Genomic DNA, 115343 nt, shown 5'->3' on the forward strand with positions numbered 1-115343 from the left:
TTATTGCTGTAACAGGTCGAGATGTAGACACAGCTTGTAAGCTATTACAGTATATTGAGATTCCTGTTGCTGGCTTGCATGGTTTAGATATTTATTTTGGCTCAGATCATTATATTCGACCAGATTTAAGTTCGATTAATTTTAAAAAATTAAAACAAGATATTATGAAATCTTGTGAGAAATATCCTGAATTATTAATTGAGGATAAAGGATATTCTATTGCTTTACATTACCGAAAAAATCCTAACTTAGAAAATGATGCCATTAATATTATGCATCAGATTAATTCCGATTACCCCCAATTAAAAATAAATCATGGGAAATTTGTTGTTGAGTTAATACCAAACCAAGCTGACAAAGGTAAAGCAATTCAAACTATATTAAATCATCTTAATTTACCTTCTGTAGTACCGATTTTTATAGGAGATGATTTAACGGATGAATCTGGTTTTATTTTTATTAATCAGTACGCTGGTCTCACGATTAAAGTAGGCTCCGGAGAAACACAGGCCAAATATAGATTAAAAGATATTGATAATGTCGCGAATTTTCTTCTTTTATTTAAAAACAGAATAAAAAGCTTATATGTCAAAAATAGCCAAAATGAGAATGGAGAACAAATATGTCTAAATTAATTGTGTTATCGAACAGAATAAGTATGCCATCAGGTAAAGCTTCAGCAGGTGGCCTTGCCGTGGCTGTACAAGATGCTTTGAATGATAGTAATGGCATTTGGTTAGGCTGGAATGGTCAGCAAATCACCGATGGCGAAGCGCCAGAATTTGAACAGGCCTATTCTGAAGGAATTGATTACATTACCTGTCCTCTTACTCATCAACAATACGCGCAATATTACTGTGGATTTGCAAATAAGGTTCTCTGGCCAGCAATGCATGCCCGAGAAGATCTGATTGAATATGATGCAGAAGAATATAGCACCTATCAAAAGGTCAATCGGTTATTCGCTGAAAAATTAAAACAGCTTGCACAGCCTGACGATCTTATTTGGATACATGATTATCACTTTTTTAGTGTGGCGCGTTACTGCCGTGAATTAGGCATGCAAAATAAAATTGGTTTCTTCTTACATATTCCTTTTGCTAGCCTAAATATCTGGCACAAAATTCCAGTAGCTCGAGAATTAATTCAAGACTTGAGTCAATATGATGTTATTGGTTTACAAACTCAGATCGATCAAAATGCATGTATGCAGACTTGTCTAAATTTACTTGAAGCTCAGAAAATTCAAAGCAACAGTATTAGCTATAAAAAACGTCAAATATTAATTAAATCGTACCCAATTGGTGTTCAGCCAGAGATTATACAAAAGCAAGCCCAACAAGATTTGGCGACCTCTTCCGTGTTTAATTTTGAAGAAATCCCACGCCAAAAAACTATTATTGGGGTTGATCGTATTGATTACTCAAAAGGTTTACTCGAAAGATTTAATGCCTTTGCAACCTTTTTGGAAACCAGCCCCGAATATCATGGTTTAGTTCGACATCTTCAAGTGGCAATACCTTCTCGTATCGATATTCCAGCTTATCAACGTTTATACCAACGTTTTAAAACCAAGCTAGAGTTAATTAACGAAGAGTTTGCACATGAAGACTGGAGACCGGTAGATTGTTGCTATGACACGGTTCAACACCATAATCTTATGCACATTTACCGCCATTCAGATATTTGCTGGATCAGTTCACTACGCGATGGTATGAACCTAGTCGCTAAAGAGTATATTGCAGCCCAAGACCCAGAAAATCCTGGGGTACTCATTTTATCTAAATATGCTGGAGCTGCTGAGCAAATGTCTCAAGCCTTGATTGTTGATCCTCAAGATAGAGCGGCAATGATGGATACTTTAAAAATGGCTTTAGAAATGTCTAAAACTGAGCGTATTAATCGTTATCAGCAATTGATAGAGGGATTAACATCTTCTGATCTTACCAATTGGCGAAATAACTTCTTAGATGATTTAGAAAAGACACCAACCCTACTAATGAAGCCTCAGAGATTATTACAAGATAATTATCAATCTATCTATCAAGTTTTATAAATCTAAAAAAGAACATCGAGAAATTTAATTTCTCGATGTTCGCTAGAGGGGATCTATTATTTATAAATTAATTTGTCTTGATTAACGTAAAACGGTTAAGTAAAGCAATAATAAAAAGCAATACAGCTACACCTGTTAAAACCGTGCTTAAACCAGCCCATTCACCAATTAAACCGATTAAAGCTGGTCCACTTAATGAGCCTGTATAGGCAATCGTAGATACTAAAGAAAGTGCTGCTGCTTTCGGCATCTTATTTTGTCGACCTACGCGAGAAAACATCACTGGTACAATATTAGAACAGCCTAATCCTAATAGTGCATAACCTAATACAACCACTTGCCACACAGGTGCTGTCACAATAACAGCCATACCAATCGCAGCCCCAAGTGCACTATAAGTCACAATATTTTTTTCGCCCCATTGCTTAAGCAAGACATGACCTGCAAAACGACCAGTGGTCATGCTAAGCGCAAAGAAAGTATATGCGAGACCAGCAAAAGCAGGATTAAGTTGATATTTACTCGTTAAATAAATACCACCCCAATCCATCGCCGCACCTTCTGATAAAAAGGCGATAAAACACATCATACCAATAAGCAGAATAATGCCATCGGGACGATAACGTTTTTTCGGTGCTTGAGTTGTATCTTCATGTGGCTTTTCATCCTGTTCAAAAGACGTTAAACAAGATGGAATCGCAACACCACCAATAACAAGCAAAATCATAACGACTGACAAAGTACTCATTAAGGGTGAAAGCCCTACTGCCAATAGTGCTGTCACAAGCATAGCGCCTGTTAAGCCACCAAGACTACACATTCCATGGAAGCTAGACATGAGCGCTCGCAAGCTATGTTTTTCAACAACCACTGCTTGTAAATTAATAGCTACTCCAAGACATCCTGCTGCCGATCCAAAGACAAACAATGCTACAGCCATGGTCACAATGCTGCTCCACATCGTAAGGCTAGGTAATAAGACCATTAACAGCATCAATGCTAAAGCAATTAGCGGACGACATCCCCAGCGCTTGACTAAAGCACCAGTCGCAGGCATAGCAATCATTGAGCCAATACCCATACAAAGCAAAAGTAAACCAAAATCAGCATGATTTAGGTTTAGGCGCTGCTGCGCAAAAGGAATGAGAGGTGCCCAAGCTGCAGTCGCAAATCCTAAGCTAAAAAAGCTTAGTCGTGTTGCAAGACGCTGTGTGCTTAAGAGAGTAGCTGTGTCTAAAACAGCAGGTTTGGTAAATAACATATTTCGCGAACTCACCATAAAATCATTGGCGATCCATACCAACCGATTTTCCATAGAAAAACCCTTGCCTCATTAAATTTCTAGGCAAGGGTTTTATTGGCGAAATTATAAACAATTTCATAAAAAAAACAGGGGGTGCGATACAATTTTTCTGACTTTTTTGTAACTGCCAAAGCCTTATATAGTAAGGCTTTGAATATGTTCAATTTGACAAAATTAACATTTAAGCGATGAGTTGATTTTATAAAAATAAGCCCATAAAAAACCCAGCTTAAGCTGGGTCTTTTTATTAAATTTGAGATTGAATATAGTTTTGTAAGCCAATCAACTCAATTAAACGTAATTGCTTTTCTAGCCAATATGTATGGTCTTCTTCAGTATCTGATAATTGTTGACGCAACATATCACGGCTAATGTAATCGCCCTTCTCTTCACAAAGTTTGATACCTGTCGCTAACTTTTCGCGAACATGATATTCAAGCGCCAAATCAGCTTTTAAACAAGATACAACGTCTGTACCAACATTGATATCTTCACGATGCATGTTTGGTTTAGCACCTAAGAACAATACACGGCGAATGATCGCATCAGCATGAGAAGCTTCTTCTTGCATCTCATGATCAATACGTTCATAAATTTTATTTAGGCCCCAATCCTCATACATACGAGAATGGATTAGATATTGATCACGGGCAGCCAATTCTCCGCCAATGAGCATATTTAAATAGTCTATGACTTCTGGATTGCCACGCATAATAAATCTCCTATCGTATGAAGACTATTATGGGCAATCTTAAAAATGATTGCAAAACAAAAAATAGTTAAGTTTATGATTTTTATCAAATTAAAATGAGAAACATACGCATTTGCAGTTTAAGTTATTTAAATTTCCTGTGCAAAAAGAAACGCTTGTCTGATTTATAAGCTCAAACAAGCGTTAAAATATAACTTAAACCATCAATTTATAAATTTGTAACTAAAATCAATGGTTCTTATTTCGGTAGACCTATTCGCTTAAAGTCTGCCCGTAGCTCGCCATAAGTGATAAGAAATCAGTCTCATTCATAACAGCAATACCAAGTTTTGCTGCTTTTTCTAATTTCGAACCTGCTTTCTCGCCCGCAACAACGCATTTGGTCTTGCTTGATACACTACCGCTTACACGCGCACCTAATGCTTGTAGCATTTGAGTCGCCTGATCACGGGTCATTTGCTCTAATGTGCCTGTTAACACCCAGCTTTCACCATTTAACGGCTGACGTGTTGGAGCTGTTGGCGCATCCCAATGAATTCCGGCTGCAATTAAGCGATCAAGCACTTCAATGTTATGTGGTGCCAAGAAAAAGTCAGCAATCCACTCTGCGGTAATATCACCGACATCTGGGGTTTTCTTTAAAGCTTCAACATCAGCAGCTTTAAGTGCTTCTAAAGTTTGGAAAGTATTGGCCAACATTCTAGCTGTTGTTTCACCCACCCCACGAATTCCCAGAGCATAAATAAAACGAGCAAGCGTTGTCTTCTTACTGGCTTCAATGGCATCAATGAGGTTTTGTACCGACTTCTCACCCATTTTTTCAATACCGAGCAAAGTTTCTCGGTGCTCATGCAAATGGTAAATGTCGGCAACATCTTTGAGCAAATCGAGATGTAATAAAGACTCTACCCAGCGGTCTCCCAGACCTTCAATATCGAGAGCTTTACGTGATACGAAGTGACGAATCGCTTCAATTCGCTGAGCAGCACAGTAAAGGCCACCAGAACAACGTGCTAAAGCTTCTCCCTCAGGCATTACAACTGGTGAGGCACAAACAGGACAGCTTTCAGGTAAATGTACAATTTCAGCGTCAGGTGAACGGAATTCTGGCCAAACTTTTTCTACTTTAGGAATAACATCGCCCGTACGATAAACACTAACCGTATCACCAACACGTACATCTAGACGATGGATTTCACCAATGTTGTGTAAAGTTACGTTGGAAACCGTTACTCCCCCTACAAATACAGGGTTTAAACGCGCTACAGGAGTTAAAGTACCTGTACGCCCTACTTGCCAATCAATCTGATCAACTGTAGTTAATGCAGCTTGTGCAGGGAATTTATAAGCCGTTGCCCAACGTGGCTCACGACTTAAGAAACCAAGTTGTTGTTGCTGTTTTAGGTCATCAACCTTTACGACCATTCCATCAATTTCAACTTGTAGATCTGGACGCTCTTGTTGAATTTGCTCATAACGCTGCTGTACTTCTTGAATTGAATTACATAGATATTGACGCTCAGCAATTTCAAATCCAAGTTGCGTAAGCCATTGTAGGCTGTCGTGCATGGTTGTTAAGCTATGATTTGGTTCGCACTGGGCAATACCATACGCATAAAACGCTAAAGGTCTACTAGCAGCAATATTCGGGTCGAGCTGTCTTAAACTACCTGCTGCGGCATTACGCGGGTTGGCAAACGTTTTCTCACCTTTTGCTTCCTGATCGGCATTAAGTTTTTCAAAGCCAGACTTTGGCATGAGTACTTCACCGCGGACTTCAAGCAAACGTGGAATTTCAAATTGATCTGAATGCAACACTTTCGGCAAGTTGCGAATTGTTTTAACGTTTTGGGTAATGTCTTCTCCGGTTTCTCCGTCACCGCGTGTAACACCACGTGTTAAAACACCGTTTTCATACCAAAGCGAAATCGCAAGACCATCAAGTTTTAGTTCTACTTCGTATTGTACTTTTTGGTTAGGCAAACGCTCTTCAACACGGCGAGCAAATGCAAATAAGTCTTCCTGATTAAAAACATTCCCCAAAGAAAGCATCGGAACGACATGAGTCACACTTTGAAATTTAGAGAGTGCTTGGCCGCCTACCTTTGTCGTTGGAGAATCTGATTGAACCTGATCAGGATATTGCTCTTCTAAAGCTTTTAACTGGTGAAATAAATGATCATATTCACTGTCCGAGATTGTCGGCTGATCCATCACATAATAGGCGTGGTTATGCTTTGCAATCAGTTGAATAAGCTGACGCATCTGTTCGATCACGGAAGTTGTTGCCATTATGTTATTCACCATAAAAAAGGGTGGAAATTTCTCCACCCTGAGCTGCGACTAGATATATTGCAATTATCGCAACGAACGTAAAAAATTAAAACTAGGCAGTCGCATGTGCCGGACGATAATCAATCACATGATGACGCCAGTGCTCTTTTAACTGTGGTGTAAATTCAAGATTATTTTCATCATAAACTTTGCCATCAATTTCACGAGCAATTAAACCTGCAATACTCGCCATCATGTCAAAACCAGTTACGGCTTTACTGTTTGGAAGCGCAAGGAAAAATGCCAACCCTTGAACTTGTTCACTAGACAAGGTTTCAAGATCAAATCCAGCTGGTCCATTGTCTGTCATACGTAACACTGAAAACATCAGTACGCTCGGCTCATCCGTATTTTCATAGCGATGGAAACACGACATTTCGCCATAACGTAAACCGTATTTTAACAATACTTTAAGTGCTTTATCTCCAGACAACGCGCGACGCGGGTTCGGATAGACATTTAAAGCAATAATCTGTTCAGCCATCGCTAATGCACTTTCATCATCATAGCGTTGCTGTTCATGCAAATGAACATCCAGAATATTACTCTCGCCTTCAAATTCAGCAATTTCGGCAGTTTCAATATTTGGGTTTAAACTCAACTCAGGCTCAGTTTTTTCACTTTCAGATTTCAAGTTTTCTTCTGATAAAGCTTCAATTTCCGATTTAACAGAAACCGTATCAACTAACTCAGCTGAACTGTCTGTGTTAATGGTAGAGCTTTTTACAGTTTCTTCAGATTTAATCTGGTCTGAAGAGTTTTCAACAGCGGGTTGAGTTGATTCGGCTGAAATTGATTTAGCAGGTTCTACAGCCAAAGTTTCTGTTTGTTTTGTTGTACTAGTTTCTACCGATGCAGATTCATTTAACGTCGGCTCTACTCGCTCTGTACTAGTTGCTGATACACGTTCAGCTTCAGCTTGTTCAAGCTGATCTCGCACATGTCTAGGTATAACTGGTTGATTACTATCAGGATTAATATGCAAATCACTGTCTAATGAGGGTTCGGCATGGTTTGACTTTTTTAAAATCATTTTTAAGCCAATTAGCATAATAATAATGGCGACAACGATGCCAATAATCGTATTGATTTCCATTCTATGACTCCGAAACTAACCCGTATTCTTTTGCCTGTTCTAAATCGACAGTGACTAATTTTGATGTACCCGGTTCAGGCATGGTCACACCCAACAAATCAGTTGCCATGGTCATCGCCAGCTTATTATGTGTAATGTAAATGAATTGTACATGTTCAGAAAGCTCTTTTACCAAATTACAATATCTCTGAACATTCGCATCATCAAGTGGTGCGTCCACTTCATCTAACACACAAAACGGTGCCGGATTCAATCTAAAAATCGCAAATACTAATGCTAACGCTGTTAAAGCCTTTTCTCCACCGGAAAGTAATGCTAGAGAACTATTTTTCTTACCCGGTGGTCTAGCCATCAGTTTAACACCAGATTGCCAGTCATCTTCAAGGCTTAAACTCGCCTCACCACCATTAAAGACCTTTGGAAACAGATTTTGCAACTCTTGATTAATCTGATCAAACGTTGTCATAAACAACTTACGGGTTTCCTGATCAATGCTTTTCATCGCATCTTTTAGTTGAGTTACCGTATTTTCCAAATCTTGGATCTGGTGACTCAACTCATCAAAACGCTGAGAAACCTCTTCAAACTCTTGTGAAGCCGCAAGGTTCACCGCACCGATTTTTTCAAACTGTTTCTGTACTTTTTCCAGTTTTTGCTGGTGCTCAGTTAAATCGATTTGTAAGCCTTTTTGGACTTCGGCATTTAACTCTTTGAGTTGCTCTTGGTAATGTTCACGATCTGACTTAGCCGCTTGCCATGCCAAACGCTTTTCTTCAAGTTGCTCTCTGAGTTGTTCATCTTTTTGTTGATATTGATGACGCTGATCTGTCAGGGTTTGTTGTTTTTCCTGCACACTATTGAGTTCAAGCTGCCATTCATTCCAGTTCTTTTGCAACTTTTCAGTTTGAGCAAATTGTTGCTGAAATTCTGACTCAAGATTTGGTAACTCTAACTGAATAGGGTCAACAAATTTTTTCGCCTGCTCCATTTGAGCATTAATCTGCTGATATTGACTCTGCAAGAACGAGATATCTTTTTCAAGCAACTCGATTTGTTGACTGGTTTGCGTACTACTACGGCGTAAAATCTCGCGTTCTTGTTGTTGATGTTGTAGAGCTTGTTGCTGTTCTTCTAACTGCTCTGTTAAGTCTTCCACCCGAAATTGCAAAGTTTTATAATCAGGTAAAATGGTTTCAAGTTTGATTGCTAGAGCATGCAAATCAATCTCCAGATCATCTTTTTGCATTGCATCTTCTTCAAGCTGCATGTCTAGCTGAGCTAACTGATCTTTCAATTGCTGCTTTTGCAATAAAAATGCTTGTGCTGCGGTTTGCTGTTTAGCAATTTGCACATCAAGCTGTTGTAAGTCTTTTTGTTTTTGTTTAACAACTTGCTGTTTCTGCTGCAAGTCAGACTGCAACTGCCCTAGTTCATCTTTTTGCTGAACTAAAATTTGATCTAATGCTTGTAATTCAGGTTGTTGCTTTTCAAGGGCTTGTTCAATTTCATCTAGACGAATGCGATGGCTCAGCATACCTTGTGCACTTTGACTCTCGTCATCATACATAAGGGCAATCACCCAATCCTGCCCGACATGATAGCCATCTAAAGTCAAAATAGACTGACCATGTTGTAATTGCTTTTGCTCATTTAAAGCAACAGTCAAATCTTGTGCAATCGCTACATTCGAAAAGATTGATAACTGTGGCGAAGCAATCCAGTCATTTAAACAGGCTAAATTACCTTTAAATTGATTTATTTGCTCTGAAGGTTTTAACTGGCGAGCAATTCCTTCCTGAAAGGCTTGTTCAGTTTCAACAATATGAGCTTGCAACCATTTTGCTAAAAACTTTTCAACGATCTGTGCATGTGGCTTGCCTTGCTCTGTTAACTGTAGAGCCTGCATTAAGCGTAGTGCATTTTGATGTTGCTTTGGACTTTGTTTAGCAACAAGCTGACTTAAGTTTTTCTGCTCAGATAATAAAACCTGTATTTCTGTTTTTAGCGTTTGTTGTTGATTTTTACTTAATTGATGTTGCTGTTGAGATTGCTCTAAACGTAGTAATTGTTGCTCAATTTCAGCCTCTAACGTCGAGATTTCACGACGTAATTGCTGCTGTAATTGCTCAAATTCACCCTGCTCATCTTCATGAACATGTGATTGAATCTGACTTGCTTGATGTTGCAACGTTTCTTTTTGCTGTTCAATGCGTTGAACATTTTTGCCTAATTGCTCAATTTGAGCAGACATTTGCATTTTTTGCTGCTGTTGTTTTTCAACCTGAGCTTTTACTTGTTCAAATTGTTGCTGTGCTTGTTTTTGCTGAGATTGTAAATCAGCAAAGTTTTGTTCAACTTCCGTTGCAGTATGCTCAATTCCAGTTAATGATTCAGTTTGTTCATCTAACTGATTATTCAGTGTTTCAAGTTGCAATTCAGAAAGTTGTAAACGTTCTTTAGTTTGGAATTTTTGCTGTTCTAACTGAACGAGAGTCATACTATTTTGCTGGTATAAACTCTGTTTTTGTTCCAGAGTCATTTTCAGTTCAGATAGTTTTTTCTCAGCTTGTTGCCACTCTTGTTGTAGTGGTGAAGATTGCTGAATAAGTCTCTGAAATAAAGCACTGGTTGCTTCTAAATCATGTTCAATCGTACTTAACTCTGAGCGGACTAATTTAAAAGTTTCACCCAGTTCATTCATTTGAACTGTATATTCTTCTTGAAGGCGTACGCTTTTATCTGCCTGAAAGGACAAAATTTCAATTTTTAGGGTCCGAATCTGGCTTTCCAGAGTCTTATATTGAACCGCTGCTTCTGATTGACGTTTAAGCGTCTTCAGCTGTGATTTTAATTCAAGGGCAATATCTTCTAAACGTGAAAGATTTTGCTCAGTATGTTCAAGATGTTGCAAAGTCTCACGTCGACGAGCTTGATAGCGTGAAACACCTGCTGCCTCTTCAATAAAGATGCGCATTTCTTCAGGTTTGGCATCAACCAGACGGTTAATCATACCTTGTTCAATCACAGCATAAGAGCGTGGCCCTAAACCCGTTCCCAAGAAAATATCGGTAATATCACGACGGCGGCAACGTGTGCCATTTAAGAAATATTCGGATTTACCTTCACGGGTGACCTGACGACGAACGGCCAACTCATTATAGGCATTATATGACCCGCCCAATTTGCCATAGGTATTATCAAAACGTAGCTCAACACTCGCCACGCCCACTGGCTTACGCTTGGAGGTTCCTGTAAAAATAACATCTTGCATGCTACCACCACGTAGCTGACGAGCATTTGATTCACCCATCACCCAACGAATGGCATCAATTACATTTGATTTGCCACAACCATTTGGACCAACCACTGCTGTGCGGTTCGCCTTAAAATTTAAAGTTGTACTATCTGCAAAAGATTTAAAGCCGGAAAGTTTTAAACTGCTTAAACGCATAATGCCCTAACTAGCGGCGTGAGCGTCTTGCCCAGGCCAATTCAATCTGTTTCATTCGTGTCAGCGATTCCAACACAAGGTTACGTAAGTGTCGACAAAAATCTTCCATAAATAAAGCGGCTTGTTGTGATTTTCGGATCAAAATTGCATCAGTCACGAGTTTAAATAATGCAAATGCTTCTTGTAGTTCCCGCTTAGAGGTATTTAAGGTCAAAAAATAACTGCGACGTAGTGAAGGTAGTAACTCTTTATAGAACTTCATTAGGTAGGGATTACCCACCATATCTTGCTGTTCAGCGAGATATTGAAAAACACCATCATAAAATTTTTCGATATCTCCTGCTTTTACATGCTCAAGAAGTTGTTCCAACAATAGTTGCAATTGATCTGCTTCATGTGCGCGCCATGTTTCACTGATACGTTGAACAATATGCCCCAATAACATCACGTTTGTGTCAAACAGTGCTTTAACCTGCTGTGCAGACATTTCTGAAACAATTGCCCCGCGGCGTGGAAATATCTCAATTAAATGAGTACGCTCTAATAATAACAATGCTTCACGAACTGACCCTCGGCTTACATCTAGCTCTTTGGCAATACGTAATTCTTGAATACGCTCGCCTTCAACCAGCTCACCACTAATGATCTGTTCGCTAATATATTTGACAATTTGCTCAGAAAGACTTTCTGTCTCTTCGAGATTCATAAATCACCCGCTACTTTTTATATGCATTAATCCATGCTTTTCTTTCGCATCCTTGTTTTTAACTGATCGTACCGATTAAAAACTATGTCATTGTCTGACAATTTTATTGCATTTTAAGCCAACCCATTTAAAAACAACACCAAAATCGGATGAATAAAAGCCCCGAATGTTCTTATTTTACTGAATAAAAAAAGCTCGAATTTCTAAAAACTCAAGCTCTTAAATCGTAGTTCTAGCAAGATTAATATTTTATTCTCTAGTGCATAATCCCTTTATAAATAAAGTAACTACCTACCACCACTAACAAACAGGCAAAGCATTTTTTCAACATTTGTGGTGACAATGCATGAGCAACTTTTGCGCCAAACTTGGCTGTAACAAAACTCATGACACTAATGCCAATAAACGCATAGATGTGCACATAACCAATCGTGTTAGGTACAGAGATGTGTTCTTTGGCACCAAACCACATAAAACCAATTGCACCTGCAATAGCAATGGGTAAACCACAAGCAGCAGAAGTCGCGACTGCTTTTTGCATGACCACGCCATGACGGTTTAAATACGGAACAGTTAAGCTACCGCCTCCAATACCAAAAATTGCAGAGGCAATACCAATGCCACCACCCGCCATAAATTGCATAGGTGTTGAAGGAAGCTGACGTGTTGGGTCAACAACTACATTTGCCCCTTTAAACATACGATAGGCCATCACAACCGCAAAAACACCAATAAGGAGCTGTAAATGCTGACCAGACATCAAATCGGCAATACCCGCCCCTAAAAATGATCCAATCACTAGTCCAGGTGCTAAATTACGAAAAACAGGCCAAAGAACCGCACCTTTTTTATGATGGGCAGAAACTGAACTAAAAGACGTCACAATAATCGTTGCAAGCGATGTTCCGACTGCAATATGCATAATTACAGCGGGGTCATAGTGCAATTGGGTAAAAACGACATAGAGGATTGGTACAATAATTAGTCCACCACCAACTCCAAACAATCCGGCAGTAAAACCAGCAATTGCGCCAATGAGTAAATATATGATTAACTCCATAAATGTTTTACCACTCTGCTCATATTCAACATGGATTTAGAGACTCGCCAACTACAACAACTTTTAAGCGCAAAAAACCAGCTTCCAGAAGTGGTTTTATTAAAAGCAACCACAACTTCGACCAATGATGATATTCGTGAAATTGCCCAAAAGGGCATTACAACAGGCTTGGTTTGCAGTGTTCAACAAACTCAAGGGCGAGGTCAACATCAACGGCAATGGATTTCACCTGAAGGAAACATTTATTTAAGCACATTGGTGCAAACTCGAACACCCTTAGATGGTCGCTTAGCACTTGAAGTTGCTCTGAATATTTTGCAAATCCCGCAGTTACAAGTGCTGAATCTGCAAGTCAAATGGCCAAATGATTTATATAGTGCTCAGGGCAAATGGGGTGGAATTTTGGTCGAGCCACTTTCCCAACACCAGGCTATTGTGGGCGTAGGCATTAATTTAAAAACACCACCAGTGACTGATAGTGATCAACCGATTACCTCTCTAGAAGATTTAGGCCTAGAACAAATGAGTCGTCTTGAACTCATTTCAGAGCTTTACGTTGCAATTCAAAATGCAGCTCGTTGGTTTGATCATGGTTGCTACAACTTGGCTGGACGTTTTAACCACCACGCTGCATGGCTTAATCAGTTGGTGCAGTTCGAACATAGTCAGGGACTGGTTCATGGTCGTTTTGTTGGAATATCTAATGAAGGTGCAGTAATTCTTGAGACTCCTGAACCTCAGCAGTTTTATCAAGGTCGCTTAAGACCACAAGTGAATCAATAAACAGGTGTTCTTCCATGAAAAGTTTATGGCTTGATATCGGGAACACCCGTTTAAAGTATTGGATTACTGAAAATCAGCAGATTATTGAACATGCAGCTGAGCTACATTTACAGTCCCCTGCCGATTTATTACTGGGTTTAATTCAACACTTTAAACATCAAGGTCTGCATCGCATTGGGATTTCTTCAGTACTCGATACCGAGAACAACCAACGTATTCAGCAGATTTTAAAATGGCTTGAAATTCCTGTTGTTTTTGCCAAAGTGCATGCTGAATATGCTGAGTTAAAGTGCGGCTATGAAGTTCCAAGTCAGCTCGGGATTGACCGTTGGCTACAAGTACTCGCTGTAGCTCAAACAGATGAAAATTATTGTATTATTGGATGTGGAACAGCCTTAACGATTGATTTAACGCAAGGCAAACAGCATTTAGGCGGTTATATTCTGCCAAATCTTTATTTACAGCGCGATGCCCTTATTCAAAATACTAAGGGCATTAAAATTCCAGACTCAGCTTTTGATAATTTAAACCCGGGCAATAACACAGTCGATGCAGTACACCACGGTATTTTGTTAGGCCTGATTAGTACAATTGAAAGCATCATGCAGCAATCTCCTAAAAAATTACTCCTTACAGGTGGAGATGCTCCTCTTTTTGCTAAGTTCTTGAAAAAATATGATCCAGTCGTAGAAACAGATCTTTTGCTCAAAGGACTACAACAATATATTACTCATTATCCTAAAGACTAAAACACAGAACAAAATAAAAGGCGCTATATGCGCCTTTTATTTTATAAGTTTATTTCTTTTGGTCATTGTTGCCAAACAGTGGGCCCATTCCGCCACCACCGCCGCCACCAAATTGTTTTTGCATATTGCCTAATGAACGCATCATTTTGCTCATACCAGATGGATTCGCAAATTTCTTCATCATTTTAGCCATTTGTGCTTGTTGCTTAATGAGTTTATTCACTTCAGCAACATCCATACCACAACCCGCGGCAATACGTTTTTTACGACTTGGGTTCATCAAGTCTGGATTACGGCGTTCTTTAACGGTCATTGACTGGATAATAGCTTCCATTTTCTTGACCTGTTTTTCAGGATTTGCTTGCTCAATCGCCTGCTGAATTCCTGCACCGCTCATGCCAGGCAACTTATCTAAGAAGCCCATCATGCCGCCCATACTTTTCATTTGTTCAAATTGCATCAGCATATCTTCAAAGTTGAAGCTGCCGCCTTTTTGCAATTTTTTAGCCATTTTTTCGGCTTTTTCTTTGTCGATTTTACGTTCAACTTCCTCGACTAAAGAAAGTACGTCACCCATGCCTAAAATACGTTGAGCAACACGATCTGGATGGAATGGTTCTAAAGCATCAAGCTTCTCACCCATACCCAAGAACTTGATTGGCTTACCCGTAATTGCACGTACAGAAAGCGCAGCACCACCACGTGCATCACCATCAGTTTTAGTAAGAATCACACCCGTAAGTGCTAATGCATCATTAAACGCTTTAGCTGTATTTGCAGCATCCTGACCTGTCATGGCATCAACCACGAACAAGGTTTCAGTCGGCTTAACGGCAGCATGTAATTCTTTAATTTCGTCCATCATGTCTTCATCGACATGTAAACGACCTGCTGTATCGACAATTAACACATCAGCAAACTGGATTTTTGCTTGTTCAATTGCACGATTAACGATATCAATTGGCTTTTCAGAAGCATCTGATGCAATAAAACCTGCACCAACTTCTGCTGACACAGTTTCTAACTGTTTAATTGCTGCTGGACGGTAAACGTCAGCAGAAACCGTCATTACTTTTTTCTTTTGACGTTCTTTTAAGAAACGTGCCAACTTAGCGGCAGTTGTCGTTTTACCCGCACCTTGTAAACCAGCAAGTAATACAACAACGGGAGGCTTAGCACTTAAATCAAGTGTTTCATTCGCCTCACCCATCATCTTGGTGAGTTCGTCATAGACAATTTTTACAAATGCCTGGCCTGGTGATAACTGAGTCATCACTTCTTGGCCCAATGCCTCTTCCTTAACTTTCGCGATAAATTCACGAGTTACAGGTAACGCGACATCGGCTTCAAGAAGTGCCATACGTACTTCACGTAAGGTATCTTTAATATTGTCTTCGGTCAGCTGCCCTGAGCCAGTAACATTTCTTAAACTCTGTGTGAGTCGTTCTGTTAAGGTATCAAACATTGCAAAATCCGCTTAAAATGGCTAGTTGCAAAAAAATCTTTCTCGAAATAGAAAATTTATGCATAGAATGCTATAGGATACTTTAGTTCGCAGCGAATTTATATCTTATATAGATGAATTAATCCTGAAAAAGGTTTGACATGATTAGCCTCCCCTTGGTTTACACAATTTTGGCACTCATCGCATATACCACTTCTTTCTGGTATCTGTTTATTCGTTTAATGTCAAAACGTGAACCAAACCCATGGTTATTTGCTTTTGTTGCGACTTTGGCGCTCCTGTTGCACGGTACAGTTTTATGCCATGCTATGCTGACACCCGCCGGAATTAACTACGATGTTTTTAATTTAGTATCTTTTACATCGTGGCTTATGCTGTTGTTAAGTTTAATTTTTAGTATTTTCCGTCCCATTGTACCGTTAAACTTGTTAGGCATTCCTGTAGCAGCTATTGGTCTAATTTTAGGTTTTGGATTCAGTCGACCAGATCAATTTATTGAGCAGCATTCGTTAGGCTTAGATACTCATATTATTCTTTCACTTTCTGCCTATGCAGTTTTGCTTATGGCAACCATTCACGCTATTTTGCTGTGGTTCCAAAATCGTGAACTCAAAAAGAAACAAAAAAAACGTTTTTGGGTCAATTTACTTCCGCCTATTCAGGCGATGGAGTCTTTGTTATTTGATCTGATCATTACTGGCTTTATTTTATTAACGATTGCACTCACTTTTGGTTTCTTGACGATCGATAGCTTCTTTGCACAGCATCTCGCTCATAAGACTGTATTTAGTATTATTTCATGGATTATTTATGGCTCACTCTTAATTGGCCATTACAAACTTGGCTGGCGAGGTCAAAAAGCGATTCGTTTTACCTTAATCGGTTTTGTGCTTTTGGCGATTGGTTTTATTGGCAGTAAATTTGTGCTTGAGATGATCTTGGGCCGTTAAGTAAATTAAAATTTCTTCGATACTAGACAGCGTTATACATATCCCGTATAACGCTGTTTTCTTTTTGCTCAGGTGACACAGACTGTGAAACTCATACTCGCTCCAATGGAAGGTTTAACTGACCCGATCATGCGGGATACACTCACATCTGTTGGTCATTTTGACTGGTGTGTGACCGAGTTTATTCGTGTTACAGACAGCATTTTGCCAGACCATATTTACTATAGTTTTTGTCCAGAATTAAAAAATGACGGTAAAACAGCTGCGGGAACGCCTGTCCATGTCCAGTTCTTAGGTAACAATCCAGATATGCTGGCAGCAAATGCAGCAAAAGTTGTAGAGCTTGGTGCACCAGCAATTGATCTAAATTTCGGTTGTCCTGCAAAAACTGTAAACCGACACAGAGGCGGCTCTGTTCTTCTTGATGAACCTGATGTTGTACATATGCTCATTAAAGCAGTGAGAGATGCAGTACCTGCACACATTCCTGTTTCAGCAAAAATGCGTTTGGGTTATCTCGATGAAAACCACACAATGGAAAATGCCCACGCTGTTGAAGATGCGGGTGCAAACTGGTTAACGGTTCATGCACGTACTAAAGCAGATGGTTATACGCCACCTGCCTATTGGGAAAAAATTCTACCGATTAAAGAAGCTTTAAAAATTAATGTCATTGCGAATGGTGAAATCTGGACCAATGCTGATGCTAGAGCTTGTCAGCAACAATCTGGCTGTGAAGACTTAATGATTGGGCGTGGTGCTGTGACGACCCCCGACTTAACCCAATGTATTCGTGAAAACATGAATGAGGCATTATTCAGTTGGGAACAACTGGTTGATTTACAAATTCGTTTTTTAAACGGTCAGGCAAAAACAGAAATTGGTATGGTTGGTCGTTATAAGCAATGGTTAGGGATGATGACCAAAGCCTACCCTCAAGCGAAAGAATTATGGGACCAAGTTAAACGTATTAAAGCTTTGGATGAAATTGTCCAACAGTTAGAACACACCAGATCAGAAAATATTTAACGCAATATAGTTAAAAAAAGAGGGCGATTGTTTTTACAACCGCCCTCTTTCGTATTTCAGGTTAAGCTATTATTCTTTTTTAAAAGCCGCTTACTTTCATTTTAAAGTCAGTTACAGAAACGCCAGTGACACCAAAACTCCCCATTGAGCCATTTGGTAAATTATTAAACGTTGTTGTATTTTGAGTACCCATATTTCCTAAAGTGACATTATTAAGTGAAGCATCAAATTTACTTGATACGCCTGTATTTCCAAAAGTTAATCCAGTTGGATCAACACCTGCATAGAAACCATCAAGTACAAAACCTGTTGAGGTATTTGTGCCAGCAAATTTAAACCCGAATGTAGCACCCGTATTATCGGACACTAAAGTAATTGGACAACCTGCAGCAGCAGAACAAATAGATTGAATTGCCCCTCCAAATTTAACCATAACTGATTGAGCAGCATGGCCAAGCTGAATATTTAAACGAGGTTTATTGGTTTGTACAAAGTTAATATCTAAATTACCAGTAGAACGGATCAGTTCTTTTACACCCGTATTCACTGTCGTTCCCGAACTAAAAATTGATTTTGGTGCATAACTTGTTAATGCATAATCTGATGGACTAGATAAAGATGCACTTGGAGCTAAATAAACTGAAAAAGGTAAAAGTCGAATACCGTTTACATCACTCCCCATGGATACTGCTAAATTTAAAAAGGGATTTCCACCACCAGCATCGACATCCATTGCAATATTAAAAGAAGGATTACTCGATACGGTAGCTTTAATAAACTCTATGCCAGGAACTGGATTTGTAGAATTTCCTGCAATGACAAAGCCAGCCTTACTGTTATATGAAGTTGAAGCAATACCGTTTGTATCAATCAGAGCGACTTGATTAAATTTAACTTTATCAGCCTGAATACCTAAAGTTAAACCATTTTGGCCCGTCGCTGCCGCAAGACTTTGATCATCTAAAGGCTGCATTGCAAAAACACTTGAACTACTGGCAAGTAGCAACCAGCACCCTATATTTTTATTCTTCATGTCGCTCTAATCCTTAAGAGACAAACGCTTATTATTTGTTCAGACTATCAGAATAATATTCAAGTACAAAGCAATTATCCCTATAACCCGACGAATGCAAATCCAATCACATTCAAAATAAATTTTTTATAAAAAGTGGCAATGGCTGCCACTTTTCTTTATTAGTTAAAAGCACCATTTCTAGGCACAATACTAAAGCTACTATTTAAACGTCCACCAGTAATTGCAAGCTCACCTAAACGCGCACCTGCACCAGTTGATGGAGGATAGAAATTAATATCTTTAACACGTAATGCACCATCAATACTCTTATCGGGATTAAAATAAACCGCCGTATTTACGCCAACTTTACCTAAACCACTTGCACTATCTTTACCAACAACTAAAGCAGTATTAAACGCAAGCTTTCCAGTAATATTATCAAAGCCAATTGCAGAACCATCGATCGGATCACTAATTTGAACCGTATTTCCAGTTGCTGTGGCAGGCATGGTGAAATCGCCCAGTACAGTTAAAGCACTACCATCTGCAATTGAACTGTTTGGCACGATCGATAAGTTAAGATCTCCGCCTAAGCGCAGTTTTAGACCAAATAAGACATCATTATTTCTGGCAAAGTTATCAATTGGTGAGGTACACGACCCGGTAGCTGGACAAGTTTTATATTTTGCCCCCGGTAAATAACCTGCTGCAATTTCAGTTGATAAAGCAAGTAGCATCTCTTTTAAACTAATATTAAGACTGCCATTTTCTAAGCCTATGCTTCCATTGCCTTTGACGAACATATCAATATTACGTAACCCCATATAATAATCAGTAGGACTACCGCCATTATTAGCATTTGGAGAACCATCAATTAATAAAATTGAGGTCGTTTTGGTTCCAGTCGCATCACGTCCCGTAGTTCCAGCTGCAATACCAAAACCCAAACGTGAAGTCGTTCCAGATGCCGCAACAACATTCTGGACAGGTTTACCATTGGCATCTTTTGTATAGTAATAAGCACTATTTGCTGGCGCGTCTAAACCATATACAGCAGCATTAGCATTTAAATTATAAAAAGGTAGTGCTAAGCCCCACTGGTTGTTTGCACCATTATCTGCAAACTGATTTGCAGGAGCGACATTCGCACTTGTGGTAAAACGACCACGTCTTGAAAATGCTTGAAACTCTGCTCCACGCATTGCAAGAATTAAACTGAATGGATTAGTAACCGTATCACGGTGAATGTTATGTTGATAATCAGCAGCTGTTGTTAAAGTACCCGCCCCTAAACGAATTGCATTTAAAGTCGCGTTGTTTGGCATTAATAAGGTTTTTGTATCAGCAAGATTGAGATAAATATTTCCGCTGTCGAAATAACCGCGTGTAGCTGAGTTAAGACCTGTTAAGTTGCCAAACTCGAAACCATAAGCATTTAGTCCTGCTCCACCAATTTCTAAAGTGGTTGCTTTACCATCTGCGCCAAGCATTGAATCATTATCTTTAGTGAACTCACCTTTCATACGAAAGGCAATGCCAGAATTACCTAAAATGCTATTACTTGAACTGGTACCAGCAGCGGTATTTGCCGTACCTAATGTTGTTGAATCTGACGTACCGTCCATACCACGGAGTTGTAAATAACTATTTACCATACGTCCGCTAGCACCTAAACGAATCAAACCTTTCGCATTTTGTGGGCTATTAGTTGCATCTAAAGCATAAGGGTTAGCTTTATTTACATTCGAGCTGAGCATCACCTCAATATTCAGGCCTGAATTGGTTACTTTGCCGCTACTGTCAACATATGTACCCGCAGTTAAACCAGAAGCTGAATCTGCTACACGGTTAAAATCAACATAGCCATAGGTAGTATTCGGAGTTTGCCCTACACCAGCAACATTAGTTCCAGTATTTGTCTGTAAAACTAAGCCACGAGTTGGGTCAATCAGCATGGCCCCTTTACCAACAAAATTAAAGTTAAAATTTCTTAAAATTAACTGATTTAGCTGGCTGCGAGCATCCAATTGCCCTAGATAAATATTGGCATTATTAATACCAAGTGTCATGCTTGACTGGCTATTTGCATTAAATAAGCCATCTTGGGTTGTAAGTGCCAAATTTAAAGGAGAAGTTGTTTGAATAGCCAACTGCCCTAAAGTTGGCGAGCATGTAGCAGAGCTATTACAAACTTTAACGCTATTTACCGTAATAAGTGATGGACTACTTTGCATAGAAAAATCGAGTCCAGTTTTACCCGTAGTTGGGTTACTCCCTACATCTAAACGGTAATTAGTGCTTAAAGTTTGATTAGATGCATTACTTTTTTGGACTTTTACACCACTTGCTTGAGCTCTTAATACCTGATCAGCACTTGTTGGTGTACCTGCATGGTCATCCCAGTAAGCATTATCAATATTAATTTCATTAAACGTAGTTTGAATCGAGATCCCATCTTGTCCATTGACGGCACTCAAATCAGCATCTGTTAAAGCTTCTAAAGCATAAATTTGACCACTCACTAACAACATGCTGGTTGCTAATGTATTTAAAATAAACTTTGAGCTGTGATTTTCTTTATTTTTTTTCATCACTTCAGTTCCTTTGAAATCTACATTAACCCTTAACAACGAGGATGGCTACCATCACAGCTAAAGACCATGACTTTTCCTTGAATAGCCAAATTCCCATTCATCATTAAACCCATGAAACCAGTTTCACGCCCATAGTCATAGGCTGATGGAGTCGCTGTAGCAACTTGCTGTGCTGCACTATTAGCAGTCGCAGCATATGTCGGTTTTTTGAAATATGCATAATCATACATATTTGCACTCGAGCCTTGCGTTGTTGTTGAGCTGGTAAAGTTATCTTGCTCAATTGATAAAGCATTGAAACCAAAATTACGGAATAAAATCGGTTGAGCTGAGCTAAAACTAAGCTGAATAGCAGGCTTAATAATTTCAGTATTACTTTTATCAAGATACTTTAAATCAACGCCATCCAAGCCCATTTTTTGAATATTTAAAGTTCCTTGTACGCCTTTAAACACGAGCCAAAGTTTATTACCACTATCACTATTTTCAGCCCAACCACTTGGCTTAGTTGCATCTGCTTGTACAAAACGCTTATTAATCGCTAAACCTATATGACAGAACTCAACGTTCTCACAAACACCACCACTACCATTGTCAAAGACACCGTTAGCAGTTTGGTTTAAATTAAGCATTAAAGATAAATCAGCACCAGCTTGACCATTAATCGCCTGCAAAGCATCATTATCTAAAGTTTGCAGCTCCGCATGAGTAACTGTTGCGCAAAGAGCGAGGATCAAAGTACTTATTTTTTTCATATCAATCTCCTCCTCTTATAGACCTTTAGTTGTAAGTTTCAAGTGCTGGATTAAAACACCGTCAATAACACCAGAACCCATGTTATTACTAATGGCTGAGCTAATTTGTGCTCCAGATAATTTATAGGTGTTCAAATCTGCATTTGGTGTAGTGCTATACCAACGCCCCCCTTCGTAACGAGCATCTGGTAAAGGTGTGCCAGCTGGTACAGCAAACTGAGCTCCATTTCCGGCATCAGCTAAGGTATAACCTGTATTATTTACTGTCGGGTTATAATAAGAGGTACTATCAATACTAGCCCAGTTAGCGCCCTGAGAATCAAATTTTAAGCCTGTGCCAGCATTTCCAGTCCAGCCCGTTGCTGTACGGTACTGCCAAGTATCATAACAAGTACTTAAGTTCAAAAATCCACAGCTATAACTGCCTGCTCGACGTTCTTGATTTTGCAATTGATAGAAGTTTTTAGTCTGTGTTACAGCTGCTACAGTGCCCGTAGGTAATTTACCAAATGAAATACCAACCGCATCTTGCGTACTGTTCCCTTTAAATGCTTCTAAAGTATTGTTCGTTGCGTTATAAACTGTTGAACCAATTGAAATACTACTATGTGTTGCACTAGAGCCTTGGTAAGTTTTACCACCTAACGTCACACTGGTACCACATTGGTAAATATTACAAGTTGAGCCTAAGTAACTCGTATCGGCACCACTATAGTCTGTATAAATTTTCTTATAAATTTCTGGTTTATTCGGGATACGAGCAAGTTCTAAACTAAAGTTTTTACCGTCTGAGCTTAAAACTAAAGGTTGATATAAAGACCCTAAAACAAGGTTAATATTCGGGTTATAGAGATATAAACCTTCATTTGCATCAAAAGTTGGCGCAAGTCCACCATTAATTGCAGGTGTTACCAAATTAGCTTGAGTAGTTCCAGATTCACGCGTGCTCAAACGTAATACGTTATTCATAGCGCTGTCTGTTGGGGCAGTCCATGAACCCGTTGAAGTAACCGTCGTAGTTTGACTACGAATCCGATATAACCAATCCGCGCTTGGAGAGTTATTACTTGGGGCACCCGTATATTGGGTACTATAACGATTTACCCAAGGCCCTACAGAAGATGTTGGAGTATTTGAAGTAATTGTCGCTCTTAAATTAGATGCATCACCGCTATTTAAACGAATAACACCAGCGAAACCTAAAGTATCATTATAAAAAGGACTCATTCCTCCAGCAGATGTTGCCCCCCCTAATGTTTGGAAAAGCTGTAAACGACTGCCATTTAAGCTAAAGTTATTCCAGACCCCTTGCAAACGAAGACGGTTTGCACGGCTTGCATCCGTACTCGTACCAATTAAACCATTTGAGTCGCCATAATTAAATTGGTCTGCTGCACCATTTATTTTATTTGGATTTCGGACAAAAATATCTGACCACAAACCTAATTTCAGCTTATAAGCATCTATACCTGCGGAATCTTTCGTTCCAACCTCATATAAAGGAGCTTCCAAAGCTAAATAAGTTACTTGGCAAGATGGGTCACTTGCACCACTACAAGTAGCTGCACTGAAGTTAGGTACTGAATTTGCTGTCGCAACTTTAAAAATCCATGGGTTAACCGCAGTACCCCAACTTGAGATTGCAGCAGCTGTATCAGTAGACGCGATGCGAGTATTTGTATCATTATCAGATTTGGAAAGCGCTAATCCATAAAGAAAAATATCTGCTTTACCAACAGCGCGATCACCCGAATCAATCGAGCCATTTTTATTAGTATCTGCTGCTGTCATACTCAAAGGACCGACAGGTACATAATTGATATAACCAGTATCTTTAGTACGATCGGTTAATATCTGACTTGAGGTTTCATTAGCGCCTGCACCACGAAATACCATATAGGCATTCTGTGGCAAGATAGCAATACCTTCACCTGTAGTTTCACTTAAGCCCGCATCAGAAAGTTCTTCGAGTGCGAAACTAGCTTGGCTTACACAAAGCCCGATTAAACTTGCCAAAACGGTTTTTTGAAACCTTACCGTATAATTAAGTGTAGTCATCTTGACCTTCCTGTTTTATACGATGCCGCGCACCATATTTATTTTTCTTTAACAATCCTTGATGCCAGGTGAATCTATCCTTTTCACCTTAGACAAAGAGGCAAATCTAAAAGATATTGCCAACCTTTCCACATTTCTATTATGCGGAATATTTGCACAAATGCAAAAAAAAGCATGTAAAAAATTACTTTTCCGATGAATGTAAAGCAGCCTAATCTACTTTCTCGGAATTTAACAAAAAGTTAAACCTGAACCATGGCAGTTTGGCTTAAAGTTTTGATTCGTTAACTGCAAGTTGCTTAAATTTAATGTGAGCGGACTATTTTTCAAATCAACCGTACCAATATTTACATCCAAATCACCAAGCTTTAATAATCCTCCTAAATCAGAAGTTTGTGCTGGGTTAGCTTGTAAATAGGCAGAGACGGCTGTCGAAATTTGTGGAAATAACGGTGAAATATCAATTGCATCTTGTGGAATAATGTTACCGATGTTAACTGGATTTGCAAAAGACATCCACCAACCCTTTTGAGCCACGTCATCTGCTTTAGCGCCTGGCCATTGAAGCATTTGATTTTGTAGAGCAAGGTACATTGGTGAATTAATTGGTAAATTATGAATAAGTCCCAATGACTGAGTTAAATTTAGATTCGCTGTAATATTTGAAATTGTACCATTCATATATACATTAGAAAATTTAGAACCTTGGCCTGCAATGAGACATGCTAATACACTACAGCTTGTTACTGTGGCTTCAACTTTACCACCCTGAGTATAAATACCTGTTGGTTCTGGATAAGCTGGGTCGTGTGGACCTGCGGCATTATATTGCACCGTACCATCTACTGGGTATGAACTACTATGTCCGACATAAATATTAGGAACTTTAACTGGAGCAGATAAAACTTTGGAGCTAACTCTATTACCATTCACTTGAATTGGAGCAATCTCAAAATAGTTATTTTGAATGCCTGGAATATTAAATCCACCATCTGAAGTAACAAAACTTACCTCAGCGGCCCCTCCTAAACCCAAAGCCTGTAAACGACCTGTAACTGCATTTGTTCCATATAAATTGTCTCGCGTAGCAGAAGTTGTCGCGTAACCTTTAATTAAACCACTGCTATCCGATTGGACCTGCATATAACCAGAAATCGAGTTAATGCCATTTGGCTTAGTTGTGTTTTCAGTACCCGCCGTAAGTAGTCCGATAAATTTCTCAGCACTTAATCTTAGACCTGCAACTTCACGGGTGGATGCAGAATTAGGATTTTTAATTGCAAATTCTATGAACGGATTTGTTAAAACCGCAGAAGAAGAAGCCCGCTCTTCGCTAGTCATGGCCAAAGGATTGCCATTCGCATCGAACTTTTGTCCACTTAAGCTCAGATTATCAATATCAATATCACAGCCACCAGCACCATTAACGCCGCCACAACCTAACTGTAATTTACGAATATTGGTGTTAAGTTCTAATTCAGCTTCCAAACCTAATTTATAGAAACCAATATTACTACTGTTGTCGCGTAGTTTTTCTAAATTTGCAGAGTCCGTAGGCGCAATATAAGACATACTCATTAAAGCTTGGCCACGAGTTGCGGATAGTTCCGAATCTGACATAGGGACTAATGTAGAGGCAGCATACGCTGAAGAAAAGCATAAGCTTCCAAGCGCTATCGCTACATGAAGAGACGTAAACTGTCGCATGACCGACTCCGTATCCTTGGGGGCATAATCCTGTTTAATTTCTTTTTATTTGGTTTGCCTAAATTTAGTAGATATCCAAACAATTGCTACCAAATAGACAACCTATATCCAATACATTTGGTTTTAAATTCTGTGATGCAGAACAAAAAAACAAATCAATTATTGATCATATTATATTATTTTTTACAAAAGGAAACTGTCGTTTATCGTAATTCCGATAAACGCATCTCATGTAAGTCTCATTTATAAAATTGGGCCACCTCAGTGACCCATTATTTTAAAATTCTTCTTTATCTAAGAAAAATTATGTCTTAGGCAGTGTAACACCTGTTTGTCCTTGGTATTTACCACCACGATCTTTATAAGATATTTCGCATACTTCATCACTTTCAAAAAATAGCATTTGTGCTACACCTTCCCCTGCATAAATACGGGCAGGTAAATTAGTGGTGTTTGAAAATTCTAAAGTTACGTGACCTTCCCATTCAGGTTCTAATGGAGTCACATTCACAATGATACCGCAGCGAGCATAGGTCGATTTACCTAAGCAGACTGTCAACACATTACGAGGAATACGGAAATATTCGATTGTACGTGCTAAAGCAAATGAGTTTGGCGGAATAATACAAACATCAGATTCAATATCGATAAAGCTTTTGTCATCAAAATTCTTTGGATCGACAATTGCGGAATGTACGTTAGTAAAAACCTTAAATTCACGGGCACAGCGTACATCGTAACCATAGCTAGAGACCCCGTAGGAAATCAACTTTTCACCATTTTCATCAAAACGGACTTGATTCTCTGCATAAGGTTCAATCATGCCGTGTTTTTCGCTCATCTCGCGAATCCAACGATCAGACTTAATAGCCATGTATTTTCTATCCAAAAGGTAATTTCATTGATTGCGACGTACTTTAACGTAAAAAAGCAATTATGAAAACAACGCTTGAGCTACTCTTCTCGATAAGAATAGCTCAGCTGTACATTTAAAGGTTCAGTAAAGCAGAATAACTAATTGGAATTGAAAAGCTGACTAAAACAAGTGAAGCCGTTCTTTGTAAATTAGTTTGATTTAACCAACCCACTTTCTTAGATGCTAAAACTGAACCCAAGAAAATCCAGAACAACGCAATTGGTGTAATGAGTGCTAAGTAAGCCATCATATGAACCAAATAAATATGAAAATCACTCCATGCAGCTACCGGAAAAATTGCTGAAGCAAACAGTAAGGCTTTTGGGTTCAATAAAGTTGCACAGAATAATTCACGAGCACGGATTGTAGGCTGATTTAATTCAACTTCTTGATTTGCCGTATGCCATAACTTAATGGCTAAGAAAATAATATAGCAAGCACTCAACAGCTTAAGAATAGGCGGCAGCAAGGGCAATGTGTTAGACACTTTCCCAATTAGCATTCCCCATGCAGAAATAGAGATCACGTAACCCAAAACTTCTGCTGGAATAAGTTTTACTGACTTCCGTAGTCCTACTTGCACGCCTGAAGAAGCAAGCAAAGTGTTAGTTGGACCAGGGGTAAGTAAAATTGTGGCTACTAAGCCAATAAAAAGCCATGAAATCATTGAATGACCTCACAATATAGTCATCTCAGATTAATAGATATCCAGTCACATGGCAAAAGGTAATTGTAAGACAAAATTTTTCAAATCATTTTTTAATTTACAATAAAAACATTAAAAACAATTACTTATAAAATTACCAGAGAAAGCAGTAAAGAAAACTTTACGGTCAGTTGTTATGCTTTTCAAATAATTTCGTACTCAAGTAACATAAGTATTTTTATTTTAAGTCTATTTTTCCATCAAAAGCCTTTATAATAAAAAATATATAGCGATGGTAAGTTTAAATTTTAAGCTTTTAATAAGTTTCAATTCATATATTGTTCCTGATTTTTTTATATAGAGCACCGCGCTCTACTACCTTAATGATTATGGCAAAGCACTTTTTTCAATCTTGGCTTCCTTCACCCGAGAAAGTTTCAAATATGAAATTTCTAAGGATTTTTGGTAAAAAGACCTTGAATCCTGTGCTTTGGTATGTCAATCGGAAATCGATTACCCGAGCTGTTTTTGTCGGAACTTTTTTTGGTTTACTGCCTATTCCTTTTCACAGTGTATTTATAGTGATGGCGGTCTTACTATTCGAAGTAAATTTACCAATTAGCTTAATGCTGGCTTGGCTAAGTAATCCCCTTACTCTAGTTCCAATTCTGTATATTGGTTTTTGGTTTGGTGCACATATTTTTCATGTGCATATGATTAATAAAGAAATGTTGCTAGGTGTATTGCACCAAATTTCCCGCTGGATTACTCATTTCGGGCATGGACATATCGATTTTAGTCTCGCAAAAATTTTGATGACAGGTCTAGTTGTTGAAGCTTTCGTATTTGCCGTCATTCTATATCTATCTACAGAAATTTTCTGGCGTTGGATGGTTATTAAAAATTGGAAAAGTAGACACCGCCATAAAAAGCAAGAAGAAGAAGTTTTATAAATCTCCAAGCTTCTTGCTAAGTCTTAAATTATTATTTTGGTAGTTTTGATTTCATATATTCTTCAGCCACATTGAGGACATACTCTTGGCAAGCCTCTCCTGTACCAGGGTCATAAGCTCCGTTATTCGTAATATTATTAGATAAGATTCGAATGCCTAAAAACGGAACATTCAACTGACTGGCAATTTGTGCAACTGATGCTGCTTCCATTTCCTCAACTGAAGTGCCATAACGCTGATGGAAAAATTGAATACGATCAAGTTCGTTATTCCAAACATCTGCTGAACCAATCGTTCCCTCAACCACCTCACCTTTGTCATAACGGACTTTATGTGCCGCCATTAATAGCTCTTGATCACCTTCAAATTTGCGTATTGCAATCGGCTCTGGATTAGACTCATCTGTTGGTAAAACATCAAAAGCTTCAACCCAAGTGAGTGAATTTGACCCAGCACCCAATGGTTGTTTAGGAGTTCTAAATGCACCAATATTGGTCGCATATTTTCCTAAAACAATATCGTAAACATGTAGATCTGGGTCGTGCCCACCTGCTGTTCCCTGATTAATGATCGCAATCGGTTTATAACGCTCAATAGCTAAAGCAGTTGCAGCAGCAGAATTGCTCATCCCCATACGGGTTTTAGAAATAATCATTGGATAACCGTTATAGGTACCCTTCCAGAATTTCCACCCACCAATTTCTTCAACAGTCTTATTCTCTAATTTTGAAGCCATTTTTTCCGATTCTACTGGCAAAGCACCCTGAATAATAATCGGCTGTAATTTCTGTTTTTGTTCCTGAACTGTTGGTGTTTGTGAAACAGAAGAGTCGTCATTATTGCATCCGACTAAAAATAGGGCGCTACATAAACTGATTACGCCAAAAGCACATTTAAATTGCATTTTTTAACCTTTCTTTTTAAAAAGTGTAAAGTAGCAATCTACATGCCAATTTCAAGTTTAGCTTTGTTATTAAAATTCAGTAATTTAATTTTTTATTTTAACCAGACAATAAAAAACCCGACTTAAAGTCGGGCTTTAATAAGTTAAAAAATCCGCTTGTCATCACGTGTACGTTGAGGAATCTTTTCAATTTGTTCCCACATAACTTTAGCAATATCAATATAACTATCAGCCGCATCATCCATTGCTACAACACTTGGTTTACCCTGATCGGCATGCTCACGGATCTGAGCGTTTAAAGGTAAACGACCTAATAATGGAATGTGGTACTGTTCAGAGAGCTTATCACCACCACCAATACCAAAAATTTGTTCTTCATGACCACAGTTAGAGCAAATATGGGTCGACATGTTCTCAACGACACCTAATACTGGAATGCCAACCTTATTAAACAACTCAATACCTTTTGTAGCATCCAGTAAGGCAACATTTTGTGGTGTAGTCACAATGATTGAACCAGTCACTGGAATACGCTGTGCAAGCGTGAGTTGAATATCACCAGTACCCGGCGGCATATCAATCATGAGCACATCTAGATCAGGCCAAAGCGTTTGATTAAACAATTGCATTAAAGCACCCGTTGCCTTTGGTCCACGCCACGCGACAGGTGTGTTGTTATCGCCAGTTAAATGTCCAATCGATAACACGGCCATTCCATAGGCATCTAAAGGCACGAAATTTTCACTTTCAATAAGAGGAGTTTTACCTGCATTGCCTAGCATGGTCGGAATACTTGGGCCATAGATATCAGCATCCAAAACCCCAACCTTAAGTCCCATTTTTTGCAAAGCAAGCGCTAAATTGACCGTAGTTGTCGATTTACCAACACCGCCCTTACCAGATGAAACTAAAATAACATGCTTAATGCGTGGATGAAGTGGAACATCTCTTTGTTGTGGAGCAGCTTTTTGAATAGGGGGATTATTCGGATCTGGTTCTGATTTAGGTGAAGCATCTAGCACAGGAGGTAAATTTGAACTTTCTTGTGTAGGGCGCTTCTGTTGAACCACATGCAGGTTTAATTCTTCAATACCACACTTTTCTAAAGCCCCAGCCAAATCATCATGAATTTGCTGCAAGTGCTCTTTTTCATCAGGAAATGTATTAATAGTAAGTTGTAATACACGCCCCTGAACTTGGAGCTGACTAATGCGATCTTTTAAAGCATCTTTTGAATGGGGTAGTAAATAATTTTGGAGTACGGTTTGGATTTCATCTTCTTTCACTTCTTGTGCGGGTGAAAAAACAGACTTTAGTGAAGAAAGCCAAGACATATTGTTTACTCCAAAAACAGATCATTACAGCTTAATGGAGATAGTGTAACAGTATTGGTCCGCACTCGCTCACCTTGAGATGAATAATTACTCACTTACAATCTCATCTTTTAGGTGAGGAGTGCAGATTTTAGTTTAGATCAGCTTATTCAGCAGAATCATGGTTTTTCAATTTATTTAACTTATCAGTTGCTGTTTTCTTTAACTCGTCAAATTTTGCTGTTGCTTGAGTTTTTAACTCATCAAATTTTGTTGCAGCCTCATCTTTTAACTCTGCTGCCTTAGCTTTGGCATCATCAAGTTTATGGCTTGCCTCAGTACGTAAATGATCGAACTTGTCTTGCAGAGTGTGCTGAGCATCTTCAAGTTTGCCTTTCAAATCACTTGCCTTATCTTCAACCGCTTCTTTACCAGCAGCTTGCTTCTCTTTTACATTTTCCTTTAAATCATCCAAAGCTTTTTCGCCTTGAGCTTTTGCATCTGCCGCTTTTGCTTTTAATTTGTCTACTGTATCTTCAACTGCTTCTTTACCAGCAGCTTGTTTCTCTTTTACATTTTCCTTTAAATCATCCAAAGCTTTTTCACCTTGAACTTTTGCATCTGCCGCTTTTGCCTTTAAATCATCTAATTTATTTTCAGTAGTCATCGTTGTTATCCTCGTAGTTAATTAAAAAATTACCTGAATAAGTTATTAGTTATACATCGTTATGGCTTGTTTTCTGACCGTAACTGCAATTTGAAACAAAGACAATACAGGAAGATTCAAATATTTTTCGATTTGTTTATCTGTTCTAAAGAGAAATAACTTCGCAATTAAAACCCGATTTTTACGAATACTCATTGTTACCCAATAAAGATTATTATCCCCCCACTCAAGCACAACTCTCGCCTTGCGCTCGGGCAAAGATTATTAATCTTTGCTTATCCTCGCTCATCAGTTAAAATCTTCCACCTTATAAATACGAATGAGAGAATGAAATCCGTGCGTAAAATTTTAGTCACTAATGCCCTTCCTTACGCTAATGGTCCAATTCATATGGGTCATTTACTCGGTTACATCCAGGCAGATATCTGGGTTCGTGCCATGCGGGCAATGGGTCATGATGTGACTTATGTATGTGCGGATGATGCTCATGGTACTGCTATCATGCTACGTGCTGAGGCAAACGGTATTAGTCCTGAGGAGCAAATTGCGAACGTTCAGAAAGAACATATTCGTGATTTTGATGGCTTCGGTGTACATTTCGATCATTATGATTCAACGCATAGCGATGCCAATAAAGCACGTTCAACAGATATCTATATTAAAAACCGTGAAGCTGGAAATATTGCAGTTCGTCCTGTAACTCAATTATTTGATCCAGAAAAAAGCATGTTCTTATCTGACCGCTTCATTAAAGGTACATGCCCAAAATGTAAATCAGAAGATCAATACGGCGACTCATGTGAAGTTTGCGGTACGACTTATAATGCAACTGAGTTACTTAACCCGCGCTCGACTTTAAGTGGTGCAACACCAGTTGAAAAATCTTCAGATCACTATTTCTTTAAACTACCAAACTTTGCTGAGTATTTACAGAAATGGACCCGTGATGAAGGTCGCTTACCTGTCTCGATTGCTAACAAACTCGATGAATGGTTTGAAGCAGGTTTAGCAGATTGGGATATTTCTCGTGATGCGCCATATTTTGGTTTTGAAATTCCAGATGCACCAAATAAATATTTCTATGTTTGGGTAGATGCCCCAATTGGTTATATGTCTAGTTTTGAAAATTACATCAAAGCGAAACGTCCAGATTTAAACTTTGATGATTTCTGGAAAAAAGACAGCCAAAACGATGTTTACCATTTCATTGGTAAAGATATTGTTTATTTCCATGCATTGTTCTGGCCTGCAATGTTAGATGGTGCAAACTATCGCACTCCAACTGGCCTTTTTGTAAATGGTTTCTTGACTGTAAACGGACAAAAGATGTCTAAGTCTCGCGGAACTTTTATTAAAGCAGAGACTTATTTACAGCATTTAAACCCAGAATATTTACGTTATTACTTTGCCTCTAAACTTTCAGATAAAGTTGAAGACTCTGATTTAAATCTTGATGATTTTATTCAAAAAGTAAATTCTGACTTAGTCGGTAAAGTAGTCAACATTGCTAGTCGTTGTGCTAAATTTATCAACAGTAGCTTTAACAATACTTTATCTGCTGAATGTGCAGAACCTGAATTGGTACAAAGCTTTATTGATGCAGGTGATTCAATCGCTAGTGCATATGAAGCACGTGAATTCTCACTAGCTATTCGTGAAATCATGGCGCTAGCTGACCGTGCAAACCAATATATTGATGAGAAAAAACCTTGGGCACTTGCTAAACAAGAAGGTCAAGAGCAACAAGTTCTTGATGTATGCTCGGTTGGTATCAACTTATTCCGTCAATTAGCAGTGTACTTAGCGCCTGTTCTTCCAACTTTGGCTGAGCAAGTTCAAGGTTTCTTAAAACTTGAAAGCTTTAATTTCGAATCACGTAAACAAATTCTTGTAAGCCACGAGATTGCACAGTTCCAACCTCTCATGCAGCGCGTTGATCCAAAAGCTGTTACCGCAATGGTGGATGCATCTAAAGAGTCTTTAGGTACTCCTGCTCCAGAAGCAACTAAAGCAACGGCGAAAAAGGACAAAGCTGCCGAGAAAAAAGCTGCCCCTGCTCCAGCAGTGGGTGAAGCTGAAATTATCGGTATTGAAGATTTCTTAAAAGTTGACTTACGTGTTGCTCAAGTAGTTGAAGCTGGTACAGTTGAAGGTTCAGATAAATTACTTCAATTGACGTTAGATGTTGGTGAAGCTGAACCACGTAACGTATTTAGTGGTATTCGTAGCCAGTACGCGCCAGAAGATTTAAAAGGTAAATTAGTCGTCATGGTGGCTAACCTTGCACCACGTAAAATGCGTTTTGGTATTTCAAACGGGATGGTACTTGCTGCTGGAAATGGTGAAGGTATTTTCATTATTTCTCCAGATACAGGCGCGAAACCAGGCGATAAAGTTTCTTAATCTGTCTTAATAAAAAAGCTTCCTAAATTGGAAGCTTTTTTATTTTAGGAATATCAAAACTGAGTGAATTAAAATATTAAATAAACTTAGGAAGCCAGTGTTTTTAAATTATGACCACGGCCACCCTTCACAAGGGTTATTAAATAAAACATGTATGTTTCCTAACTCCTCATTTGTTAAATAACCATTTTTATTTTCATCTAGATAATGAAATAGCTCTGTTTGCTTATTTTCGCCTTGAAAACGTTTATCGCTCGGCCAGTTATAAGGATAGAAATCTTCAACGCGTTGAAACTCTTTTAGGCTATACATGCCATCATGATTTAAATCATATTTTTCCTGAAAAAGCTTCCAATCTAAAGAAGCCGGCTCACATGCATTGACCATATTCAAAATACAGTAAGTTGCACATCCAGCAAGTAACTTAATAGTTAGCTTGCTCATGATTATTCACTTGTATATCGGAAATTTTATAATCCTTTTCATGAACCGGAGTACCCACAATACTCATGGTCCGCTCATTTGCTGGCTGTTGCTTGCTCATCGTTCTCATCTCACATCCTGTAGTTAAGATGAGAAAAACTACAGAAATGCTCACCATTAGTTTTTTCATAACGTGATCCTCATTTCTTTTTGTTTTATTTATTAAGTTACCACTTTTAAAGTGTTTAAGTGCTAAAAAAGATATTTCAATTTGTATATATTTTACGCAAAAATAAAGCCAGACTATAAATAGCTGGCTTTGGATTTTTTAGATATTTTAATTAAAGACTTATCATTTGAAGAAAATTAACTTTAAGCCTAATACACTCACAATACTTCCAGCGACTCGATCAACGCCAGTTTTTGCTTTTAAGTACATTGTTCTAGGCTTCTCTGAAGAGAGCAGCATTGCCACACATGAGTACCAACCAGCATCAATCATAAAACAAATCACTGGTAATGCGACGTAGTAATAATTTGGGATTTCTTTTGGCAACAAAGCAGTGAATACACTGGCTAGCACGACTGCAATTTTCGGATTACTTAACTGCGTAATAAGACCATAACGATATGCCTGTTTATAGGTCATTTTTGATTTGCCATCATTTTCCATGGCAATTGGTTCTTTGGCGTGTTTAATAATTTTAAAAGCCAGCCAAAGCAAATAGAGCCCGCCACCAATTTTTAAAATTAAATAAGCAGAAGGCACGGCCAATAAAACTGCTTGCAATCCCATAACAGCTAATAGGCCAAACAGAGCTGCGCCTGTCCCTGTTCCTAATGCGGTAAACAACCCATGTTTACGTGATTTAGAAATTGAATTTTGCGCTACATAAATAAAGCTTGGCCCAGGGCTTATTGCTCCAAGCATCAATGCCATCGCAATTGAAAAAAGAGGAATAAGGGACTCAAACATTGTATTGACCTAGCATCACGCAATTGCGCGGTATTCTAACAGCTTTTTATGACGCATATAAAAATGCAGAAAATATAAATGATGAAAATTGAATTTTCATGTTTTTACAATTTATATCTTCACAACGGACAAAAATGTCCGTTAAATATATCACCTTTGAAACTCCCCAATCGATGACATGAGTAAACGTCAAAAAATTGCTGCCCACAATCGGGATGAATTACTCAATGCAGCCGAAGAATGTTTTCGTATTCATGGCATTAATGTTCCCTTACAAGTTGTAATTGACCACGCTGGTGTCGGCAGAGCAACTTTTTACCGCAACTTTTGTGATCGCAAGGCTTTAATTAGCGCACTTTTAGAGCGTGCGATTACACAGCTAGAGCAAAAAGCAGCTCATTTTCAACAATTCGAGGACGGTTTATTTCGTTTAATTGAAGGACACATTGGGCAACTTCCCAAGCTCGCAATTTTGCAAGATTTTTGGAGAGTAATTGATCGACAAGACCCAATTATGTTAAAAATTTATGAACGGCGGAATAATGCACTTAACCCACTGATTGAAAATGCGATAGAACAAAAACTGTGCCGAGCTGATTTCACTGCCAATGACTATGCAATGGTCACTGCAATGTTGGGTTCTTCATTTCAAGGACATGAGCCAGAAGAACAGACTCGCTTAGCAAAACGAGCAATTGAATTACTATTTCATGGTATTCAAATACAAAAAATTCGAGGGATAGAATGAGTAAAACGCCTCGTTATTTAGAAACACCACCCGACTGGACACCAGAAGAGCAACCGACTCTACCCGGTTCACCAGCAGCTATTGCGCATTCTGTACCTAAGCGGTTTATTTACTTTTTTATTGGTTTATTCATCGCGCTATCGGCAAGCTTAAGTAATGGTTTTATTACGGCAAATTTACCCTTAATCCAAGGTGAATATGGCCTGACACCTTCCGAAGCTGCTTGGCTGCCTGCGGCATATGTCATGGCAAATGTCAGTTCAAACCTGATTTTGTTTAAAGCCAGACAACAATATGGCTTGAGAGTATTTTCAGAAATAGGGCTGGTTATTTTTATTGCCGTGCTTGTGTTGCACATTTTTGTACACACCTATGAAATGGCACTATTCGCTCGGGTTGTTGCAGGTTTAGCTGGTGCACCACTCAGCTCATTAGGTATGTATTACACCATGCAAGCTTTTAAAAAAGCAGACATGGCAAAAGGTATATATATCGCCTTCGGCTTTCAGCAACTTGGCGTACCGTTGGCTTGGATTATTTCTCCATTTCTTGTCAGTACAGACAGTTGGTCTGTTCTTTACACCTTTGAGCTTGGTTTAGCACTTTGTTGTTTAGCCATGGTTGTTTCATTGAAATTACCACGTAGCTTACGAATTTATGTTTTTGAGAAACAAGATTTCTTTACCTTTGCTTTATTGGCTCCAGGTTTTGCCTGCTTATGTATTGTGCTCACCCAAGGTCCAATTTTATGGTGGTTTAATAGCGAATGGCTCGCTTACGTCTTGATTGCAGGTTTTAGCTTAGTTGTTTTAGGTTTGCTCTATGAACACTATCGCGCCAATCCATTAATTATGACACGTTGGCTAGGCGCCTCTTCAACCTTGCGTTTCATTTTTGGTGCTTTTGCTATCCGACTTCTAATGTCAGAGCAAAGCTATGCTGCTGTTAATTTCTTAAAAGCCATGGGAATGGGTCCTGACCAATTTGTACCCCTCTATGTTGTCATATTGGTTGGGATTTTAAGCGGAACACTTTTTAGTGCACTTACTTTTTCACGCGAACGAATTATCTTTCACTTACTTTTTGCAGAGTTCCTCATTCTGGTTGCTTGTGGACTAGATTATCACCTAACCAGTGATGTTCGACCTGTGAATTTCTTTGCAAGTCAGTTTTTAGTCGGTTTTGCTGGTGGTCTATTTATTGGGCCGTTACTTCTGATTGGTTTTGCCCAAACTTTGGCTAAAGGTCCTTCCTATGTGGTGACTTTTATTGTGCTGTTCTCAGCAACTCAAACCTTTGGTGGTCTGGTCGGGTCTTCTTTCTTCTCGACCTATCAACAACACCGTACGCAAAACTATCAGGCAGAGATTATTAAAGATTTAGAACAATCCGATCCATTAGTTTCTCAAAGGCTCTCCACCTATCAGCGTAGTGCATCCATCACCACTACTGACCCAGCATTACAAACAGCTCAATCCATGCGCTCACTTAATCAAGTGGTCACTCGTGAAGCCCAAGTGCGTGCCTACAATGATGTTATTGCTTTAAACGGTATTTTTGCCGTCGCCCTACTCTTATGGGGTGGATTTAATATTGCACGTAGTAAATATCTACAACGCAGAGGAATTAGCCGTCCTTAATGGCTTTCATATTTGATGAAATAGAAATTGAGATTGATATATGCCAGATGATCAAAACAAACCGGAACCAACACCTGCTCAGGCACCTGCCAACGAGCCAACACCTGCACCTGCACCTGCACCTGCACCTGCAAGTAAACTGATTCCGACAAAACGCTCAACACTGTTATGGATGTTAGGTGTTCTTATTGTCGGTATTTTAGTGATTTTATGGGCTTGGAGAATCGGGCCGTTTGCAACGAGTGTTCAGCAAACTGACAATAGTTATGTCAAAGGTAAAACCACGATTTTATCGTCCCAAATTAATGGTTACGTTAAAGATGTAGTCGTTAAAGACTTTGATCATGTCAAAAAAGGTCAAGTGCTCATGCATATTGATGCGACTACTTATGACCAAAAAGTAACTCAGGCGGCTTCTGGAGTTGAACAAGCTAAAAATACCTTAGCCAATCAAACTCAATCCATTGCCCAGAAACAAGCTGATATTGTGGCGGCACAAGCCAAAGTGGATCAAGCCAAAGCTCAATATGAACTCTCTTTAGCACAGCTTAGACGCTATCAACAGCTAGGAAATAGTGGCGCAGCTTCTAAATCTGAGCAAGATAAAGCCGCGGCAGATGCTGCAAATAATCTTGCAGCGCTTAAACAGGCAGAGGCAAATGTGCTAGTTGCAAATGAAGCACTTAAAACAGCACAAGTTGCAGAAGCTGGTTTAGAAGCACAAGTTTCAAGTGCTAAAGCACAGTTAGACCAAGCACAAACCACTAAAGACTATAGTGTTATTGTTGCTCCGATGGATGGCCAACTTGGTGAAGTTAACCCTCGTGTTGGGCAATATGTAGCAGCAGGTTCACAGTTACTCTACCTCATTCCACAGCAAACTTGGGTGATTGCCAATTTCAAAGAAACCCAAATTGCCAATATGCGAATTGGTCAGAAGGCATGGTTTACAGTCGATGCGATGAAACACAAAAAATTGACAGGGCATGTTGAGCAGATCTCACCTGCTGCGGGTTCCGAGTTCAGTGTATTAAAACCTGACAATGCGACAGGTAACTTTACCAAAGTTGTTCAACGAATTGCCGTACGCATTACTATTGATCCAAATCAGGAAGGAATAGAACATTTACGTCCTGGCATGTCAGTGGTTACTTCTGTCGATACAAATTCGTAAACAGCTTTTTAAAGTTCTATTTAAAAAGTTACAATGTGATCAATCATTATTTTCTCAATTTCTAATGTTTGATCACATTGCTCAATCAGTTCCTTATCAACATATTCAACTACCCCACCCCCTGCATCTCGACATTAAGCGGCTAGATTTAATTCACCCCCAAATCTCGGGTAATAAGTTTTTCAAACTAAAATACAATTTGCTTGCCGCAAAACAACAAGCGTTATCAGGTGTTTTGACTTTTGGTGGGGCTTATTCAAACCATATTGCCGCAACTGCGTATGCAGCTCATCTTTTTGGCTTTAAAAGTGTAGGCATTATTCGTGGGGAAGAATTAGCAACCCAGCCTCTTAACCCAACCTTGGCAAAAGCTCAAAGTTTAGGAATGCATCTACATTTTGTCTCGCGCACTGAATATCGCTTGAGGGATGATGCAAATTACCTTCAACAATTACACAATCAATTTCCTGAAACCTTCATTATTCCTGAAGGCGGTTCTAATGAGCTAGCAGTACAAGGATGTCAGGAAATTCTCAGTCAAAGCGATTTACAAAACTATGATGTCATTTGTTGTGCAGTTGGAACTGGAGGAACGATTTCGGGCTTAATTGAACAAAGTACTTCTCATCAAAAGGTTCTAGGATTTTCAGCATTAAAAGGTGACTTTCTACAACAAGAGATTCAGCAGTGGACTAACAAACCGAATTGGTCGCTGACAGATGCTTATTGCTGCGGTGGTTATGCGAAAACTTCATCTGAGTTACTGGCATTTATAGAAAATTTCGAAGAACAATACGCTGTACCCCTTGAACCGATCTATACGGGAAAAATGATGTTCGGTCTGTTTGACCTTATCAAAAACAACTACTTCCCTGAAGGAACTCGCATTCTGGCAATTCATTCTGGTGGCTTACAAGCAGATATAAGGAATAAACCAAGCTACTGACTCACAAATATTTAGGATACCTTATTCACCAGAGTGGTAAATGTCTTTAGCATGACTAAGGCTCGGCATGATAGTATATGTCCCTTTTTAATTTTCAAGATTAATCGAGAACCTCTTATGTCTAACAGCCATGTTGATGTCATTGTCTTAGGTGCAGGTGCTTCTGGACTCATGTTGGCTGCACATGCTGCTAAACGTGGGCGCTCGGTTTTAATTTTAGAAAAAGCCAATAAAATTGGTAAAAAGATTTTAATGTCAGGTGGCGGTAAGTGTAACTTTACCAATCTGTATGTCGAACCTGATAACTATATTTCTCATAATCCGCACTTCGTTATTTCTGCCCTGTCACGCTATAGCAACTGGGACTTTATCGGTTTGGTATGTGACTACAAAATTGCCTATGAAGAACGTAAACATGGACAATTATTTACACTAAACGGCGCTAAAGAAATTTTAGAAATGCTTGTGAGTGAGTGTAATAAAACCAAAAATGTGGATATTCAAACCCATTGCGAAGTTGGCCAAATTACACCCTTAGAAAAAGGTGGGTTTTCACTAAACACCAATCAAGGACATTACACTTGTGATTCTTTAGTTATTGCTACAGGCGGCTTATCCATTCCGACTTTGGGTGGTTCTGGATTTGGCTATGAACTAGCACAAAAATTTGGCCATCAAGTTTTTCCAACTCGTGCAGGTTTAGTTCCATTTACTTTTTCAGATCACATTAAAGAAGTGACCACACGCTTAAGTGGTAATGCTTTGGATGTGACGTTAAGCAACTCAAAAAATAGCTTTACTGAAGCGTTATTATTTACCCACCGTGGCTTGAGTGGGCCAAGTTCTTTGCAACTTTCAAACTATTGGAACTCAGGAGAAAGTTTTAAAATTGACTTCTTCCCTAGCCAAGATTTAGCGACCTATTTAAAAGATAAAAAGAAAGCACAGCCAAAAGTTTTATTACGCACCCTTCTTAATGAGTTTACTGCCAAAAGTATTATCCAAGAGTTACAACAACTCATATGGTCAGAACAGAGCGAAACAGCGATTGGCAATATCAGTGATGCACAGCTAGATCATATTGCCGAGCAGCTACATGGCTTTGCAGTTAAACCATCTGGCACAGAAGGATATCGTACCGCTGAAGTTACTTTAGGCGGAATAGATACAACAGAAGTATCTTCTAAGACCATGGAGAGTAAAAAGCAGAAAGGACTGTTTTTTGTTGGCGAGGTACTCGATGTCACTGGCCATTTAGGGGGCTACAACTTCCAGTGGGCATGGTCTTCTGCCTATGCTGCTGCCCAATATGTATAAGCTAATTTGAGTTTTTCGAACTACTTGATGCGTTCGATGAATCTTGTGGCTGAGAAGTAGTCTGTTTTGAGCTTTCCGACTTACTAAATACAAATTTATAAGCACTTGCTAAAAACCCTACCGTAATTCCGGCAATGACAATCGGTGCTAAAAAACGACCTGGTTTCTTCATCGTATTTTCCTCACTTATTTGTTTTTATAACGGCCAAAAAGAACGACCACTCGATATAGAGTGGTCGAACTTATCACAAAAATCAAAGATTTTTTGTACTGTTTATCTGAAATTTAATTTAATTCCCTTAAATTTCATCATTTTCGCCTGTAGAACCAAACGGTTTATTCACTGGCGGTTGTGCTGGATTCACCTGTACAGAATCTGCTGGTTTTGCATCTGATGGAGCTGTTGATGGTGGCGTAGATGGAGTTGTTGACGTAGTTGTAGCTGGAGCTGAACTACTCGTAGTAGAAGGCGGTTGATAAAGAGGATTTGGTTGATTCGCTTCTTTTTTCGCTTTATCAAGTAAATCAGTTAAAAGTCGTTCTGCTGGTTGGCGACCACCTAAACCGAATGCAAGAGCGAAAGCCACGGCAACCGCGCCTAGAGTCAAACCAAATGCAAGGTTAACAATTGAATCTGCAATACCCATTGCTCTTAAACCAAGCGCAAGTACCAGACCAATAATTAAAACACGAACTAAACTAGCTAACCAACGCGAGCTATTATATTCACCACGTTGAACCACATTCGCTACAACATTCGCTAACCAGAAACCAATTACTAAAATTACAGCACCCAATAGAATGTTTGCACCGAAATGGATAAACATTGCAATTAGACCACTGATTTGATCGAAACCAAGACGATCCGCTGCTTCAGATACTGCAAACAGCATAGTAAAGAATACAATTAGCCAGCCAACTGCATTAGAAACTTTAGTTTGACCTAAAAAGCGTTGTACATCTAATTTTGCAGGAATTTCATCAACACCTGTTCCTGCAATGAGTTCAGCTACTAAGCGGCCAACAAAACGAGAAACAATATAAGCAACCAGTAAAATTAAACCAGCCGCAATAATGTTTGGAATTGCTTGCAAGATTTCATTTAGCATTGCTGTCGCAGGTTGAGAAATTGTCTCAATACCTAACGCTTCGAACGCTACAATTAATGTAGTAATAATGATGATGGCAAAAACAAATGAACCTAAGAATTTGCCTACATTAGAGCTTTTAAAAAGACCAATTTTTTCCGCTTGAGCCTGAACACCTAAGCTATTTACTAGACCTTCAACAATACCGCGTACAATTTTTGCCAAGATATAACCAACAAAAACGATAACGCCAGCAATAAAGATATTTGGTAAGAAAGCTACGGCATCATTTACCATATTTTGAACTGGAATGAGTAAGCCTGTAAGTCCTAATATTGAAAGAACAATCGGAAGGAAAAGTAACAATACAAGCCAGTAAAGAATTTCACCAATATTCTGGCTAATTCCACCTACACCCACTTCACTGCTTAACTTATCATCGAGTTGGGTTCTAGATAAAACATTGGTAATCCCTGCCCGTACCAGTCGAGCAACAATCCAACCAATAAAACCCACCACCACAGCAGCAATAATATTTGGAATGTAGACCAGTACCTGATTCACCATATTGCTGAATGGGCCACTCACTCCACTAATGTTGAGCACATTTAGAGCCGCGACAACAGCTAAAATCAGAATAAACCAGAATACTACCTTGGAGATCAGGCCTTCAATATTTGGCGCTCGGCCAGTAGCTGAAGATAGTTTGGCATTGGTATTTACTTTTTGTAGAAGCTTTTTCACACCTGCTGCTACTAATAAAGCAATTATCCAACCAACCAATAAGATCACTACTGCAGCTAGGATAGGATGAAACTGATCCCAGTAATACATCGCATCAAATTGAGCGCCGCGAGGCCCATCAAAAAACTCATTCATATTGTTATGTCCTCAATTGTTATGTTCTTTTCAGTGTTATCTCTAGGAAACACCATTCGTTGTAAAAAATGACGATGAATGCGGTCTATCTCACATTATGTTTTGAATATTTTCTAATCAACACACTTCTGCACAAATACAACAAATTGATGCAAAAGGTTGCAAAAAAGCCTTCAGGTTTACACCTAAAGGCTTGATATCAAGTTAAACTGATTCTCTTATTACCCTGTGTAGGTCTTTAAATTCAAATCAGAACTACCCTTAATTACATGTGGTGTGGTCTCATTTTGAAATGCTCCTTCTTGTTTAGGAGTCTGGTTGTGGTCAGCAACCATATAGACAATAAGTGCAAGAAGAAAAAGCCCAACAATAATTAAAATATAAACTGGCAGTCTTCTTTTTTTCGCAGTTTCTTCAGGACTCGTCACATGAGGTGGTTTTGAAAAGTCATGCATCTTCTTTCCCCTCTTCTATTATCATTAACTTTATATTCATCATAGCAATTTGCTTTGTTGCATTGTGTGAAAAAGCATTATTGGAAGGTGTCTGTAGTTGCAAAACTCTACTTTTAAAATAATAAAAACAGTATAGAATTTGCACACATTAATTTAGCCAATTAAAAATAATTTCTTTTATTCACGAACTTCGTCTATTCCCCATTTGTAATACAATATGTTTTAGCGCTTACTTTTTATAAAATAGGCTATAATAAGCCCCCTAGTTTTAAAGCTGCTCTATTTTATGATGTATCGTCAGCAAAACGTAACTCTTGATCTCGACACTGACGTCACACATCAATGTTATATACACCAGACGAGAGATGAACATCTCATTGGTATTATTGAATTTAATAAACCAAGTTATGAACTCAAGTGGGGTGATCTGGAGTATTTTCGTCGTCGTACTGAAGAGTTTTCAGTGATGCCATTTCCTGACTGCATTAACGCCATGATTGTTGATATTCGTAATATCAATATTTTTCTGGACAATGAAGTTCCAATTTTACCTTGGCGTTTACTTGAAGAAGACTGCCCTGTTCGCTTAGTTGTTCCTCAAGATCGTTTGGAACATTATGCAGGCCTTTTTGAACCAACTTGGCTTTCAAGTGATGTAGACAGTGCAATTTCCGAAATTCGTGAATTTATGGATATGTTTGTCCATTAATAAACATATCCATAAAAATAATTTTAAAGTTCTTTTAATTGTCGTTTGTTACCAGTAATTTTCTACTGCAATATTTCCCTCACCTCGACGATTCATCGTCAAACCACGGCGCTTTAAAGCATCTTTCGTGTCATCTACCATTTCTGGGTTTCCACAAAGCATGACATGGCTTGTTGCAGGGCTTAGTTCTATACCAGCAACTTTTTCTAATTCACCATTCTCAATCAAAACTGGCAAACGATCATGTAACTGTGCTGATGGATCACGAGTGATAATTGAAATAAATTTAAAACCGATGTGCCCTTCCCCAAAAGTTTCAGCAATTTCTTGAATACGATCGACATAAGCCAATTCAGCTGCGGTACGGACACTGTAGACCAAATTAATCTTTTGATATTTAGACCATGTATCGAAGTCTTGTAGCATCGACAAAAACGGCGCCAAACCCGTACCCGTTGCCAATAACCATAAATCATGCGGTAAAGGCTGTTGATAGCGAGCTAAAGTAAGATAACCATAAGGTATTTTTTCTAAATAAAGCTCATCACCCACCTTCAAATGTTGAAGATTTGAGGTAAATGCACCATCAGGCACTACAATCGAGAAAAATTCTAGCGTTTCATCAAATGGAGACGACACTACCGAATAGGCACGAACAACAAGTTCCTCTCCAACTTTCAGTCCAATACGCGCAAATTGCCCAGCCGTAAATTTAAAATGTGCAGGGCGAGTCATGGTGAAACTAAAAAGAGTTGGCGTCCAGCGGTGTACAGATAAAACTTTTTCTACGCTAAATTTTTCAATTGACATGATTTCAACGTGGCATGAAATAGTGCGCTCATGTTAGCATGACAGCCGAAATAATGAATACTTTTAAACGTTAAGGCTTTTTAAACATGCGCATGACATTACGCCAGTTGGCTGTTTTTGTAGCAGTCGCTCAAGAAGGAACTGTCACCAAAGCCAGTGATGCGGTCAGACTGACGCAAAGTGCAGCAAGTATGGCTTTAGCCGATTTAGAGGATGGTCTTGGTGCCCCTCTATTTGATCGTTTAGGTAAACGACTACAACTCAATGATCTTGGTCGGTTTTTATTGCCTCAAGCGCTAGAAATATTAGGTCGCTGTGAAGCTTTTGAGCAAGCTGCAAAAGGTGAGTTACAAAGCATTGATTTACGTATTGGGGCAACTCTAACGATCAGTGATTATCTCATGCCAGATTTAATGGCGAACTTTTTACAGTATCATCCCAAAGCCCACTTACAATTACAAGTAGGCAACACACGCCAAATGATTGAAGCAGTCAATCAGTTTCAGCTTGATTTGGCATTAATTGAAGGCTCATGTCACCTGCCTCAACTTCAATGTATTCACTGGCGAGATGATGAGCTTGCAGTATGCTGCTCCCCTAATCACCCTCTAGCACGTTTAAATCGACCTTTAACTGCGAATGATTTTTATCAAGTTGAATGGATTTTACGTGAGGAAGGTTCGGGAACTCGTGAAGTGTTTGATAATGCTATTTTGCAAGATCTCCCAGATGCCAATATTCGCCTAACCTTAGGTCACAATGAAGCAATCTTGAAAATTGTTGCTGGTGGCTTAGGAATGTCTTGTATCTCTAAACTTGCTATTGAACCTTTAATTGAAAAAGAGCAATTAGTTATTTTAGAAACACCATTCTGGCAACTTACTCGCCCACTTTACATGTTGGTGCATCGTCAAAAATACCAAGGCCCTGGCCTCAAAGCATTCTTGCAATTCTGTGAAGATCAAGTTTAAGACCTGATCTTCTAGTACCATCTTGAGTCATTCTCACATGGCTCACCATTTTTCATTTTATTATTTATGGGTTAAGACAATTAAGGGAAGCCAATACCTCCCTTAATTTTGTATTACTTACTTGTTCGAAACGTTATCAATAATCATCTCTGTCCGTCACGACTAAACTCGACAACAAGCTAGCCTTAAAGATTGAGAGTCTCTATTAACGTCGAAAATGTGATAACAACTCTGACGTAATCGCTTTATTATGATCAGCGATTTTATTCTTTTTTGTTTTAGCCGGATTAGGATCGATACGCTCGATCTTGATAGCCTTAAATTTCCCCTGATTATCTGCCGCAAGAAATCTCACTTTTTCATTTCTTTTTGGCTCACCTTCGGATGCAGGGAAATCAGAAATATGAAAGAAAATATCTCCTTCAGTAGTCGAAATAAAACCAAATCCTTTATCAGGATCATATTGTTTAACTTTTCCGATATAAAATTCTTGCTTCATGATCTTTACCTTACTTTTTCAATACTGTCATTACAGCAGAAAATTAAAAAGAGACTTTCAATCCGCTCTCAAAACTTTACGGTTTGATTAAGTCTCTTTTATCGTTATTTCAAAAATTAGTCTTTTTGGACACTACCAAAAATTTTATCGCCCGCATCACCTAAACCAGGAACAATATAGCCTTGTTCATTTAAGCCATTATCAATAGATGCTGTATAAATCTGTACATCTGGATGAGCTGCTTCAACTTTAGCAACACCTTCCGGAGCAGCAACTAATACCATAACACGTATATCTTTACAGCCACTCGCCTTTAATACGTCAATCGCAGCAACTAATGAATTACCTGTTGCCAACATTGGATCGATAATCATTGCAAGACGATTAGCGACATCTGGAACTAGTTTTTTATAATAAGTACGAACTTCTAATGTTTCTTCATTACGTTCAAGACCTAAAACACTTACTTTTGCACTTGGAATCAGATTAAGTACGCCATCCAGCATACCAATTCCTGCACGTAAAATCGGTACAATCGTTATTTTTTTACCAGCAATACGCTGTGTAGTAACAGTTCCAGCCCATCCAGCAATTTCACAATCCACCACTGGTAAATCTTTTGTTGCTTCATAAGTCAACAACATAGTCACTTCCTGAGCAAGCTCACGGAAATTCTTAGTACTGATATCAGAACGACGCAACAAACCTAATTTATGACGAATAAGTGGGTGACGAATTTCTTGAATGGCCACAGATGTTACCTAAAAATATAAAAACGTATTTATTATAATCTTTTTTTAATGCTCAATAAAAAAAAGCCTCCAGATTTGGAGGCTTTTTTGTACACTAGAATTAGTGTTGTTGTGAAAGCATGAAATGTAATGGAGATAAAATTTCTGCTTTTAATGCCAAATTAATCATTGGATCTGGGTAAACACCCAAAATAATAACTAATGCAGCAGCAGCTAATACCATTAAACCACCTACTTTTTGACCCCAATGAGCATCTGCATCAATACGAGGAGTTTCTGGTGGTGTCATATACATTACAACCATCACACGTAAGTAATAGTATAAACCAATACCACTACCCACAATAATCATTGCAGCTAAGAACCAGTGCTGAGTTGTTACAGCAGCCATTACAACCAAGAACTTACCAATGAAGCCTGCTGTTAATGGAATACCAGCCAAAGATAACATCATGACTGTTAAAGTTGCTGTAAGTACTGGACGACGCCAGAACAAACCACGGTAGTCTGCAAGACTTTGTGCTTCATCTACGTTGTTATATGGGCTAGACATTAACGCTACAGCACCAAAAGCACCGATAGTTGTTAATACGTAAGACACCACATATACAGTTACACTACCCAAGCTCGCATAAGTCATGCTAATTAAAGCAATTAACAAATAACCAAAATGAGCAATAGATGAATAACCAAGGATACGTTTTAAGTTAACTTGACGAACAGCGAGTAAGTTACCAACTAAAATCGACAATACTGCAATGATTGTCAAAATAGTAACTAACGAATCCACCATAATTGCGCCTGAAGCAAGCATATAGCGCACGAACAAACCAATGGTTGCAACTTTAGCAGCAGTCGCCAAGAAAGTTGCCATTGGCGCTGGTGCACCTGCATATACATCTGGTGTCCATTTATGGAACGGCGCAAGCGATAATTTAAACGCAACAGCAAAGATAATGAGTGCTAAACCTAATAACACCATTGGCTGTTTAATTGCGCCAAATAAAGCCTGTACAGAATCATAGAATGAAAGTGAACCAGTATATGCATAGATATATGCCATACCCATCAACAACATTGCAGAAGCTGTCGCTGAAAGTACAAGATATTTAATACCAGCTTCAAGTGAACTACTACGTTGATAAGTATAAGCAAGTAAGCCGTATACAGGGATCGACATTAACTCAAGGCTAATGAAGAACGATGCATAGTGAGAACTTGCAACCATCAACATTGCACCTGCTACCGAAGCAAGTAACAAAAGATAGAGTTCTTCGCGGTTATCTTTATAGGTTTCGATGTAAGCGTGAGACAAAGTACAACAAGCCAACGCCGCAATCAAAATCATAAATTGATAGAACATGGTAAATGGATCAACCATAAACATGCCCATCACATTTGCCGGTACAAACTTACCGCCAAATACTGCAAATAAAATATAAAGTGCAGCGAGGTTTAAACCAACAACAGAAGCTGTTGCGATTAAATTATGATTACGCTTAATTGAAATTAACAGCATGACGACGATTGTTGTTAAAGCAACAATCATCACTGGAGCTAAAGGCATAAGCGTAGCGAATGATACTGTGAAGTTCATGATTATTGGATCTCCACATGGTCAAGTTGAGTAGCTGTTTGCTGAACAGTGTCAACGACTTCTTGAACTGGCACATAACTATTGACGAACCACTGCATGCTTGAATGAGATACATCCAAGAATGTTTGTGGGTAGATACCAAGCCAAACGAGACCAATCGCACAAATCATCAAAATACCAACTTCACGAGCAGATAAGTCTTTTAGTGGACTAGTGTAGTGTTGCTTTTGTTCAGGATTTGGTTCACCAAACAAAGCGCGGTGAATCAAAATCAAGCCGTATAAGCCTGCGAATACAAGGCTGATAGAAGCAAGAATCGTGAATACAGGATATTTATCAAATGAACCCATCAAAATCAGGAATTCACCAATAAAGTTACCTAAACCTGGCACACCAACAAGAGCAGCAACGAAGAACATCAAGAAAAATGGCAAGTACTGAAGCTGGCCACGAAGACCACCCATTAAACGCAAGTCACGTGTATGTAAACGTTCGTAGATTTGACCAGACATAATGAACAATGCAGCTGATGACAAACCATGTGCCAACATCATGATCATTAGACCTTGGAAGGTCAAAATGTTACCTGCGTAGATCGCAAGTAAAATAAAGCCCATATGTGAAATCGACGTGTACGCAAGTAAACGTTTCATGTCAGTTTGCTGGTAAGCACACCATGCGCCGTAGAAAATACCAATCAAACCGAAAATAATCGCAATGTCTGCAAACTGAGCAGAAGCTGTCGGGAAGAATGGAATAACAAAACGAAGCAAGCCATACGCAGCTGTTTTAATCAAGATACCCGCTAAGTCTACAGAACCTGCTGTAGGTGCTTGAGCATGCGCATCTGGTAACCAACCGTGTAATGGGAACACTGGTAACTTCACCGCAAAACCGATGAAGAAACAGATCATGAAACCGTACGCTAAGCCAGGCGGTAAGTGGTTAGCTACAGCTAATAAATAGTTGTAATCGAAACCGATCATTCCGGTCATCATGTAGCCATAAACTACAAGACCAAGAATACCGATTAACATCACTAAACCAGCGATTTGCGTGTAAAGGAAGAACTTAGTAGCTGCGTAAACACGTGAACGACCGTTTGAACCTTTATGACCCCATAACGCAATCAGGAAGTAGATTGGTACAAGCATCATCTCCCAGAAGAAGAAGAACAAGAACAGGTCAATCGCTAAGAATACACCGATAACGCCACCTAAACTCCATAAAAGGTTTAAGTGGAAGAAACCAACGTTCTTTTGAATTTCGCCCCATGAACAACCAACAGCAAGTACACCAAGTAACGCTGTTAATAACACCATGAGTAAAGATAAGCCATCCACAGCTAAGTGAATGCCGATACCGAGTGATTGAATCCACGGTAAATAGAACTCAGCAGACCAAGTTGGGATTTTTGAACCCATCTCATAGCTATAAGTTCCATTTTGCCAAAGTGCAAGACCTAGGCCCAACGTAATGAGCATACCAATTAAGGCAATCCAACGTGGCAAGGTTTTGTCGAGCTTATCGACTAACCAACAAATAAAACCAGCAATGAACGGAACAAGGATCAGCGCGGGTAAAATTAAATTGTTTTCCATTTTATTTCCCCACTACCTGAATAACGATCAAGATCATCAATAACACCACTACACCGAGTGACATACTTGATGCGTATTCACGCAATGAACCGGTTTGACGTGAGCTTGTAAAACTGTTTCCGCCTTTAACAAGGGCAGGAAGAACTAACCACAAACTGTCAATCGGGTCACGGCCAAAGATTTTGGCAAAGAATAAATAAGGTTTAACAAAAACGATGTCATACAATGCATCAAAACCAAAAGCGGTACGGCAAATATGTGCCAAACCTGAACCCAAACTTGTTTGAGCGAATGATTTCACTGCACCATAAGCAAATGTAAATAATGTTATACCAACAACTAGACCAACTAGCGCAATTCCTACTGCTAAATGCTCTGCCCCATGCATGCCTTCAACAAATTGTTCAGCCACATGGAATTCAGGAATTTTTGCAGTATTAAGAATACCAGCTACAGGTGCTTTTAATACGGCACCAACAAAAGTAGACAGTACAGCTAAAATACCCAATGGAGCCCAGTAAGTTGCACCTTTAATTTCATGGTAAGGCGTGTTTTCTTGACCAAAGAATACAACCCAGATTAAACGGAATGTATAGATTGAAGTCAGGAATGCACCTGCTACACCCACCCAATATAAAGTGTGATATAGAGCAACTGATTGACCTTGTACCCAAACTTCACCAAGAATCGCATCTTTAGAGAAGAAGCCAATAGTCAAGAATGGAATCGCTGCTAATGCACCGCCACCAATCGCGAAACAAGCAAACAGGAATTTGTTACGTTTGAACAAGCCACCCATTTTGAAGATGTTTTGCTCGTGGTGGTAAGCTAAAATCACCGCACCAGAAGACAAGAATAATAATGCCTTAAAGAATGCGTGAGCCAACATGTGGAACAAGCCAGCTTGATAAGCTTCCGCACCTACAGCCATAAACATATAACCTAACTGACTCATTGTTGAGTAAGCCAAGATACGTTTGATGTCTGTTTGAACGAGTGCAGCAAAACCTGCAACTAGCAAAGTTACCGCGCCAGTTACTGAAATGAATTGCATCACTTCAGGAGCAAGTTCAAATACGCTGAATAGACGGCAGCATAAGTACACACCAGCCGTTACCATTGTTGCAGCGTGGATTAATGCAGAAACAGGTGTTGGACCTGCCATTGCATCTGCTAACCATGTTTGCAATGGAATTTGCGCAGATTTACCAGCAGCACCCAAGAACAACATTAATGCAGTCCAGATCGTAAGAGACGAACTCTTCGTCATTACTTCTGCTGCGTGTTCAACGATGTACTGAGTATTCAGCGTACCAAATTGTTGGTAAAGCAAGAATAAAGCGATAAGTAAGAATACGTCACCTACGCGGGTAACTGTAAATGCTTTGATCGCAGCCCAACCATTTGCAGGGTTTGCATAATAGAAACCGATAAGCAAATAAGAGCAAAGACCTACGCCTTCCCAACCTAAGAATAACAACGCTAAGTTGTCGCCCAATACAAGCACAAGCATGCTGGCAACAAACAGGTTGAAATAAGAGAAGAAACGCGCATAACCTTCTTCACCGCGCATGTACCATGATGCAAAGATATGGATTAAGAAACCAACACCTGTCACCATGCCCATCATGAGTAAAGATAAGCCATCTAAATGTAAGCTAATGCCCGGTGCAAAACCACCAACATTGAACCATGTCCACAGATTTTGAACAAAAACTTGCTGACCACTTGTGGTAAATGCCATTCCAGCAATCAATGCAAATAATGCAGATAAACCTACAGAACCTACACCAATAATTGCTGCAACATTTTCAGAGAGTTTGTCTCGTCCCGCCGCCAACAAAATGAAACCGATTAGCGGAAATAATACTGTTAGATATAAATAACTCATCCGCGCATCTCACTAGCAGCATCCACATCCAAATGATGGAAGCGATGATAGAACTGAAGGACAATCGCAAGACCGATACATGCCTCTGCTGCTGCAAGGGTCAAAATCAGAATGAACATCACTTGTCCATCTGGTTGTGCCCATACGCTACCCGCAAGAACAAATGCCAATGCAGCAGCATTCATCATGACCTCAAGGCTCATTAACATAAATAATAGGTTGCGTCGCACCATTACACCGTAAAAACCGAGTGCAAAAAGGATGGTTGCAACAATCAAACCATGTTCTAAAGGAATCTGGCCCATTATTCTTTTTCCTCTTCTGCACCTGGTTCACGTTTACCTAAGTGGTATGCTGCAACAAGGGCTGCTAGCAATAACATCGCGGCAACTTCAACCAATAATAAATAGTGAGTAAAGAGTGCTTGACCAACGACTTTTGGTCCAATCACTTGTGCCCCAAGCGGTGCTGAAATAGTAGTGTATTCACCACCAAGCATCCAAACTAAAAGCAAGCCGAGTAAGAAACTCATGAGTGCTGGATATGCCCAAGCATCTGAAGAAAGCCATTTACGTTCTTGTTCAACGGTGTGTTGACCTAAGTTAAGCATCATCACAACGAATACAAACAGAACCATAATTGCTCCGGCATAAACGATGATTTCAAGAGCACCTGCAAAAGGCGCCCCCACGATCATGAAAATACCAGCAACAGCAAGCAATGAAACGATTAGACTAAGTAAAGCGTGTACAGGGTTCGTGTTAGTCACTACACGAACCGTAGAAACGATGGCCACGAGTGCCATCAAATAAAACGGCCACATCATGGTAATAGACTCCGTACATCGATTGGTGCACTTTCTTTTTGTGCTTGACCTTTCTCTTTACCGTTAATCGCCATACCCGTTACACGGTAGAAGTTGTAGTCTGGGTATTTCCCCGGACCTGAAATGAGTAAGTTTTCTTTCTCATAAACAAGGTCTTGACGTACGTATTCGCCTAACTCGAAGTCTGGTGTGAGCTGAATTGCAGTTGTTGGACAAGCTTCTTCACACATACCGCAGAAAATACAACGTGAAAAGTTGATACGGAAAAATTCCGGATACCAACGTCCATCTTCTGTTTCTGCTTTTTGTAGTGAGATACAGCCAACTGGACACGCAACCGCACATAGGTTACATGCCACACAACGCTCTTCCCCATCTGGGTCACGCGTTAACACAATACGACCACGAAAGCGTGGCGGCACAATCTGTTCAGCCGGTACTTCTGGATATAAAATCGTGTCACGTTTACGCGTTACATGGCTAAATACCATAAACAACGAACGTACAATCGATCCGAATCCAGCTAGAAATTTATACATTTTGTACTCCCTGCTGTCCTAGGCCTGATTCATCAGAATCACAGCACCAGTCACTAACAAGTTGACCAACGCCAATGGCAAACAAATTTTCCAACCAAAGTTCATGACTTGGTCATAACGTGGACGCATTAAAGAACCACGAGCCAAAACAAACATCATTACAAAGAATGCTGTTTTAATCACAAACCAGAATACTGGCGGAACAAATGGAATTTCTAAATTGAATGGTGCTAACCAACCACCGAAGAATAAAGTTACGATCAATGCAGAAATAAGTACCACGTTGACATATTCAGCAACGAAGAACATACCCCATTTCATACCACCATATTCAACATGGTAACCTTCAGCCAATTCTTGTTCTGCTTCTGGTTGGTCAAATGGATGACGGTGAGTTACCGCAACACCAGCAACCACAAAAATCAAGAAACCTAAGAATTGTGGAATAACGAACCAAACATCGCGTTGTGCTTCAACAATTTCACGAAGGTTAAATGAGCCTGCAATTGCAACCACACCCATCAATGAGATACCCAAGAACACTTCATAAGAAATGGTTTGAGCAGCTGAACGTAAACCACCAAGCAATGAGTATTTGTTATTTGAAGCCCAGCCACCAAACAATACTGCATAGACTGCAATACCAGCCATTGCCATGAAGAACAACAAACCGATACTCATGTCAGCAACACCCAGTGAAGGACTCACCGGGATTACCATGAATGAAAGAACCGCTGTTGCCATTGCAACAGCTGGTGCTAAACGGAATGTAAGTTTGTCAGCAAATTTTGGTGTCCAGTCTTCTTTGAACATGATCTTAAGCATGTCGGCAACGATCTGGAACATACCACCAGGACCGACACGGTTCGGACCATAACGGTCTTGCCACCAAGCAAGTAAACGACGTTCAATGAAAGACATCAACGCTGCAACTAAAACGACAACAAGCAAAATCACAACTGCTTGAACTACAGCGTAGGCGATTGGCCAGTTCTCAGCCCAAAGTGGCGTTTGACGTATAATTTCTTGATTCATGAATTACACTCCTAAAGCCACTGAAACAGGCTCAGCTAGTGACACCATTGGTGCTAAACCAACTGGGTAACCAATATAACCTGTAGGTAAATATTCAATTACTTGTACAGGCAAGCTCACACTGGTTTCGCCTGCTTTTACAGTAATGCGTTGACCTTCTTGAAGGTTCAAACGAGTTGCATCTTGTTCACCCACTGCAAACATAGCTTCTGGAATACGAGTTTCCATTGCAGGTGTTTTAATAGTGAATTCACCAGAACCAAAAATATGATGCATTGGTACTAAGCGGAAACTTTCAGGGTTTGCAACTACAGCCACTGGAGCAACATAGCTACGCGCAGGGCGTTTTGCCAAGCGATCGAATAAACGAACACCTGAATCACCACCTTTTAAGTGACCACCTACTTCATCTTGGTATTTGTTCCAAGATTGTGGAGAGTTCCAGCCCGGAGCCCACGCAAATGGTACTAATGATGATGCTTTTTGCGGACCAACATAACCTTCCATTGAGAATGTTAATGCTGAATCTGGATCGGTAGGCTGTTTCGGCTCATGAACTGATAACGGCGCACGCATTGCTGTACGGCCTGAATAACGACGTGGTTCACGCGCAATTTTCAAACCATGTACACGGTAACCAGCATCAGGTGCCACATCTTGAATTGCTTCAAGTACTGGTACATTTTTCACGATGCTTTCAATCACATCATCAAGCAATGTCCAATCTACAGCCTTACCTTTAATGCCAGTTTCAATGGCATGTAACCAACGCCATGATTCTTTAATTGCATATTCAGGCTTGTAGTAACTTGGATCGTAAACTTGATAGAAGCGCTGTGCACGACCTTCTTGGCTTACAACAGTACCGTCACCTTCTGCAAAGCTTGCTGCTGAAAGAACAATATCAGCCTGTTTCACAGTTTCAGTTTCACTGTGATCAAGCACGATTACTGTTTCAGCTTTATCTAGTGCAGCTTTTACTTGAGCAGCAGGTAAACGACGGAACAAGTCATTTTCAACAATAACAAGTGTGTCGTAGTCTTGAGCAAATGCTTGTTCAAGGCTTAAGCCACCAAACAATGCCAAGCCCATAGAGTTCACTTCAGGAACCACAAGACTTAAACCAGCTTTAGAACCTAAGTTCTGAGTCAATTCAGCCGCAGCTTCCATAATAGAAGCATCTTGCAAACTTGTACCCGCAATGATTAATGGTTTATTTGCTGTTTTTAAAGTGTCAGCAATGGTTTGAGCGAATGCTTTTGCATCGTCATCCAGACCAATTAATACATCACCTTTCACTGCTGCTGCTACGGCAAAGCCTAAACGTGCAATATCATTTGGAGAAGCAACAACTTCACCAGTTGCAACGTCGGCAAGACGAGTTTGAGTTGCAGCCAAGATATAGATCGGAGATTTTGCTTCTTGACCAATACGTTGTACAGGTTCAGCCAACCAATCTGGAGTACGTGTTTTCGCAGCCATTTCGCGAGCTTTGTTTTTCGCAGCTTGGCGAACAGACAATGCCATACGTGGAGCAGTTTGAGTCAGGTCTTCACCTAAAATCAGAACAGCATCGTAGCTTTCGATTTCACGCATGTTCGGGTTATAAATACCCTCGGTTTGCATGATAGACGCAGCAAGTTCAACAAGTTTTTGTTCTTTTTGAGCAACACCAGTTGAGTAATTTGCCTGACCTACAAGCTCACGTAGTGCGTAGTTCGATTCCAAGCTTGCGCGAGGAGAACCAATACCCAAGACTTTTTTGCCTTGAAGCTTTGCAATCGTTTGATCTAAAGCTTGATCAACAGAAACAGTTGCAACAGTTTCACCGTTACGGAACTGAGGCTGACGTGGACGGTCTGCACGGTTTACATAACCTGTGCCAAAACGACCTTTATCACAAAGGAAGTACTGGTTAACCGAACCATTAAAACGGTTTTCTACGCGACGGATTTCACCATAACGCTCACCCGGAGAAATGTTACAACCAGAAGAACAGCCTTGACACACGCTTGGTGCATACTGCATGTCCCATTTACGGTTATAACGCTCTGAATGAGTCTTATCAGTAAATACACCTGTTGGACATACTTCAGTCAAGTTACCAGAGAATTCAGACTCTAAAGTACCTGATTCTGGACGACCAAAGTAAACACGAGATGCATTGGCATATACGCCAAAATCTGTACCGCCCGCATAGTCTTTGTAGTAACGAACACAACGGTAACAAGCAATACAACGGTTCATTTCATGCGCAATGAATGAGCCGAGTTCTTGGTTGTAATGCGTACGTTTTGTGAAGCGGTAACGACGACGGTCATGACCCGTCATTACAGTCATATCTTGTAAGTGACAGTGACCACCCTCTTCACAGACTGGACAGTCGTGCGGGTGATTCGTCATCAAAAATTCAACAATAGATGCACGGAAATCCGTTGCTTCCTTGTCTTCAATTGAGATATAGGTATTGTCAGATGCTGGTGTCATGCAAGACATGACTAAACGACCACGCGTATCTTCTGGATTCGCATATTGCGTAACAGCACATTGACGGCAAGAACCAACCGAACCTAAGGATGGATGCCAACAAAAATATGGGATGTCGATGCCCAGACTCAAACATGCTTGTAGCAAGTTTTCCGAGCCGTTGACTTCATACGATTTTCCATCGACATGAATTGTAGCCATAGTCGAATTCCTTAAGCTTGTTCTACGTTGCTGGTTTGCACGACAGGACGAGTCGTCACTTTCGCTTCAAACTCACCACGGAAATGTTTGAGTGCGCCCATAAGCGGCTCCATCGCACCTGGTGCGTGGGCACAGAAAGTTTTACCGATCCATAATTTACGAGTCAATTCTTGTAAATGGTCGATATCTTCTTTCTTACCTTCGCCTGCTTCAAGTGCTTTAAGCGCTTTAACAGCCCATGGCAAACCATCACGACATGGTGTACAGAAACCACATGATTCACGCGCAAAGAACTCTTCTAAGTTACGAGTGAGCGATACCATGCATTGGGTTTCATCTACAACCATCAATAAACATGTTCCCAAACGAGAACCTGCTTTCATAATCGTGTCTGCATCCATTGGTAAATCAATGGTATCTGCTGGTAAAAAGTCAGTTGAAGCACCGCCCGGTAACCATGCTTTAAGCTTTAAGCCTTCTCGCATACCACCAGCATGATCTTCAATCACTTCACGTGCAGTTGTACCAAATGGCAATTCCCAAAGACCTGGGAATTTCACTTTACCTGACGCACCATAAATTTTAGTGCCTGGGTCTTTTGATTTACCTGCTGATAAACCGATATACCACTCTGGACCACGAAGCATAATTGCTGGCAAGTTGTTATAAGTTTCAACGTTGTTCACAATTGTTGGACGGCCCCATGCTCCTGCAACTTGCGGGAACGGTGGCTTAGTACGAGGGTTAGCACGACGACCTTCAAGCGAGTTAATCAATGCAGTTTCTTCACCACAGATATAACGCCCTGCACCCGTATGTACATGCAACTCAAAATTCCAGCCAGAACCTAAAATATTTTCGCCTAAATAGCCTTTAGCACGAATCTGTTCTAACGCTTCATTTAGATATTGAGCAGCCTCGATGTATTCACCACGGATAAAGATATAACCATGAGTCGCCTCTAAGGTATAACCCGCAATCAACATCCCTTCGATCAATTGATGTGGAAGTTTTTCCATCAACAAACGGTCTTTAAAGGTACCCGGTTCCATTTCATCGGCATTACAGATCAAATAACGTGGACCACCATCATTTGGTGCCATTAATGACCATTTAATACCCGCTGGGAAACCCGCACCACCACGACCTTTTACGGTTGCAGCTTTAATCACGTCTAACACTTCAGCAGGTTTCATGCCTAATGCTTTTTTAAAGCCAGCATAACCTTCAAGTGCTTCGTAATCATCAGCACCACGAACTTCGTCACGTTTGCTTAAACGCCAAGTTAGTGGATGAGTTTCTGGATTACCGTCGCCATAAATTGGTTTTGGTTCAGTATTCATACATACTTCTCCAATAACTGTTTGACCGATGTCACTTCAACTAAACCGTGAGTATCTTCATCAATCATTAAAGTTGGGCCTTTGTCGCAGTTGCCTAAGCAGCAAATTGGAAGCAGCGTAAAACGACCATCTGGTGTCGTCTGACCATACTGAATTCCTAGTTCGCGCTGGAATGCTTCAGCAAGTGTTTCTGCACCCATTAAGAAGCAAGCAATTGAGTCACAAAGCAAAATTACGTGACGACCTACCGGATGGCGATAGATACGGTTGTAAAATGTTGCAACACCTTCCAAATCAGCAACACTCATCGACAATAACTGTGCGATGGCATTCATTTGAGCGTCATCTACCCAACCATTACGGCGCTGTACACACTTCAATGCATCCAAAGAGGCTGCACGAGGGTATGGATAGTGACCAATGTGATGTTCGATATCGTGAATTTCTTCCGCAGTCAAAATTCCTTCAACATTCACACGTGGCTTTTTATCAGTCAAAATCATCATTATGTGTTACCTCTTAGCGATCCACGTCAGCCATAACCACGTCAATGGTCGCCAGATAAATGATTAAGTCAGATACCAAACTTCCGTTAATCACTGAAGGCATTTGCTGTAAGTGAGTAAACGTCGGTGTACGAATACGAGTACGATAACTCATCGTCGCTTTATCTGAAGTCAAGTAGTAAGTACTTGCGCCTTTAACCACTTCAGTCATAAATGATGACTCGCCCGCTGGCATGACAGGACCCCATGAAACGCTCAAGAAGTGCGTAATCAAGGTTTCAATATCTTGTAATGTCTTATCTTTCGGTGGTGGAACAGCCAATGGATGATCCGCTTTATATGGACCAGAAGGCATGTTATCCAAACACTGTTGAATAATTTTTAACGACTCAGTAATTTCACGGAAGTGAACGAGTACACGTGCATATGCATCGCCTTCATACTCAACTGGCACATCAAAATCGAAGTTTTCATAGCCACTGTATGGACGATATTTACGAACGTCAAAATCAATACCTGTCGCACGTAAACCAGTACCAGTTACACCCCATGCGAGTGCAGATTTGGCATCGTATTGTGCAACGTTACGTGTACGACCAATAAACACAGAGTTTTTCAATGCCGCTGTGTAATATTCGTTTAAGCGCTTAGGCATCCACTCTAGCAATTCTTTAACAAGTTTTTGCCAGTTGTTTGGAAGATCGTGTGCTGTACCACCAATACGGAACCATGCTGGATGCATACGGTAACCCGTGATTGCTTCAACAATGTCGTAAACTTTTTGACGGTCTGCGAACATATAGAATACTGGTGTCATACCACCGGCATCCTGAATTGCCGTACCACAGAATAATAAGTGGTTATTAATACGGAACAATTCGTTCAACATGACACGAATCACTTGCGCACGTTCAGGAACTTTAATACCAGCCATTTGCTCTACAGCCATTACATACGGCATGTTTTGAGCACAACCACCTAAATAGTCAACACGGTCAGTATAAGGAATGAAAGAATGCCATGTTTGACGTTCAGCCATCTTTTCCACACCACGGTGGTGATAACCGATATCAGGAACACAGTCCTTCACTTCTTCGCCATCTAACTGCAATACAACACGGAACGCACCATGTGCAGATGGATGGTTAGGACCCAAGTTCAAGAACATGAAGTCTTCGTCAGCGTTACCACGCTTAAGACCCCAGTCTTCTGGCACAAAGCGTAAGTGCTCTTGTTCAAAGTCTTGTTTCGCTTTGTCTTGCATGTACGGCGTATATTCTGTCGCACGTGCTGAATATTCTTTACGAAGCGGGTGACCTTCCCAATACGTTGGCAACAAGATACGACGGAGCATTGGATGCCCTTCGAAATTGATACCGAACATATCGTAAGCTTCACGTTCATACCAGTTGGCATTTGGCCAGATATTAGTCGCTGTCGGAAGGTTAAGATCATTTTCGTTCAAGGCAACCTTGATACGAATGTCACTATTACGCTCAAGCGATAATAAATGATAGAACACAGTGAAGTCAGATGCTGGTAAACCATCACGATGAACACGTAAACGCTCATCCATCGCAGACAAGTCAAACAGCATTACATATGGACGTTCCACTTTACGTAGGAACATAAGGACTTCTTGCACGCGTGCGCGCTCAACCCAGACTGTTGGAAACTCTTCAAAAGTCGCCTGCACGTAAAAGTTCTCACCAAATTTGGTTTTGAGTTCTTCTACGATTGCAAATGCTGGGCGTGAATCAACTGGTGTTGACTCTGGCATAGCAATGTCAGTTTCAGCCATTGGCTTGGCTTCCTATTTAATACAAATTCTGTCAATTTTCTCGATGAACATATCGGTTAGATATGTCAAAACACCGTCAAAAAATTATTTAATCTCATCCATAGAGCGTAAGTTTTTAACGGCAATACGCTGCGCATTCTTACGGTCACGTTCTGGCATCATCTTTGGCTTATACACTGGCTGAAGATCATCACCGATCACGGCAGAAAGCGGGCGTCGCTCTAATTGAATCTGGTCTTGTAAAAGCATTAAAGCTTGAATTAATGCTTCAGGACGAGGCGGACAACCTGGGACGTACACGTCAACAGGAATAATTTTGTCTACACCTTGAACTACTGAATAGATGTCGTACATACCTCCAGAGTTTGCACAAGCACCCATCGAGATGACCCATTTAGGCTCTAACATCTGTTCATATAGACGCTGAATAACTGGTGCCATTTTTACGAAACAGGTTCCTGCAACAATCATCAAGTCAGCTTGACGAGGTGAAGCACGGATAACCTCTGCGCCGAAACGTGACAAGTCATGCACACCTGTTAAGGTCGTTGCATATTCAACGTAACAACAAGAGGTACCAAAGTTAAATGGCCACAAGGAGTTTTTACGCCCCCAGTTTACTGCTGTATGCAAGACATCCTCTAAACGAGTCATGAATACGTTTTTATTCACTTCCTCTTCTAGTGGATCTGTCACGATTTGACGTTCTTGCAATGGGTATTGATCAGCATCCGGATTCGCGCGGGTCAGAGTATATTTCATCCCGACTTACTCCTTTTCAGATGACAATGCAGGTGTAGTTTTTGACTTAACACGACCTGATGATTGAGCTGGAATCTGGCCTGTAGGGTCAGTTACGAGCTCTTCAATAGAGTTAAAGCGTGTAATTTCAGCAATGTTCATTGTTGGTGAACCGATTTTAATCGCCTCACCTGCTGATTTACGGCGATCTGCTGGTGACCAACTTAAAGCACCTACAGAGAAGGCATAAACAAGCGCAATCAATAAATCAACGACAAAGATCACGACAGTGGTATATCCCAACCACCCTACTTCACGCACAGAAGTAGACCATGCATAGAGGTAAAGTGCCTCTAAGTCGAAGACAACAAAGAAAATTGCAACTAAATAGAACTTTGCAGACAGGCGAATGCGAGCGCCACCAGCACTCACGACACCCGATTCAAACTGCTCTTGCTTAGCACGCCCCCACGATTTCCCCCCGAGGAGTAAGGGAACTGTGAGCATAAAGACGCAAAGAAATGTAACGCCGATCACGAAGGCGATAATCGCCCAGTCGTATGGAGTAATGGCACTCATGCGGGGATAACTCCTGGCAGGCCTATTATTTAACAAAGAATGTATGTATTGGCCTTCAAATACACCAAACACAAAATTAATCCCGCCAATTGTACCTGATTTCTAATTTCGCATGCTAGTTGAAGCGTCTTAGTCTTTCGGATGATTTTCTAAACAAAACTATTCTTCTATGGGTTGTAAGGGGGGTTTCACCGCACATAATCGGTTTATTTAATAGTTTTTTTGTTTATGATGATTTTTTTCATTTTTTAATTTTAGAATATTTACACAGTTCATCGACTATTAAGTTTTAATAACTTACTTTTTTATAATATTAGTTTGTTTTTTATTGTATTCAGCTTCTCCTCTGAATTATGATGAATGTTTAGTCATGCATAATATTTTATTACTCTTGGATAAGAGTATTTATCATTAAGGGCAGCTGATGCCATACTCACTTCGTGAATTTTCATTTTTCTCCTCTTTAAAAATTTTTCTCCTGTTTAGCTTCATTATTGCAGTATGTTGTTTTATTGGCATCGCATCTCGCCCTTTAAGCTTTCTCGCATTCTTCTGGCCTGCTAACTCTGTTTTGCTTGGTTTACTCATTCGCTTTCCAAGCACACGTCGATTAAGCTCATTTTTAGGTGCTTATAGCGGCTATGTCGTTGCCGATCTGCTTCAGGGTACTCCATTTGCTCTTACACTCGTTTTAACAACGTCAAATTTTCTTTATGTTGTTACTACGTTTGCACTCTATATGTTTTTTAATCAGCATATTAAAGCGGCCTACCGAGGTTATTCTTACCTTTTTTTATTTGCTTTATGCGGAGTAGGAAGCGTAGCAGGCGCATTGTTTGCAGCAACTTTCGTACCCATGTTTAATACTAAATTTATGCTAGGTGGTTTGTGGGATGAATTCGGTTACTGGTTCACTTCAGAATTGCAAAATGCTCTACTTCTTTTACCGATCATATTGAACCTACCTCAATATAGTCAGGTAAAACATTATTTTTCAAGAAATCGCGGCTTACAAGTAACCGACCTTTTACCTTTCGGGGCTGTCCTCATTTCTATTGCAGCCAGTTATTATGACTCTGGTCCCGGTTCGCTACTCTACCCAATTGCTGCACTGATTTGGTGTGCAATTCGCTACAAACCTATTGTTGTTGCACTCATTACAAGTCTTACCAGTGCCTACATTATTTATCATGTTTCTGGACATTATCTTTTACTCTATCCGAATGACTATTTCAGCAATACGATTTCAATTCGTATTGGGTTAATCATGATGACGATTGCCCCTCTTACGGTTTCCAGTATTAGCGTTTTACACTCAGAATTAATTCAAAAGCTTCAACACGCGATTGCGCATGACGAGTTAACCTCAAGTCTCACTCGACGCCAATTTTTGCAGTCGGTCAGACTACTTCAAGAAAAAGTGCACAAGGAAAATAAAACCTCGGCCTTTTTTATGTTGGATGTAGACCATTTCAAACAAGTTAACGACAACTACGGCCATCAAATAGGAGACCGTGCTCTACAGACCTGCGTTACCACTATTCAAAATATTTTGCATCCTCATGATTTATTAGGACGATTTGGCGGTGAAGAATTTGCAATTTTCATTGCAGATACCACAAAAGAGAGTGCCTTTGACCTTGCAGAGCAAATACGAATTAAAATTAGTCAGCAACCGATTTATATTTATGGGAAATTACCAATTTTCATACAAGTCAGTATTGGTATAAGTTTATATTCCCCTTCATCCCATAGAGCGATTGAAAATTTATTTAAAGAAGCAGATGACGCCTTATATCAAGCAAAACGCCAAGGGCGTAATCGGGTCTTTATATCTTTATAGGTTTTCATTTAATCATCTAGTGTAATGAATTTTATACAATAACCTGTGTTTTGCCATGTATGCTAATAACAGATAATAAGGAGAAAAATGCATGACTCTAGAATATACGCATAAACCAAACTACTACTTGTTTGCTCAGTTACTTGTGCGACATATAGAAAGCTATATTCACAAACATCCAGATGCGAATAATGCAATTTTTGACTTGCGAGATGTCTATGAAATATTTAGACAGGATTTTGCGTCAACGACAACAAACCTAGAAGGTATTTTGCATATTGCAGATGAATATAAAATAGAAACGCTTAATGGAGATCAACCTCTTATTCAAAAATACCAGATTGATGCAAAAAACAATTCATTACTGATCGACTTTAATTCCGATGCGTTAACCAGCTTAAGAAGCGGAAAACCCATTTTGGAACCAGATGCAACTCAATTATAAGTAATGCAATAAAAAAGCACCTTTATGAAGGTGCTTTTTTATTGGTTTTCAAAGGAGGTTGTTTAAAGCGTTTTGCAGGCCATGTCATGATAAAGCGAGCTCCACCTAAGGTAGGACTTTCATCTACTTTAATCTCACCACCGAACCAGTAAGCAATACGACTTACAATTGACAACCCTAAACCATAACCACCCGACGCACGCGTACGGCTGTCATCTAAACGGGCAAAGGCTTCAAATACTCTTTGACGATCTTGCTCAGGAATTCCGGCGCCATCATCTTCAACACAAACAAAGGCCATGCCATCGCTGTGAATACCACCTGTAATACGAACTTTGTTATCACAATAACGAACAGCATTACCCACCAAGTTTTGAACCACCCGATGTAAATAACGGCGCTCCGCATCGACTTTCAAATAAACGGGAGGAGCAACAAGCTCAATTTCTTTTTGCGTTTTTAAAGCTTCAGTTTCTACCGCAACCTGATCCAATACATCAAATAGCGCAATTTCAGCAAAATCTAATGAAGGTGTACCCTGCTCTAGCTTTGCATAAGTCATGATTTCATCAATTAAGGTATTAAGCGCCTCAATATCTTTATCAATCATATCGACCTGATGCATACGATGATTGTAGTCGTCTTCCTCTGCCAACATCTCTGTACCAAAGCGTATACGTGCAACCGGCGTTCTAAGTTCATGAGATACAGCTCTCATCAACTCACGCTGAGCCTCAATTAAACGCTGAATATGATCAGACATATTGTTATAACTTGATGCCAAGTTTGCCATTTCATCACTTCCTTCAATAGGAACACGCAATGACAGATCACCCGACTTCATGCGGTTTAACGCATAACGTACTTGGCGAATTTTACGCTCTAACGGCAAGATAAGACCATAAACACCTAAACTCAGTAAGAATAGGCTAAATAAGGTAATTCCGGCAGAAAGCTGTAAAGGCATCCAGTTAAACATTGGAACCGGTCCAAGAACCAGAACTCGTGTAGGCTGATTTGGTATTGGAGATACGATTGAAATGGTTGTGCCACGCATTGTTGCACTATCTTTGTACAACATGACACTTTGATCTTGGCGCAAACGACCAATTTGCTCAGAGTCTAGATTAATATCTTGAATATTGTAGATATTAATTGGATATGAAAAATGTTTTTGAATCTTGGCAAGATATTCTTGTTCTTGCCCCGGATAAAACATTAGATAATCAAGTACAAAAATAGGGAGAGCCTTCATTTGGCGCTCACTAATTTTGTCTACTTTTATCGATAAAAAATGCTGAGGATCGTCACGTAAACCAATAATGATATACGCAATACTATTACTGGCATCGTAACGGACAACAGACTTTTGAGCTTCGATCCTTTTTTTCTCAGTACGAGATAACTCGACCTTACTCGCATCAGTGTAATAAATTGGAAGTTCCAATAAATCTGATGCATCTGAAACCCAGTCTATTTTCTGTTGCTTCCCTGGTTGTCGAGCGACTCCCTCACTGATGACATAAGAAATACCATCAGTTAAAGATTCACGGTATTCTTGAGCACGCTGATAATTGATAATTTGTACAAGCAAATAACCAAAAACGGCAACCAAAACAACAAGAATTACCAGTCCCGCATAGATTCGCAGGAATATGCTGTGTTTAAACACTCGACCAACCTTATAGGAAGTTTATTCAGATCTTATAACCCATTGGTTTCTTTAACGAACAAGTAACCTTTACTACGCACTGTTTTAATACGTTTTGGATTTTCAGGATCATCACCAATTTTTGGACGAATACGTGAGATACGGACATCGATTGAACGGTCCTGACCATCGTATTCAATACCGCGTAAACGTTCGAAGATATCTTCACGCGATAAGATACGACCAGCATTTGATGCAAGCAACCATAATAGGTCATATTCTGCGCTAGTGAAATCAACAAGCTCACCATGCAGTGTTACAGAACGGCCGCCATTATCAATTACAAGGTCATCAAATTCGATACGCTGTGCAACTTCGTCTTCTACAGTTTTATCTGTGCGACGTAATAGTGCACGAATACGCGCTAATAGCACACGTGGTTGAACTGGTTTAGCAACATAGTCGTCTGCACCCATTTCTAGACCAAGTACCTGATCCATATCTTCTGTACGTGCAGTCAACATCAAAATCGGTTGATGATAATGTGGACGAACTTCACGGCAAACAGTTAAGCCATCGGCACCCGGCAACATGACATCCAAGACCACTAGGTCTGGTTGTTCACTAATAATACGACGAATTGCACGGTTACCATCAGTTTCTACACCAACTTCCAAGCCGTTGCGGATTAAATACTCTTGAGTTAATCGTGCTAAACGCTCGTCATCTTCAACGATCAGAATCTTTGGTAACTTTTCTTCTTGGCTCATATCATTGCCCCTATAAATCTCATTACATGCATCTTAAAAATCTTGCAGATACATTCGTTTATCATTTGCAATATACACACGTTTACATTGTAAACAAGTAGGCGTTCACCAAACTGATACATGACAACCGTGTTTTGTTGCATTTTATTAACCTTTGAATTTTCTCGTGTTTTTAACATTTAGTTATTGTTATGAAATTTCATATTCTATTCATATTTCCAATGTATGAATATTAAACAAATTATTTCTTCTCCTACATTAATTGTATTTAAGTGATTGTTTTTTGAGTTATCCACAAAGTTATCTATAAGCGTTTTTTAATAGCTTTGCTATGCTATCTCCCATCAAATCATACAGATAAAAAATTACTAAAAAGTCAAGATTGATCTGCTATGAAAAATCCCGTATCTTGTGTTCAAAATAAACTTTAACTACTAAGTCTTGTGTTTATCCCTCAAACATCGTGGCATACTTTTTGCTCGGTTCAAACGGTCTATAAACATAACAAAAGTGACAATGGAGCTATGCTGGCATGAGCGTAATTACTTCGACTCCCGGTCAAATTCAGGTGATCAAACGCACTGGAGATGTTGCTGCATTTGATGCAGAGAAAATTTCTGTTGCGATTGGTAAAGCTTTTCTTGCTGTGGAAGGTCAACAGAGTTCGGATTCAAGCCGTATTCACGACCGTATTACCCAACTGACGGAAATGGTATTAAATACTTTCACTCGTCGTTTACCATCAGGCGGTACAATCCATATTGAAGAAATTCAAGATCAGGTTGAACTTGCTTTAATGCGTACCGGAGAACAGAAAGTTGCCCGCGCTTACGTAATTTACCGCGAACAACGTACTACTGCTCGTCAGCAAACGAACTCAAATCACCATCCTACATTACAAGTTACCGATGCTAACGGTCAGCTTCAGCCACTTGATTTAAGTGCATTGCAAGCAACTGTAGCGAAAGCAGCTGAAGGTTTGGAAGGTATTGACGTTCAGGCTATTGTTGATGAAACCGTTAAGAACTTATATAACGGCGTAAAAGAAAGTGATATTGCCACTACAATGATGATGGCAACACGTACTCGTATTGAACAAGAACCAAACTATACTTACGTAACTGCACGTTTGCTTTCTAGTGAATTAGTGAGCACAGGTTTAGCGTTCTTAGGCTTGCCTACAGATACTCCTGAAAACAATGCACTTGAAGCCTTTTTGAAAAAAGGTGTAGAGCTTGACTTGCTTTCACCAGACTTGCTTGATTTCGATTTAGAGAAATTGGCAGCAGCAATTCAACCAGAACGCTCTAATCAGTTTACCTACTTAGGTTTACAGACTTTATTTGACCGTTACTTCATTCACTCAAACGGCGTTCGCTTCGAATTACCACAATTATTCTTCATGCGTGTGTCGATGGGTCTTGCGTTAAATGAGCAAGATAAAGAAGAACGTGCAATCGAGTTCTATAACTTATTATCTAGCTTCGACTACATGGCATCTACGCCTACCCTGTTTAACTCAGGTACGTTACGTCCACAGCTTTCTAGTTGTTACTTAACAACAATTGGCGATGACCTTTACGACATTTATGGCGCAATGCGTGATAACGCTATGCTTTCTAAATGGGCTGGTGGTTTAGGAAATGACTGGACACCTGTACGTGCATTGAACTCTTACATTAAAGGTACAAACGGTAAGTCTCAGGGGGTAGTTCCATTCCTAAAAGTTGCGAACGATACAGCTGTTGCAGTAAACCAAGGTGGTAAGCGTAAAGGTGCCGTGTGTGCATACTTAGAAACTTGGCACTTAGACATCGAAGAGTTTTTAGAACTTCGTAAAAACACTGGTGATGACCGTCGCCGTACACACGACATGAACACTGCGAACTGGGTTCCAGACTTGTTTATGCAACGTGTATTTGAAGATGGTGAATGGACACTATTTACCCCTTCTGAAACTCCAGACTTGCACGACTTAACTGGTGCTGAATTTGCTGAGCGTTATGCTTACTATGAGTCTGTAGCGAAAGAAACCAACATGCTACATAAGAAAGTACGTGCTAAAGACTTATGGCGCAAAATGCTTTCTATGTTGTTTGAAACTGGTCACCCGTGGATTACGTTCAAAGATGTATGTAACTTACGTTCACCACAACAACATGTTGGTGTAGTTCACTCATCTAACTTATGTACTGAAATTACCTTGAATACAAATCAAGACGAAATCGCAGTATGTAACTTGGGCTCAATCAACCTTGTACAACACGTTCAAGGTGGTGTGTTAGACCGTGAAAAGTTAGCTCGCACAATTAAAACAGCCGTACGCATGCTCGATAACGTTATCGACATTAACTACTACGCTGTACCACAAGCGAAAAACTCGAACTTGAAACACCGCCCAGTGGGTATGGGTATCATGGGCTTCCAAGATGCTTTATATGAAATGAACATCGCTTACGGTTCAGACGCTGCTATTGATTTTGCTGATGAATCAATGGAAGTGATTAGCTACTACGCGATTGAAACTTCAAGCAACTTAGCTGTTGAACGTGGTTCTTACTCAACGTTCAAAGGTTCATTGTGGGATCAAGGTATCCTTCCAATCGACTCTTTAGAAATTGTTGCGAAATCTCGTCCAGAGCGCATGTTCGAAGTTGACCGTACTCAACGTTTAGACTGGGACACTTTACGTGCCAAAGTTCAAAAAGACGGTATGCGTAACTCAAACGTGATGGCGATTGCTCCTACTGCAACCATCTCTAACATTTGTGGTGTTTCTCAGTCTATTGAGCCAACATTCCAGAACTTATATGTGAAATCTAACTTGTCTGGTGAGTTCACTGTAATTAACCCTTACCTCGTTCGTGCATTAAAAGATCGTGGTCTTTGGGACACAGTGATGGTTAATGACTTGAAACACTTTGAAGGTTCAGTACAAAAAATTGCTCGTATTCCTGAAGAATTAAAAGCAATCTTTGCTACTGCATTTGAAGTAGATACACGTTGGATCGTTGATGCTGCATCACGCCGTCAAAAGTGGATTGATCAAGCTCAGTCTCTTAACCTTTACATCTCTGGTGCTAATGGTAAGAAACTTGACATCACTTACAAGATGGCATGGTTACGTGGTCTTAAGACGACTTATTACCTCCGAGCTTTAGGCGCAACTTCTGCTGAAAAATCTACAATCAACACAGGTGCTTTAAACGCAGTTAAACCTGCGACTGTTGAAGCAGCGGCAGTTGCTGCGCCTGTTGTAGAAGCGAAAAAACCAGAAGCTGTTGAAGAAGATGGTTTTACTCAAGCAGCTCCAGTTCCAATGGCTTGTTCAATCGACAACCCAGATTGTGAAGCTTGCCAATAACATTCAATAAAATTGCTCTTTTTCACTAAAGAGCAATTTTAAGAGGTAAAGATTATGCTTTTTCATCTCAGCCATAACTATATGCTTGGTGTTGGAGTTTTAATCTTTGCCTTTCTTTTCTTTTATATACCATTGATTTACGCATTTTTCACAATACGTAAGCAACAGCGTAAGCAAAATAAGTTGTAGTGAGTAGAGACCAGAGGCCCAAAATTTGGTCATGCATCAATAAAACTTAATTTTGTTTACACATTAAAAGCGTATAGTAGGGACATCTTCGTTTAAGAGATGTCAAATATAGATATACACAACGAAGAGAGAACAAAAATGTCTATCCTTAGTTGGGACGATTTTGAAGATGATTCGCAAAAACCGGCTGCACCTGAACACAAGTCTGCGCCCATCCAACCGGAAAAAACGTCTGATTCGCAGAATGTATCTGCTGCGCAGTCATCATCGCAGAGCGTGGCAGCTCCACAATCCGCTGGAACCCATTCCGTGCGACCAACAGTTGCCTCCGATACGGTGGCTAGAGCCTCTGCAGCCTTAGAACACTTAGATGTTGCCCCTGGCCTTGAAGAGCTAGAAATGGGCGCGCAACGTGTTCAAGTTGACGACAAAGCAATGATTAACTGTCGTGCGGACTTGAACCAGCTTGTTCCATTTAAATATGAGTGGGCTTGGCAGAAGTATCTTGACGGGTGTGCAAACCACTGGATGCCGCAAGAAGTAAACATGAACCTAGACATCGCGCTTTGGAAGTCTGAAAACGGCTTAACTGAAGATGAGCGTACGATTGTTATGCGTTCTTTAGGTTTCTTCTCGACTGCGGACTCTTTGGTTGCAAACAACTTAGTATTGGCAATTTACCGCCACATTACTAACCCTGAATGCCGTCAGTACATTTTGCGTCAAGCATTTGAAGAAGCGATTCACACCCACGCTTACCAATACTGTATCGAATCTTTAGGTATGGATGAAGGCGAAGTCTTCAACATGTACCGTGAAGTTCCATCTGTTGCGCGTAAAGCAGCGTGGGGATTGAAATATACTCAATCTTTAACTGATCCTAATTTCCACACAGGCACGCCTGAAAACGACCAACGCTTACTTCGTAATCTGATTGCATTCTACTGTGTTCTTGAAGGGATCTTCTTCTACTGTGGCTTTACTCAAATTTTGAGTATGGGTCGCCGTAACAAGATGAACGGTGTTGCTGAGCAATTCCAATACATCTTGCGTGATGAGTCTATGCACTTGAACTTTGGTATCGATATGATTAACCAAATCAAGATTGAGAACCCTCACCTTTGGAGCGCTGAGTTCCAACAAGAAGTGGTTCAAATGATTGTTGAAGGCACAATGCTTGAAATCGAATATGCGCGTGACACAATGCCACGTGGTGTATTGGGTATGAACGCAAGCATGATGGAAGAATATTTGAAATTCATCTGTAACCGCCGTTTATCTCAGTTAGGTTTACCAGAGCAATTTGCTGGTGTAACAAATCCATTTGCATGGATGTCTGAGATGATGGACTTACGTAAAGAGAAGAACTTCTTTGAAACTCGCGTAACTGACTACCAAACTGGTGGTGCGTTAAGCTGGTAAGTTTAAGCATCTGCTAAATAAAAAACCGCTATCTATAGCGGTTTTTTTATTGGCTATCGCCTCCTGTATCTTACGCACATCACGTTCAAGTATGTATCAATCTTTAGCAATCTTGCTAAATTGACTCCCCTATACTTATCTCTTGTGACTTTCTCACTTAAATTAATTTTAAATGAACTTCATGCAAAGTTTACTGGGTCTATAGTTAGTTTTGTCAGAACCCACTATCACGCCATTAAAACCAATTATAACTGGGTATTTATTAATTGGTTTTATTTCACTATAGGCATCAAGGTATTAATTAATATTTCCTACAAAGCAATATATTTATCTTACCCTTCGTTATTAAAACAAATAGAATAAAATTAAAATTATTAATATCCAAATCAATTAGCTTAAGTATTGCTAATAATAAATTTATATTGTTAAAGCGTATTTAACAATAATCGAGATTCCAGATAGCAGTACAATGACATTAATAATTTTCAAGAATTGTTGTTTAGACAATTTAAGTGTAATTCGCTTGCCAATGAACGCACCTATCAACATTGATGGAATAAACAAAAGCGCAAGTGAAAATAAGTTATCCGAAAAGTACACACCCGCTGTAGTAAATAAAATGACTCGAAAAACCGTACTGCACCCAATTAATGTAGTTTGAGTAACACGGATTTTTTCTGGGGTTTCGATTCGTCCATTGAGGTAAATCGCATATAAAAACCCACCGCTACCAAACATGGCTCCTAAGAAACCACCAGATAACCCAAAAGGAAAAACAAATTTTTTCTCTAGTTTTTTCTGGGGTTTAAAGCCGCTTAATGAGTAAATCGCATATAAAAGCGTAAATATGCCAAATGCTAGAAGTGCGTAACTTGCATTCACTCTCATCAGTAGTATAAAGCCAAGAAAACTACCGACAAACATAAGTGGTATTAGGAATTTCAATTCAGAAAAGTCTGCCTTCTTACCATCTTTAATAACATTCGAAATGGCAGCAAACATATCTAGTAAGGCTAAAAGGGGAATAATTTGAGAGAGAGGTAAAAAGTTAAGTAATACAGGGCTCGCAATTAACGCAGTTCCAAAACCAACCATTCCAAAAATAATATAAGAAAAAACTATTGTTATTAACATTATTGAAAGTTGCAGCACTGAAAAATATTCTAAAAGATACATTTAAAATTCCATTTTTGATTTTTAACCAAGTCAAACTATACAAAAATATAAATCACCACATAAATATTAGATAATTTTATCAAACATTAAAATATTTAATACTCATTTTTTTTGATTATTTCTTTGTTATAAAAATTTCGCTGTAAAAATAAATTTCATTATAAAAGGATAATTCAAGAATGAACTCTAAAGTAATCATCAATGGAAATGTTGATTGTAAAGGAACTATTAGTGCTGAGTTAGATGAATTCATTACTAAAATGGATGATCATGAAATTTTTCAAAACAATTATTTCAAGCATTTAACTTCTACGTCTTGGACGCCAGAATCATATATCTTATTTCGTGACAACTTCTTCTATCGTACAGAGCTGACAGTGAAAGGAATTGCTCATGTATGTTCACGATCTGCTTTTGAAAATGATATGGACACCCTAGTCCTATTCACCCACATCTTAAGTGAAGAAACAGGTATGGGTGAAAAGGCCAAGTGTCATGAAATCTTTATGGAGAATGCGCTCAATGTATTTGGCGCTGCAGAATACAATCTTCCAGAGATGAAGGTTCAACAAGCTAAGAATAGTGATCGAATCATCGCAGAGACATTACAGTATCGGGATACTATCCAAGGTTTGATTACAGGCAGTTATCCTCGCATGTTAGGAGCAGTCATGGCCCTCGAGAATCATGCAGATAAGATGCTTACAGTATTCCGTGAAGCATTCCGATTTAATAACAAAAACCTTGATCCAAATGAATTCGTTAAGAAAGTTGAAGTCTATTTTAACGCCCATATCGAAAATGGCGTCGAAGATCGTCACGCTCAAGATGCTAAACAGTGTGTCCATAATAACTGTAATGATCAAGAAGACCTTGATGAGATTAAGTTCGGTGCGAATGAAACATTAAAAGCCCAGCTTAAGATGTGGAATGCAATGTTTAATCAAGCTGTATCACTTTAATTAAAAACGGATTTTGAGATCTAATAATGCAAAACTTAGGTATTTCACAAGCAGCCTTGAATTTACGTGAATCAATTACACACGGAACTAAGGCGAAAATTTTAGAATTAAATCAAAAATCTAATGCAGATGATCAGGTCATTGATTTAAGTATTGGTACATTGGATGAAAAGACTAATAGCGGCATTGATAATGCGGTTAAGAGTTATATCTCGAATAATGCTGCAATTATCCATGAGTTTGCTCCAGTTAAAGGCTTCCCTTTCTTACGAAAGTCTATTGCTGAGCGTGTGAAGCGTTTACGAGACATCAGCTTCAACCCAGATACTGAAATCATGGTGACTCCAGGCGGTATTAAAGGCGCTATCACCGTCGTATTCCATACACTTCTAAATCCAGACGATGAAGTGATTTACCCAGTACCAAACTGGCCTCATTACGCGGACATGATTGAATTACACTTAGGTAAAGCTAAACCAATCTATGTCAAAGACTTTTATAACCAAGCGATTGATGTAGTTGAATTAGAAAAGACCATTACAGATAAGACCAAAATTATCATTCTTGGTGACTGTCTAAACCCTTCTGGCAAAATTTATACTCGTGATGACTTAGAGTCGATTTCGAAAGTGATTTTAACTACCAATGCCGAACGTTTATCAAAAGGTCTAAGCCCAATCTATGTGCTTTTTGATTGTCCGTATGAATCACATATTTTGAATACTAAGCCTGCAAACATTTCAAATATTACGCAGCAGTTTAAGGCCCAGACACACTCTATGTGGGACTACACCATTTATATCACTGGTCCCGGTAAAACCTATGGAATGCATGGTGACCGATCTGGATATATTTGTGCTTCGGACAAACTGATTAAAGTTATGGAGAAGGTACAGGTTAACTTAAACTCATTTGCTTCCACCTATGCCCAAATTGCGACGCATGAAGCAATGCAAGAATACATGGATGACGTTGCAAAGAAACGCGCGGTAGTTGCGAGACAAAACATGCAGACATTCATTGAGGATTTGAAAAGCTGCACTGGTTTAGAAGTGACTGAGCCTGAAGGTGGATTTTTCTTATTCTTGGACTTGTCAAAGTATGGCGACAAAATCCAAAAGCTAGGATTTGATTCAGCCGATCAATATCTTTTGGAAACAGCAAAAGTTGCTTCTATTGGAGGCATGCATTTTGGTGAAAACATCGATAGCCTCCGACATTACATTCGCATGAATTGTGGACGTGATCCAGTGACTCTAAAGGCAGCCGCAGCACGTATTAAAGAAGCCCTTCAGAAATTGAACTAACTCATATTATTCAGGAAGTTAATTTTTAACTTCCTGAATTTACATTTTTATGGACGATATTACTTTGAAAAAGTTCTGTATCATTGGAATGGGATTCTCAGGTACGTGTACCTTCATCAGCTTTGTAAAAAAATTACTAAATCAAGAGATTAATCATAAGTCATGCTCTATTACTCTTGTTGAAATGCGTGAATCTCTTGGACATGGGAATCCATACGACAAAGACGAATTATTGGCTGGTCATTTGTGTAATAACCCTGCCCATTCAATGTCGCTTTGGGATAACGACTTTGTGGATTGGATGGCAGAAAATAAAAACCATCTGATGACTCATTACCCCCACCTAGTTTATAAGAAATCTTTGGCTGGTGAATCGCAAGTCTTCCCCGATCCTAACGCTTTTTACCCTAGAGCTTTGTTTGGTATCTATCTGAATGATAGATTCAAAAAATACCTAGAATTAGCCAAATTAAATCGTATAAAAGTTGAAGTTTACAATGGCTATGAAGCTATCGATGGCTACGAGGCTAAAGGCGGTTATAATTTAGTTATTAAGAATCAAAACTTAAATCAAACAATTGAATTAAAAGGGTTTTCTAAGCTGTTGCTGACTATCGGACACTGGACTGCAAGTCGTTTAGACTCTGAACAGAGTTTATTCGTAAAACCCTACCCTTTTCAAAAAGTCTTAATGAGACTTAATGACATTATTAGACAAGATCATAAGCCAAATGTTCTTGTTCGCGGTATGGGCCCTAGTGGTGTTGATACCGTCATCACTCTATTTAGCGAAGGATCGTTTGCAACTGAAAACGGAGCCTTCTCAAGCTATCAGAAGGCCGTGACAGATGAAAACTTCAAAGCCTATGTTGTTAGTCGTTCGGGATACTTTCCAGCGGTACGAGGCAATAAGCCTAACTATGACTTTAAGTATTTCACTCATGAATCTTTCCCTGAGTTGCAGCAGCACTTAAATCAGGTTTTATCACTAGATGATATTCTTCATCTGCTTGACCTTGAGCTTAAAAATGCAACTAACGGTGAAGTGTCATTCAATGATTTGTGCAACTTGAAATTTGCAAATGCTTATGAAAAGTTGAAATATGATCTGGAACACCAAGAGCTTAATGACTTAATTAACATGATCATTCTTAAAGTACGAAGAATGAAGTTTTACCGTTATTTAAGTAGTCATGATAAAAAACGCTACGACCAAGAGTTTGATCATTTATTCATTCGTCTTGCCGTACCAATCCCGCTGGAAAATGCACAAAAGCTGAAATGCCTATTTGAAGCTGGTCTACTCCAATCAATTAAACTTGGCTATAACAGCGACCCCCTAAAGATAATGGATAGCCATGTACAACTCACTGATGATCTAGGGTATTCATTTGATTTTGATCTTGTAGTGAATACGATCAGTCAAGACTTTGATATCTATAAGCATCCTTCAGTATTGGTTAAATCATTGTTAGAGCAAAAGAATATTGTCCCGAATATGGAAGATGAATATAACACTGGAGGTTTGATGCTAGATGGTTTCGAGACCTACAAACTCATGGAAAATCGTAGAGGATCCATAAAGCCCTCGGAGTATTTTTACTCTTTTGGTGTGCTTACCCGATACTGGCAAAATGAACGCAACTTTTCCAAAGCGATTGTTGATGCAGCTGATTCTGTCTCGACTGATTGGGTTGAATTGTTTCAAAAGCATCTCAGTGAACCAATATTTACGCCAGAACAACTTTATAAAATTAGTTAATCGGACAAGGAAAACGATCAATGGAAATGCATCAGTTTTGTTATGACCGTGATATTAGGATAGTGCTGTGCAATTTAAAAGATAGCCTATTTCCGTTTCATAGGCATACTCATATCCCCGATCTTGTGTACTGCTCAAAAGGTGCTATTCAGGTTGAGTTACCAGATTTGAAGCAGAAATATATTGTTAATCAGGGTGACTTTTTTCAAATTCCACCAAATGTTAGACACAGATTTGCAAATAAAGATATTGAGGTTGAAAGCCGCTATATCATTCTTCAAATTGGAGAATTTAGTATTGAATTTTTTAAAAATATTGAAGAAATAGAACCCCTACTTGCCAATATCGAACCTAAAACTCGACTGAGTTCAGATATTTTTATTAAAGACTATAACGCTGACATTCAATATATTATTGAAGACTTTCAAAACAATAGAAAAAAGGAAATTAGTACCGAGGAACAAGCAGACATTATTCAAGCATTAGAAGTATTTTTGCAGAATGGGTATAAGTCAAAATTTCCAGAAAAATCGTACTTTTTTGCTTAATCCCACTGCGTGTTAGTCATGCAAAGCATAGTCATATATTCAAGCAAGCTCTTGAAGTTCCTTGTTATAACTTATGCTTTGCATTTCCTGTAATCGTGAGTAAGTTCTTTGAAATTCGAATTTAAGTCTCTCACCTTTATATAATTGATTTAATGGCTGTGAGGCAACAAAGTAGAGTTTGATTTTTTGATCATAAAGCTCATCAATCAAATAAATAAAACGTCTCACGCTATCATAAATTCTATCTGTTAGATCACCAATTCCACTGATTAGAACATAGTCATATTGCGTAGCGATCTCAATATAATCAGCTGGGCTTCTGGCTTCTCGGCAAATGGCTTCAAAGTCGAACCAAATCACATTCTTATGACAAGATTTAACATCTATTGATCTGTGGTTGATCGTGATGCTCGTCTTGAGTTCTTTCTGGTTATTTGTAAGTTGCTGGTAAACCGAATGAAGCCATTGTTCTGATTCTTCATTTAATGGAAATCTATAGAAATCGTCATTGGAGTTGCTTTCTTTTATAGTTCTATAATCTAGCTGATTACCGATCTTCAAGACTGTGCAATTCTTATTGATATGATCTATGGTCTCTAAAAATCTATCGCGATTTAAACCATCTTTATAAAGATCTTTCGGATCAATATTCGAGGTAGCAACCAATATCACTTTCTTTGAAAATAGCAGATTAAATAGATTTGAAAGTATCATTGCGTCGGCAACATTTGAAACAAAAAACTCATCGAAGCAAATCAGTTTATAGTTGCTTGCTATGTCATTAGCGATCAGCTTTAAAGGATCTTTATTTCCACGATAGCCAATAAGCTGCTTGTGAACATCTTTTAGGAAATGATGAAAATGCACTCTCATTTTCTTTTTAAAATTAAGAGAGTTATAAAATAAATCCATAATCCATGTCTTGCCTGTTCCTACACTTCCCCACATGTATAGGCCTTTAATCTGGGGACTAAAGAAATGATTAGACTGGTTTTCAATTTTATTCCAAATCTCATTTAATGTTTCAATAGCTTGTCGCTGAGACGGATCTGCAAGAACAACGCCAGTATCAATCATGGAGTTGTATATCTCGATTGGACTTTGACCCTCATGCTTAAGCATCTTCATTCCCTACGGTAGCCAAGATTGTTGTTGAGTGCTTAATAATAATATCATTCATTCTTAAAACTGCTGGAGAGAGATAAGAAAGCTGATGCCAATATAATGGAATCTTAATCCTATATTCTTTTGAAATTTCCTTTATGCCCTGATTCGATAAATCCTGATTTATCTTGCATATAGGCATTATTCCGTAACCCATATCACAGGCAAGTCCAGAAATATAAGAGTCAGTCGAAGGAATAATATGAAAAGGAATCATTGATTTTTTTAGTCCGAAGTTAGATTCTAAAAAATCGAAATATATTCTTTCATTTTCATTAAATAAAACTAAAGGAGCTAAACGAAGACTCTCTCTATTAATTCCATTTTTAAACCATTTATTAATAAAATTCTCTGAGGCAACCAGACAATAAACCATATTACCTAAATGTACACTTGTACACCCTCTAATTATCTCAGACTCGGAAGTAATGCAGGCCTGAACTTCTCCTCTTTTTAAGAGTTCGAAGGTATTACAAAGCGTATCAATCTTTACATCTATTGTAATAGCCTCAGAAAGACAGTACTTGGCTAATATAGGGAAAAGCAATGACTCAAATGTACCTATACTCGCAGCAATGGGTAATGGTTTAAATTTATTGTTGATGACTGATTTTAAAAAAACATTCTCTAATAAAGATGCTCGCTGAAGATAAGCAAATAACTCAGCTCCAAATGGTGTTGGTTTACATGGTCTTTCTCTAACTAATAATACATTCCCTAATCGCTCCTCTAATAATCGAACTCTTTGAGAAATTGCTGATTGAGATACACATAATTTTTTACCAGCTTTTTCGAAACTTCCTGTTTCAACAACGGCCGAAAAGGCGTCGCATTTAATTTTATCTAGCATTTTTAAATGTTATCTATATTAATTAAAATTATATTTCTTAATCATAGTAATGGGTATGGCAATACAAAATACTACAATTGTATTACTTCTGCTAAATAATCATTATTTATTTTAGTTAAATGAGTATCACACATGCAATTAATTAGAAAAACTAAATAATTAAGTAAAATTTAACTTATTTTCAATTAAGCTTCTGGAGGGAAAATAAAAAAGATTTTTAGCTCAAATCCAAATAACCAAATACAGCCTTTTCAACTCGCTGCTGTAAATCATTTAAATCACTTTCCCCTGCTATGCCTGCCGCGTTAATCATTCCTTTGCTTAAAGCAATCACATCTTGTGCGGCTGTTTGCGCATGTGAAACTCCAGAGCGTATAAACAGATCAGAAATTATGGTTTCAAGTTCGTATTGAAGTTCACTTTCCTCAACGTCTTTTCCAATGAGTTCAGAAGCAAACTCTAATGTTCGTGCCAACTGCGGACGGCTCAATTGATGTTGCACAGCGGAATATATGACGAGTTTTAATTTTTCTTTTAAGTCTGCGGCATCGTGTTGCTGTATGGCGTCAACAATACGATTTGAAAGCTCAGCCCGCTCACGTCGAATTAACTCGACGATTAAAGCATTTTTAGATGGAAAGTATTGATATAGGCTACCAATGCTTACGCCAGCAAGTTCAGCCACAGCATTTGTGTTAAATCCAGCAAAGCCTAATGACTCTAAAATGCGAGCAGCCGCTTCTAAAATTGCTTCAAAGGTAGCCACTGAGCGTGCTTGACGCGGGCGTTTGCGTGGATCTGGAAGTGTTTCTGACATGAGCCGAAATACGAGTATTTAATGTGAGTAATCACTCATATACTGACTGAGTCATGTTGATATGACAAGCAAACGCTGTCTTTTCAATTGAACTACAACTCTGCCCAGTCATGGAGTGGTTATGTCTAGAACCTATACTTTTTTTATTCATTTAAGAGCTTTGCCTGCTTGGTTGGCTTTAGCTCGTGAAAAGCGAGCGGAGTTTAGTGCACAGAAACTTGAACCTATTTTTGAGAAGTACCCGACTGTAAAAGTTCGATGGTATGACGTTGAAGCGTTTAGCACTAAAGCCAGTGATATTGCTGTGTTTGAGACGACATCTTTGCAAGATTATTATTTTGTGATTGATGCGATTCGAGACTCTGAGTTTTGTACAGTGCCCTACTTTGAGTTTGTAGACATTATTCCTGCAATTGAAGATGGGTATGTGGAGTATGAAGATTCTTTATAGAAATTGTGGCCGATCCATTAAATTAATGACTAGTAAATAATCTAGTCATTAATCTAACTCCTTAACAATTATAAGAGGAAAATAACTAGTTAGCCAACTAACAGTATATTAAGAAAATAATTTTAAGATTATACCTTTAACTCTCATAATCATTTAAATGCTTCTCTAAAGCTTTATTTAATTGATTAGCCCAGATTATATTCCCAATCCAAAAATAAATATTTAGAATAAATGGTACACTCATGAACCAAGCGACAGGTTGCCAAAAATACTTTGTTTTTGACCCCAAAAATTTTGCATTCACACTATAAGCTTGGAAAAATCTTGAGATTTCTTCTTTTTCAGATTCTAAGAAATCTAAATTCCACCATTGCCCCCATCTATATACATCACTTTCTTTTTCCTTAATAATCTTATCTAGATTATCTATTGGATGTAGAATATCTTTCCACTTCCCTCTAATATCTATAATATTATTATTACTATCAAATATTTCTTTTATTTCAACCGAGACACTACTATAAGGCTCATATATTCTATTACCTTTAATTTCTATACTTCTAAGTGGAATACTTGGTAAAGCTATAATACAAGGTGTAGTAGATACATCATAAACCTCTACAACAGACTGATATTTTAAACTCTCTAAAGAAGCAGTAACACAAAAAGTTATTTTACTATAAGATAGATTATCCCTTGCTCTTATACGAAGAGTACAATTAGCCTGTTTTTTCTTAAGATATATTTCACTCCAATTTATATTATAATCTATAACTTCCCCTAAACTATGAGGAAACATTCTTTTCACATCAAAATACAAACTGTAAAATGTTGAAATTTCATATGCATTTAAATACAAAAATTTACTAACTATATCAATAGGTTTTCTAAAGAAAGGCCCTAATATGAAAGTTATTATTTTTACTAGAAAACTTGTTACATAAGTTATAGGTTCTGCCATATTATTTCCACCAAAATAAATAATGTATAAGATAAACTAAACTGATACTAAAATAGTGATAAAAGTAAAAATAATAAAACCAGAAAAACTTAGAGATGAAAAAATATAAAATTTAGTAGAGAATTTTCCAATACTTAGAATACTCATCATTCTTTTCAAATAAAGTTCATAAATCATATAATAGAAAAAGAAAAGTACAATTAGTGAAATAACTACAGTGAAGCTATAACTCATGAACAATGGTATAAAATCAGGAAGTTTACTGTAGGATTTAAATAAATGTTTACCAACTAATACAAAGACAACAATTAATGTAAAATTCGCAAGAACCGCATCTAAAAAAGTTTTAAAAATTCTTTTTTTAAATTCAAATTATCAATATTCATATAGTTTCTCTCTTATGGATGTAATATAGATATTATTAAGAAATTTTATTATTAATATCAATCAACAAACACATAAGAGCGTCAAACTATGTCGCGAAATAGAATAATACATATTTTTATTTTTTAAAGATTCTATGTATTCTTTAATAAAACTTAATATTTCATAACTCTCATATAAGTTTTTATATAAAATCTAAATTATTTATTTGAAAAGTTTTCAATTTTTATTCCAATCATAATTCCTATAAAGAAAGATATATAAAAATAATTCCATGAACTATCAGAAACAATTGGTGAAAAGATCAACCCTATTAGAAAAAATAAAAAAGTAAAAACACATGCAAAAAGCAATGAAATCAATTTAAAAAAATTATGAACAAAAAATATTTTATAAAATATTTCACTCATTTTATCTAAAGTTAGGACAAATACCTTTTTGTAGAAAAAACCAACTCCTATTCCTACTACTCCCCCTAAAACACTTACTAAAATTAAATTATCCAACATAATCTTTAACTCTACATGTTCAATAAATGAATTTGCTTAGAGGTTTAGTTCCCAGAACTCTAGTTATTTTATTTAATAATTACTCAAAATCAGGATATACAAACTCGTATTTTCCTGTTTTTATACGCTCAACAATATCGTAAGGATTCACAACTACACCAATTTCTGCCTTACGATTTTCTCCCTCTAACCTCCCTACACGAGTAAAGTCTTCATCATTTATATGCCATACATACCAATTGATAGATACTTTAATCTTCTCTGCCCCCACTTTTGCTCCATAGTCATTCGTATCCCGAAAAAGAATATTAGAAATATCACCAACCTCACTAATATTTCCAACTTTTTCCCATAAATTCATTTTTAATCCAAACTTAGTCACACAGTGAGCATAAAACTCTACTTCACCGTTTACGATTTCCAATAAATCAATATCAGCTTCCAATGGGTATACTTTTTTAAAGCTTCTGATCACATCACTATTTAGTTGAGTTAAATCAAAAGCGATTAATTGAAAATATTTTTTCTTATCATTGTCTAATTTAACAGCAAAGACATCACCAATCTTGGTGTTTTTCCTTATCATTTTTCGATTCCAGACTTTTCCCAATATTTCGGGCTAATTAATTTTCTCTTTCAATAGCATACTGCCATTTTACCCAAGACTAAACTGATTAATTAAGCGCTACTCTCTTCACTTTAGCTAATCAGGCACCCCATCATAAAAATTTAACTTCAAACTTTTAGCCTCAGTTTCCCTCCCCCAAAATCTCTCCAACACCACATCCCTTTCATCTAAACTATTGGAGCTTAGAACCTGTAGCATCAAACCATCAATTAGGTTTAAAACCATGTTGGCATCGGGATTGAATGTATTGGTTTCCAGACTAAAGACCAGATCAAAAAGCTCTCGAAGCAACCATTTCCGATATTCAACTGCCATGCGGTAAGCCGTTGGGTAAAGCTGTTTTATTTCAAAAATGGCCTTAAACAAAAGGTGATAAAGGCTATTTATATCGGCATGTAAACGCACAATTTCTTTGAGTTTATCGCTTGGTTTTGAGTAGCGGTGTGAGTAGACAATTGCCAGTACTTCTTCTTTCAGTCGGCTTTTTTGAAAGCTTATGCAAGTTTCAACGAGCCTTTCTTTTGAGTGGAAGTAGTTATAAAGCGTGGCTTTTGGAATTTTAGTTTCTTTGGCAATCAGGTCTACACCCGTGTTGTGAAATCCATAGATGTTAAATAGATCTATTGCACTATGAATAACTTTTAATTTTTTTGAAGCTATTTCTAAAGTTGGCATAGTTTTACCATTATAAAAATAAGTTGTTATGTCTGGCTAAGATAAAAAGCCTGTGCCCTTTCTGGGAGAAAAAAAGGCACAGCAAAGCCGTAAGATGGTGCTTGGCACATCTCAAGTTTTATTGTTGATATAAATTTTTAGTCGTGACGAGCTAAAGCTTTAAAACATATTTTCAATTAAATAGTTTTAAAGATGAGCTAAAGGATATTGGAATAAAAGGCTTGGCAATGGTTGCCAATAAAATAGAAATGTTGCGCATGAGCGACTCCTTAGGTAAAAGAAGTCCTACCGCATTACTGTCAAATAATGGTGGCAGAACGAAAGAGGGTTGACAGACTGAACCTAAGAATCAGCACACCCGAGGGTGTCCCCCTTCCGTCCTACCGCAACAAAAAAAGGGGGACGAACGAGTCTACATTAAAAAAACAAGTCTTTTCAATGTACTTAGGTTCTGGCCTGTCAAAGCCAGCTGGCAATGTAGGCCAGCACGCAAAGCATAATCTGAGAGTTTAGAGGTGTCAATGTAGTTTTTATGGCAAGTATTTAAATTTCTTATTGTTTTTCATTAGATTAACTTAATTATTATTTTGTATATTATATTTAATTGTATTTTTAATTTAAACAAAGCGATCCATGCTTATTCATTTCTATCTTTTAACTTTTAATGTGAAAGTACACAGCGGAAAGTGGGATTAGACAATCTCGGTCTGCCCCACTTGGTGATAAGCACGATTAAAATAAACCAAGCTTTGGTCATGCTGGCTTTGTTTAATCGCAACAATCGGACAAATAAGAATGGTGTGTGTGCCGACTTGTTGAATTTGTTCAATCTCGCAATCGAAACTGACCAAAGCATCATCTAACACAGGTGAACCTGTTTCTAACTCAATCCATTCGCCATGTTTAAAGCGTTCTTCTGGCGTGAGTTTAGATGAAAATGCTTTTGAAATATGTTCGTGGTGTGCGCCTAAAACATTCACAGTTAAGATTTTGTTATCTAGGAAATGTGCATGTGAACTCGCAGATTGGTTCATACACACCAATAATGTCGGAGGTGTGTCAGTCACACTACAAACAGCAGAGGCAGTAAATCCAAAACGGCCAGACATGCCTGCCGTAGTCACAACACTAACAGCACTTGTGAGTAAAGACATTGCATTTCTAAAGTCTGTTGCTTGAACCATGACATTATTCCTAAATTGAATCGTACCTTGTCCTGAGTGTTTGCTATACCGCCCAACTCCATCAGGAAGGTACTTTATCGACATGAGTCCTGATTAGAACGACATGTAGTAAGTAAAATGAGGGTTACTTGTTTGATTATCAACTGCCATCAAAAAAGTAACCCTTTATACCACTTATTGGTAAATATTAAGCAGTAAGATCAAAACCAGTAAGTTCTCTGCGAACGATTTCTGCACCTGCCGTTAAAGCATTTAGCTTGCCACGTGCCACTTCACGTGAAAGAGGTGCCATACCACAGTTTGTGCAAGGGTAAAGCTTGTCAGCATCTACAAACTGAAGCGCTTTACGAAGTGTGTTTGCCACTTCTTCCGGAGTTTCAATTTGGTTAGATGCAACATCAATTGCACCGACCATGACTTTTTTACCACGAATGAGTTCGAGTAAGTCGATAGGCACATGTGAGTTGTGACATTCTAACGAGATAATATCGATGTTAGATTTTTGCAGTTTCGGGAAAGCTTCTTCGTACTGGCGCCATTCTGAACCTAATGTCTTTTTCCAGTCAGTGTTAGCTTTAATGCCATAACCATAGCAAATGTGAACCGCAGTTTCACATTTAAGACCTTCAATTGCACGCTCTAAAGTCGCAACGCCCCAATCATTTACTTCGTCAAAGAATACGTTAAATGCAGGTTCGTCAAACTGAATGATGTCTACACCAGCAGCTTCTAACTCACGCGCTTCTTGGTTCAAAATTTTAGCAAATTCCCAAGCAAGTTTTTCACGGCTCTTGTAGTGACCATCGTAAAGCGTATCAATCATGGTCATTGGGCCAGGTAATGCCCACTTAATTGGTTGATCAGTTTGTTGACGTAAAAACTTCGCATCTTCAACAAACACAGGCTTTTGACGAGACACTGCACCTACAACAGACGGTACGCTTGCATCGTAACGGTCACGAATTCGAACTGTTTCGCGCTTCTCAAAATCTACGCCATTTAAGTGTTCAATAAACGTGGTCACAAAGTGTTGGCGGGTTTGTTCACCATCGCTCACGATGTCGATGCCAGCAAGACGCTGTTCGTGCAACGCTAAACGTAGCGCGTCTTTTTTACCTTCAAGCAGACCTTCGTTTTCGAGTTTCCAAGGCGACCAAAGCTTTTCAGGTTCGGCAAGCCAAGACGGTTTAGGTAAGCTGCCAGCAGTTGAAGTTGGTAATAATTTTTTCATGATCAATGACCTATATGTTGATTAGTTAAGAGCGTAATTAGCAGACCACTGCTCAAGAATCGCTTGGTATGGTTTGATAAATTGCTCTTCAACAAACTTCCCTTGCTCAATAGCGAGGCGGCTACGTTCTTCACGGTCATACACAATTCGAGTAAGTGAGTAATCTTGGTTCTTTAAGCTTGGCTGATAAGACTGTCCAGCCACTGAATTTGCGTTGTAAATTTCAGGGCGGTAAATCTTTTGGAACGATTCCATGGTGCTGATGGTGCTGATCAACTCAAGGTTGGTGTAATCACTCAGCAAATCACCAGTAAAATAGAACGCCAAAGGTGCAGCACTGTTTTTCGGCATGAAATAGCGAACTTTTAAGCCCATTTTTTGGAAATATTCATCAGTTAATGAATAGTCTTCTTGCTTGTATTCAACACCTAAAACAGGATGTTCGTTTTCAGTACGGTGATACTCTTTAGTGGTTGAAACGCTTAAGCAAATCACAGGCGCCTTCTTAAAGTTGGCTTTGTAAGTTTCAGAGTTAATAAAGCTCTTAAACAAGTTACCGTGCAATTCACCAAACTTCTCTGGAGTACTGAAAGTAGACTTGTTTTTGTTGTGATCTAACAACAGCACACTAAAGTCATAGTCACGCACATAAGACGAGAAGTTATTGCCTACAATGCCTTCAATACGTTCATTGGTCTTTTTATCAACAATATTGGTTTTCAATATTTCGATGAGAGGAAGACCGCTAGTACGGTTTTCGGCATCAATATTCATTTCAACTGAAATGATTTCAAGTTCAACGCCGTAGCGGTCACCTTTAGGGTTGTCCCAATGAGCTAAGGCATTAAAACGATTGTCGATCATCTGTAAGGTGTTGCGCAGATTCTCTTCACGGCTCATCCCTCTTGCTAAGTTAGCAAAGTTGGTTGTAATACGCGTATTGTCTGCTGGACGATAGTTTTCATCGAAACAAATACTCTTAATCGTAAATGTAAATTCTTTACTCATTTTGATCAGTACCCTAATTTCTGAGATAAACCTAAAAATATTTCGAGCTCTTTTTAAACTTTCCAGCCTTGTCAGATTTGTGCCTTATGGTCTTATCAAAAGTGAATTACTGGAACGCTTCAGAGCGTGAATAGATTTATACCGCAATCAGAACATGAATAAAAATGATTTAGTCTCATTCAAAACTGAGTGAAATTCATGTTTAGGGTTTAATAAAGAAGTATGAAGCTAAATATTTTTCATCTTTGGGAATTTTAGACAGCAGAAATTCATTATACGGCGCTCACAAACCACCTTTAAAATTCAAATATTTATTATTATTTTCAATATGTTAATCCATAAAAATTTAGGGAGAATGGCTAGACCTAAAGTAATTTATGCTGACTCTCATTCATCTCTGCTTTTAGCCATTCTAAAAATATGGTTTTACGTGAATCTTCCTCAAAAGCACTATGAGAAAGTAAAAAATAGGCTGAATTATCTTGTACAACAGGTGAAATTTTTTTCAGTAAGTTCCACTCAAGTTCTTTTTCAATCATATAAATTGAGATGATTGTTGCGCCAAGTCCCGCCAAACAGCCTTCTAAACATAGATAAAAATGTTCGAGTTCAACTTTAGCATAGCCTTTTAAACTCTGCTTTAACTCAGCAATGCGATTCATGCTTGTGAAAAAATTTGGCCTAGAGGTCGAGATGAGTACGTCGTTTGTTTCCGATGGCTTGGTTGCTTGAACTAGAGCGATATATTCATCGGCAATCTTTTCGCTATAAATATGCTCTCCCCAATCAAAGTCATTTCTACGAATCGCGATATCAATATTATCTTTTCAAAGTCGACCACGCCGCCTGCTGTGAGTAATACCACTTCAAAATCATGACCAAGCTTTTTAAATTTTGATAATCGCGGAATGAGCCATTTCATTGAAAGAGTCGGTTCGCACGACAAGACCAGTTGTTTGTTATGAGTTTTTGGTTGGCTGAGTTGTATTAAACATTCATCGAGTTGACCAAACACCTGATGGCAACAACTCAATAAAATTTCGCCCTGCTCGGTCATCACAAGTGTTTTGTTTTTTCGGTCAAACAAAGTGGTGTTTAAAGCTTCTTCTAAATTATAAATCTGTTTACTAACCGCACTTTGCGTCACAAATAATTTCTTTGCAGCTAAAGTGACGCTGCCATACTTCGCCACAAAATAGAAAAATTTTAATGAATTCAGCGATATTCTCTCAATCATTCCAAAAACTCATAGATATGTAGTCGTTTTTATCGATTTTTATTTCTAGGTTTCTGTTCAAAATAAAAATCATCTTTATTAAAACCCATTTTAGATGATGAAAAACATATTGAATATCGATATCTATCTTCACAAATATAAAGCCCTAATCTTCCTCACCAAAAAAATAACAGCTCTAAGTAGAATAGCTCTCCTCTCGAATGCATTCCAAAAAGTACAGATTAATCCCCTCGTTTTCAGTGAGGGTACAAGATAATGGCAGAGTTTATTGCGGTTATTCTCATTACGATTTTGGCGGTGGTTAGCCCCGGCGCTGACTTCGCGATTGTGACCAAGAATAGTTATCTGTACGGCAGAAAAATAGGGGTTTTCACTTCACTGGGAATATCGCTTGGCGTATTGGTGCATGTAACCTATACACTTGTAGCCGTTGCCTTTGTGATGACTTATACCCCACAAATTTTAAATATTGTTAAGTACATTGGTGCGCTTTACCTGATCTACATTGGCTATAAAACTTTTACTCAAAAACCAGTTTTAGACACCACTGCCTTAACGTCTATAGGCACTTTTCAAGCCGTAAAGTACGGCTTTTTTACTAATGCTTTAAACCCTAAAACCACGCTATTTGTAATTAGTACCTATACGCAAATTGTGAGTTTAACGACACCTAAAACCATTCTTTTAGCTTATGGCTTTTTTATGTCTTTTGCCCATTTCTTGTGGTTTTCACTGGTAGCTGTACTGTTTTCATCCATGCTGTTGAGACAAAAAATGTTAGCCAAGCAAGTGCAGATTAATAAAGTGATTGGCTCAATTTTATGTGTTTTAGGTGTGATTCTGCTTTTTACTCAGTTTCAGTAAAAAGCTCATTTTATGGAAGAATAATTTGCTTATGCTCATATATAGTTTGTACTTTTAAAAAGGCTTTTTATAAGACTTTTCCAAGAGAGCTATTTAATTTTTAAGAACCTTTTATATTTTTTGCTGTTAATATTAAAACGCATGATAGATTTTCCAATCCTTCATATTTCTATAAATCAAGGATGATGAGCGAATACATTTATTATGGAAATCAAACAAATAAAATATTTTTTGACGGTGGTTGAAGCAGGCAGTATTGGTAAAGCTGCCCAAAAACTCGATGTCGGTGCTTCCGCTATAAGTCAGCAAATTAGTAAGCTAGAACAAGAGTTAAGCATTCGCTTATTACAGCGTAATGCTTTTGGTGTTACGCCTACACCCGCGGGTCTGGCCTTTTTAAAACACTCTCAACTTATTTTGCGTCAAGTTAACTTTGCCATAGATGCGGCACATTCAGCACGGCTTTCAGGTCATGTGAGCCTTGGTTTTCCACCGACCATTACCGCTTTAATTGGCATCCCTTTAATGAAACTAATGTCTGAACGCTATCCAGACATTCGTCTAGAAATTGTGGAAACCCTGTCGGGCAACCTGATTCAGTCGATTAATTCGCGTCAGCTTGATATTGCCATTATTTTTACCAATGAAATTGATAAACAGTGGTCAATACAGCCTTTGGTACGTGAACAAATGTATTTAATGGCACGCAAAGAAGTGCTCGAAAAATACGGTCTTGTCGACTGTATCAAAAGTGGAATTATTCAGTCCCAACAAATCGGTGATATTCCGTTAGTGTTGCCACGGCAGCGTCATAGCTTAAGAAAATTGCTTGAGCACAAGATTGGGCAGCTTAATGTTGTCTATGAAATTGATGGTCTACACTTACTCATGGATAGCCTGATTCACCTTGACCTTGCCAGCGTCCGCCCTGGAAGTGCTTGTCTGCAAGAGTACAAACACAAGCTTCAACTACTTAAATTGATTGATCCTGAAGTTGAGCGAATCAATTACTTGGTGAGCCTTGCCGAAGAAGAATTATCACCTGCTGCACTGGCTGCAAAATCAGCAATTAAAGCCTGTGTAAAAGAGTTGATTCAAAACCAAATTTGGCCGTGTTCTGAAATTATTTTATAAAGGGTCATTAATTTTATTAAATACCTAATTAATTTTGCCCTCTCACTCCCTCCTGCCGTTTGAGATTACATTTTCATCTGAATGATAAGTGAATTTCTGTTTATCGACTTATAGATGTGTAGTTTGAACTGGAAACAAGGCATCACATTTTCTACCAAGGATACCTTTAAATCTCATCTCTAACCCATTTCCTATTTAGGTTTATTGAATGAGTCAATTTTAAAGCCCTCAATTGAAGATCGTGAATGTTTCCATTTTGTCAGGCCAAGGAGGTCTCCAATGGATGTCGTGAATAACCGTAGGGCTACTTTTAAAAAAATATTAAATGTAACGAGTGGCAACTTTTTAGAACAGTACGATTTTTTTCTTTTTGGTTTCTATGCCACTTATATCGCAGCAAAATTTTTCCACTCTGAAAATGAATATGTCTCTTTAATGATGACATTTACCGTGTTTGCTGCGGGCTTTCTTATGCGTCCTCTCGGCGCTATTTTCTTGGGCGCTTATGTCGACAGAGTTGGTCGACGTAAAGGTCTTATTGTGACTTTAAGCCTTATGGCAATCGGAACCATCTTAATTACCTTTGTACCAGGTTATGAAACCATTGGTATTATTGCGCCAATTTTGGTGGTGATTGGACGTCTATTACAAGGCTTCTCGGCAGGTGTTGAATCTGGTGGTGTATCGATTTATCTAGCTGAAATTGCAACAGATAAAAACCGTGGATTTATCACAAGCTGGCAATCTGGCAGCCAACAAATTGCGGTGGTATTTGCAGCATTACTTGGCTACTGGCTCAACACCATTTTAACTACTGCTCAAGTGGGTGAATGGGGCTGGCGCATTCCGTTCTTAATTGGTTGTTTGATTATTCCTTTAATCTTCTTATTCCGCCGTACGTTAGAAGAAACTGAAGACTTTAAAGCGCAAAAAACTCATCCATCGACCAAAGAAATTTTCAGCACGCTTGCGAGCAACTGGCGCATCGTACTTGCGGGCATGATGATGAGTGCCATGACCACAACCACGTTCTATTTCATTACGGTTTACACCACTGTGTATGCAAAACGTACTCTAGAAATGTCGGTAACGGATAGCCTTTTAGCAACCGTATTTGTGGGTTTATCCAATTTCTTCTGGTTACCAATGGGTGGCTTACTTTCAGACAAAATTGGTCGTCGTCCAGTTTTAGTCGGCATTACAACCCTTGCCATCTTTACAACTTATCCAGTTTTAAGCTGGTTAGTGAGTGACATTAGCTTTACCAATCTCATTATTACGCTTGCTTACTTCTCATTCTTCTTTGGTATGTACAACGGCACCATGGTAGCAACACTTGCCGAAGTAATGCCAAAACGTGTACGTACAGTTGGCTTCTCTTTAGCGTTCAGCCTTGCAGCCGCTATTTTTGGTGGTATGACGCCAATGGCTTGTACGTACCTTGTCGAAAACACAGGTAATGCAAGCACACCAGCATTCTGGCTGATGTTAGCAGCGGTATGTAGCTTAATCTCAAGCTTATATCTATGTCGTGGTTCTAAGCAGAAGAATGCAGACCCAATTGCTGAACCTGCGAAGGTTAGCGCTTAAAACAATAACTACTTAACCTGAAATTTTAATGAACAGTACGGCAGATCTTAAGTCTCCGTACTGTGCTCTCCTATCATTAAAGTGAGATACTATGAAAAAGTCCCCTATCTTCATGACCATTTGCCTAGCTGGTGCAGGCTTAAGCTCAACGCTTGCTAACGCAGATACACTCGAAGTGATTAGTTCAGGCGGTTTCTATTCATCTATGGAAAAACTTATTCCAATATTTGAAAAGCAAACTGGTCACACGGTTCACCTTTCATCTGGTTCATCAATGGGCGCGTCGCCAACCGCAATTCCAAATCGACTCGATCGTGGTGAACATTTTGATGTGGTGGTGTTGGCTGCTCCTGAACTGAACAAGCTTGCAGAAAAAGGTTATGTAGACCCAAATTCACAAAGTGCTTTAGTCAATTCAAGCATTGGTATGGCTGTGCCTAAAGGTGCACCAAAACCAGACATTAGCTCTGCGGCAAAATTCGAAAAAGTTTTATTAAATGCTAAGCACATTGGTTATTCAGCAAGTGCGAGCGGCACGCATCTTGAAAAAGATGTTTTCCCAAGCTTCCCACCTGTCGAGTACAAAGTGATTTCTGGTAAAGCAGAAAAAGTAGTCGGTGACCGTGTTGCAAAACGTATTGCTGAAGGTCAGTTCGATATTGGTTTCCAGCAAATTAGTGAAATCAAACCTTTTACTGGTCAATATGGTCAAGTTGATTTAGTCGGTCCAATTCCTGCGCCTTATCAAAAAGTCACTGTATTTGCAGCGGGCATTGGTAAAAACTCTGAACATGAAAAAGTCGCAAAAGAACTCATCAAATTTGTGAAGTCACCACAAGCAACACAAATTATTGAAGAACAGGGTCTGGAGCAGGTTAAACAATAAAAGCTCTAAAAGGCAACGTCTTGAGGTGATGTTGCCTTTACTCTGTTGGTGGTTTACTCAGCGTAATAGAATAAAATGAATAGCGATAAACCAGTGTAGAATAACCAATAAAGGACAATGTAGTATTTGCCGTGGAACTCAAACAATTAAAGTATTTTATTGCGGTGATCGAGTCAGGAAGCTTGGGTAAAGCTGCAAAAAATCTCGATATTGGAACTTCTGCATTAAGTCAGCAAATCTCAAAATTAGAAAGCGAGCTTTCTATTCGCCTTTTACAACGTACTGCTTTGGGTACAGTTCCCACCCCTGCGGGTTTAGCTTTTTTTCAACAGGTTCAACTGGCGCTTAGGCACTTAGACCATGCCGTAGACTCTGCACATTCTTCACGCTTAAGTGGTCATGTCACCGTCGGTTTTTCACCGAGTGTCGCGTTGGTTATAGGCACGCACTTTTTAAAACTCATGAGAAACCGTTACCCCGACATTAAAGTCCGTCTAATTGAAGGTTTATCGGGTGACCTCAAGGCCTTAGTTAATGCAAGGCAGCTCGATGTTGCCATCATCTTTAGTGACGATGTCGACCCACAGTGGGCCATCCAGCCTTTAGTCAAAGAGCAAATGTTTTTAATCTCGCCTAAAGAAGTGCTGAGTCAGTACCATCTTGAAAGCTGTATCGACACTCAAACGATTACCCATTCGCAGCTAAAAGAACTTCCGCTGATTTTACCGAGTCAACGACATGGACTACGCTTGTTGCTCGAACAGAAAATTCATCAGCTTAAAGTGGCCTATGAAATTGATGGGCTGCATTTGTTAATGGAAAGCATTAGCCAACTCGAAATGGCAACCATTCAACCTGCCGGTGCCTCATTAAACTCAAGGCAAGACCTGTGTTTGCTACGTATTGTAGAACCTGCCATTGAACGCATTAACTATTTAATTAGTCTGTCTGAAGAAGAACTCTCGCCTGCTACCTTAGCTACGAAAGTAGTGATTCGTGCTTGTGTGACCAACCTGATTAATGAAAAGCGTTGGCCCGGTGCGAAACTCATAAACACTTAAGCCTTTAGTGTTTATTTTTACTAAACACCCATTCAAGTTTAGCCTCTCACTTCCTCTTCCCTTTTAAAGCTACATTAGCCTTAGCTGAGAAAGGGAGAAATCCATGCATGATGTGATTGTAATTGGTGGTGGGAATGCCGCACTGTGTGCCGCGCTCACGGCAAAAGAAAGTGGCGCGTCTGTGCTGGTCATAGAGGCAGCACCTAAAGAATGGCGTGGTGGTAACTCACAACACACTCGTAACCTTCGCTGCATGCATGATGCTCCTCAAGATGTATTGGTCGATGCCTACCCAGAAGAAGAATATTGGCAAGACCTACTTAAAGTGACTGCGGGCAAAACCAATGAGCACTTAGCTCGTCTGGTCATTCGTAGCACGGCAACATGTCGCGACTGGATGCGTAAACATGGTGTGAATTTTCAGCCGCCACTATCAGGTGCTTTGCATGTTGCACGTACCAATGCCTTTTTTATGGGTGGCGGTAAAGCCCTCATTAATGCGTATTACCGTAGTGCCCAAGAGCTTGGTATTGAGATTTTATACAACACAAAAATTAAAGACCTAAAGTTAACTCAAGGACATTTTGAAGCCGCAATTGCTGAAGATGGTCGTGTGTTTAAAGCAAAAAGCTGTGTATTGGCCGCAGGTGGTTTTGAGTCAAATCTGGAATGGTTAAGAGAAGCATGGGGACAAAATGAAAACGGCGAATGGCCTGCCGATAATTTCATTATTCGTGGAACCCGCTTTAATCAAGGCAATTTGCTCAAATTTATGATAGATCAAGGCGCCGATATTATTGGTGACCCATCACAATCGCACTGTGTAGCCGTAGATGCACGCGCACCATTATATGACGGCGGCATCTGCACCCGTATTGACTGCGTTTCACTGGGTATTGTGGTCAATAACAAAGCCGAACGTTTTTACGATGAAGGCGAAGACTTCTGGCCAAAACGTTATGCGATTTGGGGACGTCTTGTTGCCAAACAGCCTCAGCAAATCGCCTATTCTATTATCGACTCAAAAGCCATTGGTCGCTTTATGCCACCTGTGTTTGCGGGTGTGAAAGCAAATAGCATTCAAGAACTGGCCGAAAAAATCGGGCTAGATGCAAAAACCTTCTGTCACACGGTAGAAGAATTTAACCAAGCTTGTGTGCAAGGCACCTTTAACCACACGGTTTTAGATGACTGCACCACCCAAAATATTGTTCCCAACAAGACCCACTGGGCAGTTCCTCTCGATCGCCCACCTTTCTATGCCTACGCGCTTAAACCCGGCATTACCTTTACCTATTTAGGTTTAAAAGTCGAAGACGATGCTGCGGTGCGTTTTAACAATAAAGCCAGCCGCAACCTGTTTGTCGCAGGTGAAATGATGGCAGGTAACGTACTCGGTCAGGGTTATACCGCAGGCGTTGGTATGTCGATCGGCACAACCTTTGGACGCATTGCCGGAAAAAATGCAGCCCACTACGCACTTTCACAAGGAGTTGAACATGAATGCTAGTACCAAAGCCCTAATTCCAGTTGTTCAGCTCTCTGACCATGAGCAGGAAGTTCAAAGAGCCCTACAGATTTGTAATGCTTGTCGCTACTGTGAGTCGTTTTGTGCTGTATTTGCGGCAATGACCAAGCGCCTTGAGTTTAACCAAGCCGATATTCATTACCTCGCAAACCTGTGCCATAACTGTGGTGCATGTTTACACGCTTGCCAATATGCCCCGCCGCATGAGTTTGGTGTAAACATTCCAAAAGCGATGGCGCAAGTACGTTTGGAAACTTACCAAGAGTTTGCTACCCCTCAACCGCTAGGCCGACTTTATAAGTCTGTTGGGATTCCATTCGTTTCGGCGTTATCAGTTATTTTCTTTTTATGCATGTTAGCTGTGGTGTGGTACAAAGGCACCGACCTGTTTGCAGGCTATCAAGGTAATTTCTATGCGATTTTCCCACATAACTTTTTAGCGCTACTGTTTGGAGCGACCTTTACAGTTGCGATTGTTCTACTCGGCATTGGGATTAGTAAATTCTGGCGACAAACCTCCAAAGTTATTCATGGCAAAGTTGAGAAACCAGATCTAGTTCAAGCTACCCAAAATGTATTAACGCTTAAATATTTAGATGGTGGACATGGCAAAGGCTGTAATGAACAAGATGACCGTTACACACAAATCCGCCGCGTGTTCCATCACCTGACGTTTTATGGTTTTATGCTTTGCTTTGCAGCCACAGGCGTAGCGACTTTATATCACTATTTCCTTAACCTACATGCGCCTTACCCTATCTTTAGCTTGCCTGTTATTTTAGGTACGTTGGGTGGGTTTGGCTTAGTGATTGGCCCATCTGGTTTGCTTTATTTAAACCTTAAACGCCATCCATTACATGGTGACCGCGAGCAAAAACCTGTAGATCGAGGCTTTATTTTCCTTTTAATTTTAGTCAGTGCTTCAGGCTTAGCTCTTATGGCATTTCGTAATACCCCTTACATGGCACTTTTACTGATTTTCCATTTAGCTACGGTCATGACGTTCTTTATAACCATGCCATTTGGAAAGTTCGCACACGGTTTTTATCGCAGCGCCTCTTTACTCAAATTTGCCATCGAAGAACGTATTTCTAAAAAGTCATAATTTCATTCAAAAGTATTCACTATCTTAGCGTAGTGAATACTTTCATTATTTTTAAGCGCAAAATACTTCATAGCTTGCCTACTTTTTACTATTTAAAATTCCCAAGCCATACATCGGCCACTTGGTACTCGCTTTAATGTTATTAATCAGCATCGCTACCAAAACTAAAGACACTGCACCGACCAAAACAGGGAAAATTAGAAAACTCCACTGGTAATGTATGCTGCTTGCGGTGAGTAAAATAACTAAAGGATTGGCCCCAGCAGGTGGATGAACGCATTTAAAAATCTGCATGAGTGCAATAGCACAGCCCACTGATAAAGCAATTGTAAAAATAGAAACACCAACAAATTTTAGAAAAAACAAACCTACAAAAGCCGAAATAAGATGTCCAAATATAATATTTCTCGGCTGCGCCAAAGGTGACTGCGATACGGTATACAGCAATACACAGGTCGCACCAAACGGCGCCATGATAAAGATATTGTGTGTGAGCTTACTCAACCACAGAAGTATAAAAATACTGAGCGTACCCCCAACAAGGCTTCTTAAAACATCAACTTTATTGGGCGATGGAGCCAGTTTTTCTTTGCCATAAAAGATCGAGAACATGGTTTTTTCCTCAAACAAAAATTTGCTTTTTAAAAAGCATATAGATAAAATTTCAAATAGTACAGATCTGTACTATTTTATTTTTTGGAAAAGACACATGTCAAAATCTGCCTTAAAAATATTAGATACAGCCGAGAAACTATTTAATGAAAATAGTTTTGTCGGGGTTGGCGTTGACCTGATTCGCGATGAATCTGGCTGCTCTAAAACCACCATGTACACGTACTATAAAAATAAAAATCAACTAGTTAAGTCTGTACTCGTTGCACGTGATGAACGGTTTAAGCAAAGCCTTTTGGGCTATGTGGGAGATGCAACAGGGTTGGAAGCCATCAATAAAATTCTGGATTGGCACACCAATTGGTTTAGACAAGATTTTTTTAAAGGCTGTTTATTTGTAAGAGCAGTCGCTGAATCTAACCAAGATGATCAAGACATTATTTCTATTTCTAAAGCCCATAAACAATGGATTAAAGTACTGATTGCGCAAAACTGCAATGTACCGAATGGTGAAGCTTTATCTGAGCTGATCTATACGGTGATTGAAGGCTTAATTAGCCGCTTTTTAGTCGATGGTTTCGATGAAACACTTGCGATAAACATGAAAAATTCTATTAATCAATTATTTAATATTCATCAACATTAGTATGAGAACTTAAAATGGAAGTGGACCATATTTTTATTTGTGTACAATCAGGCGCTCCCGAAGCTGAAACTTTAAAAAAATTCGGTCTAACAGAAGGTTCATCCAATAAGCACCCGGGTCAAGGTACAGAAAACAGACGCTTTTTCTTTAAAAATAGCTTTATCGAATTAATCTTTTTAAATAACCCCGAAGAAGCCTCAAGTGATCTCACCAAACCGACTCTGCTTTTTGAGCGACTAAGTACTCAAAATAATATCGCGTCCCCTTTTGGTATTTGTTTTCGCCCTAAAAATAAAGATGATAACAGCGCAAAATTTCCTAATTGGGTTTACAAGCCAAGCTATTTACCAGCCAGCTTAGAAGTAAATGTTGCCAAAGATTCTGTGGTATCTGAACCGATGTGGTTCTTCCTTTCATTTGCTTCACGACCAGACCTTGCTGCAAAAGAAAAACAACAACCGCTTGTGCATAGTAAAGATTTATCAGAAATCACTTCAATTAAGGTTTCTATTCCAAACCTGAAGCAGCACCCTACTTCATTACTATTCAATACAGTTGATAATTTTGAAGTGACTGATGGAACGGAGCATTTAATGGAAATCAGTTTTGATCATGAACCTCAAGGAATGATTCATGATTTCAGACCAGAGCTGCCGCTTATTTTTAAATATTAAAGCGCTTACTTTTTTTGATAAAAAAACTGTGATTTATGTCAAATCACAGTTTTATTTAAATTGAATCACATTAAAAACGGCAATAGCTTAAGCAATTTTTCCATCAATAATACCTTTCTCTTTTAGCGCAGCCAGTTCTTCTGCTGTTTTAAATCTCGATAAGATTTGAGCAGTATGTTCACCAAGCTCTGGCGGTGCATGATGATATTCAACTGGAGTATCAGACAGCTTGATTGGTGAGCCAATCGTTTGGAAGTTTTCATTTAAACGATGAGGAATATTCACCACCAAGTTGCGATGCACGATTTGTGGTTCAGCCAAAGCATCTTCAATAGAGTTGATTACACCTACTGGCACTTTAAGCGCATGAATCATTTCAACCCATTCTTTGGCAGTTTTTCGCAAAAAGTGTTCCGACAATAAAGGAATCAGTTCATTTCGATATTTTACGCGGTCTTGGTTGCGCACAAACTTTTCATTTTCGAGCAACTCTGGATAACCAATCGCAATACACAAATCTTTAAACTGTTTATCGTTACCGCAAGCAATAATAAATTCTTTATCTTTGGCCTTAAAAGTTTGATACGGCACAATGCTTGGGTGTTGATTACCCATGCGCTGTGGTGCTTTACCCGAAGCTAAATAGTTCATTCCCTGATTTGCCAGTGCCGCGACCTGTACATCAAGGAGTGACATATCAATATATTGACCACGCCCTGTGTGTGACCGTGCAATCAAAGCTGCCTGAATCGCGATGGTTGAATACAATCCCGTTTGAATATCTACAACAGCCACACCAACCTTTTGTGCACCACCACCTGCCACATCATCAGGCTCGCCAGTAATGCTCATTAAGCCAGACATACCCTGAATAATAAAATCATAACCGGGTTCTTCTGCACGTGGACCATCTTGCCCAAAACCGGTAATCGAGCAATACACAATATTTGGGTTCAGCTCACTTAAGGAAGCATAGTCCAAACCATATTTAGCCAAAGACCCTGTCTTATAATTTTCAATGACCACGTCAGCAGTCTTGGCAATTTCATAAATTAAGGCCTGACCTTCAGGTGTGGTAATGTCCACCGCAACTGAATATTTATTGCGGTTGGTACACTGAAAATAGCCAGATTCACGGGTCATGTTTCCGTCTTGATCGGGCATCCATGGCGGTCCCCACATACGGGTGTCATCACCTACTCGAGGGCGTTCAATTTTAATGACTTCCGCGCCAAGGTCTGCCAAGATTTGTCCGCACCAAGGCCCTGCAAGCACACGACTTAAATCTAAAACCCGAATTCCTTGTAATGCACCCATAACGATACCCTTATCTTTTTAGAAGGTACTCAACGCACCTTCTTGTCATTGTTTATGATTGTTTTTGCGGATCGTACTGACGATCTTTAATAAATAAGCCTGGCAATACACCCGCAACAAAATACGCAGCGCCCATCACAATAAAGGCCATGGTAAACGTACCACCCGACGCCAAGAAACCAATGGTGGCTGGTGCAACAGCAGCCCCAACACGACCAATGTTATAAGCACCGCCAATAGCCGTTCCACGCACATCGGTTGAAAAACTTTCAGCCATATAAGTCGCGTTCACACCGTATGGAATGCCATATAAGAAGCCAAAAGTGATTAATAAATACAAAATATTGTCAGGGGTGTTGAAGAAAATAATGATTGGCAAGAACACAGCGCTGGCAATTGTTCCAAACACAAAAACAGCACGGCGGTTAAATTTGTCTGCAAGATAACCCGCTAAAATTTTGCCTAGAATCATTGCGGTATATGAACCCACCATATAACTGGTTAAGTTTTTAAAGTTCATATGCACTTCTGTTTCTAAATAACTTGGCATCCAGTTGTTAATGCCGTAATAACCAAACTGTAAAAAGAATGCTGTGGTCATCCACAACAAAAACATCTTACGGTGTCTAAAGTTATTAAAAATTTGCTTATAAATACTCACACTTTTCGGCTTTTCAGCCACGACTATTTCTTTAGGCTGTCTGTTGCCTTGTAAGCTTTCAATTTTGGTGAGCTGCCAAGATTTTGGCTCTGGCACAAATCGTTGTAAAAAAATATTAACGAAAGCAGGCACTACAGTCAGGAAGAATAAAACACGCCAGCCATGATCTGGAATAATCGCGCCAGCTAAGAGTGTCGCAGCAATATAACCCACCGTTTGCCCCGTCTGTAATGTGCCCAAGACCGTTGTACGGTAAGTGGTTGGCACATATTCAGCCATAAGAGTATTACAGGCCATATAGAGTGCTCCGATACCCAAAGCACCAATAAAACGTAAAGCCATAAATTGCTCAAAGCTTTGTGTAAAGCCCAATAAACAGGTCGCTACAGAAAAGAAAGTCACCGAGTTGGCAATGGTTCTTACGCGACCAAACTTGTCACATGCCCAGCCACCCAAAATACCGCCAATACCCATACCTGCCAAAGAAGCACTACCTAATGCGCCTGCCTGAAAGGTACTTAAACCAAACTCTGCCTTTAAGCTGGTCAAGCTATAAGACAGCAGCATAATATCAATGCCATCGACTACCATTGCAAAATAGGCAAATAACAACGCCCATTTCCATGTATTTGGTCCAATCTTTTCATATGTTCCAAGGTTACTTGGAAATGTATTTCTTAATTCTTTCGATATTACTTGAACGTCATTGTTCATCTTTAGTTCCTCATTTTCCCAAATGAGTCATCGGCAGCCTACTTATGTTTTCTGTATGACTTAATCTTCTATATTTTCATCATCTTACATTTGGTTTTAAGTACACAGAGGCGTATCTTTACATGAGTATCCTTACGATGAGTCTTGTCATTATCCATAAATTTTTGCGTAAAAATCCCTAAAGGTGCTCTCGAAAGAACACCTCTATTTTTAAAATGAATGAGTTAGTTACTAAATGCCGCGATGCCTGTTTGCGCACGACCTAAAATCAAGGCATGGACGTCATGTGTGCCTTCATAGGTATTTACGACTTCAAGGTTAACCAAATGACGTGCTACGCCAAACTCGTCACTAATACCGTTTCCACCCATCATGTCACGCGCCATGCGGGCAATATCAAGCGCCTTTCCACAGTTGTTGCGCTTAATTAGAGACGTGCCTTCAACTGATGCAATGCCTTCATCTTTCATACGACCAAAACGTAAAGCCACTTGCAAACCCAAAGCAATTTCAGTTTGCATATCTGCCAGTTTCTTTTGGATTAATTGATTTGCAGCCAACGGACGACCAAATTGTTTACGATCCATGGTGTATTGATGTGCAGTATGCCAGCAGAACTCAGCAGCCCCCATTGCCCCCCATGCAATGCCATAACGAGCGCTATTCAAACAGGTAAATGGGCCTTTCAAACCTCGAATCTCAGGGAAAGCATTTTCTTCAGGTACAAAAACGTTGTCCATAACGATTTCACCTGTAATTGAGGCACGTAAACCGACCTTGCCATGAATGGCAGGCGCAGATAGACCTTCCCAACCCTTTTCTAAAATGAAGCCGCGAATATCACCAACATTGCCTTCAGCAGAAACTTCTTTTGCCCAAACAACAAATACATCGGCAATTGGGCTATTGGTAATCCACATTTTTGCGCCACTTAAACGATAACCACCGTCAACTTTTTTAGCACGGGTAATCATACTACCCGGGTCTGAACCATGATCAGGCTCGGTCAAACCAAAACAACCAATGTATTCACCAGTAGCTAGTTTAGGTAAATACTTCTGCTTTTGCTCTTCGGTACCAAATTCATGAATTGGAACCATCACCAATGAGCTTTGCACACTCGCCATAGAGCGGTAGCCCGAATCGACATATTCAATTTCACGCGCAACCAAGCCATAACTCACATAGTTCAAACCCGCACCGCCATATTGCTCAGGAATGGTTGGCCCTAATAAACCAAGCTCTCCCATTTCACGGAAAATAGATGGGTCTGTTTTTTCATGACGGAATTGTTCAAGTACACGTGGTTGCAAGCGCTCTTGGCAATAGGCATGAGCCGCATCACGAATCATGCGCTCATCTGGGCTAAGCTGTTGTTCAATTAAAAATGGGTCTTGCCAGTTAAATTGAACTTTTGCTTTTTTTGTTGTCACCATGTGATTCATCGCATCCTCTGCTTGATTTGATCTTCTTTATTTAACTCGATGTTATGCGTGAAAAATGCAGTAATCAAACGATAAATGTTCATGCAGATATGCGACTTACGCATATTTAAAATAAGAAAGTTTAAATTTAGATATTTAATTGGTTGTATTTCATTAAAAATGGCTTATTTTTATACTAAACTCGGATATCTGCATTTAGGTCATATGCCATTTTGAAATATGACGACAAATAAAAGGATTTATTTATGCGAAGAAGCATCCCATCCATTCAGGGCCTGATTTGCTTTGAAAGTGCAGCAAAACATTTAAGTTATACCTATGCTGCACAAGAATTATGTATTACCCAAAGCGCGGTCTCTCGCCAAATTCAACAGTTAGAAGACTTCTTGGGCGTTGAACTTTTTATACGTACTCGACATGGTGTTGAACTGACCATTGCAGGTCAGCAGTATTTTAAAAGTATTAAGCCCTATTTATTAGGGCTAGAGAAATGTACGGCTGATGTGATTTCTCATAAAGGTTTAGGTGGCACACTAAAATTAGGTGTAGTTCCTACCTTTGCAACGCGATGGTTATTACCCAAGCTCCATCTTTTAAATCAAAAACACCCTGAAATTACGGTTCACTTAGAAACCAGTACTAAACCTTTTTTATTTAATGACAATATTTTTGACGCTGCGATTTTTGCAGGTACGCAGCAGCAAATTGACCACTGGCCCGGCATACAAGCACATTATTTAATGGATGAAGAAATTGTACCTGTGTGCTCACCAAGACTAATCGAAAAGTATTTTCCAGATGCTGTGATGATTAATGAAAATACCTATGATTTAAGCCCAGAAGATTTGCTAAAAATCCCTCTCCTACAACAAACCACTCGGCCTAGCATTTGGCAAGAATGGTTTCTGACCCATCAGATGCAGCACCCGAAACCTTTTGATGGACAACGCCATGAGTTATTTTCAATGCTTGCGGTTGCTGCCAGTCATGACATGGGAATGGCTCTAATTCCGCAAATGTTGATTGAGTCTGAACTACAAAAAAAAGAACTAGTGATTGTTTCCAATAAGAAACTAAAAGGCAGCCGAAAGTACTATCTCATTCACTCAAGCCAAGACATCTCACCGACTATTCAAAAATTTGTTGAATGGATTTATCAAGAACTAGAACAACTAAAAAGTAATACAAATTAGCTGAGCCACTTTGTGCTATCTATATGCATAAAAAAAGATTGTGATTAATGAGATCACAACCTTTTTAGTTAAGCGCAAATGACTTTGAATTAATGACTCATCAATTGAATATCTGAACCACTACGTTTCGGGTCAATCAAAATTTTGGCATGCTGTTCAGGGTCACGTAACGCTTCAAATGCACTCGTAACACCTTCTAGGCCAACAACACCTGTAATCAGCGGTGAGCAGTTCACTTTACCTTCTGCAATCATGTGTAGCGCATCTCGAAACTCAAGCGGTGTATAACCCAACACAAACTGAATTTCTAACTCTTTATTAATTGCAAGTGCGGGTTCTATTTTGTCACTTTGCATGCACACACCCACCCCAACAATTCGGGAAAACAAAGGTGCACCTTCAATAATTTGCTGTAAAACACCCGGTACGCCCACACACTCAAAAATAACAGGACGTTTTGGCAGAGCACCCAATTTATCAATCATGCGCCATCCATGCCACCAAGGTAAGCGTGTCGCTTGTAACTTATCAAACAGCCCCATGCCCATGTTAATAGCATCCGAAACATTGCCAAGTAAACCAAACTCTTTCCAGTTGGCAAATGGCGATGTCTCTTTGGGGTCTACCACAATATCTGCACCACATTGCTCGGCAAGCTTACGGCGGTTTGGTGAAAAGTCGCTGGCAACCACAGTTTTAACCCCAGCTGCTTTAAGCATTAAAATGACACCTAGCCCAACAGGTCCGCAGCCAATTACAATCGCAGGTTCACTGGTTTTCACACGGCTACGGCGAACGGCATGCAATGCAACAGCCATAGGTTCAGTCATGGTAGCACTATCTGCATCTAAGCCATTAGGTACTTCAAACATCAAGCTTGATTGAGCCAATACTTGCTCAGCATAACCGCCCGAAGCATTTGGAGAAAGCCCTGTCGACAAATAACCATGCTGATCTACATTCAAAAGCGGCATTGCACAAACGAGTGTATCTGCTTTAAATTTATGACGTGTTTTTGGGCCGTAGTCTAAAACCTTACCGCAAAACTCATGTCCCAATACAAACGGATCTGTAGACTTGGCTAAACCATTAAACCCGACACGTGCAGCCAGATCATGCATGTGGTCGCAGTGGTGCTGCATATGTAAATCTGAACCACAGATGCCACATCGCACCACTTCTAATAAAACCTGCCCTTTTGCAGGTGTTAAGTTCGGTTGATCCACTACTTGTAATGTTGCTTGATGACAAAGTACCGACTTCATTTGAGTGCTTCCTATTTCTTCTTTTTCATTTACTTGCCAGAAATAGATTTCTACAGATAAATTAATCGCTTTATCGGTTTGGTCTTTAGCAAGCCTTTATTCATATTTACAAGTAAAAGCCAAAATACCAATGACCATTCTTCAGCCATTCCACTCTTGAAGAGTCAACAAAAAAAGGCTCAGCGAAATTAAAAACAATAAAAATCTTGGTGCTTGTATCTTACACAGACTGCGTTATCTTCTTAGGCCAGAACAATGTCATCAAAATTAAAACTTATACAAATATAGTAAGTTCAAAAAACTCAACTCAACGCTTTTCACAAAAACATAGCAAATCCAAACTTTTATCAGCAGCTCTAAACAGGCATGATGAATTAAGACGAACAGATAAGAAGAAATCTATGATTACAAAAACGCTTCCGCTTACAGATATACACCGCCACCTTGATGGCAACATCCGTATTCAAACCATTTTAGAATTGGGGCAAAAATACCATTTAGATTTGCCTGCCTACGACATTGAATCTTTACGACCACATGTACAAGTGATGGATAACCAACCAGACTTATTAAGTTTTTTATCTAAGCTCGATTGGGGTGTAAAAGTATTAGCGAGCCTAGATGCCTGCAAACGTATTGCTTTTGAAAACATGCAAGATGCAGCACAACAAGGCCTAGACTATGTAGAGTTACGTTTTTCACCGGGTTATATGGGAATGACACATCAACTTCCACTTGAAGGCGTTGTTGAAGCGGTTATTGCTGGTGTAAAAGAAGGCAGCCAAGCTTACGGGGTAAAAGCGAATTTAATTGGCATTATGAGCCGTACTTTTGGTCAGGACGCTTGCGAAAAAGAATTAAATGCCCTACTCGCCCATAAAAATAATATCAAAGCGTTGGATCTTGCTGGAGATGAGCTTGGTTTTCCGGGCAATTTATTTATTGATCACTTTAAAAAAGCGCGTGATGCAGGTTGGCACATTACGGTACATGCAGGTGAAGCTGCCGGCCCAGAAAGTATTTGGCAAGCTATTGAAGAATTAGGTGCCGAACGAATTGGACATGGCGTTAAAGCAGTTCAAGATTTAAAACTTTTAGATTATTTGGCTAAACATCAGATTGGTATTGAGTCTTGTCTCACCTCAAACATTCAAACCAATACAGTGCCTTCTTTAGCAGAGCACCCATTAAAGACTTTTTTAGAACATGGTGTACTTGCCACCATTAATACAGATGACCCTGCGGTAGAAGGTATTGAGATACAACATGAATATTTAACTGCTGCCCCTTTAGCTGGTTTAAGCCCTGAGCAAATTTATACAGCTCAAGAAAATGGTCTTAAAATCGCATTTTTGTCAGATCAAGAAAAAGATGAGTTAAGGCAGAAATATCAATAACAGAGAACAGAGAACAGAGAACAGAGAACAGAGAACAGAGAACAGAGAACAGAGAACAGAGAACAGAGAACAGAGAACAGAGAACAGAGAACAGAGAACAGAGAACAGAGAACAGAGAACAGAGAACAGAGAACAGAGAACAGAGCTTATATAAATAAGTTCAAATATTGGAGTGTGTATAAATTAAAATTTAAATATATAAAAACAAAAAAATTCCTTCAATCTGTAAGACTAGAAGAAATTCTTTTTAATATTTGGGATATTTTCAAAGCCTGAACGCTTTTAAATATGGTCGGAGCAGTAGGATTCGAACCTACGACCCCCTGGTCCCAAACCAGGTGCACTACCAGGCTGTGCTATGCTCCGAAATTGGGGTGAATGACGGGATTCGAACCCGCGACAACTGGAATCACAATCCAGGGCTCTACCAACTGAGCTACATCCACCATCAAATAAGTTCTATGTACCAAGCTACCAAATGGCGCGCCTGACAGGATTCGAACCTGTGACCATCCGCTTAGAAGGCGGATGCTCTATCCAACTGAGCTACAGGCGCTTAACCGATGATGCTTATCATGCGATACTTCGCCGATCTTAAAATATTATTTTAAGTGGTCGGAGCAGTAGGATTCGAACCTACGACCCCCTGGTCCCAAACCAGGTGCACTACCAGGCTGTGCTATGCTCCGATCTATCTCAGCTTTTGCTGTATCGCACATCGTGCGGTACGGTGTGCATTCTAGGCGCGACGCCCTCAGACGTCAACACCTATTGTCAAAAAAAGTTAAAAATCCTTATCAAATGTATATTTAACAAGCATTTTGAAGTTTTTTAACGCTTTAACGATGCACTAAAGGCTAACATTCGATCTAAAGGCATTTTGGCACGTTCAGCAAGTGCTGGATCAACGTGTATTTCCTGATCACCTTTTTGTAAAACTTCTAAAATTCCATCGAGTTCATTCATTGCCATCCACGGACAGTGAGCACATGAACGACAAGTTGCACCCTCACCTGCTGTTGGTGCCTCAACTAAAATCTTATTGGGTACCGCTTGCTGCATTTTGTAGAAAATACCGCGGTCAGTTGCCACAATGAGTCTTTCATTTGGCAAAGTCTGCGCAGCTTTAATCAGTTGAGAGGTACTACCTACCGCATCGGCAATGTCTACAACCGACTCTGGTGACTCTGGATGTACCAATACAGCCGCATCTGGGTACAGTGCTTTCATGTTGGCAATACCACGTGCACGGAATTCTTCATGCACAATACACGCACCATCCCAAAGCAACATATCTGCACCAGTTTTCTTTTGAATATAGCGACCTAAGTGCTGATCAGGTGCCCAAATAATTTTTTCGCCCAAGCTATCTAGGTGTTCAACAATTTCAACAGCACAGCTTGAAGTCACCACCCAATCTGCACGTGCTTTAACAGCAGCCGATGTGTTGGCATAAACAACTACGGTGTGGTCAGGGTGCTGATCACAAAATGCTGTGAACTCATCGACAGGACAGCCCAAATCAAGTGAACAGGTTGCCTCAAGTGTCGGCATTAAAATTGTTTTTTCAGGAGACAGAATTTTTGCTGTTTCTCCCATAAACTTTACACCAGCCACAACGAGTGTTGAGGCAGCATGATCTCGTCCGAAACGGGCCATTTCTAAAGAGTCAGAAACGCATCCACCTGTTTTTTCGGCAAGCTCCTGTACTTCAGGGTCGCAATAGTAATGAGCAACAAGGACAGCATCACGTTTTTTGAGCTCTGCTTCGATCTGTGCAAACTTTTGTTGTTTTGCTTCTTCACTTAAGCGATTGTCTTTTGGCTCACCTAAACGGTCTAAATGCGCTTGTACAATGTTTTTTGCATCGTTGGCAATTAAAGTCGCATCACTCATAAAACGTCTTCTCTATCCTTCATGCTGGCATACCTGCTCGCATATAACGTTACTGCTTAAATGATTTACGGATTGAATCATTTAATATCAAAAGTTGGGGCTAATAAAAAAGCCTCTTTGTCGAGGCTTGATTATAACTGATATTTAAGAACGGTAATCAGCATTAATTTTGACATAGTCGTAAGATAAGTCACAGGTATATACCGTGTCTTTGGCCTGACCACGTCCTAAATCAACACGAATGGTGATTTCGGTTTGAGACATAACGCGCGCGCCCGCTTCTTCGGTATAGTCCTCAGCTGCGCCGCCATCTTTACAGATTTGTACGTCGTCTAACCACACTTGAATTTTAGACACGTCTAGGTCTTTAACTCCTGCATAGCCAATCGCAGCTAAAATACGTCCCCAGTTCGGGTCCGATGCAAAAAGTGCAGTTTTAACGAGTGGTGAATGCGCAATGCTATAAGCAATGTCACAACACTCCTGAATGTTACCGCCACCCTCTACAGCCACAGTAATAAACTTCGTCGCGCCTTCACCATCACGAACAATTAACTGTGCTAATCGATTCATTACACGAGCAAGTACTTCTAACACTTTAGTGTAGCGTGCATCACTGTCTGATGTAATTTCAGCGCCACCCGCCTGACCTGTTGCTACAAAAATACAAGAGTCATTTGTTGAGGTATCGCCATCAATCGTAATACGGTTAAATGAATGCTCAACCGTGGTTTTTAGTAACTTTTGTACTAAATCGCGGCTAATAGGTGCATCGGTTGCCACAAAGCTCAACATGGTTGCCATGTTCGGGCGAATCATTCCAGCGCCTTTACTAATACCTGTCATGGTATAAGTAATGCCATCAAGTTCAAATTGTTCAGATGCACCTTTAGGTACTGTATCTGTGGTCATAATGCCAGATGCAGCATCATTCCAAGCCGCGTCTTGTACGCTATTTAATGCTGGCTGAAGACCAGCAAGTAAACGCTCCATCGGAAGCTGCTCACCAATCACCCCCGTAGAAAACGGAAGGACTTCAAAACTGTTTACCCCAGCAATCTCAGCCAATTTTGCACAAGTATCCTGAGCATTTTTCAAACCCGTAGGTCCAGTTCCTGCATTGGCATTACCTGTATTAATCACTAAATAACGAGGATTACCTTCGGCAAGATGAGCTTTAGAAACATGAACAGGCGCTGCACAAAATGCATTTTGAGTAAATACACCTGCAACATTTGAACCTTCTGCAAACTCAAAAATGACTAAATCTCGTCGGTTTTGGTAACGTACATATGCTTCTGTTGAGCCAATTTTTACACCTTTTACCACATGCATTTGTGGCATTGTTACGTCACCGACAGCCATTTTTAGAACATCCAAAGTTTGTTGAATAAGATCAATATTTCAAAAAAAGCGATGCCATGAAGCACTTTCTTCATGAAATATCATAGTGGACAGCTTAGTAGAAAAGTCTAAAAAAATCGAGCGCAAAAACAGCTCATTGTTGCTCTAGTTTTAATAAAATGTCTTTCTTATCAAGCCCACCAGCAAAACCAACTAAAGCACCACCCGCACCAATGACTCGGTGACAAGGTGCAATAATTGAAATCGGGTTTTTGCCATTCGCCGCGCCAACTGCTCTCACCGCTTTTTCATTGCCAATTTGAACAGCAATATCTTTATAACTTCTTGTTTCACCATAAGGGATGGTCAATAAAGCAGACCAGACCTGCTTTTGAAATGCAGTGCCCTCGAAATCTAGTGGTAATGTAAACTCACGGCGTTTACCTTCAAAATATTCTTTTAATTGTTGTTCTGTCTTTAATAATACTGGATGCTCAAGTTGTTCGACTAGCTCGGCCAGTCGAACACGTTTTGGATTTTCATTGTCCCAGAGTATTGCCACCAAAGCATTTTCATTCGCAACCAGCTTTAATTGCCCAACAGGCGAATTGATATACTTATAAGATAACAACATAGTTTTATTCTCTTAGGAAGGCGATGAAATTTTCATTAAAACCAAACCTGACACAATCAATACAGCGGCAATCATTCGCATAGCGCCAACAGGCTCATGAAGAAAGAAAATACCGACTAGAAATGACCCGATTGCGCCAATTCCTGTCCAAACCGTATAGGCAGTGCCAAGGGGTAAAGTTTTCATTGAAATTGAAAGTAGAATTACGCTCAAAATCATAAAAACTACGGTAATAACACTAGGGGTTAAACGTGTAAAACCTTCGGACATTTTCATAGAATATGCCCAAATGATTTCAAATACACCTGCTAAAATTAAAATAGCCCAAGCCATAACATTCACTAATTTTTATAGTGTCAGGTCGTCCCGACATGATTACCCAATATGGGGGAGGTCGTTCCTCCTTTATGAGAGGACTCAGTTTACTTTAAAATAAAAAATGAAGGCAAACCTTATCTAAAGCTTGCCTGTCTTAGAAAATACTATTCGTTTTTTAACTGTAAAATTTTTCGTGCGCCATTTAAAACAAACAAGACAATAATTAATCCAATCATTAAATCAGGATAAGGAGAGCCTGTAATGGCAACTAATATTCCCGCAACAATGACACCCAAGTTTACGATGACATCGTTTGCAGAAAAGATATAACTCGCCTTCATATGTGCCCCGCTCTCTTTATGGTCTCTCATTAAATAAAGGCAACTAATATTGGCTGCCAGAGCCAATCCACCAATTAAAATCATGAGAATTGAAACGGGTTCACTGCCGTAAATAAAACGGCGTAATACATCAATTAACACAATCATGGCTAAGCCAAACTGGAACCATCCTGAAAGATGGGCAGCCTTTAATTGTGCATTTAGATTTTTACCTACCACAAATAAAGCAATGCCATAAATTGCAGCATCGGCAAACATATCGAGTGAATCGGCGATTAATCCTGTCGATGAAGCAATAATACCTGCCATAAACTCAATGACAAACATGACGCCATTAATGAGTAACAGCCATTGTAAAACTTGCTTTTGTGAGGCATTAGTTGAAGAGCTAGCTCGAACCTTTTTAGGTTTTTCAACAGGTTCATAATGTGGCTGCGTTTGTTGTAATTCCGCCCCTAGTCCTAAACGTTGCAGACTTTGAGTAATCTTTTCAGCTTGAACACTGTGATAAATCGCCAAATGCCGTGCTGGCAAGTCAAAATGGAGCTCTTGTATATCGTCAGCGTAAGAGGCCAAAGCCATCCGTACCATTTGCTCTTCAGCTGCACAATCCATGTGAGGAATATGATAATAACTCACCCATTGGCTGTTTTTAGGCACAGCTTCACTAGGTGTAGAATACTCCTGAGGCGGCATGCTTGAGCAGCCGCAGCTAGAGCTAGTTTTATTTAAATGTATTTGATTCTCTTGTTTTTCTAAAGCCATCTGTGCACCATAACTGACACAAAAAACAATGCCATCAGTATAAACCAATGGCATGTCATTAAGCTTAATTTTTGTTCGGCAATTAAAACTTAAGTGTTAACCCTGCCCCATAATACCAACCATGTTCAGAGTCGGTTCCAGTTTGCCAAGCCGTTTGTTTTAACCCTTTTTCATAGCCGTAACCCACATCAAGAAATGGCATCACCTTTTTGTTGATTTCATAACGGCTCTGAAAACCAGCTTGTAAACTTGATAAACCTGTTTTACTGGCATAGCGAGATTCATCTTGCAAAACAACATCTGCTTTTAAATAAGGCTTACCAATTAGCTTTTGGGTAAAGAGTAAGTCTCTTTCCGTTTCTAAACTTAGCTTCCATAGCTGATCTTCACCTACATAAAGATATGCATCGGTTTCAAAAAAGTAAGGTGCCATGCCATGCAAACCGACTACACCTGCCCAGCGATCTTGCTTTTCATCTTCCCGTTGTAAACGCTCGTAGTTTACCCCAGCCTGTACATCCCAATAATCAGCTACATTTCGACTGTAAAGTACTGAACCGCCGTAATTAGCATCTTCCGACTCAGCTTTTTCAACATGGGCTTTAATGAACAATTTATTTTCATCAGTTCCCACCCAACTTTCTAATTCAGAAGAAAAACTGCCTTCTCCCTCTTCATTTTGAGTCCAGCCAGTATCAATTTTTATTGCCTGATAGATCTGTCCACCATGTTCGCGTAAATGATCATGTGTTAAGGGTTCTTGTGCCAAAGCAAGAACCGATACGCCAGAGAAAATACCGCAACATATCATTTGAGAAAATAACTTAGTGATGCGCATGACTCGCTCCTTTTTCATTTTCAGATTGAACAGGTGCTTGAGATGCATCTACTGCTCCATCATTCACTTGAGCCACAATCAACTTATTCATCATCCCTGCACTCATGTGATAAAGCAGATGGCAATGAATCGCCCACTCTCCTAAAGCATCGGCTGTCAATAACGCAGTAACTGTCTTTCCTGGTGGAACAATAACGGTATGTTTATTTGGCAAGTTTTCAGCTTGCTGACCATTTTCCAATTGCATGAACATGCCATGCAAATGCATTGGATGAGCCATCATACTGTCATTCACGAACTTCAAACGAATACGTTCGCCATACTTAACTTGCAATGGCTCAGCTTCGCTAAATTTCTTGCCATTAATGGTCCAGATATAACGCTCCATGTTGCCGCCTAAACGAATAACAAGCTCTCGTTCTGGCGCACGTGTGTCTGGCTGAGGTGTTAAAGATTGCAAATCGCTATATTGCAGTGCCTTCATACCCTCTGGTGTCGAAGCATTTGCCCAGCCATAAACGGGCTCATCCTTTTTAGACTTATTCTCAGATTGCGCAGGCATCTCATGCTTCATATTCATCATGGCATGGTCATGTTCACTCGATGACATTGCCTGCATATCATGTTTCATTTCAGGCATCGCTGACATGTCATGCTTCATTTGCATCATAGAATGATCATGTTTTTCAGATGACATATTTTTCATGTCATGGCTCATGTTCATGTTCATGTTCATGTTCATGTTCATGTTCATCATCGTATGATCATGATTAGTCTGGCTCTCTTCTTTTTTCATTTCAGGCATAGCCGACATATCGTGTTGCATGTTCATTTGATGGCCAGCATGTTCATCACTTGCCCCATTGCCATGACTCATGCCCATATCATCCATGGTTAGCAAAGAACGTGGACGTGGCTGCGGCATTTGAACTGGCTCTACAGCTTGCGTCTTTTCATTGTGCAAAGTACCGATAGCGAAACCACTGCGGTCAATAGACTCTGCTTCAATCTGATAATTTGGCTGTTTAGGTTCTACAATGACATCGTAGGTTTCGGCTGTGCCAATACGAAACTCGTCAATTGCAACTGGTTTAACTGGCTGCCCATCTGCACTTACAACTGTCATTTTCAAATTTGGAATTCTGACATCAAAAAATGACATTGCCGATGCGTTAATAAATCGTAATCGAACCTTATCGCCAGCTTTAAAATTACCTGTCCAGTTTTGCTGAGGTGTCTTGCCATTAACCAAGAAGGTATAACCCGTCACATCAGACATATCGGTTTTTAACATCCGCATCTGATTCCACATCGAACGATCTTGCCAAGTTGCTTTTAAGCCTTGTGTTTTAACTTGCTTCAAAACATCAGATACGGTTTCACGGCGGTTTTGATAATACTCAGCAGATTTCTTCAAATTCTTCATAATGCTATCGCTAGAAGAATGATGAAAATCTGAAAGCATCACCATATAATCACGATCCGTTTTTTCATGTGCAGCTACGGGTATTTTCCCTTTTGGATAAATCACGAGCGGGCCATATAAACCATCTTGCTCTTGGCCTTTACTATGAGCGTGATACCAATACGTGCCGTTTTGTTTCACCTTAAAGCGGTAAACAAAATCTCCATTTGGAGCGATTCCTTTAAAACCATTGAAACCCGGTACGCCATCCATTAACCCTGGCAGTAATAACCCATGCCAGTGCAAAGACGTGTCTTGATTCTTTAATTGGTTATGAACATGAATAACAGCCTCATCTCCTTCTTCAAACTCAAGAAGTGGTGCTGTAAATTTTCCATTTACGGTAATTCGTTTGAGCGGCTGACCCGTAACATTGACCTGTTGTTCATTAATATTAAGGTGATATTCCTTAATTGCCGCGAGGGTCCATGGTGAAACCAATAGACCAAATACAGCGACGAGGCTGCTAATTGTTTTATGAGACATTGCTTTAATCCTTTGAACTAAAAAAATAAGTAAGAAAGGATTAAGCTTTTGGAGGACGTAAAATTTCTTGCCAGTATCCGGCTAAATGCTGAGCCTGATAAATACTGCTAAATTGAGACGAGATTGGAATAAATTGCGAGTCAATATCTGGTACAGCTTGCTGTAATGCCAAATTCACAATTTGACAATGAATTGGGTTACAGTCCTGACAATGCTCACCATGTGAGTTAAGAGACTGTGTCATATTTTGATGACATACAGTCTGATCATCTGTTTGAACATGCATATTCTTATGCGAAGTTTTTTCACTATGACACGGCATCGTATGAAGATCATGCTGCATAGGCGTCTGAGCAATAGACACACCACTCCACCCAATGACCAAAGTCATTAGGAACACAAACCAAGCATACTTGCGTAAGTGTTGTAGAGCCATTGTGGTTTATCGCCTAAAGCCGATGAGTAAT

General features: G+C 39.4%; 103 protein-coding genes, 4 tRNA genes and 1 pseudogene (1 of these 108 running past the window's edge). 36 read left to right on the forward strand and 72 right to left on the reverse strand.

Annotation, left to right across the window (positions count from 1 at the left end):
- Both otsB and K6I41_RS15295 read left to right on the forward strand, forming a co-directional pair.
- On the forward strand, window positions 1-635 hold the 3' portion of the coding sequence (gene otsB, locus K6I41_RS15290) for a trehalose-phosphatase (RefSeq protein ID WP_250374731.1). It extends 217 nt beyond the left edge of the window; only the last 635 of its 852 coding nucleotides appear in the window; its start codon lies beyond the left edge, outside the window; its stop codon occupies window positions 633-635.
- Window positions 623-2056 carry an alpha,alpha-trehalose-phosphate synthase (UDP-forming) gene (locus tag K6I41_RS15295; RefSeq protein WP_199987820.1) on the forward strand — a complete coding sequence of 478 codons (1434 nt, stop codon included), beginning with the start codon at window positions 623-625 and terminating at the stop codon, window positions 2054-2056. Before otsB ends, K6I41_RS15295 begins: the two co-directional genes overlap by 13 nt.
- A gap of 67 nt (window positions 2057-2123) precedes the next feature.
- Here the strand turns inward: K6I41_RS15295 and K6I41_RS15300 are convergent, their stop codons facing one another.
- From K6I41_RS15300 to K6I41_RS15330, 7 genes are all read right to left on the reverse strand, one after another.
- Window positions 2124-3317: an MFS transporter gene (locus tag K6I41_RS15300; RefSeq protein ID WP_250375797.1), complete on the reverse strand. Its 1194-nt coding sequence runs from the start codon at window positions 3315-3317 to the stop codon at window positions 2124-2126.
- Between the two features lie 289 nt (window positions 3318-3606).
- A complete protein-coding gene (gene ftn / locus K6I41_RS15305) occupies window positions 3607-4071 on the reverse strand; it encodes a heteropolymeric bacterioferritin subunit Ftn (RefSeq protein WP_001214863.1) in 465 nt (154 codons plus the stop codon).
- A gap of 252 nt (window positions 4072-4323) precedes the next feature.
- Window positions 4324-6363, reverse strand: coding sequence for an NAD-dependent DNA ligase LigA (gene ligA, locus K6I41_RS15310; protein WP_250374732.1), 2040 nt, complete (start codon window positions 6361-6363; stop codon window positions 4324-4326).
- A gap of 94 nt (window positions 6364-6457) precedes the next feature.
- On the reverse strand, window positions 6458-7501 hold the full coding sequence (locus K6I41_RS15315; protein WP_250374733.1) for a cell division protein ZipA C-terminal FtsZ-binding domain-containing protein: 1044 nt from the start codon (window positions 7499-7501) through the stop codon (window positions 6458-6460).
- Window position 7502: 1 nt separating this feature from the next.
- Window positions 7503-10952, reverse strand: coding sequence for a chromosome segregation protein SMC (gene smc, locus K6I41_RS15320; protein WP_250374734.1), 3450 nt, complete (start codon window positions 10950-10952; stop codon window positions 7503-7505).
- 10 nt (window positions 10953-10962) lie between these two features.
- Window positions 10963-11658 (reverse strand): GntR family transcriptional regulator, encoded by a 696-nt coding sequence (locus K6I41_RS15325; protein ID WP_004794249.1) that lies wholly within the window; start codon window positions 11656-11658, stop codon window positions 10963-10965.
- Between the two features lie 256 nt (window positions 11659-11914).
- Complete coding sequence (locus tag K6I41_RS15330) at window positions 11915-12718, reverse strand: sulfite exporter TauE/SafE family protein (protein WP_004794252.1); 804 nt, start codon at window positions 12716-12718, stop codon at window positions 11915-11917.
- A 30-nt stretch (window positions 12719-12748) separates the two neighbouring features.
- Between K6I41_RS15330 and K6I41_RS15335 the strand changes: the two genes are divergently transcribed.
- Both K6I41_RS15335 and K6I41_RS15340 read left to right on the forward strand, forming a co-directional pair.
- A complete protein-coding gene (locus tag K6I41_RS15335) occupies window positions 12749-13501 on the forward strand; it encodes a biotin--[acetyl-CoA-carboxylase] ligase (RefSeq protein WP_250374735.1) in 753 nt (250 codons plus the stop codon).
- A gap of 14 nt (window positions 13502-13515) precedes the next feature.
- Window positions 13516-14250, forward strand: a complete 735-nt coding sequence (locus K6I41_RS15340) for a pantothenate kinase (protein ID WP_250374736.1) — start codon at window positions 13516-13518, stop codon at window positions 14248-14250.
- A gap of 49 nt (window positions 14251-14299) precedes the next feature.
- Here the strand turns inward: K6I41_RS15340 and ffh are convergent, their stop codons facing one another.
- Window positions 14300-15715, reverse strand: a complete 1416-nt coding sequence (ffh, locus tag K6I41_RS15345) for a signal recognition particle protein (protein ID WP_004794257.1) — start codon at window positions 15713-15715, stop codon at window positions 14300-14302.
- Between the two features lie 140 nt (window positions 15716-15855).
- Between ffh and K6I41_RS15350 the strand changes: the two genes are divergently transcribed.
- Both K6I41_RS15350 and K6I41_RS15355 read left to right on the forward strand, forming a co-directional pair.
- A complete protein-coding gene (locus tag K6I41_RS15350; protein WP_250374737.1) occupies window positions 15856-16665 on the forward strand; it encodes a cytochrome C assembly family protein in 810 nt (269 codons plus the stop codon).
- Between the two features lie 84 nt (window positions 16666-16749).
- Window positions 16750-17694 (forward strand): tRNA dihydrouridine synthase, encoded by a 945-nt coding sequence (locus K6I41_RS15355; protein ID WP_216070638.1) that lies wholly within the window; start codon window positions 16750-16752, stop codon window positions 17692-17694.
- 79 nt (window positions 17695-17773) lie between these two features.
- Here the strand turns inward: K6I41_RS15355 and K6I41_RS15360 are convergent, their stop codons facing one another.
- The 7 genes from K6I41_RS15360 to K6I41_RS15390 form a co-directional block, all read right to left on the reverse strand.
- Window positions 17774-18727 carry a DUF6160 family protein gene (locus K6I41_RS15360; protein ID WP_144735454.1) on the reverse strand — a complete coding sequence of 318 codons (954 nt, stop codon included), beginning with the start codon at window positions 18725-18727 and terminating at the stop codon, window positions 17774-17776.
- A gap of 161 nt (window positions 18728-18888) precedes the next feature.
- On the reverse strand, window positions 18889-21300 hold the full coding sequence (locus tag K6I41_RS15365) for a DUF6160 family protein (RefSeq protein WP_250374738.1): 2412 nt from the start codon (window positions 21298-21300) through the stop codon (window positions 18889-18891).
- A 32-nt stretch (window positions 21301-21332) separates the two neighbouring features.
- A complete protein-coding gene (locus K6I41_RS15370; protein WP_151767227.1) occupies window positions 21333-22058 on the reverse strand; it encodes a DUF6160 family protein in 726 nt (241 codons plus the stop codon).
- A gap of 15 nt (window positions 22059-22073) precedes the next feature.
- Window positions 22074-24116, reverse strand: coding sequence for a hypothetical protein (locus K6I41_RS15375; RefSeq protein WP_250374739.1), 2043 nt, complete (start codon window positions 24114-24116; stop codon window positions 22074-22076).
- Window positions 24117-24347: 231 nt separating this feature from the next.
- A complete protein-coding gene (locus K6I41_RS15380; RefSeq protein WP_250374740.1) occupies window positions 24348-25823 on the reverse strand; it encodes a hypothetical protein in 1476 nt (491 codons plus the stop codon).
- A 304-nt stretch (window positions 25824-26127) separates the two neighbouring features.
- Complete coding sequence (gene dcd / locus K6I41_RS15385) at window positions 26128-26697, reverse strand: dCTP deaminase (RefSeq protein ID WP_250374741.1); 570 nt, start codon at window positions 26695-26697, stop codon at window positions 26128-26130.
- A 115-nt stretch (window positions 26698-26812) separates the two neighbouring features.
- On the reverse strand, window positions 26813-27406 hold the full coding sequence (locus tag K6I41_RS15390) for a LysE family translocator (RefSeq protein WP_049838184.1): 594 nt from the start codon (window positions 27404-27406) through the stop codon (window positions 26813-26815).
- Between the two features lie 362 nt (window positions 27407-27768).
- Between K6I41_RS15390 and K6I41_RS15395 the strand changes: the two genes are divergently transcribed.
- Window positions 27769-28338, forward strand: coding sequence for a DUF2062 domain-containing protein (locus K6I41_RS15395; RefSeq protein ID WP_003653419.1), 570 nt, complete (start codon window positions 27769-27771; stop codon window positions 28336-28338).
- Window positions 28339-28369: 31 nt separating this feature from the next.
- Here K6I41_RS15395 and K6I41_RS15400 read toward each other — a convergent pair whose 3' ends face one another.
- The 3 genes from K6I41_RS15400 to K6I41_RS15410 form a co-directional block, all read right to left on the reverse strand.
- The gene (locus K6I41_RS15400) at window positions 28370-29242 is read right to left on the reverse strand and encodes a 5'-methylthioadenosine/S-adenosylhomocysteine nucleosidase (RefSeq protein WP_174743088.1); all 873 of its coding nucleotides are present in this window, start codon (window positions 29240-29242) and stop codon (window positions 28370-28372) included.
- 143 nt (window positions 29243-29385) lie between these two features.
- Entirely contained in the window at window positions 29386-30576 is a 1191-nt protein-coding gene (gene apbC, locus K6I41_RS15405; protein WP_005303005.1) for an iron-sulfur cluster carrier protein ApbC, read from the reverse strand.
- 145 nt (window positions 30577-30721) lie between these two features.
- The gene (locus K6I41_RS15410) at window positions 30722-31222 is read right to left on the reverse strand and encodes a hypothetical protein (protein ID WP_013198830.1); all 501 of its coding nucleotides are present in this window, start codon (window positions 31220-31222) and stop codon (window positions 30722-30724) included.
- Window positions 31223-31558: 336 nt separating this feature from the next.
- Between K6I41_RS15410 and metG the strand changes: the two genes are divergently transcribed.
- On the forward strand, window positions 31559-33625 hold the full coding sequence (metG, locus tag K6I41_RS15415) for a methionine--tRNA ligase (protein ID WP_250375798.1): 2067 nt from the start codon (window positions 31559-31561) through the stop codon (window positions 33623-33625).
- Window positions 33626-33733: 108 nt separating this feature from the next.
- Here metG and K6I41_RS15420 read toward each other — a convergent pair whose 3' ends face one another.
- From K6I41_RS15420 to K6I41_RS15430, 3 genes are all read right to left on the reverse strand, one after another.
- Window positions 33734-34069, reverse strand: coding sequence for an EF-hand domain-containing protein (locus K6I41_RS15420; RefSeq protein WP_004794282.1), 336 nt, complete (start codon window positions 34067-34069; stop codon window positions 33734-33736).
- Window positions 34050-34238, reverse strand: a complete 189-nt coding sequence (locus K6I41_RS15425) for an NF038215 family lipoprotein (protein ID WP_005302999.1) — start codon at window positions 34236-34238, stop codon at window positions 34050-34052. The genes K6I41_RS15420 and K6I41_RS15425 overlap by 20 nt, the downstream gene beginning before the upstream one ends.
- Before the next feature lie 162 nt (window positions 34239-34400).
- Complete coding sequence (locus tag K6I41_RS15430; RefSeq protein WP_013198835.1) at window positions 34401-35024, reverse strand: LysE family translocator; 624 nt, start codon at window positions 35022-35024, stop codon at window positions 34401-34403.
- A 178-nt stretch (window positions 35025-35202) separates the two neighbouring features.
- On the opposite strand from K6I41_RS15430, the gene K6I41_RS15435 reads away from it, so the two are divergent.
- The 5 genes from K6I41_RS15435 (at window position 35203) to K6I41_RS15455 (ending at window position 40849) form a co-directional block, all read left to right on the forward strand.
- Entirely contained in the window at window positions 35203-35772 is a 570-nt protein-coding gene (locus K6I41_RS15435; RefSeq protein ID WP_013198836.1) for a TetR/AcrR family transcriptional regulator, read from the forward strand.
- On the forward strand, window positions 35769-37412 hold the full coding sequence (locus K6I41_RS15440; RefSeq protein ID WP_192834767.1) for an MFS transporter: 1644 nt from the start codon (window positions 35769-35771) through the stop codon (window positions 37410-37412). Before K6I41_RS15435 ends, K6I41_RS15440 begins: the two co-directional genes overlap by 4 nt.
- A gap of 40 nt (window positions 37413-37452) precedes the next feature.
- A complete protein-coding gene (locus tag K6I41_RS15445; protein WP_250374742.1) occupies window positions 37453-38586 on the forward strand; it encodes an HlyD family secretion protein in 1134 nt (377 codons plus the stop codon).
- A gap of 64 nt (window positions 38587-38650) precedes the next feature.
- Entirely contained in the window at window positions 38651-39532 is an 882-nt protein-coding gene (locus tag K6I41_RS15450; RefSeq protein ID WP_250374743.1) for a 1-aminocyclopropane-1-carboxylate deaminase/D-cysteine desulfhydrase, read from the forward strand.
- A 117-nt stretch (window positions 39533-39649) separates the two neighbouring features.
- Window positions 39650-40849, forward strand: a complete 1200-nt coding sequence (locus tag K6I41_RS15455; protein WP_013198840.1) for a BaiN/RdsA family NAD(P)/FAD-dependent oxidoreductase — start codon at window positions 39650-39652, stop codon at window positions 40847-40849.
- A 1-nt stretch (window position 40850) separates the two neighbouring features.
- Here K6I41_RS15455 and K6I41_RS15460 read toward each other — a convergent pair whose 3' ends face one another.
- From K6I41_RS15460 to K6I41_RS15470, 3 genes are all read right to left on the reverse strand, one after another.
- Window positions 40851-41021 (reverse strand): hypothetical protein, encoded by a 171-nt coding sequence (locus K6I41_RS15460; protein WP_004794296.1) that lies wholly within the window; start codon window positions 41019-41021, stop codon window positions 40851-40853.
- A 127-nt stretch (window positions 41022-41148) separates the two neighbouring features.
- A complete protein-coding gene (locus tag K6I41_RS15465) occupies window positions 41149-42816 on the reverse strand; it encodes a mechanosensitive ion channel (RefSeq protein ID WP_250374744.1) in 1668 nt (555 codons plus the stop codon).
- Window positions 42817-43037: 221 nt separating this feature from the next.
- Window positions 43038-43271 (reverse strand): hypothetical protein, encoded by a 234-nt coding sequence (locus K6I41_RS15470; RefSeq protein WP_005302983.1) that lies wholly within the window; start codon window positions 43269-43271, stop codon window positions 43038-43040.
- 289 nt (window positions 43272-43560) lie between these two features.
- On the opposite strand from K6I41_RS15470, the gene K6I41_RS15475 reads away from it, so the two are divergent.
- The gene (locus K6I41_RS15475) at window positions 43561-43980 is read left to right on the forward strand and encodes a hypothetical protein (RefSeq protein ID WP_171056780.1); all 420 of its coding nucleotides are present in this window, start codon (window positions 43561-43563) and stop codon (window positions 43978-43980) included.
- 48 nt (window positions 43981-44028) lie between these two features.
- Here the strand turns inward: K6I41_RS15475 and K6I41_RS15480 are convergent, their stop codons facing one another.
- The gene (locus tag K6I41_RS15480) at window positions 44029-44790 is read right to left on the reverse strand and encodes a ferredoxin--NADP reductase (RefSeq protein WP_005302981.1); all 762 of its coding nucleotides are present in this window, start codon (window positions 44788-44790) and stop codon (window positions 44029-44031) included.
- 86 nt (window positions 44791-44876) lie between these two features.
- Here K6I41_RS15480 and gigC point away from each other — a divergent pair, with 86 nt between their 5' ends.
- On the forward strand, window positions 44877-45761 hold the full coding sequence (gene gigC / locus K6I41_RS15485; RefSeq protein WP_005302979.1) for a LysR family transcriptional regulator GigC: 885 nt from the start codon (window positions 44877-44879) through the stop codon (window positions 45759-45761).
- Between the two features lie 205 nt (window positions 45762-45966).
- On the opposite strand, the gene K6I41_RS15490 is transcribed toward gigC, so the two are convergent.
- From K6I41_RS15490 to ndhC, 15 genes are all read right to left on the reverse strand, one after another.
- Window positions 45967-46260, reverse strand: coding sequence for a cold shock domain-containing protein (locus K6I41_RS15490; protein WP_151989085.1), 294 nt, complete (start codon window positions 46258-46260; stop codon window positions 45967-45969).
- A 116-nt stretch (window positions 46261-46376) separates the two neighbouring features.
- Entirely contained in the window at window positions 46377-47012 is a 636-nt protein-coding gene (gene upp / locus K6I41_RS15495) for a uracil phosphoribosyltransferase (protein ID WP_004794310.1), read from the reverse strand.
- A gap of 100 nt (window positions 47013-47112) precedes the next feature.
- On the reverse strand, window positions 47113-48609 hold the full coding sequence (nuoN, locus tag K6I41_RS15500; protein ID WP_004794312.1) for an NADH-quinone oxidoreductase subunit NuoN: 1497 nt from the start codon (window positions 48607-48609) through the stop codon (window positions 47113-47115).
- Between the two features lie 2 nt (window positions 48610-48611).
- On the reverse strand, window positions 48612-50210 hold the full coding sequence (gene nuoM, locus K6I41_RS15505; RefSeq protein WP_250374745.1) for an NADH-quinone oxidoreductase subunit M: 1599 nt from the start codon (window positions 50208-50210) through the stop codon (window positions 48612-48614).
- Between the two features lies 1 nt (window position 50211).
- The gene (gene nuoL, locus K6I41_RS15510; RefSeq protein WP_250374746.1) at window positions 50212-52101 is read right to left on the reverse strand and encodes an NADH-quinone oxidoreductase subunit L; all 1890 of its coding nucleotides are present in this window, start codon (window positions 52099-52101) and stop codon (window positions 50212-50214) included.
- Window positions 52098-52406: an NADH-quinone oxidoreductase subunit NuoK gene (gene nuoK, locus K6I41_RS15515; RefSeq protein WP_003653467.1), complete on the reverse strand. Its 309-nt coding sequence runs from the start codon at window positions 52404-52406 to the stop codon at window positions 52098-52100. The genes nuoL and nuoK overlap by 4 nt, the downstream gene beginning before the upstream one ends.
- Window positions 52406-52924, reverse strand: coding sequence for an NADH-quinone oxidoreductase subunit J (nuoJ, locus tag K6I41_RS15520; protein ID WP_014205902.1), 519 nt, complete (start codon window positions 52922-52924; stop codon window positions 52406-52408). The genes nuoK and nuoJ overlap by 1 nt, the downstream gene beginning before the upstream one ends.
- Complete coding sequence (nuoI, locus tag K6I41_RS15525) at window positions 52924-53466, reverse strand: NADH-quinone oxidoreductase subunit NuoI (protein WP_004794319.1); 543 nt, start codon at window positions 53464-53466, stop codon at window positions 52924-52926. Before nuoI ends, nuoJ begins: the two co-directional genes overlap by 1 nt.
- A gap of 18 nt (window positions 53467-53484) precedes the next feature.
- Complete coding sequence (gene nuoH, locus K6I41_RS15530) at window positions 53485-54501, reverse strand: NADH-quinone oxidoreductase subunit NuoH (RefSeq protein ID WP_004703499.1); 1017 nt, start codon at window positions 54499-54501, stop codon at window positions 53485-53487.
- 3 nt (window positions 54502-54504) lie between these two features.
- Complete coding sequence (gene nuoG, locus K6I41_RS15535; RefSeq protein ID WP_004794324.1) at window positions 54505-57189, reverse strand: NADH-quinone oxidoreductase subunit NuoG; 2685 nt, start codon at window positions 57187-57189, stop codon at window positions 54505-54507.
- Between the two features lie 11 nt (window positions 57190-57200).
- Complete coding sequence (gene nuoF / locus K6I41_RS15540) at window positions 57201-58532, reverse strand: NADH-quinone oxidoreductase subunit NuoF (protein WP_049838194.1); 1332 nt, start codon at window positions 58530-58532, stop codon at window positions 57201-57203.
- The gene (gene nuoE, locus K6I41_RS15545; protein ID WP_005302974.1) at window positions 58529-59038 is read right to left on the reverse strand and encodes an NADH-quinone oxidoreductase subunit NuoE; all 510 of its coding nucleotides are present in this window, start codon (window positions 59036-59038) and stop codon (window positions 58529-58531) included. Before nuoE ends, nuoF begins: the two co-directional genes overlap by 4 nt.
- A gap of 13 nt (window positions 59039-59051) precedes the next feature.
- A complete protein-coding gene (gene nuoC, locus K6I41_RS15550; protein ID WP_004794331.1) occupies window positions 59052-60839 on the reverse strand; it encodes an NADH-quinone oxidoreductase subunit C/D in 1788 nt (595 codons plus the stop codon).
- Between the two features lie 84 nt (window positions 60840-60923).
- Entirely contained in the window at window positions 60924-61601 is a 678-nt protein-coding gene (locus K6I41_RS15555) for a NuoB/complex I 20 kDa subunit family protein (protein ID WP_002050353.1), read from the reverse strand.
- 6 nt (window positions 61602-61607) lie between these two features.
- A complete protein-coding gene (gene ndhC, locus K6I41_RS15560; RefSeq protein WP_003653481.1) occupies window positions 61608-62159 on the reverse strand; it encodes an NADH-quinone oxidoreductase subunit A in 552 nt (183 codons plus the stop codon).
- A gap of 424 nt (window positions 62160-62583) precedes the next feature.
- On the opposite strand from ndhC, the gene K6I41_RS15565 reads away from it, so the two are divergent.
- The gene (locus tag K6I41_RS15565) at window positions 62584-64002 is read left to right on the forward strand and encodes a sensor domain-containing diguanylate cyclase (protein WP_005302972.1); all 1419 of its coding nucleotides are present in this window, start codon (window positions 62584-62586) and stop codon (window positions 64000-64002) included.
- Window positions 64003-64093: 91 nt separating this feature from the next.
- A complete protein-coding gene (locus K6I41_RS15570) occupies window positions 64094-64447 on the forward strand; it encodes a hypothetical protein (RefSeq protein ID WP_002120022.1) in 354 nt (117 codons plus the stop codon).
- 22 nt (window positions 64448-64469) lie between these two features.
- Here the strand turns inward: K6I41_RS15570 and bfmS are convergent, their stop codons facing one another.
- The 3 genes from bfmS to K6I41_RS15585 are packed head-to-tail and all read right to left on the reverse strand — an operon-like array spanning window position 64470 to window position 67047.
- Entirely contained in the window at window positions 64470-66119 is a 1650-nt protein-coding gene (gene bfmS / locus K6I41_RS15575; protein WP_216070635.1) for a sensor histidine kinase BfmS, read from the reverse strand.
- Window positions 66120-66151: 32 nt separating this feature from the next.
- Window positions 66152-66868 (reverse strand): response regulator transcription factor BfmR, encoded by a 717-nt coding sequence (gene bfmR, locus K6I41_RS15580; RefSeq protein ID WP_003653488.1) that lies wholly within the window; start codon window positions 66866-66868, stop codon window positions 66152-66154.
- Window positions 66865-67047 (reverse strand): hypothetical protein, encoded by a 183-nt coding sequence (locus K6I41_RS15585; protein WP_034679197.1) that lies wholly within the window; start codon window positions 67045-67047, stop codon window positions 66865-66867. Before K6I41_RS15585 ends, bfmR begins: the two co-directional genes overlap by 4 nt.
- A gap of 353 nt (window positions 67048-67400) precedes the next feature.
- Between K6I41_RS15585 and K6I41_RS15590 the strand changes: the two genes are divergently transcribed.
- The 3 genes from K6I41_RS15590 (at window position 67401) to K6I41_RS15600 (ending at window position 71843) form a co-directional block, all read left to right on the forward strand.
- Entirely contained in the window at window positions 67401-70232 is a 2832-nt protein-coding gene (locus tag K6I41_RS15590; RefSeq protein ID WP_004794340.1) for a ribonucleoside-diphosphate reductase subunit alpha, read from the forward strand.
- A 54-nt stretch (window positions 70233-70286) separates the two neighbouring features.
- Window positions 70287-70421: a preprotein translocase subunit YajC gene (locus tag K6I41_RS15595; protein ID WP_081399196.1), complete on the forward strand. Its 135-nt coding sequence runs from the start codon at window positions 70287-70289 to the stop codon at window positions 70419-70421.
- A gap of 138 nt (window positions 70422-70559) precedes the next feature.
- Window positions 70560-71843, forward strand: coding sequence for a ribonucleotide-diphosphate reductase subunit beta (locus K6I41_RS15600; RefSeq protein ID WP_005302967.1), 1284 nt, complete (start codon window positions 70560-70562; stop codon window positions 71841-71843).
- A gap of 417 nt (window positions 71844-72260) precedes the next feature.
- Here the strand turns inward: K6I41_RS15600 and K6I41_RS15605 are convergent, their stop codons facing one another.
- Entirely contained in the window at window positions 72261-73019 is a 759-nt protein-coding gene (locus K6I41_RS15605; protein ID WP_013198848.1) for a sulfite exporter TauE/SafE family protein, read from the reverse strand.
- A gap of 179 nt (window positions 73020-73198) precedes the next feature.
- On the opposite strand from K6I41_RS15605, the gene K6I41_RS15610 reads away from it, so the two are divergent.
- From K6I41_RS15610 to K6I41_RS15625, 4 genes are read left to right on the forward strand one after another with little or no spacing between them, the layout of a single operon-like run.
- Window positions 73199-73981 carry an iron-containing redox enzyme family protein gene (locus K6I41_RS15610; RefSeq protein WP_005302962.1) on the forward strand — a complete coding sequence of 261 codons (783 nt, stop codon included), beginning with the start codon at window positions 73199-73201 and terminating at the stop codon, window positions 73979-73981.
- A gap of 26 nt (window positions 73982-74007) precedes the next feature.
- Window positions 74008-75288: a pyridoxal phosphate-dependent aminotransferase gene (locus K6I41_RS15615; RefSeq protein ID WP_198307563.1), complete on the forward strand. Its 1281-nt coding sequence runs from the start codon at window positions 74008-74010 to the stop codon at window positions 75286-75288.
- Between the two features lie 49 nt (window positions 75289-75337).
- Window positions 75338-77050 carry an FAD/NAD(P)-binding protein gene (locus K6I41_RS15620; protein ID WP_250374747.1) on the forward strand — a complete coding sequence of 571 codons (1713 nt, stop codon included), beginning with the start codon at window positions 75338-75340 and terminating at the stop codon, window positions 77048-77050.
- Between the two features lie 20 nt (window positions 77051-77070).
- Window positions 77071-77598, forward strand: coding sequence for a cupin domain-containing protein (locus K6I41_RS15625; protein ID WP_013198851.1), 528 nt, complete (start codon window positions 77071-77073; stop codon window positions 77596-77598).
- Window positions 77599-77637: 39 nt separating this feature from the next.
- Here the strand turns inward: K6I41_RS15625 and zapE are convergent, their stop codons facing one another.
- The 3 genes from zapE to K6I41_RS15640 all read right to left on the reverse strand — a co-directional run bounded on the left by zapE (window position 77638) and on the right by K6I41_RS15640 (window position 80429).
- Window positions 77638-78720 carry a cell division protein ZapE gene (gene zapE, locus K6I41_RS15630; RefSeq protein WP_199943848.1) on the reverse strand — a complete coding sequence of 361 codons (1083 nt, stop codon included), beginning with the start codon at window positions 78718-78720 and terminating at the stop codon, window positions 77638-77640.
- Window positions 78713-79612, reverse strand: a complete 900-nt coding sequence (locus K6I41_RS15635; RefSeq protein ID WP_192836454.1) for an ArgP/LysG family DNA-binding transcriptional regulator — start codon at window positions 79610-79612, stop codon at window positions 78713-78715. The genes zapE and K6I41_RS15635 overlap by 8 nt, the downstream gene beginning before the upstream one ends.
- Window positions 79613-79829: 217 nt before the next feature.
- A complete protein-coding gene (locus K6I41_RS15640) occupies window positions 79830-80429 on the reverse strand; it encodes a TetR/AcrR family transcriptional regulator (RefSeq protein WP_250374748.1) in 600 nt (199 codons plus the stop codon).
- A gap of 121 nt (window positions 80430-80550) precedes the next feature.
- On the opposite strand from K6I41_RS15640, the gene K6I41_RS15645 reads away from it, so the two are divergent.
- Window positions 80551-80880, forward strand: a complete 330-nt coding sequence (locus tag K6I41_RS15645; protein ID WP_250374749.1) for a darcynin family protein — start codon at window positions 80551-80553, stop codon at window positions 80878-80880.
- A gap of 136 nt (window positions 80881-81016) precedes the next feature.
- Here K6I41_RS15645 and K6I41_RS15650 read toward each other — a convergent pair whose 3' ends face one another.
- The 8 genes and pseudogenes from K6I41_RS15650 to K6I41_RS15685 form a co-directional block, all read right to left on the reverse strand.
- A complete protein-coding gene (locus K6I41_RS15650) occupies window positions 81017-81841 on the reverse strand; it encodes a hypothetical protein (protein WP_250374750.1) in 825 nt (274 codons plus the stop codon).
- 584 nt (window positions 81842-82425) lie between these two features.
- Window positions 82426-82734: a hypothetical protein gene (locus K6I41_RS15655; RefSeq protein ID WP_191106972.1), complete on the reverse strand. Its 309-nt coding sequence runs from the start codon at window positions 82732-82734 to the stop codon at window positions 82426-82428.
- 79 nt (window positions 82735-82813) lie between these two features.
- Window positions 82814-83320 (reverse strand): Imm26 family immunity protein, encoded by a 507-nt coding sequence (locus K6I41_RS15660; protein ID WP_191106973.1) that lies wholly within the window; start codon window positions 83318-83320, stop codon window positions 82814-82816.
- Window positions 83321-83437: 117 nt separating this feature from the next.
- On the reverse strand, window positions 83438-84037 hold the full coding sequence (locus tag K6I41_RS15665; RefSeq protein ID WP_250374751.1) for a TetR/AcrR family transcriptional regulator: 600 nt from the start codon (window positions 84035-84037) through the stop codon (window positions 83438-83440).
- Window positions 84038-84729: 692 nt separating this feature from the next.
- The gene (locus K6I41_RS15670) at window positions 84730-85221 is read right to left on the reverse strand and encodes a flavin reductase (protein ID WP_004794389.1); all 492 of its coding nucleotides are present in this window, start codon (window positions 85219-85221) and stop codon (window positions 84730-84732) included.
- Between the two features lie 187 nt (window positions 85222-85408).
- On the reverse strand, window positions 85409-86452 hold the full coding sequence (locus tag K6I41_RS15675; RefSeq protein ID WP_004703605.1) for a methionine synthase: 1044 nt from the start codon (window positions 86450-86452) through the stop codon (window positions 85409-85411).
- Window positions 86453-86473: 21 nt separating this feature from the next.
- On the reverse strand, window positions 86474-87460 hold the full coding sequence (locus tag K6I41_RS15680; protein WP_151767449.1) for a DUF1852 domain-containing protein: 987 nt from the start codon (window positions 87458-87460) through the stop codon (window positions 86474-86476).
- Window positions 87461-87825: 365 nt separating this feature from the next.
- Window positions 87826-88697, reverse strand: a pseudogene (locus tag K6I41_RS15685) (LysR family transcriptional regulator).
- A gap of 255 nt (window positions 88698-88952) precedes the next feature.
- Here K6I41_RS15685 and K6I41_RS15690 point away from each other — a divergent pair.
- The 7 genes from K6I41_RS15690 to tcuB all read left to right on the forward strand — a co-directional run bounded on the left by K6I41_RS15690 (window position 88953) and on the right by tcuB (window position 96865).
- Entirely contained in the window at window positions 88953-89561 is a 609-nt protein-coding gene (locus tag K6I41_RS15690; RefSeq protein ID WP_250374752.1) for a LysE family translocator, read from the forward strand.
- 204 nt (window positions 89562-89765) lie between these two features.
- Window positions 89766-90695, forward strand: coding sequence for a LysR family transcriptional regulator (locus K6I41_RS15695; RefSeq protein WP_250374753.1), 930 nt, complete (start codon window positions 89766-89768; stop codon window positions 90693-90695).
- Window positions 90696-90974: 279 nt separating this feature from the next.
- A complete protein-coding gene (locus K6I41_RS15700; RefSeq protein ID WP_009390595.1) occupies window positions 90975-92285 on the forward strand; it encodes an MFS transporter in 1311 nt (436 codons plus the stop codon).
- A 91-nt stretch (window positions 92286-92376) separates the two neighbouring features.
- Complete coding sequence (locus tag K6I41_RS15705) at window positions 92377-93171, forward strand: substrate-binding domain-containing protein (RefSeq protein WP_250374754.1); 795 nt, start codon at window positions 92377-92379, stop codon at window positions 93169-93171.
- Between the two features lie 131 nt (window positions 93172-93302).
- Window positions 93303-94232, forward strand: a complete 930-nt coding sequence (locus tag K6I41_RS15710; RefSeq protein WP_250374755.1) for a LysR family transcriptional regulator — start codon at window positions 93303-93305, stop codon at window positions 94230-94232.
- Window positions 94233-94335: 103 nt separating this feature from the next.
- Window positions 94336-95742 (forward strand): FAD-dependent tricarballylate dehydrogenase TcuA, encoded by a 1407-nt coding sequence (gene tcuA, locus K6I41_RS15715; protein WP_250374756.1) that lies wholly within the window; start codon window positions 94336-94338, stop codon window positions 95740-95742.
- Complete coding sequence (tcuB, locus tag K6I41_RS15720) at window positions 95732-96865, forward strand: tricarballylate utilization 4Fe-4S protein TcuB (protein WP_013198875.1); 1134 nt, start codon at window positions 95732-95734, stop codon at window positions 96863-96865. The genes tcuA and tcuB overlap by 11 nt, the downstream gene beginning before the upstream one ends.
- 78 nt (window positions 96866-96943) lie before the next feature.
- Here the strand turns inward: tcuB and K6I41_RS15725 are convergent, their stop codons facing one another.
- Window positions 96944-97477 carry an HPP family protein gene (locus K6I41_RS15725; RefSeq protein ID WP_250374757.1) on the reverse strand — a complete coding sequence of 178 codons (534 nt, stop codon included), beginning with the start codon at window positions 97475-97477 and terminating at the stop codon, window positions 96944-96946.
- 97 nt (window positions 97478-97574) lie between these two features.
- On the opposite strand from K6I41_RS15725, the gene K6I41_RS15730 reads away from it, so the two are divergent.
- A complete protein-coding gene (locus K6I41_RS15730; protein WP_005071185.1) occupies window positions 97575-98123 on the forward strand; it encodes a TetR/AcrR family transcriptional regulator in 549 nt (182 codons plus the stop codon).
- Between the two features lie 14 nt (window positions 98124-98137).
- A complete protein-coding gene (locus tag K6I41_RS15735; RefSeq protein ID WP_250374758.1) occupies window positions 98138-98797 on the forward strand; it encodes a VOC family protein in 660 nt (219 codons plus the stop codon).
- Between the two features lie 87 nt (window positions 98798-98884).
- Here K6I41_RS15735 and K6I41_RS15740 read toward each other — a convergent pair whose 3' ends face one another.
- The 3 genes from K6I41_RS15740 to K6I41_RS15750 all read right to left on the reverse strand — a co-directional run bounded on the left by K6I41_RS15740 (window position 98885) and on the right by K6I41_RS15750 (window position 102934).
- Complete coding sequence (locus tag K6I41_RS15740; RefSeq protein ID WP_250374759.1) at window positions 98885-100114, reverse strand: CaiB/BaiF CoA transferase family protein; 1230 nt, start codon at window positions 100112-100114, stop codon at window positions 98885-98887.
- Between the two features lie 52 nt (window positions 100115-100166).
- On the reverse strand, window positions 100167-101489 hold the full coding sequence (locus K6I41_RS15745) for an MFS transporter (protein WP_250374760.1): 1323 nt from the start codon (window positions 101487-101489) through the stop codon (window positions 100167-100169).
- Between the two features lie 224 nt (window positions 101490-101713).
- Window positions 101714-102934, reverse strand: a complete 1221-nt coding sequence (locus tag K6I41_RS15750; protein WP_004703641.1) for an acyl-CoA dehydrogenase — start codon at window positions 102932-102934, stop codon at window positions 101714-101716.
- Window positions 102935-103179: 245 nt separating this feature from the next.
- Between K6I41_RS15750 and K6I41_RS15755 the strand changes: the two genes are divergently transcribed.
- Entirely contained in the window at window positions 103180-104127 is a 948-nt protein-coding gene (locus tag K6I41_RS15755; protein WP_192836436.1) for a LysR substrate-binding domain-containing protein, read from the forward strand.
- A gap of 89 nt (window positions 104128-104216) precedes the next feature.
- Here K6I41_RS15755 and K6I41_RS15760 read toward each other — a convergent pair whose 3' ends face one another.
- Entirely contained in the window at window positions 104217-105392 is a 1176-nt protein-coding gene (locus tag K6I41_RS15760) for a zinc-binding dehydrogenase (RefSeq protein WP_250374761.1), read from the reverse strand.
- 401 nt (window positions 105393-105793) lie between these two features.
- Here K6I41_RS15760 and add point away from each other — a divergent pair, with 401 nt between their 5' ends.
- Window positions 105794-106789 carry an adenosine deaminase gene (gene add, locus K6I41_RS15765; protein WP_191108695.1) on the forward strand — a complete coding sequence of 332 codons (996 nt, stop codon included), beginning with the start codon at window positions 105794-105796 and terminating at the stop codon, window positions 106787-106789.
- A gap of 289 nt (window positions 106790-107078) precedes the next feature.
- Here add and K6I41_RS15770 read toward each other — a convergent pair.
- The 12 genes from K6I41_RS15770 to K6I41_RS15825 form a co-directional block, all read right to left on the reverse strand.
- Window positions 107079-107155: transfer RNA gene (locus K6I41_RS15770), tRNA-Pro, on the reverse strand.
- A gap of 4 nt (window positions 107156-107159) precedes the next feature.
- Window positions 107160-107235 (reverse strand) — tRNA-His (locus K6I41_RS15775).
- A gap of 33 nt (window positions 107236-107268) precedes the next feature.
- Window positions 107269-107345: transfer RNA gene (locus tag K6I41_RS15780), tRNA-Arg, on the reverse strand.
- A 56-nt stretch (window positions 107346-107401) separates the two neighbouring features.
- A tRNA-Pro gene (locus K6I41_RS15785) sits at window positions 107402-107478 on the reverse strand.
- A gap of 142 nt (window positions 107479-107620) precedes the next feature.
- Window positions 107621-108685 carry a quinolinate synthase NadA gene (gene nadA / locus K6I41_RS15790; RefSeq protein ID WP_004794428.1) on the reverse strand — a complete coding sequence of 355 codons (1065 nt, stop codon included), beginning with the start codon at window positions 108683-108685 and terminating at the stop codon, window positions 107621-107623.
- A gap of 144 nt (window positions 108686-108829) precedes the next feature.
- A complete protein-coding gene (argJ, locus tag K6I41_RS15795) occupies window positions 108830-110050 on the reverse strand; it encodes a bifunctional glutamate N-acetyltransferase/amino-acid acetyltransferase ArgJ (protein ID WP_151767462.1) in 1221 nt (406 codons plus the stop codon).
- A gap of 133 nt (window positions 110051-110183) precedes the next feature.
- Window positions 110184-110663, reverse strand: a complete 480-nt coding sequence (locus K6I41_RS15800) for a methylated-DNA--[protein]-cysteine S-methyltransferase (protein WP_016139173.1) — start codon at window positions 110661-110663, stop codon at window positions 110184-110186.
- A 12-nt stretch (window positions 110664-110675) separates the two neighbouring features.
- On the reverse strand, window positions 110676-110996 hold the full coding sequence (locus K6I41_RS15805) for a DMT family transporter (RefSeq protein WP_004794435.1): 321 nt from the start codon (window positions 110994-110996) through the stop codon (window positions 110676-110678).
- Window positions 110997-111145: 149 nt separating this feature from the next.
- Window positions 111146-112141, reverse strand: a complete 996-nt coding sequence (locus K6I41_RS15810) for a cation efflux transmembrane domain-containing protein (protein WP_250374762.1) — start codon at window positions 112139-112141, stop codon at window positions 111146-111148.
- A 28-nt stretch (window positions 112142-112169) separates the two neighbouring features.
- The gene (locus K6I41_RS15815) at window positions 112170-112925 is read right to left on the reverse strand and encodes a copper resistance protein B (RefSeq protein ID WP_250374763.1); all 756 of its coding nucleotides are present in this window, start codon (window positions 112923-112925) and stop codon (window positions 112170-112172) included.
- A complete protein-coding gene (locus K6I41_RS15820; protein ID WP_250374764.1) occupies window positions 112912-114876 on the reverse strand; it encodes a multicopper oxidase domain-containing protein in 1965 nt (654 codons plus the stop codon). The genes K6I41_RS15815 and K6I41_RS15820 overlap by 14 nt, the downstream gene beginning before the upstream one ends.
- Window positions 114877-114916: 40 nt before the next feature.
- Entirely contained in the window at window positions 114917-115312 is a 396-nt protein-coding gene (locus K6I41_RS15825) for a hypothetical protein (RefSeq protein WP_250374765.1), read from the reverse strand.
- Between the last annotated feature and the right edge of the window lie 31 nt (window positions 115313-115343).

The organism is Acinetobacter sp. AS23, from assembly GCF_023612055.1.
GTDB lineage: Bacteria > Pseudomonadota > Gammaproteobacteria > Pseudomonadales > Moraxellaceae > Acinetobacter > Acinetobacter oleivorans.

Bases quoted from the DNA above. Each gene is read 5' to 3' on its own strand.
- K6I41_RS15295 (WP_199987820.1), top strand. From the start codon at position 623: ATGTCTAAATTAATTGTGTTATCGAACAGAATAAGTATGCCATCAGGT.
- K6I41_RS15300 (WP_250375797.1), bottom strand. From the start codon at position 3,317: ATGTTATTTACCAAACCTGCTGTTTTAGACACAGCTACTCTCTTAAGC.
- ftn (WP_001214863.1), bottom strand. From the start codon at position 4,071: ATGCGTGGCAATCCAGAAGTCATAGACTATTTAAATATGCTCATTGGC.
- ligA (WP_250374732.1), bottom strand. From the start codon at position 6,363: ATGGCAACAACTTCCGTGATCGAACAGATGCGTCAGCTTATTCAACTG.
- K6I41_RS15315 (WP_250374733.1), bottom strand. From the start codon at position 7,501: ATGGAAATCAATACGATTATTGGCATCGTTGTCGCCATTATTATTATG.
- smc (WP_250374734.1), bottom strand. From the start codon at position 10,952: ATGCGTTTAAGCAGTTTAAAACTTTCCGGCTTTAAATCTTTTGCAGAT.
- K6I41_RS15325 (WP_004794249.1), bottom strand. From the start codon at position 11,658: ATGAATCTCGAAGAGACAGAAAGTCTTTCTGAGCAAATTGTCAAATAT.
- K6I41_RS15330 (WP_004794252.1), bottom strand. From the start codon at position 12,718: ATGGAGTTAATCATATATTTACTCATTGGCGCAATTGCTGGTTTTACT.
- K6I41_RS15335 (WP_250374735.1), top strand. From the start codon at position 12,749: ATGGATTTAGAGACTCGCCAACTACAACAACTTTTAAGCGCAAAAAAC.
- K6I41_RS15340 (WP_250374736.1), top strand. From the start codon at position 13,516: ATGAAAAGTTTATGGCTTGATATCGGGAACACCCGTTTAAAGTATTGG.
- ffh (WP_004794257.1), bottom strand. From the start codon at position 15,715: ATGTTTGATACCTTAACAGAACGACTCACACAGAGTTTAAGAAATGTT.
- K6I41_RS15350 (WP_250374737.1), top strand. From the start codon at position 15,856: ATGATTAGCCTCCCCTTGGTTTACACAATTTTGGCACTCATCGCATAT.
- K6I41_RS15360 (WP_144735454.1), bottom strand. From the start codon at position 18,727: ATGAAGAATAAAAATATAGGGTGCTGGTTGCTACTTGCCAGTAGTTCA.
- K6I41_RS15365 (WP_250374738.1), bottom strand. From the start codon at position 21,300: ATGAAAAAAAATAAAGAAAATCACAGCTCAAAGTTTATTTTAAATACA.
- K6I41_RS15370 (WP_151767227.1), bottom strand. From the start codon at position 22,058: ATGAAAAAAATAAGTACTTTGATCCTCGCTCTTTGCGCAACAGTTACT.
- K6I41_RS15375 (WP_250374739.1), bottom strand. From the start codon at position 24,116: ATGACTACACTTAATTATACGGTAAGGTTTCAAAAAACCGTTTTGGCA.
- K6I41_RS15380 (WP_250374740.1), bottom strand. From the start codon at position 25,823: ATGCGACAGTTTACGTCTCTTCATGTAGCGATAGCGCTTGGAAGCTTA.
- dcd (WP_250374741.1), bottom strand. From the start codon at position 26,697: ATGGCTATTAAGTCTGATCGTTGGATTCGCGAGATGAGCGAAAAACAC.
- K6I41_RS15390 (WP_049838184.1), bottom strand. From the start codon at position 27,406: ATGATTTCATGGCTTTTTATTGGCTTAGTAGCCACAATTTTACTTACC.
- K6I41_RS15395 (WP_003653419.1), top strand. From the start codon at position 27,769: ATGATTATGGCAAAGCACTTTTTTCAATCTTGGCTTCCTTCACCCGAG.
- K6I41_RS15400 (WP_174743088.1), bottom strand. From the start codon at position 29,242: ATGCAATTTAAATGTGCTTTTGGCGTAATCAGTTTATGTAGCGCCCTA.
- apbC (WP_005303005.1), bottom strand. From the start codon at position 30,576: ATGTCTTGGCTTTCTTCACTAAAGTCTGTTTTTTCACCCGCACAAGAA.
- K6I41_RS15410 (WP_013198830.1), bottom strand. From the start codon at position 31,222: ATGACTACTGAAAATAAATTAGATGATTTAAAGGCAAAAGCGGCAGAT.
- K6I41_RS15420 (WP_004794282.1), bottom strand. From the start codon at position 34,069: ATGAGCAAGCTAACTATTAAGTTACTTGCTGGATGTGCAACTTACTGT.
- K6I41_RS15425 (WP_005302999.1), bottom strand. From the start codon at position 34,238: ATGAAAAAACTAATGGTGAGCATTTCTGTAGTTTTTCTCATCTTAACT.
- K6I41_RS15430 (WP_013198835.1), bottom strand. From the start codon at position 35,024: ATGTTTGAGTCCCTTATTCCTCTTTTTTCAATTGCGATGGCATTGATG.
- K6I41_RS15435 (WP_013198836.1), top strand. From the start codon at position 35,203: ATGAGTAAACGTCAAAAAATTGCTGCCCACAATCGGGATGAATTACTC.
- K6I41_RS15440 (WP_192834767.1), top strand. From the start codon at position 35,769: ATGAGTAAAACGCCTCGTTATTTAGAAACACCACCCGACTGGACACCA.
- K6I41_RS15445 (WP_250374742.1), top strand. From the start codon at position 37,453: ATGCCAGATGATCAAAACAAACCGGAACCAACACCTGCTCAGGCACCT.
- K6I41_RS15450 (WP_250374743.1), top strand. From the start codon at position 38,651: ATGTTTGATCACATTGCTCAATCAGTTCCTTATCAACATATTCAACTA.
- K6I41_RS15455 (WP_013198840.1), top strand. From the start codon at position 39,650: ATGTCTAACAGCCATGTTGATGTCATTGTCTTAGGTGCAGGTGCTTCT.
- K6I41_RS15460 (WP_004794296.1), bottom strand. From the start codon at position 41,021: ATGAAGAAACCAGGTCGTTTTTTAGCACCGATTGTCATTGCCGGAATT.
- K6I41_RS15465 (WP_250374744.1), bottom strand. From the start codon at position 42,816: ATGAATGAGTTTTTTGATGGGCCTCGCGGCGCTCAATTTGATGCGATG.
- K6I41_RS15470 (WP_005302983.1), bottom strand. From the start codon at position 43,271: ATGCATGACTTTTCAAAACCACCTCATGTGACGAGTCCTGAAGAAACT.
- K6I41_RS15475 (WP_171056780.1), top strand. From the start codon at position 43,561: ATGTATCGTCAGCAAAACGTAACTCTTGATCTCGACACTGACGTCACA.
- K6I41_RS15480 (WP_005302981.1), bottom strand. From the start codon at position 44,790: ATGTCAATTGAAAAATTTAGCGTAGAAAAAGTTTTATCTGTACACCGC.
- gigC (WP_005302979.1), top strand. From the start codon at position 44,877: ATGCGCATGACATTACGCCAGTTGGCTGTTTTTGTAGCAGTCGCTCAA.
- K6I41_RS15490 (WP_151989085.1), bottom strand. From the start codon at position 46,260: ATGAAGCAAGAATTTTATATCGGAAAAGTTAAACAATATGATCCTGAT.
- nuoN (WP_004794312.1), bottom strand. From the start codon at position 48,609: ATGAACTTCACAGTATCATTCGCTACGCTTATGCCTTTAGCTCCAGTG.
- nuoM (WP_250374745.1), bottom strand. From the start codon at position 50,210: ATGGAAAACAATTTAATTTTACCCGCGCTGATCCTTGTTCCGTTCATT.
- nuoL (WP_250374746.1), bottom strand. From the start codon at position 52,101: ATGAGTTATTTATATCTAACAGTATTATTTCCGCTAATCGGTTTCATT.
- nuoK (WP_003653467.1), bottom strand. From the start codon at position 52,406: ATGGGCCAGATTCCTTTAGAACATGGTTTGATTGTTGCAACCATCCTT.
- nuoJ (WP_014205902.1), bottom strand. From the start codon at position 52,924: ATGTGGCCGTTTTATTTGATGGCACTCGTGGCCATCGTTTCTACGGTT.
- nuoI (WP_004794319.1), bottom strand. From the start codon at position 53,466: ATGTATAAATTTCTAGCTGGATTCGGATCGATTGTACGTTCGTTGTTT.
- nuoH (WP_004703499.1), bottom strand. From the start codon at position 54,501: ATGAATCAAGAAATTATACGTCAAACGCCACTTTGGGCTGAGAACTGG.
- nuoG (WP_004794324.1), bottom strand. From the start codon at position 57,189: ATGGCTACAATTCATGTCGATGGAAAATCGTATGAAGTCAACGGCTCG.
- nuoF (WP_049838194.1), bottom strand. From the start codon at position 58,532: ATGAATACTGAACCAAAACCAATTTATGGCGACGGTAATCCAGAAACT.
- nuoE (WP_005302974.1), bottom strand. From the start codon at position 59,038: ATGATGATTTTGACTGATAAAAAGCCACGTGTGAATGTTGAAGGAATT.
- nuoC (WP_004794331.1), bottom strand. From the start codon at position 60,839: ATGGCTGAAACTGACATTGCTATGCCAGAGTCAACACCAGTTGATTCA.
- K6I41_RS15555 (WP_002050353.1), bottom strand. From the start codon at position 61,601: ATGAAATATACTCTGACCCGCGCGAATCCGGATGCTGATCAATACCCA.
- ndhC (WP_003653481.1), bottom strand. From the start codon at position 62,159: ATGAGTGCCATTACTCCATACGACTGGGCGATTATCGCCTTCGTGATC.
- K6I41_RS15565 (WP_005302972.1), top strand. From the start codon at position 62,584: ATGCCATACTCACTTCGTGAATTTTCATTTTTCTCCTCTTTAAAAATT.
- K6I41_RS15570 (WP_002120022.1), top strand. From the start codon at position 64,094: ATGACTCTAGAATATACGCATAAACCAAACTACTACTTGTTTGCTCAG.
- bfmR (WP_003653488.1), bottom strand. From the start codon at position 66,868: ATGAGCCAAGAAGAAAAGTTACCAAAGATTCTGATCGTTGAAGATGAC.
- K6I41_RS15585 (WP_034679197.1), bottom strand. From the start codon at position 67,047: ATGTTAAAAACACGAGAAAATTCAAAGGTTAATAAAATGCAACAAAAC.
- K6I41_RS15590 (WP_004794340.1), top strand. From the start codon at position 67,401: ATGAGCGTAATTACTTCGACTCCCGGTCAAATTCAGGTGATCAAACGC.
- K6I41_RS15595 (WP_081399196.1), top strand. From the start codon at position 70,287: ATGCTTTTTCATCTCAGCCATAACTATATGCTTGGTGTTGGAGTTTTA.
- K6I41_RS15600 (WP_005302967.1), top strand. From the start codon at position 70,560: ATGTCTATCCTTAGTTGGGACGATTTTGAAGATGATTCGCAAAAACCG.
- K6I41_RS15605 (WP_013198848.1), bottom strand. From the start codon at position 73,019: ATGTATCTTTTAGAATATTTTTCAGTGCTGCAACTTTCAATAATGTTA.
- K6I41_RS15610 (WP_005302962.1), top strand. From the start codon at position 73,199: ATGAACTCTAAAGTAATCATCAATGGAAATGTTGATTGTAAAGGAACT.
- K6I41_RS15615 (WP_198307563.1), top strand. From the start codon at position 74,008: ATGCAAAACTTAGGTATTTCACAAGCAGCCTTGAATTTACGTGAATCA.
- K6I41_RS15620 (WP_250374747.1), top strand. From the start codon at position 75,338: ATGGACGATATTACTTTGAAAAAGTTCTGTATCATTGGAATGGGATTC.
- K6I41_RS15625 (WP_013198851.1), top strand. From the start codon at position 77,071: ATGGAAATGCATCAGTTTTGTTATGACCGTGATATTAGGATAGTGCTG.
- zapE (WP_199943848.1), bottom strand. From the start codon at position 78,720: ATGCTTAAGCATGAGGGTCAAAGTCCAATCGAGATATACAACTCCATG.
- K6I41_RS15635 (WP_192836454.1), bottom strand. From the start codon at position 79,612: ATGCTAGATAAAATTAAATGCGACGCCTTTTCGGCCGTTGTTGAAACA.
- K6I41_RS15640 (WP_250374748.1), bottom strand. From the start codon at position 80,429: ATGTCAGAAACACTTCCAGATCCACGCAAACGCCCGCGTCAAGCACGC.
- K6I41_RS15645 (WP_250374749.1), top strand. From the start codon at position 80,551: ATGTCTAGAACCTATACTTTTTTTATTCATTTAAGAGCTTTGCCTGCT.
- K6I41_RS15650 (WP_250374750.1), bottom strand. From the start codon at position 81,841: ATGGCAGAACCTATAACTTATGTAACAAGTTTTCTAGTAAAAATAATA.
- K6I41_RS15655 (WP_191106972.1), bottom strand. From the start codon at position 82,734: ATGTTGGATAATTTAATTTTAGTAAGTGTTTTAGGGGGAGTAGTAGGA.
- K6I41_RS15660 (WP_191106973.1), bottom strand. From the start codon at position 83,320: ATGATAAGGAAAAACACCAAGATTGGTGATGTCTTTGCTGTTAAATTA.
- K6I41_RS15665 (WP_250374751.1), bottom strand. From the start codon at position 84,037: ATGCCAACTTTAGAAATAGCTTCAAAAAAATTAAAAGTTATTCATAGT.
- K6I41_RS15670 (WP_004794389.1), bottom strand. From the start codon at position 85,221: ATGGTTCAAGCAACAGACTTTAGAAATGCAATGTCTTTACTCACAAGT.
- K6I41_RS15675 (WP_004703605.1), bottom strand. From the start codon at position 86,452: ATGAAAAAATTATTACCAACTTCAACTGCTGGCAGCTTACCTAAACCG.
- K6I41_RS15680 (WP_151767449.1), bottom strand. From the start codon at position 87,460: ATGAGTAAAGAATTTACATTTACGATTAAGAGTATTTGTTTCGATGAA.
- K6I41_RS15690 (WP_250374752.1), top strand. From the start codon at position 88,953: ATGGCAGAGTTTATTGCGGTTATTCTCATTACGATTTTGGCGGTGGTT.
- K6I41_RS15695 (WP_250374753.1), top strand. From the start codon at position 89,766: ATGGAAATCAAACAAATAAAATATTTTTTGACGGTGGTTGAAGCAGGC.
- K6I41_RS15700 (WP_009390595.1), top strand. From the start codon at position 90,975: ATGGATGTCGTGAATAACCGTAGGGCTACTTTTAAAAAAATATTAAAT.
- K6I41_RS15705 (WP_250374754.1), top strand. From the start codon at position 92,377: ATGAAAAAGTCCCCTATCTTCATGACCATTTGCCTAGCTGGTGCAGGC.
- tcuA (WP_250374756.1), top strand. From the start codon at position 94,336: ATGCATGATGTGATTGTAATTGGTGGTGGGAATGCCGCACTGTGTGCC.
- tcuB (WP_013198875.1), top strand. From the start codon at position 95,732: ATGAATGCTAGTACCAAAGCCCTAATTCCAGTTGTTCAGCTCTCTGAC.
- K6I41_RS15725 (WP_250374757.1), bottom strand. From the start codon at position 97,477: ATGTTCTCGATCTTTTATGGCAAAGAAAAACTGGCTCCATCGCCCAAT.
- K6I41_RS15730 (WP_005071185.1), top strand. From the start codon at position 97,575: ATGTCAAAATCTGCCTTAAAAATATTAGATACAGCCGAGAAACTATTT.
- K6I41_RS15735 (WP_250374758.1), top strand. From the start codon at position 98,138: ATGGAAGTGGACCATATTTTTATTTGTGTACAATCAGGCGCTCCCGAA.
- K6I41_RS15740 (WP_250374759.1), bottom strand. From the start codon at position 100,114: ATGGGTGCATTACAAGGAATTCGGGTTTTAGATTTAAGTCGTGTGCTT.
- K6I41_RS15745 (WP_250374760.1), bottom strand. From the start codon at position 101,489: ATGAACAATGACGTTCAAGTAATATCGAAAGAATTAAGAAATACATTT.
- K6I41_RS15750 (WP_004703641.1), bottom strand. From the start codon at position 102,934: ATGAATCACATGGTGACAACAAAAAAAGCAAAAGTTCAATTTAACTGG.
- K6I41_RS15755 (WP_192836436.1), top strand. From the start codon at position 103,180: ATGCGAAGAAGCATCCCATCCATTCAGGGCCTGATTTGCTTTGAAAGT.
- K6I41_RS15760 (WP_250374761.1), bottom strand. From the start codon at position 105,392: ATGAAGTCGGTACTTTGTCATCAAGCAACATTACAAGTAGTGGATCAA.
- add (WP_191108695.1), top strand. From the start codon at position 105,794: ATGATTACAAAAACGCTTCCGCTTACAGATATACACCGCCACCTTGAT.
- nadA (WP_004794428.1), bottom strand. From the start codon at position 108,685: ATGAGTGATGCGACTTTAATTGCCAACGATGCAAAAAACATTGTACAA.
- argJ (WP_151767462.1), bottom strand. From the start codon at position 110,050: ATGGCTGTCGGTGACGTAACAATGCCACAAATGCATGTGGTAAAAGGT.
- K6I41_RS15800 (WP_016139173.1), bottom strand. From the start codon at position 110,663: ATGTTGTTATCTTATAAGTATATCAATTCGCCTGTTGGGCAATTAAAG.
- K6I41_RS15805 (WP_004794435.1), bottom strand. From the start codon at position 110,996: ATGGCTTGGGCTATTTTAATTTTAGCAGGTGTATTTGAAATCATTTGG.
- K6I41_RS15810 (WP_250374762.1), bottom strand. From the start codon at position 112,141: ATGCCATTGGTTTATACTGATGGCATTGTTTTTTGTGTCAGTTATGGT.
- K6I41_RS15815 (WP_250374763.1), bottom strand. From the start codon at position 112,925: ATGCGCATCACTAAGTTATTTTCTCAAATGATATGTTGCGGTATTTTC.
- K6I41_RS15820 (WP_250374764.1), bottom strand. From the start codon at position 114,876: ATGTCTCATAAAACAATTAGCAGCCTCGTCGCTGTATTTGGTCTATTG.
- K6I41_RS15825 (WP_250374765.1), bottom strand. From the start codon at position 115,312: ATGGCTCTACAACACTTACGCAAGTATGCTTGGTTTGTGTTCCTAATG.